Origin of the sequence: Vibrio hangzhouensis (assembly GCF_900107935.1) — a bacterium.
GTDB lineage: Bacteria > Pseudomonadota > Gammaproteobacteria > Enterobacterales > Vibrionaceae > Vibrio > Vibrio hangzhouensis.
The window spans coordinates 1-115343 of record NZ_FNVG01000014.1 but is presented as its reverse complement, the minus strand read 5'-3'; the positions used below and the strand labels follow the sequence as shown (position 1 = coordinate 115343).

The 115343-nt window shown below is 46.4% G+C and carries 89 protein-coding genes, 1 pseudogene and 1 riboswitch; of the genes and pseudogenes, 49 read left to right on the top strand and 41 right to left on the bottom strand.

The window, feature by feature from the left end; genetic code table 11:
- Positions 1–269 precede the first annotated feature (269 nt).
- Positions 270–367, top strand: a riboswitch (guanidine-I (ykkC/yxkD leader).
- Positions 368–430: 63 nt separating this feature from the next.
- From C4S60_RS14690 to atzF, 7 genes are all read left to right on the top strand, one after another.
- Positions 431–1504 (top strand): putative urea ABC transporter substrate-binding protein, encoded by a 1074-nt coding sequence (locus C4S60_RS14690; protein WP_244183110.1) that lies wholly within the window; start codon positions 431–433, stop codon positions 1502–1504.
- 33 nt (positions 1505–1537) lie between these two features.
- Entirely contained in the window at positions 1538–2368 is an 831-nt protein-coding gene (locus tag C4S60_RS14685) for an ABC transporter permease (RefSeq protein ID WP_103881108.1), read from the top strand.
- Positions 2361–3167, top strand: a complete 807-nt coding sequence (locus tag C4S60_RS14680) for an ABC transporter ATP-binding protein (RefSeq protein WP_103881107.1) — start codon at positions 2361–2363, stop codon at positions 3165–3167. The genes C4S60_RS14685 and C4S60_RS14680 overlap by 8 nt, the downstream gene beginning before the upstream one ends.
- Positions 3168–3177: 10 nt before the next feature.
- On the top strand, positions 3178–3942 hold the full coding sequence (locus C4S60_RS14675; protein ID WP_103881106.1) for an urea amidolyase associated protein UAAP1: 765 nt from the start codon (positions 3178–3180) through the stop codon (positions 3940–3942).
- A gap of 11 nt (positions 3943–3953) precedes the next feature.
- The gene (locus C4S60_RS14670; RefSeq protein WP_103881105.1) at positions 3954–4592 is read left to right on the top strand and encodes an urea amidolyase associated protein UAAP2; all 639 of its coding nucleotides are present in this window, start codon (positions 3954–3956) and stop codon (positions 4590–4592) included.
- A 93-nt stretch (positions 4593–4685) separates the two neighbouring features.
- Positions 4686–8276, top strand: a complete 3591-nt coding sequence (gene uca / locus C4S60_RS14665) for an urea carboxylase (RefSeq protein WP_103881104.1) — start codon at positions 4686–4688, stop codon at positions 8274–8276.
- A 20-nt stretch (positions 8277–8296) separates the two neighbouring features.
- A complete protein-coding gene (gene atzF, locus C4S60_RS14660; protein ID WP_103881103.1) occupies positions 8297–10096 on the top strand; it encodes an allophanate hydrolase in 1800 nt (599 codons plus the stop codon).
- Between the two features lie 516 nt (positions 10097–10612).
- Here atzF and C4S60_RS14655 read toward each other — a convergent pair.
- Entirely contained in the window at positions 10613–11479 is an 867-nt protein-coding gene (locus C4S60_RS14655; protein ID WP_103881102.1) for a LysR family transcriptional regulator, read from the bottom strand.
- Between the two features lie 109 nt (positions 11480–11588).
- Between C4S60_RS14655 and C4S60_RS14650 the strand changes: the two genes are divergently transcribed.
- The 10 genes from C4S60_RS14650 (at position 11589) to C4S60_RS14605 (ending at position 26069) form a co-directional block, all read left to right on the top strand.
- A complete protein-coding gene (locus C4S60_RS14650; protein WP_103881101.1) occupies positions 11589–12914 on the top strand; it encodes a serine hydrolase domain-containing protein in 1326 nt (441 codons plus the stop codon).
- 69 nt (positions 12915–12983) lie between these two features.
- Positions 12984–13598, top strand: a complete 615-nt coding sequence (locus tag C4S60_RS14645; protein ID WP_146060875.1) for a hypothetical protein — start codon at positions 12984–12986, stop codon at positions 13596–13598.
- Between the two features lie 1054 nt (positions 13599–14652).
- Complete coding sequence (locus tag C4S60_RS14640) at positions 14653–15648, top strand: substrate-binding domain-containing protein (RefSeq protein WP_103881099.1); 996 nt, start codon at positions 14653–14655, stop codon at positions 15646–15648.
- A gap of 345 nt (positions 15649–15993) precedes the next feature.
- Positions 15994–17652: an ABC transporter substrate-binding protein gene (locus tag C4S60_RS14635; protein WP_103881098.1), complete on the top strand. Its 1659-nt coding sequence runs from the start codon at positions 15994–15996 to the stop codon at positions 17650–17652.
- A 66-nt stretch (positions 17653–17718) separates the two neighbouring features.
- Positions 17719–18708, top strand: a complete 990-nt coding sequence (locus C4S60_RS14630) for an ABC transporter permease (RefSeq protein ID WP_103881097.1) — start codon at positions 17719–17721, stop codon at positions 18706–18708.
- A gap of 13 nt (positions 18709–18721) precedes the next feature.
- Positions 18722–19645 carry an ABC transporter permease gene (locus tag C4S60_RS14625; RefSeq protein WP_103881096.1) on the top strand — a complete coding sequence of 308 codons (924 nt, stop codon included), beginning with the start codon at positions 18722–18724 and terminating at the stop codon, positions 19643–19645.
- Positions 19645–20619 (top strand): ABC transporter ATP-binding protein, encoded by a 975-nt coding sequence (locus tag C4S60_RS14620; protein ID WP_103881095.1) that lies wholly within the window; start codon positions 19645–19647, stop codon positions 20617–20619. The genes C4S60_RS14625 and C4S60_RS14620 overlap by 1 nt, the downstream gene beginning before the upstream one ends.
- A 2-nt stretch (positions 20620–20621) precedes the next feature.
- Complete coding sequence (locus C4S60_RS14615) at positions 20622–21626, top strand: ABC transporter ATP-binding protein (protein WP_103881094.1); 1005 nt, start codon at positions 20622–20624, stop codon at positions 21624–21626.
- Between the two features lie 105 nt (positions 21627–21731).
- Positions 21732–24497 (top strand): glycoside hydrolase family 3 protein, encoded by a 2766-nt coding sequence (locus C4S60_RS14610; protein ID WP_103881093.1) that lies wholly within the window; start codon positions 21732–21734, stop codon positions 24495–24497.
- Between the two features lie 366 nt (positions 24498–24863).
- Entirely contained in the window at positions 24864–26069 is a 1206-nt protein-coding gene (locus C4S60_RS14605) for a carbohydrate porin (RefSeq protein WP_160111370.1), read from the top strand.
- 182 nt (positions 26070–26251) lie between these two features.
- Here the strand turns inward: C4S60_RS14605 and C4S60_RS14600 are convergent, their stop codons facing one another.
- From C4S60_RS14600 to C4S60_RS14590, 4 genes and pseudogenes are all read right to left on the bottom strand, one after another.
- The gene (locus C4S60_RS14600) at positions 26252–26491 is read right to left on the bottom strand and encodes a hypothetical protein (protein WP_103881091.1); all 240 of its coding nucleotides are present in this window, start codon (positions 26489–26491) and stop codon (positions 26252–26254) included.
- Between the two features lie 294 nt (positions 26492–26785).
- Positions 26786–26908: pseudogene (locus C4S60_RS23965) on the bottom strand (IS3 family transposase); the annotation flags it as partial.
- A gap of 328 nt (positions 26909–27236) precedes the next feature.
- Positions 27237–27731 (bottom strand): peptidylprolyl isomerase, encoded by a 495-nt coding sequence (locus tag C4S60_RS14595; protein WP_103881090.1) that lies wholly within the window; start codon positions 27729–27731, stop codon positions 27237–27239.
- 297 nt (positions 27732–28028) lie between these two features.
- Complete coding sequence (locus tag C4S60_RS14590; RefSeq protein WP_103881089.1) at positions 28029–29945, bottom strand: diguanylate cyclase; 1917 nt, start codon at positions 29943–29945, stop codon at positions 28029–28031.
- A gap of 597 nt (positions 29946–30542) precedes the next feature.
- On the opposite strand from C4S60_RS14590, the gene C4S60_RS14585 reads away from it, so the two are divergent.
- On the top strand, positions 30543–30962 hold the full coding sequence (locus C4S60_RS14585) for a GFA family protein (RefSeq protein WP_103881088.1): 420 nt from the start codon (positions 30543–30545) through the stop codon (positions 30960–30962).
- Between the two features lie 446 nt (positions 30963–31408).
- Here C4S60_RS14585 and C4S60_RS14580 read toward each other — a convergent pair whose 3' ends face one another.
- Together C4S60_RS14580 and C4S60_RS14575 are read right to left on the bottom strand one after the other, a co-directional pair.
- On the bottom strand, positions 31409–31771 hold the full coding sequence (locus tag C4S60_RS14580) for a cupin domain-containing protein (protein WP_244183108.1): 363 nt from the start codon (positions 31769–31771) through the stop codon (positions 31409–31411).
- Positions 31772–31836: 65 nt separating this feature from the next.
- Positions 31837–32451, bottom strand: a complete 615-nt coding sequence (locus tag C4S60_RS14575) for a LysE family translocator (protein WP_103881086.1) — start codon at positions 32449–32451, stop codon at positions 31837–31839.
- Positions 32452–32550: 99 nt separating this feature from the next.
- On the opposite strand from C4S60_RS14575, the gene C4S60_RS14570 reads away from it, so the two are divergent.
- Positions 32551–33432, top strand: coding sequence for a LysR family transcriptional regulator (locus C4S60_RS14570; protein ID WP_103881085.1), 882 nt, complete (start codon positions 32551–32553; stop codon positions 33430–33432).
- 373 nt (positions 33433–33805) lie between these two features.
- Here C4S60_RS14570 and C4S60_RS14565 read toward each other — a convergent pair whose 3' ends face one another.
- A complete protein-coding gene (locus C4S60_RS14565) occupies positions 33806–34144 on the bottom strand; it encodes a HopJ type III effector protein (protein ID WP_103881084.1) in 339 nt (112 codons plus the stop codon).
- 358 nt (positions 34145–34502) lie between these two features.
- Between C4S60_RS14565 and C4S60_RS23455 the strand changes: the two genes are divergently transcribed.
- The 5 genes from C4S60_RS23455 (at position 34503) to copI (ending at position 41805) form a co-directional block, all read left to right on the top strand.
- Positions 34503–34892 carry a hypothetical protein gene (locus C4S60_RS23455; protein ID WP_146060874.1) on the top strand — a complete coding sequence of 130 codons (390 nt, stop codon included), beginning with the start codon at positions 34503–34505 and terminating at the stop codon, positions 34890–34892.
- A 148-nt stretch (positions 34893–35040) separates the two neighbouring features.
- The gene (locus C4S60_RS14560; RefSeq protein ID WP_244183114.1) at positions 35041–36357 is read left to right on the top strand and encodes a TolC family protein; all 1317 of its coding nucleotides are present in this window, start codon (positions 35041–35043) and stop codon (positions 36355–36357) included.
- 20 nt (positions 36358–36377) lie between these two features.
- Positions 36378–38087, top strand: coding sequence for an efflux RND transporter periplasmic adaptor subunit (locus C4S60_RS14555; protein WP_103881083.1), 1710 nt, complete (start codon positions 36378–36380; stop codon positions 38085–38087).
- Positions 38084–41206, top strand: coding sequence for an efflux RND transporter permease subunit (locus C4S60_RS14550; RefSeq protein ID WP_103881082.1), 3123 nt, complete (start codon positions 38084–38086; stop codon positions 41204–41206). The genes C4S60_RS14555 and C4S60_RS14550 overlap by 4 nt, the downstream gene beginning before the upstream one ends.
- 59 nt (positions 41207–41265) lie before the next feature.
- Positions 41266–41805: a copper-resistant cuproprotein CopI gene (copI, locus tag C4S60_RS14545; protein ID WP_103881081.1), complete on the top strand. Its 540-nt coding sequence runs from the start codon at positions 41266–41268 to the stop codon at positions 41803–41805.
- A gap of 111 nt (positions 41806–41916) precedes the next feature.
- Here the strand turns inward: copI and C4S60_RS14540 are convergent, their stop codons facing one another.
- A complete protein-coding gene (locus C4S60_RS14540; RefSeq protein WP_103881080.1) occupies positions 41917–42297 on the bottom strand; it encodes a DUF2061 domain-containing protein in 381 nt (126 codons plus the stop codon).
- A gap of 310 nt (positions 42298–42607) precedes the next feature.
- The gene (locus C4S60_RS14535; protein WP_103881079.1) at positions 42608–43249 is read right to left on the bottom strand and encodes a Crp/Fnr family transcriptional regulator; all 642 of its coding nucleotides are present in this window, start codon (positions 43247–43249) and stop codon (positions 42608–42610) included.
- 298 nt (positions 43250–43547) lie between these two features.
- On the opposite strand from C4S60_RS14535, the gene C4S60_RS14530 reads away from it, so the two are divergent.
- The 3 genes from C4S60_RS14530 to C4S60_RS14520 all read left to right on the top strand — a co-directional run bounded on the left by C4S60_RS14530 (position 43548) and on the right by C4S60_RS14520 (position 46404).
- A complete protein-coding gene (locus C4S60_RS14530) occupies positions 43548–44315 on the top strand; it encodes a hypothetical protein (RefSeq protein WP_103881078.1) in 768 nt (255 codons plus the stop codon).
- Positions 44316–44474: 159 nt separating this feature from the next.
- Positions 44475–45617 carry an OmpP1/FadL family transporter gene (locus tag C4S60_RS14525; RefSeq protein ID WP_103881077.1) on the top strand — a complete coding sequence of 381 codons (1143 nt, stop codon included), beginning with the start codon at positions 44475–44477 and terminating at the stop codon, positions 45615–45617.
- 133 nt (positions 45618–45750) lie between these two features.
- Positions 45751–46404, top strand: coding sequence for a ShlB/FhaC/HecB family protein (locus C4S60_RS14520; RefSeq protein ID WP_103881142.1), 654 nt, complete (start codon positions 45751–45753; stop codon positions 46402–46404).
- A gap of 21 nt (positions 46405–46425) precedes the next feature.
- On the opposite strand, the gene C4S60_RS14515 is transcribed toward C4S60_RS14520, so the two are convergent.
- From C4S60_RS14515 to C4S60_RS14495, 5 genes are all read right to left on the bottom strand, one after another.
- On the bottom strand, positions 46426–48213 hold the full coding sequence (locus tag C4S60_RS14515; protein WP_160111369.1) for a sensor domain-containing protein: 1788 nt from the start codon (positions 48211–48213) through the stop codon (positions 46426–46428).
- A gap of 36 nt (positions 48214–48249) precedes the next feature.
- On the bottom strand, positions 48250–49098 hold the full coding sequence (locus C4S60_RS14510) for a helix-turn-helix transcriptional regulator (RefSeq protein ID WP_103881075.1): 849 nt from the start codon (positions 49096–49098) through the stop codon (positions 48250–48252).
- A complete protein-coding gene (locus C4S60_RS14505; protein ID WP_103881074.1) occupies positions 49085–49861 on the bottom strand; it encodes an EAL domain-containing protein in 777 nt (258 codons plus the stop codon). The genes C4S60_RS14510 and C4S60_RS14505 overlap by 14 nt, the downstream gene beginning before the upstream one ends.
- A 457-nt stretch (positions 49862–50318) precedes the next feature.
- Complete coding sequence (locus tag C4S60_RS14500; protein WP_103881073.1) at positions 50319–53063, bottom strand: sulfide/dihydroorotate dehydrogenase-like FAD/NAD-binding protein; 2745 nt, start codon at positions 53061–53063, stop codon at positions 50319–50321.
- A 2-nt stretch (positions 53064–53065) separates the two neighbouring features.
- A complete protein-coding gene (locus C4S60_RS14495) occupies positions 53066–58069 on the bottom strand; it encodes a 2-oxoacid:acceptor oxidoreductase family protein (RefSeq protein WP_103881072.1) in 5004 nt (1667 codons plus the stop codon).
- Positions 58070–58820: 751 nt separating this feature from the next.
- On the opposite strand from C4S60_RS14495, the gene C4S60_RS14490 reads away from it, so the two are divergent.
- The gene (locus C4S60_RS14490) at positions 58821–59375 is read left to right on the top strand and encodes a murein L,D-transpeptidase catalytic domain family protein (RefSeq protein ID WP_244183107.1); all 555 of its coding nucleotides are present in this window, start codon (positions 58821–58823) and stop codon (positions 59373–59375) included.
- Positions 59376–59442: 67 nt separating this feature from the next.
- Here the strand turns inward: C4S60_RS14490 and C4S60_RS14485 are convergent, their stop codons facing one another.
- Entirely contained in the window at positions 59443–60825 is a 1383-nt protein-coding gene (locus C4S60_RS14485) for a DEAD/DEAH box helicase (protein WP_103881070.1), read from the bottom strand.
- A 269-nt stretch (positions 60826–61094) separates the two neighbouring features.
- Between C4S60_RS14485 and C4S60_RS14480 the strand changes: the two genes are divergently transcribed.
- On the top strand, positions 61095–62498 hold the full coding sequence (locus C4S60_RS14480) for an MATE family efflux transporter (RefSeq protein ID WP_103881069.1): 1404 nt from the start codon (positions 61095–61097) through the stop codon (positions 62496–62498).
- A gap of 40 nt (positions 62499–62538) precedes the next feature.
- On the opposite strand, the gene dgcA is transcribed toward C4S60_RS14480, so the two are convergent.
- From dgcA to mnmC, 9 genes are all read right to left on the bottom strand, one after another.
- Positions 62539–63504 (bottom strand): N-acetyl-D-Glu racemase DgcA, encoded by a 966-nt coding sequence (dgcA, locus tag C4S60_RS14475; protein ID WP_103881068.1) that lies wholly within the window; start codon positions 63502–63504, stop codon positions 62539–62541.
- 7 nt (positions 63505–63511) lie between these two features.
- Positions 63512–64516 carry an N-acetyltransferase DgcN gene (dgcN, locus tag C4S60_RS14470; RefSeq protein ID WP_103881067.1) on the bottom strand — a complete coding sequence of 335 codons (1005 nt, stop codon included), beginning with the start codon at positions 64514–64516 and terminating at the stop codon, positions 63512–63514.
- Positions 64517–64645: 129 nt separating this feature from the next.
- The gene (locus C4S60_RS14465; RefSeq protein WP_103881066.1) at positions 64646–65542 is read right to left on the bottom strand and encodes a LysR family transcriptional regulator; all 897 of its coding nucleotides are present in this window, start codon (positions 65540–65542) and stop codon (positions 64646–64648) included.
- Between the two features lie 126 nt (positions 65543–65668).
- Complete coding sequence (locus C4S60_RS14460) at positions 65669–67444, bottom strand: M28 family metallopeptidase (RefSeq protein ID WP_103881065.1); 1776 nt, start codon at positions 67442–67444, stop codon at positions 65669–65671.
- Between the two features lie 449 nt (positions 67445–67893).
- The gene (locus tag C4S60_RS14455) at positions 67894–68268 is read right to left on the bottom strand and encodes a diacylglycerol kinase (protein WP_279626951.1); all 375 of its coding nucleotides are present in this window, start codon (positions 68266–68268) and stop codon (positions 67894–67896) included.
- Between the two features lie 4 nt (positions 68269–68272).
- Positions 68273–69346 carry a DUF4056 domain-containing protein gene (locus tag C4S60_RS14450; protein WP_103881064.1) on the bottom strand — a complete coding sequence of 358 codons (1074 nt, stop codon included), beginning with the start codon at positions 69344–69346 and terminating at the stop codon, positions 68273–68275.
- Positions 69347–69473: 127 nt separating this feature from the next.
- A complete protein-coding gene (locus tag C4S60_RS14445) occupies positions 69474–71297 on the bottom strand; it encodes a sensor domain-containing diguanylate cyclase (protein ID WP_103881063.1) in 1824 nt (607 codons plus the stop codon).
- 7 nt (positions 71298–71304) lie between these two features.
- Complete coding sequence (locus C4S60_RS14440; RefSeq protein WP_103881062.1) at positions 71305–72396, bottom strand: ABC transporter substrate-binding protein; 1092 nt, start codon at positions 72394–72396, stop codon at positions 71305–71307.
- Between the two features lie 188 nt (positions 72397–72584).
- On the bottom strand, positions 72585–74594 hold the full coding sequence (gene mnmC, locus C4S60_RS14435; RefSeq protein ID WP_103881061.1) for a bifunctional tRNA (5-methylaminomethyl-2-thiouridine)(34)-methyltransferase MnmC2/FAD-dependent 5-carboxymethylaminomethyl-2-thiouridine(34) oxidoreductase MnmC1: 2010 nt from the start codon (positions 74592–74594) through the stop codon (positions 72585–72587).
- Positions 74595–74769: 175 nt separating this feature from the next.
- Here mnmC and fabB point away from each other — a divergent pair, with 175 nt between their 5' ends.
- From fabB to purF, 10 genes are all read left to right on the top strand, one after another.
- The gene (gene fabB, locus C4S60_RS14430; protein WP_103881060.1) at positions 74770–75981 is read left to right on the top strand and encodes a beta-ketoacyl-ACP synthase I; all 1212 of its coding nucleotides are present in this window, start codon (positions 74770–74772) and stop codon (positions 75979–75981) included.
- A gap of 244 nt (positions 75982–76225) precedes the next feature.
- Positions 76226–77371, top strand: a complete 1146-nt coding sequence (locus tag C4S60_RS14425; RefSeq protein WP_103881059.1) for a 4-phosphoerythronate dehydrogenase — start codon at positions 76226–76228, stop codon at positions 77369–77371.
- Positions 77355–78368, top strand: coding sequence for an aspartate-semialdehyde dehydrogenase (locus tag C4S60_RS14420; RefSeq protein ID WP_103881058.1), 1014 nt, complete (start codon positions 77355–77357; stop codon positions 78366–78368). Before C4S60_RS14425 ends, C4S60_RS14420 begins: the two co-directional genes overlap by 17 nt.
- A gap of 195 nt (positions 78369–78563) precedes the next feature.
- Positions 78564–82667 (top strand): FimV/HubP family polar landmark protein, encoded by a 4104-nt coding sequence (locus C4S60_RS14415; protein WP_103881057.1) that lies wholly within the window; start codon positions 78564–78566, stop codon positions 82665–82667.
- Positions 82668–82800: 133 nt separating this feature from the next.
- Positions 82801–83604, top strand: a complete 804-nt coding sequence (gene truA, locus C4S60_RS14410) for a tRNA pseudouridine(38-40) synthase TruA (RefSeq protein WP_103881056.1) — start codon at positions 82801–82803, stop codon at positions 83602–83604.
- A gap of 179 nt (positions 83605–83783) precedes the next feature.
- The gene (accD, locus tag C4S60_RS14405; protein ID WP_103881055.1) at positions 83784–84710 is read left to right on the top strand and encodes an acetyl-CoA carboxylase, carboxyltransferase subunit beta; all 927 of its coding nucleotides are present in this window, start codon (positions 83784–83786) and stop codon (positions 84708–84710) included.
- Between the two features lie 42 nt (positions 84711–84752).
- Positions 84753–86039: a bifunctional tetrahydrofolate synthase/dihydrofolate synthase gene (folC, locus tag C4S60_RS14400; protein ID WP_103881054.1), complete on the top strand. Its 1287-nt coding sequence runs from the start codon at positions 84753–84755 to the stop codon at positions 86037–86039.
- Positions 86040–86052: 13 nt separating this feature from the next.
- Positions 86053–86601, top strand: coding sequence for an SPOR domain-containing protein (locus C4S60_RS14395; RefSeq protein ID WP_103881053.1), 549 nt, complete (start codon positions 86053–86055; stop codon positions 86599–86601).
- Between the two features lie 61 nt (positions 86602–86662).
- Positions 86663–87151: a CvpA family protein gene (locus C4S60_RS14390; RefSeq protein ID WP_103881052.1), complete on the top strand. Its 489-nt coding sequence runs from the start codon at positions 86663–86665 to the stop codon at positions 87149–87151.
- Between the two features lie 36 nt (positions 87152–87187).
- Positions 87188–88702, top strand: a complete 1515-nt coding sequence (gene purF, locus C4S60_RS14385) for an amidophosphoribosyltransferase (RefSeq protein ID WP_103881051.1) — start codon at positions 87188–87190, stop codon at positions 88700–88702.
- Between the two features lie 76 nt (positions 88703–88778).
- On the opposite strand, the gene C4S60_RS14380 is transcribed toward purF, so the two are convergent.
- A complete protein-coding gene (locus C4S60_RS14380) occupies positions 88779–89654 on the bottom strand; it encodes a LysR family transcriptional regulator (protein WP_103881050.1) in 876 nt (291 codons plus the stop codon).
- Positions 89655–90011: 357 nt separating this feature from the next.
- Between C4S60_RS14380 and C4S60_RS14375 the strand changes: the two genes are divergently transcribed.
- The 6 genes from C4S60_RS14375 (at position 90012) to recR (ending at position 95660) form a co-directional block, all read left to right on the top strand.
- Positions 90012–91112 carry a response regulator gene (locus tag C4S60_RS14375; protein WP_103881140.1) on the top strand — a complete coding sequence of 367 codons (1101 nt, stop codon included), beginning with the start codon at positions 90012–90014 and terminating at the stop codon, positions 91110–91112.
- A gap of 271 nt (positions 91113–91383) precedes the next feature.
- Positions 91384–91794, top strand: a complete 411-nt coding sequence (locus tag C4S60_RS14365) for a YbaN family protein (RefSeq protein WP_244183106.1) — start codon at positions 91384–91386, stop codon at positions 91792–91794.
- Positions 91795–91927: 133 nt separating this feature from the next.
- A complete protein-coding gene (gene apt, locus C4S60_RS14360) occupies positions 91928–92473 on the top strand; it encodes an adenine phosphoribosyltransferase (protein WP_103881049.1) in 546 nt (181 codons plus the stop codon).
- A 12-nt stretch (positions 92474–92485) separates the two neighbouring features.
- A complete protein-coding gene (gene dnaX, locus C4S60_RS14355; RefSeq protein WP_103881048.1) occupies positions 92486–94594 on the top strand; it encodes a DNA polymerase III subunit gamma/tau in 2109 nt (702 codons plus the stop codon).
- Positions 94595–94708: 114 nt separating this feature from the next.
- Positions 94709–95038, top strand: a complete 330-nt coding sequence (locus C4S60_RS14350; RefSeq protein ID WP_103881047.1) for a YbaB/EbfC family nucleoid-associated protein — start codon at positions 94709–94711, stop codon at positions 95036–95038.
- Between the two features lie 22 nt (positions 95039–95060).
- A complete protein-coding gene (gene recR, locus C4S60_RS14345) occupies positions 95061–95660 on the top strand; it encodes a recombination mediator RecR (protein WP_103881046.1) in 600 nt (199 codons plus the stop codon).
- A gap of 40 nt (positions 95661–95700) precedes the next feature.
- Here the strand turns inward: recR and aqpZ are convergent, their stop codons facing one another.
- A complete protein-coding gene (gene aqpZ / locus C4S60_RS14340) occupies positions 95701–96396 on the bottom strand; it encodes an aquaporin Z (RefSeq protein WP_103881045.1) in 696 nt (231 codons plus the stop codon).
- 78 nt (positions 96397–96474) lie between these two features.
- Positions 96475–96723, bottom strand: a complete 249-nt coding sequence (locus C4S60_RS14335; RefSeq protein ID WP_103881044.1) for a YkgJ family cysteine cluster protein — start codon at positions 96721–96723, stop codon at positions 96475–96477.
- Positions 96724–96920: 197 nt separating this feature from the next.
- On the opposite strand from C4S60_RS14335, the gene C4S60_RS14330 reads away from it, so the two are divergent.
- Entirely contained in the window at positions 96921–97361 is a 441-nt protein-coding gene (locus C4S60_RS14330) for a YcgN family cysteine cluster protein (protein WP_103881043.1), read from the top strand.
- A 114-nt stretch (positions 97362–97475) separates the two neighbouring features.
- Here the strand turns inward: C4S60_RS14330 and C4S60_RS14325 are convergent, their stop codons facing one another.
- The 7 genes from C4S60_RS14325 to gap form a co-directional block, all read right to left on the bottom strand.
- Positions 97476–98177, bottom strand: a complete 702-nt coding sequence (locus tag C4S60_RS14325) for a ParA family protein (RefSeq protein ID WP_244183104.1) — start codon at positions 98175–98177, stop codon at positions 97476–97478.
- A gap of 198 nt (positions 98178–98375) precedes the next feature.
- A complete protein-coding gene (locus C4S60_RS14320) occupies positions 98376–100250 on the bottom strand; it encodes a BCCT family transporter (RefSeq protein ID WP_103881042.1) in 1875 nt (624 codons plus the stop codon).
- A 93-nt stretch (positions 100251–100343) separates the two neighbouring features.
- The gene (locus C4S60_RS14315) at positions 100344–100718 is read right to left on the bottom strand and encodes a hypothetical protein (RefSeq protein ID WP_146060873.1); all 375 of its coding nucleotides are present in this window, start codon (positions 100716–100718) and stop codon (positions 100344–100346) included.
- 129 nt (positions 100719–100847) lie between these two features.
- On the bottom strand, positions 100848–101801 hold the full coding sequence (locus C4S60_RS14310) for a ChaN family lipoprotein (protein WP_103881040.1): 954 nt from the start codon (positions 101799–101801) through the stop codon (positions 100848–100850).
- A 103-nt stretch (positions 101802–101904) separates the two neighbouring features.
- Complete coding sequence (gene rlmA, locus C4S60_RS14305; RefSeq protein WP_103881039.1) at positions 101905–102723, bottom strand: 23S rRNA (guanine(745)-N(1))-methyltransferase; 819 nt, start codon at positions 102721–102723, stop codon at positions 101905–101907.
- A 90-nt stretch (positions 102724–102813) separates the two neighbouring features.
- On the bottom strand, positions 102814–103698 hold the full coding sequence (locus tag C4S60_RS14300; protein WP_103881038.1) for a D-hexose-6-phosphate mutarotase: 885 nt from the start codon (positions 103696–103698) through the stop codon (positions 102814–102816).
- 142 nt (positions 103699–103840) lie between these two features.
- Positions 103841–104836 (bottom strand): type I glyceraldehyde-3-phosphate dehydrogenase, encoded by a 996-nt coding sequence (gene gap, locus C4S60_RS14295; protein ID WP_004748683.1) that lies wholly within the window; start codon positions 104834–104836, stop codon positions 103841–103843.
- Between the two features lie 363 nt (positions 104837–105199).
- Between gap and msrB the strand changes: the two genes are divergently transcribed.
- On the top strand, positions 105200–105601 hold the full coding sequence (msrB, locus tag C4S60_RS14290; RefSeq protein WP_103881136.1) for a peptide-methionine (R)-S-oxide reductase MsrB: 402 nt from the start codon (positions 105200–105202) through the stop codon (positions 105599–105601).
- A gap of 78 nt (positions 105602–105679) precedes the next feature.
- Here msrB and C4S60_RS14285 read toward each other — a convergent pair whose 3' ends face one another.
- Positions 105680–106492 carry a DUF2989 domain-containing protein gene (locus C4S60_RS14285; RefSeq protein WP_103881037.1) on the bottom strand — a complete coding sequence of 271 codons (813 nt, stop codon included), beginning with the start codon at positions 106490–106492 and terminating at the stop codon, positions 105680–105682.
- A 140-nt stretch (positions 106493–106632) separates the two neighbouring features.
- Between C4S60_RS14285 and C4S60_RS14280 the strand changes: the two genes are divergently transcribed.
- Entirely contained in the window at positions 106633–106914 is a 282-nt protein-coding gene (locus C4S60_RS14280) for a YeaC family protein (RefSeq protein WP_103881036.1), read from the top strand.
- Here the strand turns inward: C4S60_RS14280 and C4S60_RS14275 are convergent.
- The 4 genes from C4S60_RS14275 to rne form a co-directional block, all read right to left on the bottom strand.
- Positions 106889–107224: a hypothetical protein gene (locus C4S60_RS14275; protein WP_103881035.1), complete on the bottom strand. Its 336-nt coding sequence runs from the start codon at positions 107222–107224 to the stop codon at positions 106889–106891. The two genes, C4S60_RS14280 and C4S60_RS14275, sit on opposite strands and share 26 nt — an antisense overlap.
- A 1-nt stretch (position 107225) precedes the next feature.
- Positions 107226–107408 carry a hypothetical protein gene (locus tag C4S60_RS14270; protein ID WP_103881034.1) on the bottom strand — a complete coding sequence of 61 codons (183 nt, stop codon included), beginning with the start codon at positions 107406–107408 and terminating at the stop codon, positions 107226–107228.
- Positions 107409–107879: 471 nt separating this feature from the next.
- A complete protein-coding gene (locus C4S60_RS14260) occupies positions 107880–109439 on the bottom strand; it encodes a SulP family inorganic anion transporter (RefSeq protein WP_103881032.1) in 1560 nt (519 codons plus the stop codon).
- A gap of 316 nt (positions 109440–109755) precedes the next feature.
- Positions 109756–112746: a ribonuclease E gene (rne, locus tag C4S60_RS14255; RefSeq protein WP_103881135.1), complete on the bottom strand. Its 2991-nt coding sequence runs from the start codon at positions 112744–112746 to the stop codon at positions 109756–109758.
- A 617-nt stretch (positions 112747–113363) separates the two neighbouring features.
- Between rne and rluC the strand changes: the two genes are divergently transcribed.
- Positions 113364–114317 (top strand): 23S rRNA pseudouridine(955/2504/2580) synthase RluC, encoded by a 954-nt coding sequence (gene rluC, locus C4S60_RS14250; protein WP_103881031.1) that lies wholly within the window; start codon positions 113364–113366, stop codon positions 114315–114317.
- Between the two features lie 80 nt (positions 114318–114397).
- Here rluC and C4S60_RS14245 read toward each other — a convergent pair whose 3' ends face one another.
- On the bottom strand, positions 114398–114982 hold the full coding sequence (locus C4S60_RS14245) for a Maf family protein (RefSeq protein ID WP_103881030.1): 585 nt from the start codon (positions 114980–114982) through the stop codon (positions 114398–114400).
- Positions 114983–115343 lie beyond the last annotated feature (361 nt).

Genomic DNA, 115343 nt, shown 5'->3' with positions numbered 1-115343 from the left:
TTTTAATGTCTAAGGGACAATCCGCTTCAGTTTCGATGATGGTCCTCGCCACATCCCCCAAAACAGTCAGAACACTTCTGGTCTAACTGCACTGATATAGAAATTTTTGCACCAAAATGGTCATTTTTAATTGTGTATCGACATGTGAATTAAACTAAGATGCTGATAAATAATGAATTTATATTTTTGGCATGGGAATTGGATTATCTTTCGTAAGTTCACAAGAGCGTAAAGTTGGTTGGGTAAATAGCCCCTCTGACCACAATTTGGCAATAGACATCTAGGGTTCCGGCTGTTGAAACAGTGTCTGGGTCGAGAGTTGTCAACCTCGCAAGGGGTCACACGGAGGGATAGAAGCCCGGGAGATTAAACCAAGCCAATTGGTTATGTCTCTTGCGTTTATATCTCGTGACTCATGGAGGAGATTCCAATGAAAGCTCAAATCAAGAAAAGCCTACTCGCATCCGTTGTTGGTACCACACTACTCACTTCAGCTTTTTCCACAATGGCGCTCGCACAAGAGAAAGAAAAGTTTACGCTCGCATGGTCTATCTATGTAGGGTGGATGCCGTGGGATTATGCAGATCACTCTGGCATCTTAGATAAGTGGGCGGATAAGTATGGTATTGAGATCGATGTTGTGCAAGTTAACGACTACATAGAGTCGATCAATCAGTTCACAACCGGCCAATTTGATGCAACTGTCATGACTAATATGGACGCTTTGACAATCCCTGCTGCTAGTGGCGTCGATTCAACGGCGCTTGTGGTTGGTGATTTCTCGGATGGTAATGATGGCATTGTTCTTAAAGGGGAAAAAAAGCTAGAAGATCTTAAAGGGCAGTCTATTAATCTCGTGGAGCTAAGCGTTTCCCACTATCTGATGGCTCGTGCATTAGAAAGCGTGGGGTTGAGTGAACGCGATGTGAAGGTCGTGAATACCTCAGATGCCGATTTAGTAGCTGCATTCAGTACCAATGAAGTTACTTCTGTAGTGACTTGGAATCCGTTGTTGAGCGAGATCACTTCTCAACCAGACACTTCCGTTGTTTTCAACTCTTCTGACATTCCTGGCGAAATTATCGATCTATTGGTGGTGAATACCGAGACCCTGGAAAGTAACCCCGCCTTAGGCAAAGCCTTGACTGGTGCCTGGTACGAAATCATGTCTATCATGCAATCTCCAGCACAGGGTGACGAAGCTAAATCGTATATGGCACAGGCTTCTGGTACTGATCTTGACGGTTACAAGTCTCAGCTAAAAGCGACCAATATGTTCTACTCAGCAGATGAAGCAGTGAGCTTTACACAAAGCCCTAAGCTCGCAACAACCATGCAAAAAGTCAGCGAGTTTTCATTTGAGCATGGCTTACTTGGTGAAGGTGCTCCTGATGCTGGTTTTATTGGTATCGAAACACCGACTGGTGTTTACGGCGACCCAAGCAACATCAAGCTTAGATTTACTTCTGAATATATGGAGATGGCAGCGGATAACAAGCTGTAATCTCGATGTTCGGTCAAAGTAAATGGAGTCGTTATGACCAAAGTAATTAATCGCCACCCGTCTAAGTTTGGGCGCGTTATGCTAGGAGTGATGCCGTTTCTTATTCTGGTTGCCGTCTACGTGACGGCTTCAGATGCCAGGCTGGCAGCAAACTCAGCCGATAAGCTACTTCCGGCTTTTAGCAGTTTTGCTGATGCAATCGACAGAATGGCTTTTACTCCAAGCAGAAGAACGGGTGAATACCTGTTATGGACGGACACCTTTGCCAGTCTTGCACGATTAAGCTGGGGGATTGGTATCAGTGCACTGATTGGGTTATCGCTTGGTATTGCCACGGGCATTATTCCATTGGTACGTTCTTCTTTGTCACCGGTGATCACCGCAGTTTCTCTTATCCCGCCGATGGCGATATTACCGATTTTGTTTATTTCGTTCGGTGTGGGTGAAGTTTCTAAGGTCGTGCTGATTGTTATCGGTGTATGTCCCATCATTATTCGTGATATTCAGCTAAGGGTACAAAGCTTACCTGATGAGCAGCTCATAAAGGCGCAAACTTTAGGGGCCAGCAGCTGGCAAATTATCATTCGAGTTATTTTGCCTCAAATCATGCCAAAGCTAATTGAAGCCGTACGCCTAACGTTAGGCAGTGCATGGCTATTCTTGATTGCTGCAGAGGCGATAGTGGCAACGGAAGGCTTAGGTTATCGCATCTTTTTAGTTCGACGTTACTTGTCAATGGATGTGATTTTACCTTACGTATTGTGGATCACTATCCTGGCCTACAGTATGGATTGGCTATTACGTTTGGTATCACGAAAACTGAGTCCATGGTATCACCAGTCTCAAGGAGAGAATCATGGCTAAGCCGCAATCAATAAAAGAAAACAAACGTCCGATTATTGAAATCAAACAAGTTTGGAAAGAGTACGGAGATAACATTGTTCTTGAACGCCTGAATCTCACTGTTAATGAGGGTGATTTTGTCAGTGTTGTTGGCGCTTCTGGCTGCGGAAAAACGACTTTTCTCAATATGCTTTTAGGTACAGAAATACCTTCGAGAGGCAAGATACTGCTGGATGGTCAGCCCCTGACTCAAGAGCCGGGCGTAGAGCGAGGCATCGTATTTCAAAAGTACTCAGTGTTTCCACATCTGACAGCACTAGAGAATGTGATGCTTGGCTATGAATTCGAGCAGAGCGGTATTGCCAGCACTTTCTTAGGGCGTCTGTTTGGGGCTAAAAAGCAACAAGCAAAAAAACAAGCCCTGGACATGCTCAAACAAGTGGGCTTGTTAGCCGCTCAAGATAAGTATCCACACGAGCTTTCTGGTGGTATGAGACAACGCCTTTCTATCGCTCAAGCGCTAATAAAGAAACCAAGAATATTGTTACTGGATGAGCCGTTTGGTGCACTCGATCCTGGCATTCGTAAAGACATGCATTTACTCGTGAAATCACTGTGGAAAGAGCAAAATCTGACGGTATTTATGATCACTCACGATCTTAGCGAAGGGTTCTATTTAGGCAATCGCCTGTGGGTGTTTGATCACACTCGCCAAGATGAGCAAGCTCCAGAGCGATTTGGTGCCCAGGTGACGTTTGATATCCCGACCGAGCAGCTGAAACATAACCCACCAGAACAACTTCTTCAGAAAATTGCATAAGGAATGAAATATGTTAGCAAGACAGGAAGTGATATTTTCAGACACACTGCCTGGGGCCGCACACTGGTCAATGGTTGTGCCGAAGGGGCGAACAGTTAGGTTCAAAGACCTTGAAGGGGGCGCGAACATGAGTGTGTTGTTCTACAACCCTACCAACCCGTTAGAGCGCTACAACGCACCCGATACATTGAAGTGTCAGCATACCTTCAAGCTGACTACAGGTAATTGTTTGTACTCAGATATGGGACGTATTTTCTGCTCAATTGTACGCGATGATACCGGTTGGATTGACACAGTTTGTGGTGTCGCCAATAAACAGAAAGTGGCCCAGAAGTGGGGAGAGAGAGATTATCAGACCGAGCGCAACCGTTGGAAGCAAAACGGTTATGATGCGTTGTTAGTCGAAGTCGCTAAATACGGTTTAGGTAAGCGTGACTTGGCTGCGAACTTAAACTTGTTTAGTAAAGTGTCGACCGATGAGCTGGGTAACCTTAATTATGACCCACAACACAGTAAAGCCGACGACTGTATTGAGCTGCGTTTTGAGATGGATACCTTGGTCGTAATGACGACTTGTCCACATCCGCTTAACCCATCAGAGATATATCCATACAAGCCTGTAGAGGTCACAGTATTTGAGTCTGAGCCGATGCAGGAAAGCGACACTTGTCTAAACCATCGTGAAGAGAACAAGCGAGGGTTTGAGAACAACCGCCGCTACGCAAGTACGGTCGGGCAAACCGTTGAATCACCCACCATAAATCACTGTTGTTAAAGGAGTAAAACATGATTGTAGAGAGTCAATTAGAACCGAGTGAAGCACTTTGTCGTGATGTTGTTTCTGCCGGTGATTACTACATGAAAGTTGTGAAGAAAGGTCAGACGGTTCGTATTCTCGATATTGAAGGTAACCAAGCGGCCGATACTTTGTTCTACAACGCGAACGATCCGTCAGAGCGCTACAGTGCTATCGATACCATTCGTGAGCAGGGTAATGTTTACCTAACAGCGGGAACTAAGATTCTTTCTGACCAAGGAAATGTGATGCTCGAGATTGTAGCGGATACCTGTGGTCGACATGACACGCTTGGCGGCGCATGTGCTACTGAGAGCAATACGGTGCGTTACTCGATTGATAAAAAATGTATGCATGCCTGTCGTGACAGTTGGCTGTTAGCAGTCGCTGAAAACGAACAGTTTGGTATGTCTAAGCGTGATATTACCCATAACATCAACTTTTTCATGAATGTGCCTGTGACAGCAGAAGGTGGACTTACGTTTGCCGATGGTATAAGTGGTGCAGGTAAATATGTGGAACTGAAAGCGCACATGGATACCATCGTATTAATGTCGAACTGCCCCCAACTGAATAACCCATGTAATGCCTACAACCCTACACCTGTAGAGGTCATTGTATGGCAATAAAATCAGCAAGGTAGCTGCAAAAATTGAGCAAGGGACGACCCTAGTGAATGCTCTTTATTTTTCCGGGACGACCCGGACTTTAGGGACAAAAATATGTTTAGTAAGGTGTTAATTGCTAACCGTGGTGCCATTGCCTGCCGAGTTATCCGTACATTAAAACAACTCAATATCGGAAGCGTCGCTGTATACAGTGAAGCAGATTCTCAAAGTTTACATGTCGTCGATGCTGATGAAGCCTTCTCTCTTGGGCAGGGTGGTGCATCGGAGACGTACCTCGACCAAGACAAGATTATTTCAATGGCTAAACAGTCAGGCGCTGAAGCGATTCACCCTGGCTATGGCTTCCTAAGTGAAAACCCGGATTTTGTCGAACGCTGCGAACAAGAAGGACTGGTCTTTTTGGGGCCAACAGCAGAACAAATGCGAGCGTTCGGTCTAAAACACTCAGCGCGTAGCATCGCGACTCAAGCGAATGTGCCATTGCTACCAGGAACAGATCTATTGAATGACAAGCAGCAAGCACTATTGGAAGCTCAGAAGATCGGCTACCCAGTGATGCTTAAGAGTACTGCTGGTGGCGGTGGTATCGGCATGCAGTGCTGTTTTACCAGTCAAGAACTGGATGAGGCCTACGACAGCGTTAAGCGATTGAGTGAAAATAATTTCAGTAACAGCGGCGTTTTCATTGAGAAGTTTATTCAACAGGCCCGTCATATTGAAGTACAGATATTTGGTGATGGACAAGGTTGTGTCGTTGCTCTGGGTGAGCGGGATTGTTCTGCTCAGCGCCGTAATCAGAAAGTCATTGAAGAAACACCGGCACCTAACCTCAGTGATGAAACACGGGCTAAGTTGCAAGACACTGCTGTTCGTCTCGCCCGTGAGGTGAACTATCGGAATGCAGGTACGATTGAATTCGTCCTGGATCAGCAGACACAAGAGTTCTACTTTCTGGAGGTCAATACACGTCTGCAGGTTGAGCATGGCGTGACTGAAGAGGTATTTGGTGTTGATCTGGTTGAATGGATGGTTCGCCAAGGTGCAGGGCAGCTTGACCTTTCTATGTTGGGTGCGAACCTAACATCGCAAGGTCATGCGATTCAGGTTCGATTGTACGCAGAAGATGCCAATAAAAACTTTCAGCCATGTGCGGGGCTCTTGAGTCATGTGGAGTGGGCAGAGCAGGAAAACTTGCGAGTCGAACATTGGATTGAAGCCGGGGTTGAAGTCTCGCCATTCTTCGACCCTATGCTCGCCAAAGTGATTGTGCATGCGAAAGACAGAGAAACGGCACTGGCGGAGCTTAAACGAAGCTTAGACAACAGCACGATTTACGGTATCGAACACAATCAAGCGTATTTGCGTCAACTATTAGCCAGTGACCTTGTAAAAAAAGGTGAGGTGCTAACTCAATCTCTTAATACATTTGAATTCAAGCCGAATACGTTTGATGTGATTAGCGGTGGAACGCAAACAACCATTCAAGATTACCCGGCACGCACCGGATACTGGGATATAGGTGTGCCGCCTTCAGGTCCGATGGACTCACTAAGCTTCCGTTTAGCAAATGCACTATTAGCAAATGATGAATCATGTGCTGGTTTGGAAATCATCGTCTCAGGTCCAACGCTTAAGTTTAATCAAGCGACTCGTATCGCTCTGACGGGGGCTAGTATCCAAGCGTCATTGGATGGTGAGTCGGTAGCGATGAATACTGCCATTGAGATTGAATCAGGCCAAACGCTGAAGCTTGGTAAGGTGCTAGATGGTGCTCGTACGTACCTTGCTGTAAATGGTGGTATTGATTGCCCGGAATATCTCGGAAGTCGCTCAACGTTCACTTTAGGACAATTTGGCGGTCACGCTGGCCGCGCATTGATAGCGGGTGACGTGCTGCATATTAATCAAGCTTCGCAGGCGAGCACAACTACGTTCAGTTCTATTGCCCAACCCAAATTTAACGGTGATTGGCAGATCCGCGTAATTTATGGCCCACACGGTGCGCCAGATTTCTTCACTCAAGAAGATATCAACGCCTTCTTTGATGCAGAGTGGAAAGTGCATTTTAACTCAAGTCGTACTGGCGTTCGCCTAATTGGCCCCAAGCCGGATTGGGCACGTACCGATGGCGGCGAGGCGGGGTTACACCCATCAAATATTCACGATAACGCCTATGCTGTTGGCACCATCGACTTTACTGGAGATATGCCAGTTATCTTAGGCCCTGACGGACCAAGCCTCGGTGGTTTCGTCTGTCCAGCCACCATCATCAAAGCTGACCTATGGAAGATGGGGCAGCTTAAAGCGGGCGACAAGATTCGATTCACTCCTGTGTCGCTAGCAGATGCAGAGCTTGCAGAGCGCGCGCAACTCTCGCAGATTGAAACGGGAGTGATTAATGAGTTGGCGCTGCCAAAAGCAGAGTTAGATTCACCAATCATCAAGACGACTCCAGCTAACCAGTACGGTGAACAAGTCGTCTATCGCCCAAGTGGGGAGGACTACTTATTGGTGGAGTATGGTCCGCAGATACTGGATATTCGTCTGCGCTTCCGTGTGCATGCTTTGATGCTCAAGCTTCAACAAAGAAATCTTGCCGGGGTGCAAGAGTTAACCCCGGGTATTCGTTCTCTGCAAATTCATTACGACAATCTGTTATTGCCACGAGAGCAGTTGCTTAGCGAACTGGAACAGATCGAAGCGAGCCTGGATAACATCGATGAGTTGATTGTTCCTGCGCGCGTTGTGCACTTACCGCTTTCTTGGGATGACGAAGCGACTCGACTAGCGATTCGCAAGTATGACGAAGTCGTTCGTAAAGACGCGCCTTGGTGCCCGGACAACATTGAGTTTATCCGTCGTATCAATGGACTTGATTCGGTTGAGGACGTAAAGCGCATTGTCTTTGATGCCAGTTACCTGGTAATGGGGCTAGGGGATGTCTATCTTGGAGCTCCAGTCGCAACACCGATGGACCCACGGCATCGCCTTGTGACCACAAAATACAACCCAGCACGAACCTGGACGCCAGAAAATGCCGTGGGCATTGGTGGTGCTTACATGTGTGTTTATGGCATGGAAGGCCCTGGCGGCTATCAGTTTGTTGGTCGTACGTTGCAAATGTGGAATCGCTATCGTCAGACCGAAGCGTTCTCTAAACCTTGGCTCCTGCGTTTCTTTGACCAAATTAAGTTTTATGAAGTGAGTGCCGAAGAGTTGCTCGATATTCGGGAGAAGCATCCACAAGGTCACTACCCGGTGAAGATTGAAGAAACAGAGTTTTCTCTTGCGGACTACCAATCTCTGCTTGATGAACATGCCGATGAAATCAAAGAAAGCAAAGCTCGCCAGCAAAAGGCATTCGAAGAGGAGCGTCAGCGCTGGGAAGATTCCGGGCAGGCTAATTTTGTTGCTACTGAAATCGAACAATCTAGTGTTCAAACAGAACTAGAAGAAGGACAAGAAGCGATTGAAAGCCACGTTGCAGGCAATATTTGGCAAGTGTTAGTCGAGCCGGGGCAAACCGTTAAAGAGAATGACGTCGTGATGATTCTGGAAGCCATGAAGATGGAGCTAGAAGTGACGGCGAGCGTATCTGGAGTGATTGACACGATTTGTCATGAAGCTGGTGCGCAGGTGCATGCGGGTGAACCTCTCCTCGTGGTAAATACGACGGCGGCTTAATGATTCGAAGGATAGAAAAGATGACAGATTCAATGACAGCAAACAAGGAACGACCCGAGCCACTTACAATTAATGGCTTGCGTGATGCCTACCGAAGCGGAGAGGTTAGCGTAGAAAAGTTTTTACGTACTAAGCTTGAGCAAGTGAGGACAGACGAATCTAATGCTTGGATTTCAGTGATTTCCGACCAGCAATTAGACACCTATCTTGTTGACCTTAAAACTCAAGATATTGACCAGTTGCCACTATATGGAGTGCCGTTTGCCATTAAAGACAATATTGACCTCGCTGGTCTTGATACCACGGCAGGTTGTGATGCTTATCGATACCAACCCGCGGATTCGGCTTATGTGGTTAAGCAACTAATAAAAGCCGGAGCAGTGCCATTGGGTAAGACAAACTTAGACCAATTTGCAACGGGCTTAGTGGGAACTCGTAGCCCCTGGGGTGCGGTGAAAAATAGTTTTGATGAAGCCTATATTTCAGGTGGGTCGAGTTCAGGTAGTGCCGTAGCGGTTGCAACTGATCAAGTATATTTTGCCTTAGGCACTGATACAGCAGGTTCCGGCCGCGTGCCCGCGGCATTTAATAACCTTTTTGGCTTGAAACCAAGTAAGGGGCTTTTGAGTTGCACGGGTGTTGTTCCTGCTTGTCGAACGCTCGATTGTGTAACTTTTTTTGCTAAGACTGCGGAAGATCTAAAGACCCTCTACCAGGTAGGAGCGAGTTACGATGAGACAGACTGTTTTGCTCGTCATGCAATACAACCGGCGTTAGACGGCAATATTCATTTTTCTGGACTTCGGGTAGGTGTGCCGACAGAGGATCAACTAGAGTTCTTTGGAAATGACGAGTATCGCAAGCTCTATGCACAATCAGTTGCCCGCTTGGAGTCGTTGGGAGCAGAAGTTGTCCCATTTGAATTAGAGCCTTTTATCAAGGCTGCGAATCTTTTGTATCAAGGTCCTTGGGTCGCCGAGCGCTATGCCGCTATTGAATCGTTCTTTGACAGCAATCACGAGCAATGCTTGGATGTGATTCAAACCATCATTGGAGGAGCAAAGGACCTTTCGGCTGCTGATGCGTTCAAAGCGATGTATCAACTGCAAGAGTTCAAAGTGCAATGTGATCAATTGATGGATAATGTTGATGTTGTGCTGACACCAACCGCGGGTACCATTTACACCATCGAAGAGGTAAATGCGGACCCAATTTTGCTCAATACAAACCTGGGTCATTACACCAACTTCATGAACCTGCTGGACTACAGTGCGATTGCGATGCCTGCGGGTTTTACTGAAGCAGGCCTGCCATTTGGAGTAACTTTGTTCGCAGGGGCATTTCAAGATGAGGCGCTCATGACCCTGGCTTCTGAGTGGCAACAGGCGATGAACCTGCCTTTAGGTGCAACAAAGATTGAGCCTGAAAATGCGGACAGTGTTGACCTTCTTGTATGCGGTGCTCACATGAAGGACTTAGCTCTCAACCATCAACTGATTGATTTAGGTGCCAACTTTAAGAAACGTACAACTACGTCAGAACACTACGCTCTGTACTGTTTAGCTGGTGGGCCTCCATTGAGACCCGGACTGGTGCGCAGTCAAAACGAGGGCCAAAAGATTGAAGTCGAAATCTGGCGTATTCCCAAAAAACAATTGGGTGCATTGTTAGTCCAAATTCCCCACCCATTAGGTTTAGGGAGTGTAGAGCTTGATTCTGGCGAATGGGTAAAAGGTTTCATTTGTGAAAGTATTGGGATTGAAGGAGCAACCGATATTACAGGAACAGGAGGTTGGAGAAACTTTCTGGTGCAGTCGTAATTGATGCTTCTCATATAAGTAGCAGGCTTAGGTGAGCGTCCTAAGCCTCTAGCAGACGCTGTCTCCAAAGAGGAGAGAAAATTAACATGAACTACTACACATTCCTTATCATCGAATGATAAACGAAGCTACTTTAAACCATAAAGCTAAGCTATAAGGACCTTACACCCATACTTGCTATAGAGTACCTAAAATGGCAGTTAACTCATAATTAGCAGGTAGCAGTCATGACTTTAACTTCAACAAAAAGACAGCTTCAAAGTTTAGTTACAGCACTTAGACAAAATCATATTCTTTTCGACTCCGAACTTCTTAACAACGCATTATCTGGAGAAATGAAACCAATTATCATCATTAAAGCTGAAGCGGAGACATTATTCGGAATTACGAGTCAAATTTTGAATACAACCAACGAGTGCGTTCGGAGGTTCAATGGTATAGATAACAGACTCATAAATACAGCGTGTTTGGCTGTCTTAGAGTCTCTAAAACAGGCAAAGAATCTATCCCTTGATTCTAACCTGTCAGTTGTCCCACCAACCATTGACCCGCAATGCCAATATTATCACTCCAAACAAGATCGATAGGCCATGAGTTTCCTTCAGAACCGAACTCAAAATCTAGGATAATGAGTTTTCTATCTCCGTCATTGTTATTGAGAAGTTCGGCTGGATAAGTGGCAAAGCCGACGCCGCTCAGAAGTAGCTGCCTATATTGGTAAAAGTTAGTGACATTGATAAAGCTTGATGAATACCGCAGTGCCTCTCGATACTCTGGTTTGGTAATAAACCCCTCGGCCATCATCAGTTGCGTGTGATTTTGTAAATCTGCCACCTCAATTCTACCTTTAAGTTTCGCTAATGGATGTTCTTCGGAGCAAACGATCTTCCATTCCAAGCGGTCAACCGATTCGACATTCCTTGCCCTCATTACCTCTAGGCTAGATGGTGCAATTAGCAAGTCAAAGCCCTCATCAAATGTCTCTAAGGTTTCACTATCGACTATGTTTAGCTGAACCTGTGGGTATTTATCGGTAAAGGCTTTGAATAATTCAACATACTTGTTGTAGAAACTATACGGATGTACCGCTATCGTCACAGCACTTTCTACCCCTAGTTTTAACGTTTCTGCGTACTGCTCTATCCCCAATATGCGTGGTAAAACATCGAGACTTTTAAAATACAATGACCTCCCTTCAACAGTCAGTTTAGGCTTTTTGCCACTGCGCCGCTCAAATAGCGTCACTTCCAAGTCTTCTTCTAGATTAATAATCGTTTGGTTGACTGCGCTGACACTGACGCCAAGTTCTCTGGCTGCAGCAGAAAAGCTACCCTGCTCGGCAACACTCACAAAATACCTTAAACGTTCAGTCGTTATGATCATAAACCTTAAACTCTACCTTTAACCTTCTTACAATCGCGATTTTACTATGCAGACTAAAATCGTTCCAACACTTTCAGTAGGTAGACAGTTAACAGATAGAGGGTACTTTATGAAACGATCAATAATAGCACTGGCAATTGTAAGCGTAGTTGCAGGCGCAGCTTATGCCAACTCAAGTGATATAGAACAAGCTCTGGTCGACAATCCTTACGCAACCGCTTCTGAGCTTGGAATTATGGAAGGGTTAGTTGTCCCTAGAGACAAACAGGTAACAAAAGAAAATGCCTTGCAGACGCCACCCTATAATCGTTGGTCATATCAGCATATGCGTATGTTCTATCCAAGTTCAGATATTTCCCCAGCAGATAATCCGGTAATTCTAGAACAAGATCCTAAAGATTTGAGCCACATAAAAGTTAAGAATGCCAACGGTGAGTTGCGTTCGTTTGAACAATATTTGACTGAAACTTGGACCGATAGCCTAGTTGTCATCAAGGGCAACAAAATAGTCTCTGAACATTACCTAAATGGTATGTCTCCAGATACCCCACATCAAATGATGTCTGTTACGAAATCGTTTGGTGGGCTACTGGCGATGATGGCTATCGATGAAGGGAAAGTAAACGAAAGTGATCCTGTGATCATGCATGTCCCAGAGCTTGAAATAGCTTCAGGCTTCAATAAAGCGACCGTTGAACAAGTCCTAAATATGACCAACTCAATGGATTTTACTGAGCATTACGCAGACCCAACATCCGGTATTCGTACTTACGGCGCAGTTTTAGGGTGGACAAAAAAAGTTGAAGGTATTGATTATCCAGAAAATCTCTATAGCTATCTGCAAACACTAGAGATTGACAAAGATTACAAGCACGGAGAAGTTTTCCACTACCAAACACCTAAAACTGATGTCGTCAATTGGATAACTAGTCGTGCCAATGGCCAGACTTTTCAAGAGTCAATGGAAGAGAAGTTGTGGTCGAAGCTAGGCACTGAAGGAGAAACTTATGTTTTGTTGGACAACAATGCCAACTTGGTTGCAGGGGGAGGTCTAAATGCTACTCCTATGAACCTAGCTAAGTTCGCAATGATGATGCTCAATAATGGCGAATTTAATGGTCAACAAGTTGTTAGCAAACGCGTTATTGATCAAATTGCAAAAGGAGGTGATAGAGAGGCCTTTGCAAAAGGCCCAGACGCCAGTGAAAACATGCCGGGTGGTGAGTGGAGCTATCGTTCGCAGTGGTGGGTAAAACATACACCAGGTTCAGAAGCGTTCATGGCCATTGGTATTCATGGTCAATGGATTTATATCGATCGCGAGCGTGAAGTGGCAATTGTTAAGCAGTCTTCAGCAACAGAATCCGTGACCCCGGAGCAAGAGGCTTACGACTTAAATGGTCTTTATGCCATTGTAGAAGCTTTATCCAAATAGTAGCAATTAATCCGAGAGGGCAAAATAGCCCTCTTTTTCTTCTTTACGGAATGTCATGTGGTCATTGCAATGAAAAAAGTCACTTTATTTGCTCTCGTTTCGATATTTATGTATCCCTGTTATGGTTTTGCTGCATCTTTAGGTGCTGCTATTAGTGAAAAGGCATCGCAAGTAAACTTAGCAGGTGCATTTGGTAATCATATATTACTTGGTGGTGTTAATTTTTACGAAAGCGGCAAGACAAGAGCTAGAACTCGTTACTTCAATTTGCAAGAGGGTATGAGTTATACCGCAGATTTTATATTTGATCGAGAGTTTACCGTCGCTACCGCTGGGCTAATGTACAACATAAAGTACGATACTGGTCTAATCGTCTCCCCAATGCTGACGGCAGGCTATAATCCGTATCGAGATCCAAATTCTATTCAAGGCGAGTCTGGGACGACAATAGTCCAACCTGGGGTATTCATTCAATGGACCCAACAGGCTGGTCGGCTTTATGCGAACCCGAAGTCTACCTATTTCAAAAATGATGACACGTGGGTACCTCAGCTAGAATTAGGTGGCGATGTTAATATTGGGAAAAATACTACTACTGGAATCAAAGTTGACTACACGGGCTCGACAAAGCTAACGGGTAGTGGCAGTACAACTTTTTGGCTGCGAGTTAATTATGGCTTTTGACGCGAGATCGCCTTCGTCACGAGCGTATAGTAAATTGTTAACCTAAGATTTATCTTGAAAGGCGAAGAATATAATTGTTTGAAGGTAGGCAAACGACTCGCCTTAACGGTTACGTCTTCGTCTTTGGAGCTCTTTTATTCTTAAGAAAAACAATAAATTTTTAAATACTGAAAGTTATCAAAGGATTCAGGACAGTCTCAATTTACCACATAGTCTTAACACGAAATTGTCCAGAGACGTGTCAGCGGGATCTTCGCAGGCTCAATTATGCCCCTTTTTTTGTTTCTAAACCAAAAAAATAGCCCCGTCATCCCCTTGAAAAAGGGGATCTCATACAGCGTGTTGTGAACGCAATTTACGCGACGTAGTTATTAATTTTTCAATTAGCTACGCGCTTTAGGAGATCCTCACTTGCGTGAGGATGACGGCATTCTGGGGGATGTTAAAAACAATGGAGACTAGATTTCTTCTGTCCAAAAATGAGTTACATTATTGCAATTTATGCCCAGTTAAAGTGTCTCTTTAATAAATAGTATGCTTAGGTGTTTATCATTATATTTAGCAGTTTTTAACTTTGGTTTGCCGCTTGTTGTATTAGCAAGCTGCTGAATGAATCGTTCAGGTTCGTACTCCAACCGTATTCGAAGAAATACTAAAAAAGACGGTGATACAGCATTTGAAGTGTCGAGATAAGTTCATAAAACTAGTTTCATTATTGAACTAATTGCACTGTCTATTTTGTTATTGTTTAGGTGAGATATTAAGGGTTTTTCCTAGGTGTTTTAAATCTACTAAAAAATAGTTTCACGGTAACTTATTGTATTTTAAGTGGTTATTTGTGTTTTTTGAGTTTAGTTTCTCATGGTAAGATATGTTTGTGGGCAGCTTTAAATAATCAAAATTAATATACAGTATGTCTTACTAGTTGTGTTTTAGGTCACATTCGGTGTGAATGTTTTATGTAGAATGACCTTCGATCAAATCAGAGCAGTGAAAAGTTTCATGAAGAATAAGTCGTTGCTTTGAATGCTTGTCTAAACGCCGGAATGTAAACATGCCTAAGAAAGTCACCATATATGATGTCGCTGCAGAAGCAAATGTCTCACCTTCGACCGTATCTCGATACCTCAATCGAACTTCTTATATTGTTAAAGAGAAAGTAGATGCGATTGAAGCCGCGATTTTTACTACCGGTTTCAAGCCACGTAAACGTAAGACTTCTTCTAAGAAAGTCCGAAATATGAAGTTAGGGATACTCGTACCTTCTTATGATGTGCCTTTTACTCATCGTCTCCTTTCTGGTGTTAATTCGGTGCTTTCACAAACCAGTTATGAACTGATTATTGAAACAACCATGTGGGATCGTGACCGCGAATTAAAGGAATTGCAGGCAATGGTAAATAGTGAATTAGATGCCATTATCATGGTTTGCGGCCTTGCAACTGAAGCAAAGATAAAAGAAATCACTGAAGACCTTCCTGTACTATTGGTGCTCCGAGAGCAAGAAGGGATTTTTCCAGTCATCAATATTGATAATGAACTCGGTGGCTATGTTGCAACGACTCACCTTATACAGCGCGGGCATCGCAATATTGTTCATGTTCGAGGTGCTGAGGATAACATCGATGCAAATCAACGCTTTGCTGGTTATAAGCGAGCTTTAGCATCAGCAGGGATTAAGTACGATCCTCGTTTGGTCATTGATGGTGCCTTTGAATCACAACTTGCTATGGAAAGCATGATGAAGTTGTGTAAAGAAAAACGCTTTTTTACAGCGGTTTTTGCGGGTAACGACCTTAGTGCTCTTGGAGCGATGCAAGGTCTCGATCGTAGTGGACTGAAAATACCTAATAACGTTTCTGTTGTTGGTTTTGATGACTTGCCGATCTGTGAATACTATATACCTAGATTAACCACAATTAAATCACCACTCTCAGAGATTGGTGAAATAGCTACTAAGTATGTACTTGACTTGATTAGTAATAATCCTACTGAATATGAAATCCCACCGATTGAAATTATTCACCGCAATAGTGTCGCAATGGCATAAAAATTTAATGTATGTTTAGTTTTATATAACTATTTTGTTTCATGGTGGCTGTAATCGGTCTATCTTAATAAAAACAATACTTTTAAAACAGAGGGTTAGTTGTAGCGCTCTGTTTTTTTGTGTTGTTGTTGTTTTTTTATGTGTTGAATTGAAATTAATGTTCGTTCTTGGACGAATGGTCATGAAACTTTCATGAAACTTTCATGGTTTTTGAAATTATTGTGTTTGAAGGTTTATTACCAGTTATCGCGTCTGTTTAGATAATTTAATTGCGATATATTTCATGGCGGCGACAAGATTAATTAAATCTGACTCGTTATCCTACAAAATGCCAATGAGTATATTATGAAGAAAACTACATTATTATTGTCGACTCTAATTGCTGCTTCTTTTTCAGCATCATCTACAGCGGCAGATACACCTGATATGCCGAACCTGAAGATTCTAGCCGAATCTACTACAGGTTGGGTTCGCAACTTTAACCCATTCATCGGTGGTCGCTCAGACTTCGCTTATGAGCCACTAATGGTCTTCGATATGATCGATTCAACCGTTGAGCATAGCTGGCTAGCAACTGGTTACGAGGTGAGTGATGACCTAAAAGTGATTACAGTCGATCTACGTAAAGGCGTTAAATGGTCTGATGGCGAAGATTTCACTGCAGATGACGTAGTATTCACTTATGAATACCCTCGTAGTCACCCTGCAATCGATGGCGCCGGTCTGTCTAAAAAAGTTGAAAAAGTAGTTAAGATAAACGACCACAAAGTAGAGATTCACGTAGCAGAGCCAAACGCATTCGCAGCTCGTGACCTTATTGGGGAAGGTACTAAGATCATTCCACAGCACATCTGGTCAAAAATAAAGAATCCAGAAAGCGCAATCAACGAAAACCCGGTAGGTACTGGTGCTTTCACTGAAATCACACGTTTTACTCCACAGGTTTACATTCAGTGCAAAAACCCATACTACTGGAACGAGAAGATCGAGATCAACTGTCTTGAGTTCCCACAATACTCAAGCAATGATGCTGCTTTAGAAATGCTTGCAAAAGGTGATATTGACTGGGCAGGTATCTTCATTCCTGATATCGAACGTACATACACTTCTAAGCATCCGAACAATAAGTATTGGTTCCCGGCAAGTGATGCGGTTCGTCTAACGCTTAACTTTAATACCAAGAATGAAGGCGCGAACAAAGCATTCAACGACGTAGAGTTTCGTAAAGCATTCAACCTAGCAATGGACCGTGAAGCGATGATAATGGTTGGTGCATATGGCTACGTTTCAGGTGGCAACCCCGCTACAAACCTTCCACAAAGCATGTGGGCGTATCGTGATACACAGGCAGATAAGACATTTGCTGAGTTCTATCAATACGATGTGGAGAAAGCAAAAACTATCCTCAAGAAGGCTGGCTACAAAGACGTTGACGGTGACGGATATCTAGAGAATCCAGACGGTTCAAAACTCAGCTTTAAGATCCAAGTTCCATCTGGCTGGTCTGACTGGGTAAACAATACGTCTATCGCGGTTGAAGGCCTACGTGCAGCTGGTATCGACGCTGGCGTTATCACTCCAGAAGCGAACGTATATGCACAGAACTGGGAAGCGAACGATATGGATGTAACGTTTGCTGCTGGTACTCTACAGAACTCAGTATGGAAGTTCTACGAGTACACAATGCACTCTCGCTACGCGGGTACTGGTGCATGGTGGTCAACGGGCCTGACTAACTACGCTAACCCACAGGTTGATGCATGGATTGCAGAACTAGGACGAACTAAGGAAAAAAGCGCACAGCAAGAGATCATTTCTAAAATCGAACGCCATTTCGCAGACAACGTAATCCAGGTTCCTCTTTACTACAACGGTGTTTGGTATGTTTATAACGACTCTCGTTTTACTGGTTGGGCATCAGAAGATAACCAAATCACTCACCCAGCTCCTTGGAGCGGTATGAGCCGCATGGTTCATATGCAGCACATCAAACCTAAAAAATAATTAGCTGGCCAGGGTGCTGACTAACCAGTCAGCACCTCACTTTTCCATCATTGAGTAAGTATTATTATGAGATATATTGTTAGTAGACTAGGTTTTTATATCCTAGCGTTTCTCGGTGCGGTGATTATCAACTTCTTCCTGCCACGAATGATGCCAGGTGATCCGATTCAATCTTTCCTTGGTCGATTGGCACAAACCGGTGGTCAAATCACGCCAGAGATGATTGCGTCACTCGAGGCTCTTTACGGCTACTCAGCAAATGCCCCACTTTTCGAACAGTTTACTTCTTACCTTTTCAGTATCCTTGCGGGTGACTGGGGTACGTCCACTCGCTTTTTCCAGCCAGTCATGGACGTGTTAAGTCGCGGTATGCTTTGGACACTTCTACTTGTTGGTTCTTACATTTTGGTTTCTTACACCATTACAACGCTAACAGGTATCTATGTAGCATGGAAGCGCGGAACATGGGTTGACTCAATCATCACTGTTGGATCGGTGATCATCTCGTCAATTCCTGCCGTTGTCATGGCATTATTGATCTACTTCCTATTTGCTTCAGATTTAGGTTGGTTCCCAACAGGTTATGGCTACAACCCGGACTTAGATCCTGAGGCATCATTCAAATTTATTGGCAGCGTGGCATACCACTTGGCTCTGCCCCTTCTTAGCATGGTGCTACTGGGTATGGGGGGTGTGATGGGTATGCGCTCAAACATGATTAACCAGTTAGGTGAAGACTTCATCGTGATGGGTTGGGCAAAAGGCGTTAAAGACAAGAAAGTGATGCTTCAATACGGCGCTCGTAACGCAATCTTACCTATGATCACAACGTTCGCAATGTCAGTGGGTTCTATCTTTGCGGGATCACTCATCATCGAAATTATCTTTAACTACCCAGGGCTTGGCCAGGTAATGTTCCAGGGAATGCTTGCCCGTGACTACCCGCTAATCCAAGGTTACCTACTAATTATGACGATCATGGTTCTTGGCTGTAACTTTGTTGCTGACTGTCTACTGTTCATCTTAGACCCTCGTCTACGTTCGCAACTTGACTAAGAGAATAAACAAAATGAAAAAAGCACTCGCGAATATCAAACAGTTCGTACTCGACAACCCTAAAGCTGCGGTTGGTTTAACGATTGTATTTACTGTAGTAATGATGTGTATCCTAGCTCCACTACTTGCTGACGTTCTTCCGAACGCACGTGTGGCACGCCCACACCAAGCGCCAAATGCAGACAATATTCTGGGGACTACACGTATGGGCCGTGATGTATGGGCACAGGTTCTATACGGAGGCCGTACGTCTCTGATGGTTGGCATAGTCGCTGGCACCTTTGTAATGGTAATGGCAATGGTTGTCGGCATCGCATCAGGTTACTTCGGGGGCATTGTTGATAATGTACTGTCTTTCATCACAAACCTAGTGATGGTTGTTCCAAGCTTGCCTTTAATGCTCGTACTTGCTGCATTCCTTGATCAGGTTTCACCACTGGTTATCGCCATCATCATTGGTGCAACAAGTTGGCCGTGGGGCGCACGTGTACTTCGTGCTCAAACATTGTCGATACGTAACCGTGACTTCGTTCATGCTGCAGAAGTAATGGGGGAGAACAAATTCCGTATGCTGTTTGCCGAAGTAATGCCAAACATGATGTCGATTCTTGCAAGTTCGTTCATTGGCACCGTCATCTACGCAATCATGACGGAAGCAACGCTAGAGTTCATCGGTCTTGGTGATCCACTAGAAGTCACTTGGGGCGTCATGCTTTACAACGCACAGCAGACTTCAGCTATTCGTATCGGTGCATGGTGGGAAATCCTAGCGCCTAGTGTGGCACTGGCTTCTATCGCGATTGGTCTAGCTCTTATCAACTTTTCGATTGATGAAATCTCAAACCCTAAGCTAAAAGCACAGCGCATCATGGCTCGTTTCCGCCGTGAAGAGAAAAAGGCAGAGAAAGCGTTGAAACTACAAGTGGAGAGAGCGTAATGAGCGAGAAACTAGTTCAAGTAAATAATCTGTGCGTTGACTATGTAACATTTGATGGCAAGGTGCGTGCAGTAAATAACGTATCTTTCCATATCAATAAAGGTGAAATACTAGGTCTTGCGGGTGAATCAGGTTGTGGTAAATCAACGATTGCCTACTCGCTAATGCGCTTACACCGCCCGCCAGCACTTATCTCTGAAGGTGAAATTCTATTTGAAGGCGAAGACGTTCTGCAAATGGATGAAGGACGCCTGCGTGATTTTCGTTGGAAAGACACCTCAATGGTGTTCCAGAGTGCAATGAACTGTCTAAACCCCGTAAAAACCATCGAATATCAGTTCTGGGATATCTTTGATGCACACGGCGTGGTTAAGACGCGCGAGGAATCGGTTGAAAAAGCGAAAGAGTTACTGAAGATCGTCGATATTCCGGTTGACCGTCTATTTGATTACCCACACCAATTCTCTGGTGGTATGCGTCAGCGTGTGGTTATTGCACTTGCACTTGCACTCAAGCCAAAGCTTTTGATTATGGATGAGCCAACAACAGCACTCGACGTAGTTGTACAGCGTGAAATCCTACAAAAAGTGTATGAGCTAAAAGAAACATACGGTTTTTCAATTCTGTTCATCACACACGACCTGAGCTTGATGGTAGAACTGTGTGACCGCATAGGCATCATGTATTCGGGGCAACTCGTGGAGCTAGCTCCGTCGAAGATCATTTTGCAACAACCCAAGCATCCTTACTCACACGGCCTAGGTGACTCGTTCCCAACACTAAAAGGTGAACTAGTAGAAATGAAAGGTATTAAAGGTACACCACTGGACCTGAAAAATGTTCCAGCGGGTTGTCGTTTCGCCCCTCGATGTTTTAACGCATCTGAGCAGTGTCATAACACCGCTCCAATCCTAATGAAGGCTGGTGAAGGCCGCTTTGTATCTTGTCATAACCAATTAGCAGTGCAGGAATAATCATGGAAACAGCAGAATACAACAAAAACGTTATTCTTGAAGCTAAGAACGTTACTATTGATTTCAAGACTAAGCGTGATGGTTTGTTTGGAAAACAAAAGTATCTACGTGCCGTAAACGGCCTGAACTTCAAACTGCGTGCAGGCACCTGTGTTGCTGTGGTAGGTGAGTCAGGTTGTGGTAAGTCGACATCTGCAAAAATCGCTACCAAAATCCATAAGGCAACCAGCGGTGGTATTTACTACCACGGTGAAAATATTGATGAAATCAAAGGGTCAGAAGATCTGGGTTTTTATCGTCGTGAAGTACAAATGGTATTCCAAGATCCGTTTAGTTCGCTGAATCCACTACACACAATTCGTTACCACCTTAAGCGGCCAATGGTCATTCATCATAATTTTAAGGAAGGTCCTGAGCTAGAAGCTAAGTTGATTGAAATCCTTGAAGAAGTAGGCCTAACGCCAGCAAAAGAGGTGTTAGATAAATTCCCTCATCAGTTATCGGGTGGTCAGCGTCAGCGTGTATTCCTGGCGAAAACACTGGCCATTGGTGCGAAGGTGATTCTTGCTGACGAGCCAACTTCAATGTTGGATGTGTCGATTCGAATCGGTGTTCTGAATCTAATGAACAAGATGAAGACCGAGATGAACAAAGCGTTTATGTACATCACCCATGATATCGCAACGGCACGTTACATCGCCGAAGAGACGATTGTACTTTACTCTGGGCACATGGTTGAGTGGGGTGACACAGAAGCCATTACCCAAAACCCGCAACACCCATACACTCAGCTTTTATTAGCTGCAGTGCCAGATCCAAGCCGTAGTATCCATGAAAAGCTGCCAACGCACCGTACGATGGAAACGCCAGTATGGACGCCTGAGAGCAAGGGTTGTCCTTATGCGGCTCGTTGTCCTCATGCAAAAGCAGTGTGTTCAGAGTACCTCCCCGAACCGGTGGTGCTGGCAGAGAACCATTTCGCACGTTGTCACTTGTTCACCAAGTAATTGTATTAAGGGTGCTACCTGTTAGGCATAGCACTCTTATTTCACCCAGTAATACCAATCTAATAGCATTCGGCCAATGTGCTGAACAAGAAAAGTTGTATCGTTATGATTAGAAAAGAAGCTGTATTAGCACAAAAGAAAATAGCTCCAATTAGTCGTCAAGCTGCTGCTGAAGGTATCGTTCTATTAAAGAATGAAAACGCAGTACTACCATTTACGGCGGAAGATAATATTGCCCTGTTTGGTCGCTGCCAAATTAATACGTACCGAAGCGGAACAGGGTCGGGTGGTGCGGTCAATGTACCTTACGCAGTCTCAGTGCTAGAGGGTTTATCTGCAAACACAAACATCACGCTAAACCAAGCATTAGCCGATACTTACCGAGAGTGGGTAAGAGAAAACCCAATGGACGATGGTGGTGGTGGCTGGGCAGCAGAACCATGGTTTCAACAAGAAATGCCTTTAACCGATAGCGTCGTTAAAGCTGCGGCACAGCAGTCTAATAAAGCCGTGGTTATCATTGGCCGTACTGCAGGTGAAGATCAGGATAATGCAGAAGAGCAAGGCAGTTACCTGCTTACAGATGCAGAAATGGATATGATCACGCGGGTTAATGGTGCGTTTGAAAAAGTTGTTATCGTATTAAACACAACAAACATTATTGATATGTCGTGGCTAGATACGGTTGAAAACCACCAATCTATCCAAGCTGTAATGTATAACTGGGCGGCAGGTATGGAGGGTGGGCATGCACTGGCAGACGTGCTTTGCGGTGAAGAATCGCCAAGTGGTCGCTTGGTAGACTCTATTGCATATGAATTGTCTGATTACCCATCAGCGGCGAACTTTGGTCGCACAGATTTCAACCTGTATGTAGAAGACATCTATCTGGGTTACAAGTATTTCGAAACGTTTAACAAAAAAGCAGTTCAGTATGAGTTCGGTTTTGGTTTGTCGTACACGAACTTTACTCAAACGCTGGTGGCTTTCACCAAGCAGGGGGAGGGTAAAGATGCTCTACTTCACTTTGAGATTGAAGTGAAGAACACAGGTGAACAGTACACGGGCAAAGAAGTGGTTCAGCTCTATGTTGAGGCACCGCAAGGCGAGCTCGGACAGCCTGCACGCTCACTCGTTGGTTTTACGAAAACTGATAAACTGGCGCCTCAAGCTAGTCAGGTTGTTCGCATTAGTGTGAAAGTGGCTGACCTTGCTTCTTATGATGACAGTGGTTCAACTGGCAATAAGAGTTGCTACGTACTGGAAGCCGGTGACTATAGCTTCTATCTAGGCGAAAGCGTACGAAAAGCCGTAAAGGTAACGTCGTTCAATCAACCAGACCTACTGGTCACTGAGCGTCTAGTAGAAGCGATGGCTCCAATTGCATCATTTGAGCGTATTAAGCCACAACTAACCGAAACTGGCGAACTAAAGCTTGGCTATGAGGTTGTACCAGGACGCACGATTGATCTTGAAAAACGTATCCAGGACAACCTGCCGAAAACACTGGAAATGACCGGTGACCAGGGCATCAAATTGATTGATGTCGCCGATGGTAAAGCGAACATGGAGCAGTTCATTGCACAGCTGTCCGAACAAGATTTAGTGGCAATTGTTCGTGGTGAAGGCATGTGTAGTGCAAAAGTTACCGCTGGTGTAGCTGCAGCGTTTGGTGGTGTCACAAATTCATTGTTTGAATTTGGCATTCCAGTTGTTGCGGCATCAGATGGTCCTTCTGGTATTCGTATGGATAGCGGGCATCAGGCAAGCCAAGTGCCAGTTGGTACGTTATTAGGTTGTACTTGGAACTGTGAACTTAACCAAGCCCTTTACCAATTGGTTGGTGAAGAGATGCAGGCGAATGAAGTAGATACACTGCTTGGCCCGGGTATGAACATTCATCGCCACCCGCTAAATGGCCGTAACTTTGAATATTTTTCGGAAGACCCATTCTTAACAGGCATGATGGCTGCCGCGCAGACACTTGGCCTAAAACAAGCAGGTGTAACGGGTACAATTAAGCACTTTATCGCCAACGATCAAGAAAAAGCACGAACAGAAGTGGACAGTGTTATTTCAGAGCGTGCTATTCGTCAACTTCATATTAAGCCATTTGAAATCGCTGTGAAGCAGGGTGAAGCATCATCCATCATGACAGCATACAACCCAGTTAACGGTCACTGGACGGCGTCTAACTATGACCTAAACACCACAATTTTGCGCAAAGAGTGGGGTTACACAGGTATTGTAATGACCGACTGGTGGGCGAAGATGAACCATCCGTCACGGGCGGGTGAGGCGGGTTGTACATTCACGTCATACATGGTTCGTTCGCAAAATGACCTGTATATGGTAGTGGGTGTTGACGGAGCAGAGCCAAATGCAATGGAAGACGATTCAATCACGGCATTAGAAAGTGGCACGCTTAGCTTAGGTGAGTTGCAACGCAGCGCGATGAATATTTGTCGATTCATTCTAAATACACCAGCAATGAAGCGTCCATTGAAAGCGTATGAGCCAATCAATACCTTTACGGCGAATCAAGAATCTAGCGAAACATTCAGCCTGATTAGCGAGCCATTAAACCTGATGGCAGAAGAGTTCTGCAGTGCAATATTGAAGGTTGAAAGCGCGGGTACTTATCGAGTTGAAGCGTATGTTAGCTACGCTCGTGACGCACTTGCACAGTCATCTTGTTCTCTATCACTTAACGATGTGTACAGCATGTCAATCCCGGTAAATGGCACAGAAGGGGAAGTGGTAAAAGTGGATGGACTACCTGTCATTCTTGCATCGGGTTACTACACAGTTGATGTCAACTTTGTTAAACCAGGTTTGATTCTGCATGAGCTACGATTTATTGCAGAATAAATCCAACTAGTCCTTTGAAAAAAATTGCCAGGCTTATTAGCTTGGCAATTTTTATTCTAAGTTATATGTGCCAATTCAGTTTAGTGATGAATAGCTTAATGAAAGTTACAGACGAATCATCTGATTGTTTCCCGACTTGCTGGAACTTCATGACTGCTTTTTATCTATAGTATACTTATTTGATAAGTCGATATCACACTCTTGTGAAAGTTATCCATAAACTTTCATGTCGCTATTTTTAATTATTTACTGCTTCACTAAAATTAACTTAGCTTTAATTTTTGAATATTAATAAAAATGCCATTTGATAATATTTATTTCGAAATGTAAATGACCGTAAATATTAAATCTCTTAGGTATAAAAATATGAAAATTAATACTATCGCTTTTGCTGTGGCAGGCTCTTTAGCACTGTCATCTTCAATGAGTGCAGTGGCATCGGATGATATCAAATTCTTTGGTTATGCAAACTACGGAATGCAGTACGAGCATGACGGGATGAACCAAATCGCGGTTGATGGTAAGTTCAATGGTAATACACTAGGCGCATTAGGTAACGGTGGTCATGGTGGCGAGTTTGGTCTGGGTAAAGACTTTACTGGCGACAACGGTTCGGTGTGGGACGTAGGCGTAATGGTTGACGAGTGGACTGGTGGAAGTGCCATCAATCTAGCGCAGTTCTGGGCAGGCGGCACAAACCTTTTAGATTCTAATCCTGACGCTTACTTCTGGGCTGGACGTAAATTCAACATGCGTAAGCAGTCTGGCCTAAACGATTACTACTGGTCTATGTATTCAGGCCTAGGTGTAGGTGTTGACAATTACGACCTAGGCGCTGTACGCCTGGATACTTCTATCGTTCAGGCGAATGAAGGTGACCCAAGTACTTACGCTTGGACTGCGCGTGCACACGACATTGAACTGACTAATGACCTGAAGTTTGAAGTATTTGGCTCTATAGGTTTTGGTCGTCAAGAGATCACTGATACGACAAGTGGAGATGGTACTGGTGAATACGAAGCTCGTGACACCAATTATCAACTCGGTACTATCCTAGACTATAAAAATGGTCACCAACTAAGAATGATGTATCAAGACGGTGTGGATGCGGGTAACTGGGCTGCATCAACGTACTTCTATAAAGAAGATGCAACGCGTTTATACGTGCAGCTTGAAGGTGGCTTCCAGATTCAAGATAACACAAATATCGCTTATTCAGTCGTATATGGCAAAGGCGAAAACATGATGTATAACTGGGGTAGCGACAATTACGATGCAGATGAAATCAGTTTAATTGTTCGCCCTAAACACCAGTGGAACAACATGCAATCAACATGGTTCGAACTAGGTTACTCACAAGTTAAATTCGGTGAAAATACTGTTGGCATCGAAGATGGCGATATTAATTCGGGTGTTAAGGCGACACTACAACACAACTGGGCAGTCGGTGGTTTTGAGTGGTCTCGTCCAATGCTAAGTGCATACGCGACATACGGTGACGTTTCAAACGACGCAAAAGATACGAAGCTTGATGCCCTGATCGCTGGTGTCAAATTTGAAGCTTGGTGGTAGTCACCAATTTCACCAAATTCCCTTTTCTTAGCTAATAAAAGGTCTAGCCAACGTGCTAGACCTTTTTTATTTCAGGTGTTTCACATAGGCCATTGAACTAGCCCCAATAAAAAAATGTGAAAGAATCAATACTCACCACTGACTGCAATCCCAATGGGTTCTACATCCATTCCGGCTAGCAGTTATTTCCTAGGCTGGCAGATTATACCTAGATGGCCGAAACCGTTAGTAACTTTACCCTGAGTACTTACGCATTTGCCGTCGTGCTTTTCATCTTTAATCACGACAGAGCATGAATCTGCAACACGTTTAAATTTACACGCGTTTTGAACTTTAAATAGGATGTCTGCATTTGATTCAGCAAAAGAACCTGCGCTAAAACCTATAACGGCGATGGCTAAAGTAATTGCTTTTGTTTTCATGGTGCTCTCCTTTATTGAATCCTCACTCTTAATTTAGAGTATTAATGTGATAGTGCAAGCAGAAAAAAACCACTTCAAGAAACTTATATTGCGTTCATGTTGTTATAAACTAAATATCTAGGGTTTGAGCACTTTTGTTTCTAACTATTCTTTTTTAATATGTTGATATCTTTTGTGAAAAATTCAACGTGACGTTTTTTTAATCATTTTGTTTCTTGTGAAATTAATGCAATATAAATTTTACTCTGAATGAATCACCACCAACTTAGTAGACGCTCGTTTGCCTTTCTCTATATCGCTTCTCCTGTCGGGTTGTTTGAGTCCGGTATAGTAACCACTAGGGTGAATGCAATGGACTTTACATATACGCCGAACAGACCAAACTGGTTAATTAGCTCTAATAAAAGCGTATCTCAGTGTTTTCTTCTGATTTGGCTTGGTGGTGGCAGACGTCTGGTCCATAGCGTTTGAGCTTTCCAATATTAGCTTCAAAAACACAACGTCATCTCCTTTAACAAGGAGAACTTTTAAAGGGGATGAATATAGATGATTTTGTGAGGCTAGCAACGCTTATTTACCCCATTGTGAGTTAAGTATTCATTTCAGCTAGCCTCAGTTCACAGTCTTTCACCCTACAAGAACTAATGTGGTAGTAGAGGCCCTAACTTTCGTTCTTACTATTAACCTCACCTTACATCCTGATTTTATAGGGATTACATTATCGACAGTGTTATCCAACGTCCTCTCATGCTTCTATGGTCGCGCGTTCAATCATAACCGTCTCTGCTGGCACATCATCATGCCCCATACGTGATAGCGTATGTACCTCGGCAATCTTATATACGACATCCATCCCCTTGGTCACTTTGCCAAACACAGCATAACCCCAGCCGTTGTTGGTTTTCGCTGTGTGATCTAGGAAATCATTGTCATCAAGATTGATAAAGAACTGCGCGGTTGCAGAGTGTGGGGCATCCGTTCGTGCCATAGCGATGGTACCGGCAATGTTCTTTAGACCGCGATTTGCCTCATTGGTGATAGGCGCGCGTGTTTCCTTTTCGTCCATCAATTCTGTTAGACCACCACCTTGGATCATAAAGCCATTTATCACGCGGTGGAAGATAGTGCCGTCGTAGAAACCATCTTCACAGTACTTTTTAAAGTTACGTGAAGACACAGGTGCTTTGTCTATGTTGAGTTCGATTTGGATGTCACCAAAGTTGGTGTGAAGCGTAATCATTGTATATTGCAATCTCATTGGAGTGATTGCCGCTATTATAGGTAGTGGTAGCGACAAATAACAAGTTTCTTCCTCATTCCAATCTTGCGCAACAGAATGCTGATAATCTCCACCAGAAAATAGCCCGAGTTTTACTAATGGTAGACCGCGCGGCATAGATGCGCGGAATCTCTCATCTATCGGCAATATAGAGTCTACTTCACAAAATATTCTCTTGCATGATTATGCACTTATAATAAAAACTTAGAGTTAACCTTGTATATCGTTGTCAACTAGCCTTTGGCTAATACCCTAACATTAGCTTGCGACTTTATTACGGCCTTCACCTTTGGCTTTATAGAGTGCTTTGTCTGCTCGTGAGAGTAGATTTTGTATGTCATCACCATGCTCATAAGCCGCTACACCGATACTAGTTGTAAGCGAGATACACTTAGGAAAGACATGGTTTTCGATTGACTCGCGCAGCCTTTCGGCTAGATCCCACAAAATATCATTATCCGCACCCGCGCATACAACCAAAAACTCTTCGCCGCCCCACCGCCCTACGATTTCGGAATCCCGAACATGCTCACGTAGTAGCGTGGAAATTTCCGTTAACACTTGGTCACCGATTTGATGGCCATAGTGGTCATTAACCTGCTTAAAGTAATCGATATCAAGCAGCAGAACACCATATGTATGTTTGTCATTCTTTGCTTTTCTATGGTTTTCTCGTAAGGCTTTATCCAACTTCAGGCGGTTGGGGATTCCTGTAAGCGAATCCGTTTGGGCAAGCTTTGCCAGTAACTCTTTTTCCTTTACCTGTATACGAATATTAATGGTTGATTCGATTAACTCTTCTGTTCGTGATGTTAGCTCTGTAAACAAGCTATGAAAGTTTTGGTTTAGCCTTTGAATTTCATCAACTCGTGACTCAACAAGGTTTTCCATATTCCAGTTTTTGCCTAGTTTGCTGGTCGCTTCTGTCAGAGCTTCTATAGGGGTTGCGATATCCAGAGCAAGCCGTTTGGATCTCCAACTGAGGTATATGAAAAACACCATATAGAAGATAATCATCGCTAAAACAGCAAGGTAACCCAAATTGTCCGAGAGAGACTTAAGCTCTGAGATTGGAGTCAAGAACGATTTTGTGTTTACAAAGGTGATGACCCGCCAGCCTGTTTCTGGGATTAACTTAGAATCGACAATATAATTTATATCGTTTACCCAAATATCCTGTGTAGCATTGGCGATGCTTAGTGAACGGATTCCCTCTTCAGATAGAGAAGGAAGTTGGAACAGATTGAACTGGTCAGGCTTTGTCACCGTATCCGTTATATTACTCTCATACGTATGGTGCTTAAGTTCCTGTAGTCCCAATAAATTCTCTGCTTTTTTCTGCATAGCCAAGATTGTACCTTTTTCGTCAATGACGAGTGCGGCTGAATCCCACGGGAATTGATGGTTTAAGATGCTTTCAACGAATGACTCTACCGTCACATCCAGACCACTAACACCTTCCAGGAAATTGCCACTATATATTGGTACAAGATTTGAGAGCATCCATCCCTGACCAGCGGGGTCCAGATACACCTCTGTCCATACGTTGCCGCGACTAGGATTGTGTCTTTGGTCAGCATCGTAGTAGAAGTTGAAATTTTCCATTTCGAGAACAGGACCGTATTGCGCGGGAGCATCAGGCATAAATGGATAAAGCCTGTTCATATCATCCCAGGTATTAAGGTAGGCCTGAGTAATGGAAGGGTTGGTATCAACAATGGCTTTTAGGAGCGGATCGAGGGATTCGCTACAGATAGCCTTAGCGGATTCTTGCTTGCCAATGTTGGTGGTGTTTGAGTAGTACACGCTTGCCCCGACAGGGTTCACTTTGTAAAAAGCACCGTTTGGGTGAGTGTCAAACTCTGGCTTCCCATTTGGTAAAAAGCACCGCTTTGAATTAAAAAATAACTCATGGTCGAGTTGCATCATCCTTGCAGTGCGAGTGACTTCCTCAAGGTGTTGGTTTACCCGTAGTGCTTCATTAGTAGTGATTTCACTTAAGGATTGCTTAACCTCAGAAACCAGGGTCGTGCGGTTTTTATCAGAGATGTACAGATTGATTCCGAAATACAGTGCCAGCAGCAATACTTCGATAACCAGCAGTGGGATAAGTGAACTACGTAGAAAGTCGCGATATACCAGAGACTGCAATTTAACTGATTGATTGGTGATCATACTTCAACAAAACCTCGGCAATTCCATTTGTCGATTTACAGCAAGATATATTAGTTATTATTGTTATTATTGTTATTACATCAACCATCCAATAGCAATATTATGACATCAATTGAGAAAGGAGATTGATTATGCTTTAGTGTCAAAGAATGGTAATTCAGCAAAAATGCATTAAATCATCAGACTCTCAACAGTTGGTTTGCTAAGAATCGTCCAGCTTCGTGCATCTCGGCCACCACAAAAAGCGGTGGCTGATTGCATTTTGCAGTACTAAAAGTTATTTGATGGGTAGATTTTAGTCGAAGCGCCCAAGTCGTTTCTGTCCAGAGGCGTGCTGATTGGGCATGAAATACGAAAGTGTCCCTAAATCATCTAGAACAAATAATCAACCAGATCTAGGTGTGTGCGTTTTACCCTATCAAAAGAGTTCTGAACTCTACAAATCTGAAAGTTTTTCCACACGAAGCAGTCTAACCCAATATCTTTGTAACTAACCTATTGATTTAAAGTTGAAGCCTAAAATGAGAGACTGCATTATGTGATCATAAAATACGGACACTCGCCGTATAGAAAGCGTTATGTTAATCAGGAGGATTAATGAAGGGTTCTTGTTTATGTGGTGATATTCAGTTTGAAGTTAAAGGTATTAAGCCTAGCTTGTATCAGTGTCACTGCTCGGTTTGTCGTAAATCAACGGGTTCGTCCTCAAATACAGCTGCGATAGTAAATGAGACAGCGTTTAATTGGATAAAAAAGGCGTCAGATATTCGAGAGTTTAGCCTTGATAGTGGATACCGTGTTGATTTTTGCGGTCGTTGTGGGAGTCCAGTACCTAATAAGCTAAGAGGTCGAAAGTTAGTATGGGTTCCAGCTGGGCTACTTGAAGAGAATGGGCTTAAAATAACCCAACATATCTTCGTTGGGTCTAAAGCTCATTGGGATATCATAGGTGGGTCAGCGACATATCACAAAGAAATGCCTAGTTTAGAAGAGTTTGTAGAGCTATTAGACAGTTGAAGCAAATTAACATACAAACAATTTAAGCAAATTCGCAATACTTGGCACTCTGGGCTTGCAGTGTTTTTTGGTGTTTAAGGTGATATGCAGCAACTTAGTTTGTACGTTGCTCACTACTCAAGCAGGCATTACCCATTTTCTCATCGTTCAATGGTCTTTAGTTGCTCAGGCTAAGAAGGCTCTGTCTTGAACCTTCATAGGTGACCACATGCCAGAGCCGATCACTGCAAACACATCTTTGCCCCATTATGTTTCAGCGAGGTTTTGAGCCGATAAATTCTGTCCTTGATTTATCGGCACTGCCCGAGCGAACGGAAGCAAAGATTCGGTGAACGATTTCTCCCATTTCTGTCATATCGGGAGATTGTTTTCAACGCTCACGTTTGCATAGCTATTCAGAGTAGCTTCCGCTTATCCCAAAGTAAAGATAAGCGGATCTTTACCGATCAAATCCAAACGTCGTTTTCAGCTTTTAGGCTACTATCTGTATCACCAGTATTGACTACACCTTTAGGCTCAATAAGCATTACGTGACACTCCTTTTCTGCAACTGGCTTATGCTCAATTCCCTTAGGGACTATGTACATTTCTCCTTCATTTAATTCGACATAACCATCTCGAAGCTCAATACGCATAGAGCCGGAGATAACCAAAAATAGCTCATCGGTATCTTTGTGGTCATGCCAAGTAAACTCACCCTCAAATTTTGCCAGTTTTACTTGATAGTCGTTCATTTCTGAGATAACACGAGGTGACCAAAAATCATTAAATTTTTCAAATTTGTCTTTTAAATTTATTGCGTTAGTCATTATTTTTTCCTGATATTTACTTGGGTTAGTTATGCTTAATAAAGAAGTTTACGTTCAATGTCTGACTAATTGTTGGCAGATAACATTACACCAAAGGTCACAAGCCCCGCTCCGCAAACCTGATTTATTCTGCGACCAAATTGCTGAAAGATACTTAAAACCTTGGTAGATGTAACAAGAAATGCCAAAAAGCAAAACCAAACAACGTGTAGTAACGTGATGTATAAACCACATATCAACACAAAGAGTAAGTTGTTGTCATTTTCCGGTGACACGAGTTGACTAAATACACTGAGAAAGAACAATATTGTTTTAGGGTTCAGTGCGTTACAAAGAAAACCCTGTGCAAAATATTTCTTAGCACTGCTACCTGTCGGATTTTCGTTCTCAATGTCAATTACAAGTTTAGAGCTAAACAATCCTGAGAGGCCAAGATAGATTAGATACGCTGAACCTGCGTACTTAATCATACTGAAGATAGCCGCGTTCTGTGATAATAAGTGACTAATCCCGAGTATTGAGTAGGTAATGTGAATACAAATGCCAAGGCCAATGCCTAGTCCAGTCATTAGTCCTGCCTTCCGTCCACTACTAAGGCTATTTTTGAACACTAATACAAAGTCTGCACCGGGGCTTATCACGATTAACAGACCTAGAATTGCATAACTTATTATTTCCATATCCACTCTCTTTGCACCTTTAACTTGTCGCCATTGTAATGATTACTGAACGAGTTATAATCGAAAAAAATGCATAGTTAATGTGAGAAAAAGTCACAAATGAGACACCTAAAAGCCTTTCATGTTTTCCATATTGCAGCAGAGTCTTCCAGTTACAGTGAAGCAGCAGATAAGCTACACATAACTCACGGAGCAGTGAGTAAACAGATAAAACTGTTAGAAACTCACCTGTCTAAGGCATTGTTTTGTAAGAATGGCCGGGGAATGAGCCTTACTCCGGAAGGGGAATTGCTCAAGCAATACACCAGTGTAGCCTTTGATGCATTAGATACAGGAATCAATAAGCTAAAAGAAACAACGGGTAATTATCTTGAGATCTCCTGTGAACCAACATTAACCATGCGCTGGCTCATGCCAAGACTTTCTAATTTCTATCAAAGCTCTGGGGTTGATATCCGTTTGTCGACAGCAGGCGGCCCGGTGGTTTTGGGTGAAGCCGGGTTATCAATGGCAATTAGGCGGGATGATTTTGATATCCCCTCTGACTATGTGATGCATAAGTTGGTTGAAGAATGGGTTGGCCCAGTGATGTCTCCTGAATACTGGAGTATGATCCAAAGTAATCATGAGGACATAACGTTACTGCATAGTAAGACGCGTCCACATGCTTGGAATAATTGGGTAGCGGCATCAGGCTATGACTTTTACCAGAATAAGTCTAACCAATCATTTGATCATTTTTATTTCTGTATACAGGCCGCGGTTGATGGTCTGGGGGCAGCGATCGGCTCATTTCCATTAGTTGCTGATGATCTGAAAGATGGAAGGCTTATTGCTCCTTTTGGTTTTACCTCGTCAGGACATAATTACGTTCTATTACGGCAATCACAAGAACTGGAAATCAAAGAAGAGCAGTTTCAACAATGGTTGGAAGCGGAACTATCAAGGAGCACACCTGAGAAGCTAGAATTATGCACCTAGTGTGAGTGGTCATGCGTTGATGTTCATATTACTTAAAAATGCTTTTGCTCATTTATGCCCATTTCCTATCACGCCGACCACCGCCGACAACGGTGGTCTTTGACGTTTTAGGATGCTAGAAGTTATCCGAAGGGTAGATTTCTGCCGACAATCCAAACTCAGAAATGTCCAAAAATGAGTTATGAAGAAACGCTGTTGCTTGTAATCACCGAGTGATTCTGTCGCAATTGACTCACTCTCTACTTTTTGATGTGGGAGGCAAAGGAAATCAATCAAATCTTGCTCAACTTAATCTCTAAGGTGAGCAAGACTTAACTTTTTGCCAATGGTTTGTTGTATTGGCCTGTATTTTTTACAGACTCACGTTACAAGCTTATTTTGCTGTTAAGGCGGTACCATCGAAGCGAATGCCTGCCCATCCGTGTTGGATAAAATTGCGGATGTTGGCATGATCGCTACCCTCTGGGTTCTTTAAAACGTCGTCACGATAAAACTGACCAAAGCAGGCCAGAGTTGACGACTCATCTAACCTCTGCATCTGAGCGAAAGCAAAAATCTTACAAGAACCATTATTTTGCCCTGCTTGATTTTCAGTTTCTCCATTCACAAAGCTGACTGGGGTAAATTCAAAATGTTCGTCAATAACTTGCATCGTCTGCTCAAACATGACTTCATTTGGTTTTGTCGCCAGCAACTCTAGAAATTTATCCATATTATATCCTCCCTTGCTAATGTGCCGAATTCGTACTGTACCATCAGATAAATGGAAAGTGACGATACGAGGTGAGAAAAAGTCCTTGCTGACGGTAATTACGATTCTGTCGCATGAATTTTTTACTGTTGGCGGTTTGCCTCTCCCAATTGTCAAAACCGAGTTGTTCATTCGTTGAAATTCACTTGTGCGAGAATGTTTGCGGTAATCCGATAGTCACCTACGCTTTCATATTGATCAGTGCGTGGCTTTTTTATGTGATGATTCGACAAATCATTGACTATTGATGTTGCAAACCTTGACCTTCCCCTAGGGGGAAGGTCTATAATGGCATCGTTTTTATCATTTTCGGTTGACCATGCATCTAAGTCTTGTCAGAAAAACCTGGATATCGCTAATCAGTGTTGTCGCGCTACTTGCATCAACGCTAGCTGTTAGCATGCCCGCAATGGCGTTTTCTTCCGACATGACACCGGCTTCACAGCACAGCACGATGATGGACTGTGGCTCAATGGCAGACGCGTCAGAGAACTCTCATCACACTTCAATGGCAGAATCGAGCAGTGAATGTGCCGATAGTGACTCAATGCACAGTTGTTGCAGCGCCACGTGCGCAAACAGTGTTGGTGTGATCAGTGCCGATCTCATGCATGGTATCCACGTTTCTCTCTATTCCAAGCGTGTAACCGACGTTGTGTCTGTTGCAGTTTCCAGAATTACCGATCTCGAACGGCCCCCTCAAGCTTAATCCAATCTTAATTTTTACTTCTTCTTAGTCCCCTCTAGGAAGCCGTTTAACTATGCTTGTAACAAAGCATATGAGATTGGGAATTATCGTGAATAAATCCATCAATATGGTTACGCTTGCACTAAGCGTAGCGCTTACAACGCCAGCGATGTCTTTTGCGAGTAACTTAAGTGGCAACAGTCATTCGCAATCAGTGGTGCAAACATCAACAACTCTGGAGCAATTGATAGAGTTTGCTATAGCTAATGATGCAAACCGCACTCAGTATTTTGCTCAGTCGGAAGCTATGCGACAGTCTGGCATTGCCAGCGCAACGCTAAAAGACCCTGTGCTTAAAGTCGGTGTCGGTGGATTGCCAACTGACAGTTTTCGACTTGATGAAGATCCAATGACCAATGTGTCTGTTGGTCTGATGCAACAGTTTGGTCGCGGCTCAACTTTGGATCTGCAAAATCAGAAAGCGCAGAAACAGGCCGATGGTATTGAGTACCAGGTAGACGTACGAGAGCTCGAAATCGCTAACAGCATCGCCAAACTATGGCATGAGCTGGGCTTTCAACAGCAATCAGAGCGAGTGCTGACTGAAAATCAGAAACTGATGCAGGAAATGGAGCGGTTCATTCAGACAAACTATGCGATAGGGAATAGCGAGTCTCAGGATCTTATCCAGGCCCAGCTTCAGGTGAGCAGGCTGGATGAAAAAATCCAGGCCAATCGCCAGATGCAAACCCGCATTATATCGCAGTTGTCGGAGTGGCTGGGAAGTCAATGGCTGGCCAGTCAGCCAACCATTCATGCCTCCACCACCTCGGACTGGACCCTGCTCGACAGCAGACTCTCTGCTCAAAGTCACTCAGGCTATTATGCGTTGCTGAACCAACATCCAATGGCTCGCATGGCTGACGTCCAGATCGCAACCAGTGAAACGCAGGTGGCGATTGCGGCAGAAGCCTATAAACCCCAGTTTGGCGTTGAGGCGATGTATGCGCATCGACGTGCCAATAATATGCGTGGCGAGCCGGCACCGGATTTGGTCAGTGCCTACGTCACCATGGACATTCCTCTGTTTACTGGCAATCGTCAGGACAAAAATCATGCGGCTGCCGAATATCAGGTTGTCGCCTCAAAATCCAGTAAAGATGCCTTACTTTCTCAAATGAACGCCAATGTCAGTGCGTTAGTGATGGACAGGCAGAATCTTGCCGAGCGCCTTGGGCGTTATCAGCAAACCTTGCTACCACAAGCGGAAGCCAGAACCAGAGCGGTTGAACGGGGTTATGAGAACAACACCGCGCAATTTAGTGATGTGATTACTGCAGCAAGTGATGAGCTGGCCATTGAAATCGAGGCATTGAGGCTGGAAACCGACTTGAGTCTGGTTAACAGCAACTTGTCCTATTTTTTAGGCGGCTTCAACTATCAAGCTGAAAGACCCACGTTGGCTACTCCGTCAAAACAACAATAATTCTGAGAAGGTACTAAACCATGAAAACGCTAAATGTAGCGCTATTAGCACTGGCCGTTGGTGCAGGCATCGGGTTCGTTGGAACTCAGTATTTAGGTGGTCATGATATGTCGAGCATGTCTGGCAACACAGAGAGTAAGGAAGCCGATGAGCCACTTTATTGGGTGGCACCGATGGATCCCAACTACAAGCGGGACCAGCCCGGTAAATCTCCCATGGGAATGGATCTCATCCCTGTGTATGCCGATGATCTGAGCGGAGCCAACGATAAGCCGGGTACGGTAAAAATCAATCCCGCAGTGGAAAACAATCTCGGAGTGAAAACCGAAGTCGTAAAGCAGGAGAAGCTATCTCCGCGTATCGAGACCGTCGGATATATCGCTTTTGATGAAAGCCGATTGTGGCAGACCAATGTTCGTGTTTCTGGTTGGGTTGAGAAGTTGTATATCAACGCTGTGGGCGAGAGAGTGAATAAGGGCGATGTGTTGTTCAAGCTTTATTCGCCTGAGTTAGTCAAAGCACAGGAAGAGCTTCTCAATGCGCATCGAACCGGCAGAAACAGCCTGATTCGTGGTGCAACGGAACGTTTGACGACACTTGGTGTGGATCAACAGCAGATCCGTCAAATCGTAAGACAGGGTAAGGCCTCTCAAACGATTGATATTAAAGCGTTAGGTAACGGCGTTGTCGCAACGTTGAATATTCGTGAAGGGGGGTATCTATCACCGGCTCAGTCGGTCATTAGTGCAGGGCCCATTGACGAAGTATGGGTAGATGCTGAGGTCTTTGAACGTCAGGCTGAGTGGATCAAAGCTGGCAGTCAGGCAACGATGACGCTGGATGCTTTATCGGGTCGAGAGTGGCAAGGTGAGATCGATTATGTCTATCCGATCCTGGACCCCGCAACAAGAACGCTCAGAGTCAGGTTGAAGTTTGCCAACCCGGATTATCAGCTTAAACCCAATATGTTTGCCAACATCGCACTGCAGCCAATAACCGAGCAGTCGGTACTGACCATCCCTCGCTCTAGTGTGATTCGCTCAGGAGGCATGACCCGCGTAGTACTGTCTGAAGGTGAAGGCAAATATCGTTCGGCTCGCATCGAGATTGGACGTGAAGCACGAGATCGGGTTGAAGTATTGCAAGGGTTAACGCTCGAAGACACTGTGGTGACATCGGCTCAGTTTATGTTGGATTCTGAATCAAGCCAGAGCGCTGACTTGTCCCGCATCAATGGTGTAGAACCACCTGCTGAGACGGTCTGGGCGCAAGGAGAGATCACCAATGTGATGGCGGGTCACAATATGTTGACCATTAATCACCAGCCGGTACCGGAATGGAATTGGCCGGGAATGACGATGGACTTTAATGTTGAAAAAGACGTGGATATTGCCGCACTGGCAACGGGTCAGCATATTGAGTTTGAAATGGCAAAAACCGAATCGGGGCAATACACCGTCACGGACATCAAGGTCAGTGATAAAGCCGTGGTTAGTGAGGTTTGGGTTGATGGCAGTATCACCATGCTGATGGCAGATTTTGGCATGATTACGCTCAGTCATGACGCTGTTTCAGAATGGGGCTGGGAGCCGGGAGAGATGAACTTCACCACTAATGGAGAAGTTGATCTGGCGGGTTTCTCTGAAGGCGAAGTGGTACGGTTCCTGGTGACTAAACAGGGCTCGGACTACGTGCTTATTGATCTTCAGCATGGAGGAAGTCATCCATGATTGGAGCCATTATTCGCTGGTCCATCAGCAATCGATTTCTAGTCTTGGTAGCGACCTGCTTTCTGACGCTGGCAGGGCTCTACAGCGTGAAGAACACGCCTGTTGATGCTATTCCGGATCTGTCCGACGTTCAGGTCATTATTAAGACCAGTTACCCGGGACAGGCACCGCAGGTGGTGGAAGATCAGGTTACATACCCTCTGACCACAGCCATGCTCGCCGTGCCGGGCGCGGAAACAGTTCGAGGTTATTCCTTCTTTGGTGATTCGTACGTCTACATAATATTCGACGATGATACCGACATGTACTGGGCGAGATCGCGGGTGTTGGAGTATTTAAGTCAGGTCGCGCCCAACTTACCAGCACAGGCAAAGCCGACCCTTGGACCCGATGCAACGGGGGTGGGCTGGATCTACAGCTATGTACTGCAAGACAAAACGGGTCAACATGATTTAGCTGAGCTACGCAGTATTCAGGACTGGTTCCTGAAATATGAACTTCAGACCGTCGCCGGAGTGTCTGAAGTGGCTACCGTGGGTGGGATGGTCAAGCAATATCAGGTACAGATTGATCCTGCCAAATTGCGTGCTTACGACCTGACGTTGCAACAAGTCAACATGGCGATCAAGAACGGAAACCAGGAGACAGGGGCTTCGGTGATAGAAGTCGGTGAAGCGGAACATATGGTCCGTACCACGGGTTACCTGACTAGTATTGATGATATCAAAGCGCTGCCGTTAAAAGTCACCAGTAAAGGAACGCCGTTGCTATTGGGTGATATTGCCGATATTGATTTAGGCCCGCAAATGCGTCGTGGCATATCGGAATTTAATGGTGAAGGCGAAGCGGTGGGTGGCGTCATCGTGATGCGCTTTGGTGAAAACGCCAGTCAGGTGATTGAAGACGTAAAAGTTAAGCTGGAGGAGCTACAGCGTGGTCTTCCTGAGGGGGTGGAGATTGTTCCCACCTATGATCGTTCCACTCTGATCGATGCCGCCATTGAAAACCTTTGGAAAAAGCTGGCGGAAGAGTTTGTGGTTGTTGCTATCGTCTGTGCGCTTTTCTTATTTCATATTCGTTCATCGATTGTCATCGCTATCAGCTTGCCAGTTGGCATTCTATCGGCCTTTATCGTCATGCACTGGCAAGGAATCAACGCCAATATCATGTCGTTGGGGGGGATCGCCATTGCCATCGGTGCCATGGTGGATGGGGCGATAGTGATGATCGAAAACGTCCATAAGCATATTGAGAAGACGCCGCTGACGGACAAAAATCGTTGGCAGGTGATAGGTCGAGCAGCCGAAGAAGTGGGTGCTCCGCTGTTTTTCTCGTTGTTGATCATCACCCTGAGTTTTGTACCGGTGTTTGCGCTGGAAGGTCAAGAAGGCAAAATGTTTTCTCCGCTTGCCTATACCAAGACCTATGCAATGGCGGCGGCAGCGGGTTTAGCGATCACCCTGGTGCCGGTGTTAATGGGATACTTTATTCGCGGTAAGGTGCTTCCTGAGCATAAGAACCCGGTGAATAAGGCTCTGGTCGCCCTATACCGCCCTATGCTTAACCTCAGCTTGCGCTATCCCAAGTCGATGATTGTGGTGGCCATTGCTTTGATGGGCTCGGCTTACTATCCGACCAGCAAGTTAGGCAGCGAATTCATCCCTCCTTTAGATGAAGGGGATTTGATGTACATGCCGACGACTTATCCGGGTATCTCTATTGGTAAAGCACGCGAATTATTGCAGCAAACCAACAAGCTGATTAAGACGGTGCCAGAAGTCGAAACGGTATGGGGCAAGATTGGTCGTGCCGAAACAGCGACGGATCCGGCGCCACTGACGATGATAGAAACCACCATTCAACTGAAACCAAGATCAGAATGGCGTGAAGGTGTCACCACGGATTCGTTGCGTAAAGAGTTTGATGATCTGGTTCAGTTCCCAGGGCTGACCAACGCTTGGGTGATGCCGATTAAGACCCGTATTGATATGTTGGCGACCGGTATTAAGACACCAATAGGCATCAAAATAGCAGGGCCCGAACTTGCGGTTATCGAAGAGATTGGCGCCAACATTGAACCGATTCTTAATGCGGTTGAAGGGACAGTCTCGGTCTATGCGGAGCGGGTTGCCGGTGGACGTTATGTAACCATTGATATTAAGCGACTTGCCGCCGCACGTTACGGGCTGAATGTTAATGACGTTCAGCAGGTGATCTCAACGGCCGTCGGCGGTATGAATGTTGGGGAAACCGTCGAGGGGTTAGAGCGTTATCCTATCAATGTACGTTATCCCCAAGACTACCGCGACTCTGTTGTGAAACTACAGAATTTGCCACTGGTGACGCCAAATGGTGCCCGTATCGCTCTGGCGGATGTCGCTGACATTCGCTATGAAGACGGCCCGCCGATGATCAAAACCGAAAATGCTCGCCCTAACGGCTGGGTGTTTGTGGACATCGCGAATCGGGATCTCGGTTCTTACGTATCAGAAGCACAGCGAGTGGTTGCCGATCAACTGGTGCTGCCGGCCGGTTATTCGCTGACCTGGTCTGGTCAATATGAATATATGGAACGCGCAAAGGAGCGATTGAGTGTAGTGGTGCCAGTCACCCTGGCCATTATCGTGCTGCTGTTGTATCTCAGCTTCAGACGGTTAGGCGAGGTGCTAGTTATTATGGGTACTCTGCCCCTGGCGATGGTTGGTGGTTTGTGGTTGATGCATTACCTCGGCTACAACTTCTCTATTGCTGTAGGGGTTGGATTTATTGCCCTGGCGGGTGTGGCGGTGGAGATTGGCGTGATTATGTTGGTGTATCTCAATCAGGCCTGGCATGGACGCAAGTTATTAGCCCAGGAGAGCGGGTTACCACTTACCCCAGATATGCTCACCGATGCCATTCGTGAAGGTGCCGGGCTGCGTGTTCGTCCGGTCATGATGACCGTGTTGACTGTCATTATTGGCCTTATTCCAATTATGTATGGTACTGGCACCGGATCCGAAGTGATGCAACGTATTGCGGCGCCTATGATTGGTGGTATGGCGTCAGCGCTTTTGCTTACTTTGCTGGTGTTACCAGCGATTTATAAACTGTGGAAATCGAGAGAGATCCAAAACTAAATCACGCACCAACTCGTATGAAATGAGTTGGTGCACCTGAATTCAAAAGGGAAACAAAGATGAAAAAAACACTGATTACTCTGGCTCTTGTTGTTGCGTCTTCAAACGTCTTGGCTGATAGCTCTGGTCATGCACATATGGATCACTCCAATATGAATCAGGAGACTATGGACCATTCAAAAATGGATCATAGCAATATGATGAATATGGAGGGGATGTCCGCCGTTGGAATGCCTGCCACCGGTGCAAAGCCAGATAAAGTCGTTCATGTGATCTTAAGTGATGATATGAAGGTAACTTTCAAGCGTGATGTGACGATTGAGCCTAATGATGTGGTGCAGTTTGTTGTCATGAATACTGGCAAAATGGACCATGAGTTTTCCATCGGTTCGATTGCAGAACAACTGGAACATCGTGAAATGATGAAATCCATGTCAGGGGCTCATGATCATCACGGCATGGGAAATGTGGTCTACGTCAAACCGGGTAAAGCTGGGCAATTGTTGTGGCATTTCCACGGAGAAAAAGAAGTGGAATTTGCCTGTAACATCCCTGGCCATGCTGAAGCCGGAATGACCAAGACTATCAACCTGAAGTAATCAAAACCCTCTCATTTCTAGTGGTGGCTTTGCGGACAACTTAGCCACCCTGGCTCATTAGCCATCGCATTTCTAAACGTGCCGGAGTAGCGTTGAGTTGAGTCTGGTATATTAATGGGAAAGACAACCATGTGGGTGCTTCTTGTTCCATGACTTTTCATGAAAGAAGTAGGCAATGGTATTGATGCTCGGCTCTAATACGGCCATAACACCCCCCGCTAATACATCGCCAGTCAGCATATACACCACGCCAAAGGCCACCGAAAAATGGACAACCGCGAAAGAGGCGGTTTTGACGGCTTCATTGCGCCCTAGTGTGTTCAGCAGACGATTTTTCTGCCACGCCTTTTCATGAAAGTAGAATGCTACGGTGTTTACCGCTGGCTCCAGCATAGCAATCATACTGGCAACCAACACTTCACCGGTCAGCAGGTAAGCCACAGTGAAGGCGATAGTAAAGTGTATGCTGGCAAAGCGAAGTGTTTTAATCATGGTTGTTCTCACTCAGTTCATCGGTATGACTAGAGTATGGATGACCGGTAATGAGAATTAAAATCAATTAAACCTGTTTTATTGATAGGTATAAGCTATGTCAGTGCGGGCATTTGATTCATTGAACCATGAAACTTTTCGCTGTTTCCTCGATTGCACTGTAAGTGCAATGCGGCGTTGGACGTTTGGTATTATAAATTGCAGCTACAAAACACACGAAAAGCGAGTGCGGGTATCCTGGTATCGGCAGGGACACTAGATATCTTCTGATGTACAAGCAACTAGTGTCCCTCCTGTATCAGGGTGGCCTCTAGGCGGCCACGGAGCGGTTTTCAACAAGCCGGTAGCCAGTTGACGATTTAACGATCTGACCTGTCAGTAGAGCTTGGTTGATATGCCGTCCCACCGTATTGCGTGACATATTCAAAAGTGAAGCCAGTGTACTGATGTTCAGCGGGATAGAGCCATCGCTGGTTGCGACGCTGATAGCCGCCAGAGCCATATCAATTTTCCGCTGGATATTTTTTTCGCCGCGAAGCTGGAACAGGGTAAGGCAGAAACGTTGCTTGCGGGCTAGCGAGAGGTTAAGCATTTTCGAAAATTCGCAGCAGGTACCCATGAGTTGTTCGACAGCAGAAAAGGGCAGTAACAGCACGGTACAATCGGTGACCGCCTGGATGTCTGCCTGACTGCCTCCCCCCAGAATGAATGGCACATCATTAATGATTATCCCAGGGGTAATCAGATTGTAGATCAGAGTGATACCTTCATCGATGGCAGGGTAAAAGCCCAACACGCCGTCGAGTGGAATGGCCACAAAATCCGCCATTTGTTCCTGAAAAAAGAGAAACTTTCCTTTTGGCAGGGAAACGATACGCCCTTGCTGAATCAGTTTTTCTGACAGCGCCTCATTCGTCAGATAGTGTCTTTTCAGTACATGATGGAAGTTCATCAAAGGCCTCTTACTCGTCAGGATGGATTGTGTCAGCCCACAGGGCGTTGAATTAAAATTGTACCGTCCGACCCAACGGTGATGTAGCTGCTCTCAGTTATATGAGTCATAGCCTACGGTTATCATTCAGTCTTAGATTCGGTCAACAGGTTTTAATTTGTAATCTGTGTCACTAATTCATTAATAGAGTTATCAAAACGCCGCTTATGCACTCCCAGTGCAACCGACTTACGTGTCGCTTAATAGCATAGCTCTCTTCCTTTCTGTTCCACTTAAACAATAAACGGATGAGTATTCTATGAAAAAAGCAATCGCACTGGCGACGGTGCTGGTTAGCACTAACTTTGTAGCTATCGCTAGTGAAGACAGTCAGGTTCAGGATATGTCTGATCCACTGGCGGTCTATACCCAGCTTGGCGGAGGTATTACCGACCGGGGATTGAACTTCAAAATGGGCCAGACTTTTGATACCGGCAGTGAAACGACCATGGGCATGAATGTACTGGAAATTAAAGGGGCTCTTGGTGAAACCCTAGGTTTTCGGGACGATGCGAACGACAGTGTAGACAGCATGCGATTCCGCCGTTTTCAAGCGGATATGACTAACGGCCGGGGCATGCAAATCGACGCCAATTATGACTTTAACGCTGAGGCAGGCAGTCTGTCTTATAGTTTTATTCAGGCACTGCCTAAGTTTGGTCCGGTGCAGTTTTATCCGTTGGCAGGCGTAGGGGTTGCGTTCGCCAATAATGCGTTGGGCGATAATGGTGAAGTCATTAGTGGTTATTCTGTGCCAGGGACGTTTGGTCTGGTCGGTACCTATACCAAAATTGAGATAACAGACAAGATCTGGCTGAACTATAACCCAATGTGGATGACTACCTTGTCCGGTTCAACCTTGTATACCGAAGCAGGGTTCAATGGCGAGTCTTCGGTACTGGCCCATGAAGTGGCGGCTTCTTATCAGTTTACGCCACGCTTTAATGTGCGTTACTTTGCCAACTGGACCGAATACAGTCAGTTCAAAGACGGCGAACACCGTATTGAATTCAATTATCAAATCTAACTTTTATGGCGCACCCCGATGCGTGAGGTGTGCCTGAAGTTGACTTGCCTGACATTATCGCCAGCGAATATCAGCAACAGGGAAGGGATGCACTCGCAGTGCAATGGTGAATAATCATTTCATTACAATGGCCTCACTGTAAATAATGAGTTCCTTACCATGAAAAAGACCCCTTTGGCAGCGTTGCTGCTTGCTGCATTTTCCTCTTCTTCTTTTGCTGGTGGCATTGTTCTACATGAAATTGCCACGTTCGACAGTGTGTCTTCTGCAGGGGTGGGTAATGCCTCCAATCGTACAGACGCCAGTGCGGCCATCACCAGTCCGGCAGGCTTGACTGCTATTGATGACAACAGCTTTTCTATTGGTGTTCAATATTTGGATGCTCATACAGAACACAATGGCAAAGGTCCAGGCGATACCAATCTTTCGACCAGTGGTAAAACACGTTCTTTGGTACCAAGCCTGGCCTATGCGCAGCGTGTGAATGATAGTTGGGTGTTGGGTGCGTCGTTACATGGTGATGGTGGTCTTGGGATGGAGTACGACGAAGGATTGGTTGGCGGTGGTATTGTTGATTCTATATCACAGGAAGCACTCAACCTTCAGTTGGCAGCTGCTTATCAAGCAAATGAAAAGTTGTCGTTGGGTGGTGCGGTTGTTGTCCAGCATCTCATGACATCTTTTGAGACCGGTAATGCTACCAATATTGATGCTTCTGGAAGCTCTACTGCGTTAAGTTTTATGCTTTCAGCAATGTATGATCTTTCTGAATCGACCTATCTATCTGCTAACTATAAACATCGTATTAAGCATGACTCTGCTGATATAGATGTCTCCATTAATGGAAATGACATCGTACCGATTGAGCAAGATCTAACTTGGCCATCCCGTTTAGACTTAGGTCTTCAGCATAAAATCTCAGACGAGTTGACCTTCAAAGCGATGACGGGGGTTGAGTTCTGGTCACAATTTGATGATGCCGCAAACAACGTTTATAGCTTGGGTACAGCGCTCGCGTATTCTCAACATGATTGGACCTACCAGGGCGGTATCCGTTACGACTCGAAAATGTATGACACTGACAAAATGACCCCTGCGCTACCTATCGGAGCAAACTGGTCATTAGGTCTTGGTGCAGAAAAAGAGCGTTCAAATGGCCATCGAATCGGTATCGCATATCAATACCGCAATATGGGCACTCAAGATGTCACCTACACTGGCCCTGGAGATACGGTTCCTTATTTTACCGGCAGTGTCGATACCAACCGTATTCATGTCCTAAGTATCAGTTACGCCTACTAACTGAGTAGCTTCACCGAAAGCTGGCCTCTCACAGTTGTGAGGGGCATTTTTGTTTTTTAATTAGAAAGAAAGCGTAATGAAAAAGAATGGTCTGTTTTCATCGGTTGTCAGAGCTTTTGGCTTTGTGACGGTTATGGGGTTGTTGGTGGTAACGGGAGTCTCGGCCAAAGAAAAGCATCATGAAGATCCAACCAAGATCGTCACCAAATTAGGGGCAGGCTATTCAGACTCTGCGTTTGTATCGGGCTCAATCGGCCTTGATGAAGCGAGGATGATCAACGCACGATACAACGAAACCGGAGAATGGCGCTTAGGTGGCTCATGGTTGTTTGATTTAGGGATCGTAAACTTCAACTTTAGCCGTACTGATTATGACAATGACAGCTACCGTAATAACTACAGTATTGGCACCTATGTTCCGCTAAGTTACTTCGATATTTCCCCAGCAGGGTGGATGTTATTTCCCATGGCAGGTTATAGCTATAACGATGGAAAAATGGCGGTGCCTTCAGAAGAGGTCGATAACGAGTACGTACTAATGCGAAGCCAAAGTCACGGCGGTTACTTGGGAATGTTTGGTATTCGACCTATAGAAAACTCGGATTGGAGTGTCCTAGGCTTCGCGGGTGGCTCAGCCGGTTCAGACAACTATCGAGGTTATTGGGGTGGAATGGGAATGAGTTACAAAATCAACGTTCATGCTTCGTTCAACTTTTTCGGTGCGATATCGGAAGACGACTATGGCAATAATAATAGGTTGGGTATGTCTATCAGTTACGAGCTATGACTTTATAACGAAGGTAGACAATCATTTACTCTCTAAGTTGGATAGATATCGTTCAAATTTCTGAGCGTTCATCGGCTTAGAAAAGAAGAAGCCCTGAGCAATATCACATTCAATATCCTTCAGGAAGCTGACTTGTAATTTGTCTTCAACGCCTTCTGCTACAACGGTCATACCCAAATTATGAGCCATTTGTACAATGGACTCCACGATTGTCTTAGCATTTGTTTTGGAACTCACGCCTTCGATAAATGACTTGTCGATTTTTAGGACACTAGCATTAATATCTTTTAAGTAAGCTAAGGAAGAGTATCCGGTGCCAAAGTCGTCAATAGAAATAGTAAATCCACACTTTGCGAGCATCGCCAACATTTCTGATGTCTGTTGTGGATTGGTCATAAGCATTGACTCTGTAACTTCCAACTCAATATGCTTTGGGTAAACGTCAAACCTATCTAAAATAGCTGTAATGATGGGAAGGAAATCTGAGTGATCTAGCTGCTGGATAGATAGATTCACGGCCAAACTTCCCGGTAAGTGAACACCACTTTCTTGCCATTTTTTTAGCTGACAGCATACTTGTTCGATCACCCAAAAACCAATATCGTTCATAAAACCACATCGCTCGGCTATAGGAATAAACTCAGCAGGACTTACTACACCAAGTTCAGGTTCGCGCCAACGCAACAGAGCTTCGGCTCCTATAATTTGTTTCGTTTTTAAGTCGATCTTAGGTTGGTAAACCAAATACAATTCATTTCGATCGATAGCCTTTTCTATGCGAGTAGTAATGTAAAACTGGCGTTGCGACTGTGATCCAGTTGCATCCTTATACGCATAGTAGAAGCGATTAGAAGATTTTGCTTCATACATTGCAATGTCCGCGAATTGCAAAAGTTGTTCAAGGGTGACTCCATCATCAGGATAGCTTGCACTTCCTATACTCACTCCTACGTGATGGTCATTACCATGAATAGATAATGGTTCTAATAGGCTGTCTGACAGTTTCCTTGCTAGTTCACTGGGGCAACTTCCTGAAGTATGGTCGTGAACTAAAATAAATTCATCACCACCTATTCGGGCTAAGATGTCCTCCCCTCCTATGACACTTTTAAATCGGCGGGCAACTTCTCGTAGTGCCATATCTCCGGAGAGGTGGCCACAGGTATCATTAATGGTCTTAAAGCGATTCAGGTCGGCAAAAAGCACTGAGAATCTTACTTCGTAGTTATCATCAATAGTGGCAATTTTTTCATTTAACTTTTCTACGAAATGGGTTCGATTTGGAAGCCCAGTTAGCGTGTCATAGTAAGCCAAGCTATAGATTTCCTTTTGGGCGATTTTAAGTGCAGTAATATCGGTTTTTTCTGCCAAGTAGTACAGTGATTTTCCAGAGTTATCACGTATGATGGTGATAGTAGCTTTCTCAATGTATTCTGTTCCGTCTTTGTGCGTATTAATGAATTCTCCGTGCCAGTCTTTTCCTTGTGAAAGTGACGAGTTCATGTCTTGATAAGTACTTCTTGGTGTTTTTTTAGACTTGAGTACTCTAGGGTTTTGCCAAAGCACTTCCTCTAACTTATAACCACTTATATCTTCAAATTTCTTATTTGCATACAGTATTCTTCTTTTTGTATCTGTAATAACAACAGCATTAGAACTGTGATGAACGATTGCAAATAGGAGATTTTTGTTGTTTTGAACCTCACCTGTTAATGAAAATGAATTGGCCGTGATTAAGCTAAGGCTATCAAGCGTTTCAGATTCGGAAATATCGTCCACACACATTAAGTTGTTTTTATTTGAATGCATTGTCATCCCCACGTATAGGGTTGTTGAAGAAGCGGGTTATATATTGTCGATATTGCTTTGAATTGATTTTGAAGCTATCAACGATTTTCTGTATTCTCTCGGAGTTAATTTGTATTTCTTTTTGAACTGAGTACTGAAGTATGAAAGGCTTTCAAAGCCGCAGTTAATTGACACAAGCGATATAGGTTGAGAATTATAGGTCAGCATTCTTCTCGCCATTTCCAATCTTGTTGAATTTAATACTCGACTAAATTCAACACCTTCATCTTTTAACCTTCGGTGCAATGTTGAACTAGACATATTCATTCTTAAAGCTACGTCGTTAAGTTTCCATTTTGACTTCAAATCCAATGCAAGTAATTCAACCATCTTATCTGTTATGCTTTGTCTAGTGTCTAATACGGGGCAGGTCAGGTTTTCTCTCACTAACTCACATACCAGACTTAAAGTTAGGGACTGTATCATAGTGTTTAAGTTGTCGTCATATCTTAGCCCTAGGTTTACTATAGATTGAAATAATATTTGTATGTTATAAGACTCAATCAAGTTGCACCTATTGTCCGTTGAATTGAGGGTTGACAATGAAGGCGTTACAGGTCTGAAATTTGATAGTAACTTAGTAAATGTGCTTTTATCAATTTCAACCACTTCGAAAGTTATCTGTTTATCTTCAATGGCTTTTAAATTTAGGTTGAAATTTGAGTTGCATGGGATATATATTAAATCGCCATGGGTAAGAGGTTTGTTTGTACTATGCGTCGAGATGTGACCTTCACAATGAAGTAACCGAATAAATTTGTGGCCAATAGATAAAATATCTACCGACATCTTTTTTTTCTTAAAAATGATTTTTTTTGAGCCTACACCAAGGTTACCAGTATCCACAACCAACCTCTTGTTTTTTATCGGTTTTGGTCCTGTCAATAGAATGCCAATCTAGAGGGTATGAAATCAAATAACCTTGAAGACTAATTTCACTATGACGGAGGTATTGATAATGAAGTTCAGTCTCAACTCCGTCAAAAATCACACCATTCTTTGTGTGTGGTTTCAACTTCAATATGTCAGAAGAAATTTTATTAGGATACAGCGCATTGTCAAATAAGTAGCAACGATCTATTTTAATTGAATCCCAGACCAAGTGCCCAAAAGTACTACTGGCTGTAGAGTGTTCGATTGAAAAATCATCCAACCACAATTGGTGCCCGGCCCTTCTTAACTTGGCCAAATTACGGAGCACACAGTCGTTCATAGACTCAAACGTAGTTGAATTTACTTCAAATGCAATCGTTCGCGATGATTGTTCAATTACACTATCGACGAACTCACTATCCAAAAGGCAGTCAAATGTAATATTTAACGATATTAGATGAGATTGCTCTGTAAACATTTTATTAATGAATTGTACTTGTGCGACTACAATTTTCTTTATAAGTTCATTATCCACATCTTCAAAAAAATCAGAATTTTCATAACAATCACCACTTTGAGACAATACTTTTGACAATAATTCATATGCAACTAAATCTTCCGTGGTGGAATGTTGTATTGGTTGAAAAACGAATTCTAATTCAGCGAATCTGGATGTGTCTGATGTAGACTGAACTCTTATGCCAGTACAGATTTTACTGCAATCAATTTGGTACATGACTTACTCCACTAAGCTAGCTCTCTGCCGCTAGAGTTCTCTGCGAACAGCAATGGGATAATCGAGTAACTGACGGTGAAACGCAACGCTTAGCACTATTTTAGTTGAAAAAATGACATAATAATGAAAAAAACGACATTCATTTATAGTTTGTGAAGCTTTTATGTCAAAAATATGACACCGGCTTTCGCTTCTTTGGTTTGAGCAGTTTTCTAATGACAATCTCTGTTCGCGCTGTTTCCTGTGTTTTAGAGCGACAAAATATTGTTGCCTGATTTGCTTTTAAACGTTTGTCTGGAGTAAGTGCTTTATTTAACATTTGTAACGTTTGAATTACATTATAGCTCAGATTCATAAGAGGATTAGATATATCTCATCGGTAAAGAATTACTGGAAGATATATCTGAGTTCAAATATCGACAAGGTACGGCTACAGGAGTAACCGTACCAAAGTGAGTTAATTATCAATAAGCTGATGATCTATTAGACTTTTTTTCTCTTGAGCTTTAAATTGGTTGAACCTAGGTAAGAACTTGTCCCAATCAATCACATGACTATTGATTTCTGGGCCATCGATACAAGCATGTTTACGAATCAGTTTTCCGTCTTCCATTACAGGGACCATACACGCACCGCACATACCGGTAGCATCCACCATGATGGAGTTAAGACTGGCCACGCATTCCACCTTATAATCCAGCGTCAGGTCACTGACGGCACGCATCATTAACGGCGGCCCGATGGTAATCACTTCAGCCATAGGTTCACCTTGGCCTGCTTTGTGTGCATCGAGGCGTCCTTCAAGCGGAGTGGTGACAAAGCCTTTCGTACCAAACGTACCGTCATTACTGGTATAAATGACCTCCAGCAACGTCGGATACTGAGCCTTCAGGGTTTCGATCTTATCCCCAGGCTCAGTCCAGAATGCCTGCGCTGCGCCCCGGAATCCTGAAATGAGCGTGACCTTGTTACCAATTTCGAGGTGTGCGCGCAGTATGGGGTGAACAGCCGGAAGACCCACACCACCTGCGGTGAAGTACACTCGATGATTGTCTTGGTGAATGACCACTTTGCTCGCCTGCCCCAATGGTCCCGCAATGGCCTCAAAGATATCACCTTCCTGCATCTGGTTTATCAGCTTGGAGCTGCTGCCCAGACCCTGAATCACTAGTTCAATCGTGCCTTTTTCGGTATCCCAATCAGCCAGTGTCAGCGGAATCAACTCACCTTTTTCATCGGCAAGAACTCGCACAAACTGACCGGGTTTTGCAGAACGAGCGATAAGGGGAGCATTGATGGTAAATTCGACAATTTCGTCGGTAATTTGCCGACGTTTGACGATTTTAGCCGGCATTTGCCCAAGTTCAGTATAGTGGCTTGCCTGGGCAACTAACCCTTCAACCTCTTTTAGGTTGAAATCAAGTGTGCTCATGATTTCGCGAGCTGCCGCTTGACCGTCCCCCGCAGCCTTAATGGCCGTTGAGCCGCCACGAGTGGCATCACCTCCACTGTAAACACCAGCAAGCGAGGTTTCTTGTGAACCTTTGTTAAGCAGCAAAGTACCCCATTTTGAGGTGTTTAGATCAGGGTTGGCGTCTTTGACGATTGGGTTGGAGCTATTACCCAGCGCCATGATAGCGAAATCAACCTTCATGAGCTCCGTTTCCCCAGTGGACTGCGGTCTGCGACGACCTGAAGCATCGGGCTCACCTAACGCCATGATATCTAAATCGGCAGTCGCCAGTAGGTGGTTTTTATCCCCATTGAACTGACAGGGAGAGCGCAGCTCTTTGAGCATAATGCCTTCTTCCAGCGCATGATGCAGCTCTTCCACACGAGCGGGCATTTCTTGCTGGGTTCGACGGTAGACGATGGTCACGTTGGCACCAAGACGACGAGCGGTTCGTGCGGCGTCCATCGCGGTATTCCCGCCACCGATGATCATCACTTCCTTATTGTCCATTTCTGGCATCGGGGTTTCATAATCGGGGAGGTTGGCGTGCATCAGGTTGACGCGAGTTAAGAACTCATTCGCTGACATGATATTAAGCAGGTGCTCACCCGGAACGTTCATGAAGCGTGGTAATCCCGCGCCAGTTCCGACAAACACTCTCACAAAGCCGGCGCGTTTAAGGTCGGCCAGAGTGGCGGTCTTACCGACGATGTAGTTGGTAACAAAGCGGCCTCCGAGCGCTTTGATTTTTTCTACTACGTCATCCACCAATTGGTTAGGTAGGCGGAACTCCGGGATACCATAGCGCAGAACACCACCGAGTACGTGGAACGCTTCAAAGACGGTCACGGGGTAACCGGCTTTTGCGAGTAGATAGGCATTAATTAACCCAGATGGCCCTGAGCCGACAATGGCAATCGGCGGTTTGCTGGCTGCTACCCAAGGATTACACGCTACAGGTTTCGGTGGTTCACCATTAGACAACTCGCGCTCACGTTGGGGTAGGAACCACTCCAGTTGCCCAATCTCAATCGGTCGCTCATTATGCGTACACACACCCTGACACTGGAGCTCTTGAGGACATACCCGACCGGTGACATTCGGCAGTGGGTTGGCGTCACGAATCAGCTCAAATGCCGCTTTGAAACGGCCTTCGCCCATCAAGTTCAACACTTCTGGAATGTGGATCTTAACCGGACAGCCCCCATCGGCTTCTGCTGCTGGATTGCCGTCGCGGTCGCACATTGGGACACCGACTTCACAAGGTTTGTCCTCACACTGCTTGTCACGCAGGACTTCGAGCCAGACGAACAGCTCAACTTCACGCAATGAGTAACCGAGCCCCATGTAGCCTAGGTAGCCCTGGCTGACTAGATCAAAATCTTTCCTGCGCTCTTCTGCGGGGCGCACATATGGCGGAATATTGTTTTTGCCCGGCCAGCCTTCAGAAAGTCCGTTAAACATCGGATAACGTTCTGAGAGGTGTTGGTCCAGTCCTTTGACAAATGCCCTTTTTTGTTTGAGTGGGATACGCCAGAGATAACGTTGCAAGGCAACGCTAAGGTCATTTTCTGCCAGCAGTAGCTCCCACAGTTTGGCTGTAAATTCCGCAGACAGGTTTCCTTGTTTCAGAGTATTCTGAATCAGTTGCATGCTCTCTTCGATGATCATTTGTTGATAGCGCTGGGGGTCTTGTTCCATACGCTTCAGCATCAAATCCCGTTGAGATTGAGTGAGTGCTGTGACCATATCTATACCTCCACCGAAGAAGGTGCGTGGAAGTGGATGATTTCTGCATCACACTCATCGGCGATTCGCGCTGCACGTTGCACCAGTTCGTCAGTTACTGCGACCTTGTCCAATGCTCCCGGGATCACCTGGCTGATAATTTTCGCTTCTCCATGCTCCACTATGGTGGTTTTCTCAAACAGCTCACCTAACTGCTGATAGCAGGTCTTGCAATCGGTGCATTGTGCTTTATCCGCCTCGTCTATGGCTACCAGCGGCTGAGCAGAGTCATCAAGGGTAGACGGGCTGGATTGCTCCACATCGATCTGTTTCACCGCGATGGTATTCGCTGGTGTGGCAACCATAGCAAGTTCAGCAAGGCCATTAGCAATGGATTCAATGGTGTGTTCGTTGGCTTCCAGAGCTTGCTGATAACGCTGTTTCCAGTCATCCAGTTGAGCTTGATAACCTTGTTCTAACTGAACAATGTGTTGCCCACTGAGGGTTTGCAGCATGTGCCAGTTACGCAGGCGTTCTTCACTCAACGCGACAATAGACGGTGAGACCGCCAGCTGAATTAAGTGCTGTTGGCCATCAGTTGACCAGATAAACGGTACTTTTGTGCCGCGTTCCTGGGTACTCAAGTTTAGATAGTTCGCCAGTTCGACGGTGTCACTGCCTTGTTCGATCCTGGAGAAGTGTTTCTTGAAGCGACCTTCAAACAGAGCGAAGTCTGCGGCAGTAAACGGCACCTGCTTAAGCTGGGTCATACCGTCACTATCGAGATAGCTAATGGTGTGGGTTGCCCAATCCTTGTCCACCTCTGGGTTACCCTCAATAGAGAAACGCTCTTTCAGGGTCGCTCCTTTACGTGGGTCGTGAACAAACACCGGACTCATCCGACTCTCAACCGCAAGACGTGAGTGGCGTGTGCTGGCATCATCAGCAATACCATGCTCGCCCATACAAGGGGTGTAGACGTCGAACAGAGCGGGGGCATCCTGATAATTCAGATACTCCATCAGGTTGGACATAAAGTGTCCCTGAAGTGCGGTAGAGGTCTGTACCACCATGACCTTAGGATGGAAGGTGGCAATGATTCCCAGTTCTTTTCGAGCCTCTTCTTTACCGCTGTGAGCTGCTCCAAAACGGCTGAGATCGGAGTCCTGAGCGGTAAAACTGGCGGTAGACGCCTGTCCACCGGTGTTGGAATAGCTGCCGGTATTGAGTACAAAAACTTTAATAGGCGTACTCGTCGTCAGCAATCTGGACAAGGCACCAAATCCGATATCATAAGTCGCGCCATCGCCACCAATGCTGAACACGGTAGGGAGGAGCGCCAGTTCTTGATCAGAGAGCTGATTCCATTCCAGATAGCGAAGCTGATGATCATGGACGCTTTCATCGTACATGTCTTCAAGCTCAAGTCGTGCGGTACGCAGCGCTTTGAACTGCTCTAGCTGGTTGGCAGCTTCACCTTCAAACAGGCCCTTCGCCAGAGCGGGGGTATCCTGGAACAGGCTGTTGACCCATGGGTCATTGTATGGGTTAGCGGGGAAAGTAGAGGCGTAAACGCTGCTACACCCGGTTGCGTTGGCAATCAGAGCATCTGACGGACCGTGACCAGTCGGGCCATGTTCGAAGTGATACAGACGTTTTTCCAGGGTTTCTATGGTGCGGATCAGGCGCTGAGTTCGAGTTTTATCTGACCCTTCTGTTACTGCGATGTCGAGTTTCGCTTCAAGCTGATCGATGAGCGTTTCAAGAGACTGGATATGTGATTGGTAACGCTGCTGCTGAAGCGCACGGTTTATAGAGGTGACCAGCCTTAACGCGGTGACTTCTCCACAGCCCCGACATGCACCGTGACCGGAACTCATAGCATAATAGTTACTGCGATCCAAAAGCAGACGTTTGGACTCACTGGCGTCCTTAATACCCTGCTCCAGGAAGCGCGTAGGCGTATTAGGCATGCTGGCCAGAGTGGTAAACAGTTCATGCATCTGGCGGTTCATTGCGGAAGTCTGGCGGACTTTTTCCAGTGCGTTCGGGCCACAGACGTCGACACATTCCATGCAGCCACTGCACTTACTTGGGTCGATGGCAACTGAGAACAGGCCGCCGCTGCCCGGAACGGCTTTTTCCATCGCATCAAAGAAAGGTTTGGTGCGACTGACCGGTAGGGATTCCAGTGCCACACAAAGCGCGGCAATCTGTTGAGCCACCGCAGGGCTGTCGAAGTTCATGCCATCCACTACATTGGCGACAACCTGATGAAGTGGCAATGACTCACCTTTAGCTGCATTGCGATAATAATGTCGCACGCCATCCAGTAACGGCGGCATTTGCCGTTTTAAGCTGTCCCTTTGTGATGGTGGAACATTGAGTTTGTCGATGGCCACATAGACGATGTCATGCAGCTCGTGAACCGCATTCGGGATCGCGCCGTCAGGACAGGCGATGGTACATTCCATGCAGCCGGTGCACTTGTTGGCATCGAATTTGGGAACATTGAGCCGGAACAGACCTTTGTCTTTGGTAATAGCACTGGCTGGGGGCATAAACATGCCAGAGCCAGGGATGACCGGAGCCTCCCCAATGGAGCCGTCGGCGTAGCGTTTGCCGGCAATGTTATTGAAGTAAGTCGGGTCAAACAGACCACAGCTGGCCTGAGCAGGCTGTTGTGTTTCCGTCGTCGGTTGCGTATCGGCCTCAATAGCAACGTCTTCAAACGTCTGATAACAAACTTCCATAGTAGCGTGCATACCTTCGCGGATGACCGCCATATTGCTTTCTACAACTTTCTCTCCTTTAGCACCAAACTTCTTGGCGATTTGCTGGGTAATTCTTTCTATCATTAGTGCTTCATCGGCACCCTGAGTGACCTGTTTGGCGTGGCCGCACAATGCCCCAATGAAGGCAATTCCCATCATTCGAATTTCCAGATCGGCCGAAGGGGCCTGCTCTCTGGCAACCTTAAAGGCGTCAACGATGTAGAAATTGATATGGTTGTCTCGAATGTAGTCGCGTGCCGATGCAGGGATCTCTTGCCAGACTTGCTTAGGTTTATGATGGGTCTGCAAGATGAAAGTGCCATTCTTACTCAGTCCCGCGAGTGGATTGGTGTGCATGAAGACCTTGTGGTCCGGGGACAGTACCACTTCTACCTGCTGCAGTTCGGCATTGGTGATTTTGATCGGTTCCGGTGACAGGGTAATAAAGAAGTTCGTTGGGGCCCCGCTTTTTTCCGAGCCATATTTTGGCATCGATTTGGAGTGAAGACCCAGTGCGCCGGCAAGGATGTCGGTCAACAGTTTACCTGTTGCTATGGTGCCGTAACCACCGACGGAGTGGAAGCGAACACGAAGTGCGGACTCTGGAAGCAGACTCGGGTTTTCACCGGTTTCCAGCGCCATCAGTTCGGTATCCGGATAGGCGGCACGCAGTCTGTCCTGTATCTGTTTCAGTTCGCCAGTCGCGCTCTTGTCGAAAAACTGGCTACCCAGATAGAAGAAGGGTTTGATGTTCTCTGCCCGCATGTTGTCGTAGGCGGCGATCAGGTGTTTGGGTTGCAGGTCATGCCCGCCTAACCCGAATACACCGGTATTGATCATCGGAATGTGCGTCAGCGCTTTAATGCCTTTGTGACGAGGATAGTGTGCGTTTTCCTGAGCCTTAAACAGAGCGCGTGAAACTCGCGCCGTCAGACGCGTTTCGTCACATCGTTCAAGAATAGTGACGGCTTTTTTACCCGCGAGTTTTTCAACGATTTGTGCTTCGGGGAACGGGTGTAATTGTTTGATCGAAATAACACCGACGTTTTGTCCCAGTTCTCTAAGGTGCGTGGCGACCGCTTCGGCATCATCGGTGACAGAACCCAGCCCGACAATGACATAGTCAGCGTCATCACAAAGGTAGCTCATCACTGGTTCATAGACCCTTCCCGTTAGCGCCGCGTACTCTTGCATCGCCTGCTCGATAAACCGAGGTACATCGCACTGGAAATGACTGCGATGGTCGACAATACCGGCCTGGTAGTCTGGTTGGTTTTGTACGCCACCGGTTAAGCCGGGGTTATGCGTATCCATCAATGCGGGCACCCGCTGACGGGTGTCTTTTTCGTAGGCATTCAGCCAGGCTCTTTGCCACTTCTTATGTAAGTGATCAGGCAGATAAGCAAGGGTTGATTCTAACCAATCACCACGAGAGTCCTGTTCGATAGCCTGTTGATTGTCGTCGATGTAGCAATGGAGGTCTGTCAGGTTCTCTGGCCAGAATTGATCCTGATATTTGTCGACAAACTGGTTCAGTTGCCAGATGCGCCCTTTCGCGCCGTAAAGCATGCGTTGTGCTTCGGTGGGGGCCAGAATACGGTCGGTTGGATCGCCAAGATACTGCTTAAGGAGTTCTGGCTCGGGAAGTTTCACTTCACTTTGAATATGGCTGGTGGCAAAGCCATCCATAGTGTTGGCAACCGGTATCAGAGAAAGTGAACTGACGCGGTATGAGATGGCCGCGAGATCGGCGGCTTGTTGTGCGTTGCTGGCAAACAGCGTGGTATAGCCGGCAGAGAGCAGGGCATAGACATCATCGTGACCGGCCATCACATTGAGTGAATGGCGAGAAACAGAACGGGCTGCCACATGAAGCACAAAACCGGCGGCTTTTTTACCGACGGTGACGTAGTGAGACTCGAGCCCGTACAAAATGCCCTGACTGGATGAGGCGTTGGAAATGTACTTACCGCCGGTCAGCGCTGCACCTAATGCACCGCTTTGGGCCGAGTGTTCACCTTCCGGTTCAAAAAAGAATGGGTGCTGTCCCCAGACATTGCATCCACCCTGAGCTCGGAAAGCTTCATACAATTCGGAAATTTCGGTAGAAGGGGTGATGGGGTAGCCGATAACCCCACCACATACGTAATCCATGACATGGGCGACAGCACCGTTTCCGTGAATAACGGTATTCAGACCGGGATAGGTTGGAGATGGATGGTGCGCATTGCTCCCTTGGGTCACTGTAGACATAAGAGGTTGCTCCTTGGTTTATGGTTTTATTATTAGGTCGACTTCTTTACTGCGTCGATTCTTTACTCCTCACCAAAATACTTCATGGCTAGCTGCCAGTTTGCACCTTATCATTCAGAGCACTTTGGTGATAAAACACATAAACCTAGTGATCGCTCTCGAGATGACCAACTGATGCTTATGAGATAAATTTTACACCAGATGTGGTTTCAACTTTGCACGTATGTTCACAAAATCATCACTTTTAATGTGGGTAATCAGTGTAAAGATTCACCAACATGACGATTGGGTTAGCCAATAGCAGACCAAGGTGATATGAGGTTAACTGTCTGAATTACATAATTGTTCTGAATTAAGAATGAATACTGTAACTCAATGCAATATGCGCTGTGGTTAATCAATTTATTTTGGAATAAATATGACAGGATGTTTATATCAATTAGTTTCTTTAATTAACTTAAAATAAATATTGTGAAGTCAAGATTATAACTTATTGATAATAAATAAATTGAGAGTGGAAGTGTTTGAAGGTTGTCGATCTCGCTCAAATTATAACGTAAAAAAGGTTAAACCAGATTTCATTACAGAGGGGCTTAGGCTATTATGGGCGCCTAGTCTGGACAGTGATGTCCTTGTGGTAAATTAATAAATCAGATAACTTGTTGTAATAATGGCTAAAAAGTTTTTTTCGCCATTGTGGGTCCTCGCCGCTTTGAGCTTAATAGTTTTTTCCCACAATGTACGCAGCGAAATGGAAATAAAAACCAACGCGATAAAAGAAGTCTATAATAGTGCGAATTTATACGGAATTGTTGAATTTCAATTATTTAGGGATGCTTATCTAGCATACGAGAAAACGACAACTCGTAGTAAGCCTTTGCTGACCATTATTGATTACTCTAAACCCTCGACAGAAAAACGCTTTTACGTCATAGACATAGAAAAGAGATCGTTGGTATTCAATACCTATGTTGCACATGGGGTGAATAGCGGTAAACGAACAGCGACCACATTCTCAAACATCATCAACTCTCGTAAAACTTCGCTAGGGACGTTCCTTACTGACACTACCTATTATGGTTCAAACGGTTATTCACTACGATTGGACGGGTTGAGTAAAGGCATGAATGACAATGCCAGAGAACGCTATATTGTGGTGCATGGTGCCGATTATGCGAATGAGTCGTTTATTAAAAAGAACGGTTATCTTGGACGCAGTTGGGGGTGCCCGGCACTGCCAGAAAAGTTATCCAGAGAGATCATTGATACCATCAAAGGTGGCAGTGTAATCTACGCAAGTTCTTAATTTTATATGATTAATCCTGAATAAATAAAGCCCACATCATGATGTTGGCTTTATTTATAATGCAAGGTTAACCTTGCTGAGTGCTATTATTTCTCGGTTTGCCCGGTCTCGGTTTACGAGGTTTATTCGCATTGCTTTTAGGGGTCGCTTTGCCGCCATGTTCTTTATTAGGGTTACGCTTCATATTGAACTTTCTTGGCTTTTTCGGCTTAGGCCCGTTATCTGACTCGCTTTGTCCCTGTTGAGTAGGCTTTTTGGGCTTCTTTGGCTTTTTAGGTTTAATTGGACGTGTATCCAGCTTTGATTCTGGCACTGCATTGACAGGTTTGAAGCCGTCCAGTTCATGACGGGTGATCAGCTTTCCGATTAGGCGTTCAATTCCGAACAGCTCTTTTGCTTCATCGGCGCACACCAATGAATATGCTTTACCGGTTTCTCCTGCACGACCAGTACGACCAATGCGGTGCACATAGTCTTCCGATACATGAGGTAGCTCAAAGTTCACCACTTGTGGTAATTGCGGGATATCCAACCCACGGGCTGCGATGTCGGTCGCGACCAGAACGCGGATTTGTCCGGTTTTGAAGTGTTCCAGCGCTTTGGTTCTCGCACCCTGACTCTTATTACCGTGAATCGCCAAAGCGCTAATATCTTTGCCTTCCAGGAAACGGGCCAGACGATTGGCACCGTGTTTGGTTTTGCTGAAAACCAAAACCTGTTTCCAGTCACCATCTTGAATCAGTTTCGCGAGCATCGCCGGTTTTTGGCGTTTATCAGCGACATACAGGCTCTGTTCGACTAATTGGGTCGTAGAGTTGGGGGGCGTGACAGAAATTTCCACCGGATCGTTCACCAAGCCTTTAGCCAGTTCTTTGATTTCCGCAGAAAAGGTGGCTGAAAACAGCAAGTTTTGACGTTGGCTTGGGAGTAAATCAAGGATCTTTTTAATGTCGCGGTAAAAGCCCATATCCAACATTCGATCCGCTTCGTCCAGCACCAGCACTTCGAGCTGAGAAAACTTAATGGCATTCTGTTGATATAAATCCAGCAAACGACCCGGTGTGGCGACCATTACGTCGCAGCCTTTGCGCAGTTTCATCATTTGCGGGTTGATCTTTACCCCACCAAATACGCACTGGGACGTCAGGGGAGTGTTCAGGCTGTATTTGAACACACTCTCATGTACCTGGGCGGCCAGTTCGCGGGTTGGAGTCAGGATGAGTGCCCGGATATGATTGCTTTTCACTCTCGTACCCGAGTTCAGTCTTTCAAGTAGCGGCAATGCAAAGCCGGCGGTTTTACCTGTACCGGTTTGTGCGGCAGCCATGACATCCTTACCCTCGATGATGGCTGGGATGGCTTGCTCTTGAATAGGAGATGCCTTTTCGTAACCCAGATCTTGTATAGCACGAAGAATAGGGACCGAAAGACCTAAAGATTCAAAACTCATAGTGGTACTCGTTGGTGGAGTGAGAAAAGTGGCTTTCAACAGACAGACAATCAGCACCTGCCTTAGGTAAAAGCCGTAGACCCAAGAATAGGGCAAAGCGCGCTATTCTGCGTGCTTTTGTGATGAACTTCAATACAATTCTTGTTCATCTGCGCTATTGAATTTTCACGTACAGGTGATTATATTGTCGCCGCCTGTCAGGCACACCCTAAAATGCACGCCGCTATCCCGCCTCCATTGGTGCATTTATATTGGTGTTTAGAACTCTCATGTTATCGACATTTCGTCCTTTTTCTCGTTTTACCCGTGAGTCGGGTGCGTTGATGCGCCTGTCCGTACCTATTATTTTGACGCAACTTGCTACTCAGGCGATGGGGTTTGTGGATACCACCATGGCCGGTCAGGTGAGTGCAGTCGACCTGGCGGCCATTGCTCTGGGAGCCAGTTTGTGGATTCCTGTGTTGCTGCTGTTGCGAGGTGTCATCATGGCATTGACGCCGGTTGTGGCCTTTCATCGCGGTGCCCGCGACTATAGCGCGATCTCGGTAGAACTGTTTCAGATGGTGTGGCTGGCACTGCTGTTCAGTGCGTTGCTTGTCGCTTATCTGGTCAATGCGGAGCCGATATTACGATGGATCGGTGTGGCCGCGGAAATCATTCCTATCGCCAGTGATTACGCGTTTGCTCTGGCATTTGGTGTACCCGGCATCGCTCTGTTTTATACCCTGAATGGCTTTTGTGAAGGGATGAACAACACCAAAGCACCGATGATTATCTCTGTGATTGGTCTGCTGGTGAATATTCCGGTCAACTATATTCTAATCTATGGCAAATTCGGCTTACCAGAAATGGGCGCTGTTGGCTGTGGCTGGGCGACCAGTCTGGTGTACTGGCTGATGTCGATACTGCTTTACTCCTACATCAAAGGGCACCACCACTATAAAACCATTCTTTGTTTCTCTGACGCTAAACCGAGGCCTAAGGAAATGTTTCACCTGTTGCGACTTGGGCTGCCTATTGGTATGAACATCGCGGTCTGCGGCAGTATTTTCGCTGTGATTGCGTTGCTGATTGGCCGTATTGGTGCTGAAAATGTCGCAGCGGCGCAGATAGCGTTGAACATCTCGAGTATGACTTATGTGATTCCAATGAGTATTTCATTTGGCATTACCATTCGCGTCGGTCACGCACTGGGGGCAAAAGAGGAATCAGGCGCTATTGAGCGCAGCAAAATCGGCATTATGGTTGCCGCGCTACTGTCATTGGGCTCGGTATCGATGTTTTTGCTGTTCCCGGACTGGATTATTCGGCTGTATACGACGGACCCTGTCGTTAGTGCAACGGCTGCGACATTGCTGGTATTTACTGCCATGTACCAGTTTAGTGATGCTCTACAGACCGCCGCAAATGGGGCGTTAAGAGGGTATAAAGACACCAAAGTGCCTATGTTGCTGGCGATTGCCTCATACTGGGGACTGGCTTTACCCCTGGGCGTGATTTTAGGTCTGACGGACTATCTGATGCCTGCCATGGGAGAAAAAGGTTTCTGGGTTGGTATTGTCACCGGACTGACGGTAGCTGCCATCCTGATGTTGTGGCGTCTATATTGGGTGGTGAAGAGCAAAAGGCGCATTGCCCAAATCGCAGACTTCCGCCGTCCATTAAAATGTTAAACGCGCCTTGGAGTGACACTGGCGCGTTTTAAAATGGCGTCTAAAGAACCAGAGTGCCATTGAGGTAGGTTAATCCATCCTCAATGTCGCTGCCCAACAAAACCGGTCCGTCTAAGTCGACGATTTCGGCATTGGTGGCTATGGGCAACGCGGCCTTCATGGCCAAAGAGGTTCCCAGCATACAGCCGCACATAATGGCGAGACCTTCTTCTCTGGCTCTGGCTTCCAGCGCGAGAGCCTCAGTGAGTCCCCCGGTTTTGTCCAGTTTGATATTAATCATCTCGTAGCAGTCAATAAGTGTGTCAAGTTCAGCTCGGGTATGGCAACTCTCGTCGGCACACAGCGGAATGGGATGCTCTATCCCTTTTAGAAGGTGGTCTTGCCCGCTTGGTACCGGTTGTTCAATCATCGCGATGTTGAGCGGAGTTAGCTGTTCAAAAATCGATACCAGATCCAGCGTGTGCCACGCTTCATTAGCATCGATGATGATTTTGGTTTCCGGTACCGCCTGGCGAATGGCATGCACTTTATCGATAACGGACTCCGCATCCAGTTTGACCTTGAGTAAGGTCGCGCCCTGATCGACATACTGTTTTGCCTGTTCAGTCATTGTCGCGGTGTCAGCCACGGACACCGTCATTGCTGTTTCGATTACAGGTTGAATTGAGAAATACGGAGACGGAAAGGCGCTCGCATATAATCGGCTTTCCATCGACCACAAAGCACAATCAAGCGCATTTCTGGCGGCACCTGCCGGAAACGATTGAAGGGCAATGCGAGCCTCCAGCGGATCAAGTGTTGCCAATGCTTTACTGAAGTTGTTGATCTGAGCGATCACCGAGTCGACCGACTCGCCGTATCTTGGATATGGCGTACATTCACCCTGAGACAGAAAATCCTGATATTCAATAGTGACGCGCACGACATCACAGTGGGTGCGGGTGCCGCGTGAGATGGTAAAGGGTTTGGTTAATTGTATCGAATGATGATGAGCTTCAATCCTCATAGTACCCTCACAAATTGGTCACATGGTCGGCAATCGCCGCGACTCCAAAGCGCACAGGATCGGAAACAGGCAGGCCAAACTGTTCGCTCCATTGCTGACACAGTTGCTGTGCTTCAGTTTCCTTAAGTATGGACGTATTTAAGCAAATACCGACAAACTGGACTTTGGGGTTGGTCACACGGGCTGCCAAAAGATTGGCTTCAAGCGTTTGCTCGATGGTTGGTAGTGCGGCGTGGGGCAGATGACGAATATGCTCTCTGCCAATCTCGTGACACAAGACCAGAGCGTCCGGTTGGGCACCGTGAAGAAGCCCCAGACTGACACCTGCAAAGGATGGATTGAACAGGGAGCCTTGTCCTTCGATGATGTCCCAATCGTGGTCGTTGAACGCTGGGCTGAGGGTTTCTGCCGCGCCTGAAATGAAATCAGCGACAACCGCATCGACGGAGATGCCTCTGCCATCGATGAGAATCCCGGTTTGTCCGGTGGCTTTGAATTGCGCGTTCATCCCCCGCTCGTTCAGTGCCCTTTCAATTGCTAATGCACTGAACATCTTGCCTACTGAGCAGTCGGTACCTACAGTAAGCAGGCGTTTGCCGGCACGCTTTTGCCCGGTGCCTACGGAGAGCTTTTCATCAAAGTGGCGCACATCAAACAGGTTAATGTCAGTTTTTGTGGCGAGTTCGGATAATTCAGGCACATCTGAGAGACGTTGATGCATACCGGAAGCGATATCAAAGCCCTGCTTTCCGGCTTCAATCAAAGTGTCTACCCAGTTTCTGGGAATAAACCCACCAGCGTTGGCCGTGCCAATCACCAGGGTTCGGGCCCCTTGTTGCCAGGCTTGTTCAAGGCTGAGATCGTCCAGACCCAGACAGACGGTATCTGAGGTGAGTCTCAACTGACCCAGGCAGGCATCCGGACGCCATTTAACAATGCCTCGGGCGGTCTTAGCGGCAAGAGGGTCGGTGACATCACCGAGGAAAAGGAGATAAGGCTGAGAAATGTTCATGGCGTCCCTTTAAGTAGAATGAAAAGTGTAGAAGCCAAGATAGAGCGGAACATTGCCGAGGGCGAATACTCTGTTGTTGTTCGCCCATAACGTGAAGTTATGGGCGATAACGGTAGTGTTTACAATTGGTTAAATACTGGCGGTCAATTCAGCGACGAACTGTTTAGCTGCCATAGGTAGGGCATGTTCATCGCTGGTGAGTAAGGATACCGAGCAGTCTATCGTAGGGAACAGGTTAAGCTGATGCAGGTTAGCACCGTCGGCATAATGTCTGGCGGTCCAGGGATCAACGATGGCAATGCCGATACCCAGTTGCGCCAACTCTGCGGCTGAACTGTAATTTCGCATGGACAGCGACGGAACGAAATCAGGAATCAGACATTCTATTGCCTGAGTGAGCTTTTTTCCCAGAGGATCACGTCGATCAAGGCCAACAACGGGTAATTGATCGGTCATCAATTGTTCTAGGGTGGCATCGTCAATGGGGCTGTTGTTGGATTGCAATCTTGAGTAACAGTCGTCTGGAGCCAGTATCTGCATGGATTGGCGAGTCAAAAGGCGGTGGGAGACGCCAGCAGGCGCATCGTCTCCAAAACAGATCGCTATGTCTAATTCATTGCGCAGCAGAGCATCACACAGTTCATTTTGATTTCCGGTGATCAGCTCGATCGAGCATGTATGCTGCCGATAATAACGGGCGATGATGGGAGGGAGCAGCTTTGTGGCCAAAACGGGCGGGGTGCCAACTCGAATATGCTGTTGGCCGTTTTTGATCTTAGTCGTGAGTGTGCGAAATTGCCCCAGTTGCAGATAAATCTTTTCTGCTTCTGGTAAGAGCGTCCTCGCTTCAGGGGTCGGTACTAGTCGTCCTTTTACGCGTTCGAACAGCGCGAACCCCAGTTGTTGCTCGGTGTGAGCTAATACCCGAGTGACATTGGGCTGAGAGACATGCAGGTTTTTGGCTGCGCCAGAGACGGTGCCCGTTTGCATGATGGCATAGAAGACTTCCAGTTGACGTAGATTCACAGCAACCCTGTAGTTAAGAGGTGAATAGCGCCACTTTAAAATAAAAGGATTGATTTGAGAATCTTTTAAGATACGTAAAGACGCCCTGTCTCCCCCGATGGAAGAGAGAGGCAGGGCGTGGTCGGGTTATTGCAGATCCTGATCGAAATCGCCGTGGAAGTGATCGTGATCCGACACGCTGTCAGCAGCCTTGAGTCGTTCACCAATACGCAGTTTTTCCTTTGGTGCACTTAAGCTGCTAAAGGTAGTGACCTCCGCGCTTGCCGGCTCCTGCGCCGGGAACAGAGTCTCGCTCATGGCGTAGTAGGTTGTGACGTAAGCCAATGCTTGAGTGTTGATGTGCAGCGCTTCCTGACTGACATTATTGAGGTCATCACAGGCCTGGTGGTAGCACACGTCATAAGCGACATCGATATCGCCCCCAAATAGTGCTACTTCGTCAGCGGTTTTCGTTTTCTCAGCTCCTGTAAATAGCCCTCCAAAGGCCACGCCCCAGTCTGCAAATCCGGCATAGTCAGAACGTTTGGACAATGCCTGAGGAACCGTTGAAAGCTGCTTCGAGGCAAAAAACTTGTTAAAGTTCAGCTCGATATCAGAGGTGCCATAAGGCGGTTCAAAGTCACCAGTGTATGCATTGTCAGGACTGTCTTTGGTGTCCGATAGGTCGCCATCCATGACGCCTAGGATATAGTTTGGCGAGCCTATCATGTCGAAGTTCAGATAGAGCTTGATATCATTAAGCTCTTTGTAACGTGCTTCGACCAGATCCCATTGTTCGGGTGTCAATGCGGCAGGATCCGTTAACCCCAGCTCTTCGAGAATCTGTTGTTGTGCCTTTGCGTAGATCTCCGAGAACAGGCTGTTGGTGTAGTATTCAGAACCCACAAGACCTGCTTCCTCGGCAGCCCACCAGGCAAAGCGAATTTTATTTTTAACCGGAATTTTCGAATCGGCAAGAGTCACCGCATACGCCAGCAAGCCTGCAGTGCCCGAACCGTTGTCATTAATGCCAGGGCCTTCTGGAACGGAATCCAAATGCGCACCGATCATGACCACCTGTGATGCGTCACCTGTCGGCGTCTCGGCAATCACGTTTTCGGTGACCACGATTTCATCTTGCACACTGACAGTAAGGGTGGCTTCAACAGTTTGTGAGCCCGCCAAATCAAACCAAGCCTTACCTAAGTCGAAGCGCGCACCAAACGCAGGAATCGTTGCACTGCTGTCGCTGCCAAGTGTGCCGTTGACGACACTTTTCCGGCCTTCGGAATTGCCCTGGTTAAAGACGATAACAGCGATGGCACCCGCATTCTGAGCATTGACGACTTTTGAATCGAACGTGCAACCACCACGCTGAATCACGGCGATTTTCCCTGCGACATCTTTGCCTGTGAAGTCGGATGCTTCGCAGCCATCTGTGCTGTCATAATCCGCGGCATCAAAACGAAAATCCGGGGTGATAAAGCTCAGAGTGCCATTGAGTACGCCATTGGAAGAACCGGAATATGACATAGTGGCAAAGTCAGGCTCGACACCCTCCTGAGCCTCTCTGACACCGATTAATGCGACGCTATTGACGCTAAGCTCAGTACCGGCCAGCTCTTCCCATGCCCGGAAATCAAAAGCTTGGGTGGTAACCATATAGCCGTTGTCTTGCATGACAGTGAGGATATATTCGAGGGAGTTTTGATAACCCTGAGATCCCGCAGAGCGTGTTGTCGATTGGCCATCGGTGGTGACGCTGGCCAGTCCTTCTAACTCAACCAGATGGCTGACCACCTCTTCGCGATCGATTTTTTTACTGACGTGTGTTGCTACTTTTTCCGGATTGTCCCACCAGCAGCCACTGAGAAGGGTGGTACTGATTAAGCCAGCGAGTAGCGTTTTATTATAGTGTTGCATCTGTTACTCCATGTTGATTATTCCATGTGGGTTATGCATCGAATCATTCGTTGCATAACGACTCATCATTAATCAAGATGAATGTAAATAAAATGTAACAACTTGAGTCGGTAGTGAATATGGAACCTGCTGTGAGTTTTTATTATGCAATCAGTTTAATTTGCAGTGGGTGCTGGATTGTAGATCGATGTTTCAACACATACAGATAACACTTCTTTTTTAATATTATATGGTTAGAAGTATCAATTACTGTGGGAACAATAGGGAAAGAACGAAAATGAACACGAAAACACCAACGATTAACTTCAACAACTTACCGAGTTGAGTGGTGCCACCATTGGGTGACTGGTTGCAACATCCCATTGCTATGATCTCTAATCAGGAGTGGTCAGATGAAAATAAGGCCTGACCTTAGGAGAAGGTCAAGCCTATAAATGAAGAGGGCTGCGTTAGTAGAAGTGCGTCCAAAGAATACCAGCCCAAACCATGGTGGCCAGGGCAATGGCGAGTAATACCGCGGCCGAACCAAGATCTTTTGCTCGTCCAGAGAGCTCGTGGCGTTCAAGGCCAATTCGGTCAACCACGGCCTCTACCGCCGAGTTCATCAGCTCTACAATCATTACAAACACAACGCTGCCGACAAGGAGCACTTTGTGTAGTAAAGAGACATCGAGAGTCAAAGCGACCACAATCGCGATAATCAGTGCGACGACTTCCTGACGAAAAGCAGCTTCATTTTTCCAGGCGGCCACAAGCCCTAACCAGGAGTATTTTGTGGCCAGGATAATTCGTTTTATACCGGTGTTTTTCTGCATTTCATTCATGTCGTTAGTTCAGTTTCATTGTGAGCGCGTCGTTACGGCTGTTGGCATGCTGATCATCAACCGACTTAGAGATATTCGCTATCATCTGAAAGTCCTGGTGTGTCCAGACGGTTTTTTCTTTTAATGTGCTCGGAAGTATATCAAAAGACGCCACATTGTCAGCTTTCACGAGCTTTAACTGACCAAACTGTTCCAGTGGCTGGAATGATGAAAGCGACAGCATTGTACCCTTTGTGATGCCGTTGGGTGTCAGTTCAAGGCTGAAGTGGTAGTCACGGGTTTTCACTACCCATTTGTCCGGGAGGCGTTTATCACTATCCCACCAAATGCCATCGAGGGTTTCCAGCTTAGCGATGGTGGTGTCTACATCTTGTGACTCAAGTTGTTTCAGGTGTTTGCGAAAATACTGAGGAAACAAGGCCACGAATGCACTCTGAGTGATGTCTGGGTTTACCTGAATGATCTCCATCGCGATCAGTGCGCCCAGCATATTGGAGTATAAGTCTTCCGGTGAGAACGCAGACGGGTACTCTTTAAAGCCACCTACGGACACCAAACCGTACCACTGGGCAATCTCGTGCCATTGAGCAAGTCGAAAGGCGAGCAGTCCGGCCAGTTTAGCTTCTTCATGATTGCCATTATCCAGTTGGTCGAGATTGCGTAGGACGATGCGTCGCTCCATCAGCTCTGGGGTCAGGGCGATCTCAAAGGCATTTTGCTGACGATTATGTATCTTGTCATAAAGGTACAGTGTAAAGTCGGCGGTGTCTCTTACATGAGCGGTGTCGATAAAACCGCCTTTATTGGTGAAAATAAGGCCGTTGACTTCATCGGCGGCCCCGAACAGGCTGCTTACGACACTGGATGATCCATCATTAAAAACGTGCGCATCGACATCCTCCATCGAAAGCACATTTTTGATTGAGTAGAAAGGGACTGGCACGCTTCCTAGCTCTGCTTTAAGGCCTGTTCCGAAGGCGCAGCATGGTCGTATCCCTACAGGTACAGTATTTGCGTCAGCGTAGCTTGGCTGACTAAACGCAAAACCGAGACTAAGTAGTAGAAATAGAGTTCTCATAGGTAACCAAATCAGTAGATAGAACAAAAAACGGGCAATTCTGCAGTGTACACATCTACCGATTGTCAAATAAATGCAATAATTTGTGGTGTGGACAAAATTGGCTTGATTTATCGCCGGCGGGTTGTCAGACGTTTCCTTCAAAGGAGGAAACGTGGTTCCTGCCTTGATGTTTGGCTTGGTAAAGCGCTTTGTCTGCTTGCTCTAGTAGCGTCTGTGAAGTGGTTTGGTGGTCATCAACTTGCTGGTAGGTCATACCGACCGATATTGTGACGATATCATGGGGCTGATTGCTCGAATGTGGGATGTTGAGCTTTTCAACTTCCTGGCGCATCCGTTGGGCCAAAAGCATGCTTTCCTGTTGGGATACATTGACCAGCAACGCACAGAATTCCTCACCCCCAATTCTGGCAACAAGATGACCGCAAGGAGACAGAACCTGACGCAGCGCCTGTGATATATAGCGCAGAGCAAAGTCTCCCTGAACGTGACCGTAGGTGTCGTTATAAGGTTTAAAATGGTCGACATCAATCATCATGATCGTCACCGTGCTTACGTAGAGACTTTCCAGGCTGTGGATCAGTTCTGACATAAACGGACGTCTGTTCGGCAGACCGGTCAGTTCATCGGTCTCAGCGGCGATATGCAGTCTGCGATTGGCTTCGATGAGTTCATTTTGCAGCGCCGTCATTTCCCGATGATTTTTTAATCGGATATGCAGTTCACTTACCGTCGTAGACAGACGGCTAAGGATGGTTTTTTGTGTATCGGGCCATATGCGAGGTGAGCATAACGTTGATGCAGTGAGCAGGCCGAACACGGATTTGCCATCGATCAAAGGGAATACGGCGATTGAGGCCACGTTTTGCGCTTTGAGCATTTGATATTCATTGTTTGCGCTCTCTTTTAATGCCTCGATGTTGTCAATGATAATGGGCTCAAGTGACAAAAGTCGCCGTTGTAGAAATGGCATGTTTTCGGTATTGAAACCACCACTCAGGGGGTTTCTGGTTCCGTCTGAGCGCCAGGCATAACTGAAAGTGGCGGTATTGCCATCAATGGTCAGAATGCTAAGGCGGTCAATGTCCAGTATTCGGCCGATAGGTTCAAACGCACTGTACATCACTTCGGTGACATTATTCTCATCACAGGTCAGAATATTAAGAGACATGTCTGCAAGAATCCGATGCAATTTGCTCTGAATTTTGTAAGCCTCGGTTTGCCTTTCAATGGATTGTTTGAGTTGACTTTGGTGGTGGAGCAGTTTTCTTTCGGTTTTCCTCTGTGCAGCAATGGCCTTTCTCGATGTGTTGTTCATATTTTGCAGCGCCTGCGCCACATAAGAAATTTCATCCTGGCGTCCTTCAAACTCCTTAGGCAGTTCGATCTTGCTGGAAGTCTCTGGATTGATGTTTTTCGATAGGTTGAGTAGCTCGAGTAAAGGTGTGGTCACCATTTTGCTAATGATAGTGACCATGACCAACAAAATGACCAGGACTTCTAACGTATTGAGTAGTAATCCGAAAGCGAGTTTCGACATGACATGTTCACGAATGACCGAATCATCAAGAGCATAGCTTAGGTTGCCTAAATAGCGACCGTTGTATCTGAGTTCAAACATTGCTCCGGCTTGTTCCAAATCCAGGGTCGTATTGGCTTCGATTAAGGTACCATCGATACCCGTTAAACGAATATTGCGGATATATTCGTCTTCACTGATGCTGAATAAAAGTTGCTGTAACTGTTCCAGATCCAGATCCCATAGCGCCTCTGAAATCGGAAAGGTTAAGGAGCGAATGTGGCGTGTAGCGTGCTGTTTTACCTCGATGATATCCTGCTGATAGTCGAAGTACCCTTGTACGGCGAGATTCAAGAAAGTTAACAAGCCAGTGACGACCACCATAATTGCGATGAGCTTGTATCTTAAGGGGTGCGCTTTGAATGGCTTCATCTAAGGGTTACTCTTCCTTTACCTTAAAAGCATCAACGGGATTGTTGGCTATATCAATACGGTCAAAGTCGATTCGCTCCCATTGTTTCGATTTGAGTAAATCAAACAAGGTCGAAGGGTAGCGTATAAGGTGAAACAGGTTGAACTTAGTTCGTTGGGGCCATTGTTCATGAGAGTTATGATAGTGAATTTTGGTGATAAGCAACCCCACTGCGGTAAAATGCCCGCCCCCTAATGAGCTGATTTTGCCCTGTTTCAGATTGTCCAGTACCCGTTCTGAGGTGTTTACTGTGCTAAGAAATACGTCAGTACCCACTTTTAGGCCGGTTTCATTCAGTGCTCTTTGAACGCCAAACGCCATATGGTCATTAGCTGTCCAGATATACCGTGTCTGAGGGTGACGGTTTAGCAGCACCTTCGCCTGACTGTAGGCGGTATCCTCACGCCAATTGCCGTAGACACGCTGGGCAAGGTCGACCTTTTCTGTTTGCATAATAAAAGACAGGGCACCTGCCTCTCTGTCGTTAGAAGCCGGGGTGTTTTTGTCACCTGAAATTAGCAGGTAATTACCTTCATTCTTTTCTGACCCTGTAGACGGAGAGCCTGTTTGTTTTCCCTGTTGGTAGAGATCCCTCGCCGTCAAATAACCAATATTAAAGTTGTTTGGGATCACCCCGGGTAGCAGTCGCCGCTTCCAGTTCGGGTTGGTCAGCAAAGACTGCTTAATTGGGGGAGAGAAGTCGTTCAATGCGAGTGAGACATAGCAATCCGAAGATTCGAGAGTGTTGAGCAGCGCTAACCCACTGTTTTTTTCGTTTACAAGGATCACGTAGTCGGGTGTTGGCTGCTTTGTCATTCTATCGGCCAGTAACTGTTGCACCAGTATGTGGTCGCGATTGCCATGAATGATTTCTAGTGAATAGTCAAAATGTCGTGCAGCAGCCTGTGCATACAGATCAACATCGTGCCAGAAGCTTTCATCAGCGAAACCGGGATTGACAAACAAAATGTTAGTGGGTGCTTTTTTTGTTTCACCCAGAGTTGGTTGGCTAAAAGCAAAAAATAAACAACAAGCTAGCCAAAAAAGTTTCCAATTCATATCAACACTCCCTGTGCTTAGCAGAATTATGGCGGTCGATAGAAATGAAGTCGAACCGAAAACGTTGATTTTTAGCCAGATTGGTGGATTTTCTCATTTGTAAAACGCTGTATTTAATTCGATAAGTGCAACAGGTGGCATTGTTCCCACCATTAAATACTCCTTTAGTGGTGGGAACAGAAAACAGCTTAGATCAGCGGCTTTGATTTCTGAATACGTTTGATCCAGGTACGAGAAGGATGAATGTCAGAAAGGACATCTACGGGCAGTGGCAGCGGATCGGCACACATCTGCGACACCAGCACCTCTGCAAGCAGGGGAGCTGAACTCAAACCACGAGAACCGAGTCCAAGCATGCAATATAAGCCTTCATATTGTGGAAGTTCAAATGTTGCACCATTGGATTGTGTATAACGCTTTTCGAGCAAATCAAACTGGCTGACCTGACCGACAAAAGGTAAGTGATCGCGACTGACTGTGCGAATTCCTTGGCGTGCCTGACCATCGGAAGTATCAACATCGTCGACCCAGGTGACGCCTTGAATACAGTGTTTCAGTTTGTCAGCGTTCTGTGCCTGAGCAACGGGATCAAATTCGGTATCAATGTGCTGTCGATCGTAACTGGCCCCGATGCAGTGTGTTTGAGTCGCGGGGTTTACCGGAGTCATATAGCCGTCATAACACAGTACGCTCTTAATTTTCTGTAATGCTTCACTGGTTTGAATGTGACTGACCTGTCCTTTTACTGCGGTGAGATGCAGCGGTCTGGTTTGATCAAACTGTTGGAATTCGTGACCGTTGGCAACGACAACGGCATCGTAACCTTCTGGTGATGGGGTCTGCACGCCCTGGAGCTTAATGTGCCACTGACCTGAGTCGTCCTGAGTAATCTGCTCCACATGGGAAGAGAAATGAGCGTTCAGTGCTTCGCTATCGATAGTCTCTTGGATTAATCCCTGAGTCAGTTGAGCCGGGCATAACCAGCCTCCCAATGGGTAATGAATGCTACTATGGGGTGAAGGGACACCAATGGTGTTACTGGTTTGTTCCGCATTTAAAGCATGGACCAATTGTTCAGAAAACTCGCCCTTGAGCATTCGTTGCAGCTTTTGAGTTGATTTCTCATCCCACATTAACTGTGTGACACCACACCAGTCATGATCAAAGGAAATGCGTTCTGCGGCTTGCTGAGCAAATTGTCTGGCATAGAGAAAGGCCGGAGCAAACACACGGGAAACCCCTCTATGTTCGCCGTTTAATAAGGGATAAACGGCACCCTGACGGTTACCGGAAGCGCCTTGCGCAGCTTGCTCATCTTTGCAGAACAAATCACACTGAATGCCTCTTTTGGCTAACGCCTGAATAATGCAGGCACTGGCAATACCACCACCGATGACAGCGACGCGTTTAGGCTCTGTCTCAGCTGGGCGAGAAAACAATGGATGGTAGTTACTGTAAGGAGTTTTGTGTTCAACATGACCAACGATCATGTCACGTTTGGTACCAAACCCTTTGGCCTTACGCATGTTAAAACCAGCCTCAATGAGTCCACGACGAACAAAACCGGCGGCCGTAAAGGTAGCACAGGTACAGTCTTGTTTTGCTAGTTTTACCATGCCATTGAACAGGTCCTGATTCCACATTTCGGGATTTTTGCTTGGGGCAAAACCGTCCAGGAACCAGCAGTCGACGATGCCTTGTTCTGGGGTCGGTACCAAAGGCATACAGTCTTTAATATCACCAAACCAAAGATCTAAGGTGATAGCACCCTCAGCCAGAACAATTCGATGGCACTCTGGCACAGCGATAGGGTAGTGCTGCTGCAGTTGCTTGGCATAGGGCTCTAACTCGGGCCAGGCGAGGTGAGCTTTTTGTAGATCTTGTTTTGAGAGTGGGTATTTTTCGAAGCTGATAAAATGCAACTGCTTCAGCTCAGCCTGTGGATTCTCGGCTCTGAATTGTTCGAACCATTGCCATAGCGCCAAAAAGTTGAGCCCGGTACCAAATCCGGTCTCAGCGACGACAAAACGACGCTGGGAAAACTCGTGCCAGCGCTCAGGAAGGCGATTTTGTTTCAGAAAAACGTAACGTGTTTCCTCTAACCCATTGACATTGGAGAAGTAAACGTCGTCAAATTGGTCTGAAACCGGGGTTCCCGACTCATTCCAGTCGAGTTGAGCATGAGTGATAGAAGTCATAATATTGACACTTAACTTGTGTTATACCCGTTTGTAGAAAGTTATCACAACTACAGTTATTGGGGCACTGATAGCATTTATTGGTGCCGATTGTACGAATTTATGGGAAAGCTGACCACTTCAATCCTGTATCTTCGTTATCATTTAGCCGTTTAAGAATTTATAGGAATGTCACATGAAACGAGTCGTAATTACCGGTATGGGTATTGTTTCGAGCATCGGTAACAACGTAGAAGAAGTTTTAGCGTCTCTAAAAGCAGGCCGTTCTGGTATTAACGCCTCAGAGCAATTCAAGGAGATGGGTCTTCGTTCTCAAGTGTGGGGTGACCTGAAAATCAACCCAGCTGAGCACATTGATCGTAAGAAAATGCGCTTTATGGGTGATGCTGCAGCCTACGCATATTTGTCTATGGAGCAAGCGATCGAAGATGCTGGCCTGACAGAAGACCAAGTTTCAAATGACCGCACTGGTATTGTTGCAGGCTCTGGCGGTGCATCAGCACTGAATCAGACACTTGCTGTGGACACACTTCGTGAAAAAGGCGTTAAGCGTGTTGGCCCTTACATGGTTCCACGTACGATGTCTTCCACCGTTTCTGCATGTCTGGCAACGCCATTTAAGATCCGTGGTGTGAACTACACAATGAGCTCTGCCTGTGCGACATCGGCACACTGTATCGGTCACGCAATGGAGCTGATTCAACTTGGCAAGCAAGACATTGTTTTTGCTGGTGGTGGTGAAGAGCTGGACTGGTCGCAAACAATGATGTTTGACGCGATGGGCGCGCTGTCAACGAAATACAATGACACGCCAGAAAAAGCGTCTCGTACTTACGATGCGAACCGTGACGGTTTCGTTATCTCTGGTGGTGGCGGTATGGTTGTCGTTGAAGAGCTGGAGCATGCTCTGGCACGTGGTGCTAAGATCTACGGTGAAATCGTAGGTTATGGTGCAACGTCGGATGGCTACGATATGGTAGCACCATCTGGTGAAGGTGCAGTTCGCTGTATGAAGATGGCGATGCAAGACGTAGACGTTATCGACTATGTGAACACACATGGTACATCGACACCAGTGGGTGACGTGAAAGAGCTTGGCGCGATTCAAGAAGTGTTCGGTGACAACAGCCCGGCGATTTCTGCTACGAAGGCGATGACTGGCCATGCTCTGGGCGCGGCGGGTGTGCACGAAGCGATTTACTCTGCACTGATGCTTCACCACAGCTTTATTGCTCCTAGCATCAACGTTGAAGAGCTGGACGAAGCGGCAGCAGGTCTTGATATCGTAACAGAAACTCGCGAGCAAGAGCTTAACACTGTCATGTCAAACAGCTTTGGTTTCGGTGGTACTAACGCGACGTTAGTGCTGAAGAAATATCAAGGCTAAACCTGGACAATCAGTTCCTGTGATTTCCAGAGCTGACCGGTGAAAACGGGTCGCAGACGCAAGTTTTAGCCCCTGGAGAGCGGGTTAGAATCCTTTTGTTCTGGATATTGCCCAGCCAACTTGGCTGGGCATTTTTCTTTCTGTCGTTGTGAAGATGACGCGTCGTCAAGAGTTCGCTCGACACTCTGCCTGAGATCTTGCACAATTCACCTTATTGTAAGGACAACTCCTTTTGGACAACTCAATGAAGATTATTGTTGATGAAGCAATGCCTTATGCTGTCGAGCTTTTTGAACAGCTGGGTGAGGTGATCGCAAAGCCCGGCCGTGAACTTACCGCTGATGACCTGATTGATGTGGATGCGTTGATGATCCGTTCGATCACCAAAGTAAATGAAGCGCTGCTGGAGAAAGCCAATGCGTTGAAGTTTGTCGGAACCGCTACGGCTGGTATGGACCACGTTGATCAAAACGTGCTTAAACAGCGAGGTATCTTTTTTACAGCCGCACCAGGATGTAACAAGGTTGGCGTTGCAGAATATGTCATCAGCAGTTTAATGGTGATAGCGCAGCAACAAGGTTTTTCGATTTTTGATAAAACCGTTGGTATTGTGGGCTGTGGTCAGGTAGGCAGTTACCTTCAGAAGTGTTTGCAGGGTTTGGGCATTAAGGTTTTACTTAATGATCCTCTTAAACAGCAACAAGGTGATAGCCGTACTTTTACCGAACTAGACCTGTTGCTGGAACAGTCTGATGTCATCACACTGCATACGCCGATTACCCGCGACGGGGAATTCCCTACTCATCATTTAATGAGTGAGGCTCGTCTGAATCAGTTGCGCCCGGACCAGATCTTAATTAATGCAGCACGAGGCCCTGTTGTCAACAATGAAGCGCTTAAGCAGCGTTTGCGAAAAGGTGATGGCTTTACAGCGGTACTGGATGTGTTTGAATTTGAACCAGTGGTTGATTTTGACCTACTACCTCTGTTAACGTTCGCGACCCCGCATATTGCAGGTTATGGTTTAGAAGGTAAAGCTCGCGGTACGACCATGATCTTTAACAGCTATTGCGAGTTCTTAGGATTATCTGAGCGAGCAAATCCGGATGACTTGTTGCCCGTTGCTCCGATTCCTCAGGTCACGCTTGACAGAGAGTGGAACGAGACAACGCTGCACAGTCTGACGCAGATAATCTATGATGTACGCAAGGACGACGCCATTTTTCGCCGTGAAATCCACAGTGAAAACGGTTTTGACAAAATGCGCAAGAATTATTGGGATAGACGTGAATACGGTGCTGTCCTTGTTAAAGGCGATGCAACATGCAACCTGGAGCCTTTAGCAAAACTTGGATTTCAAATCGAGGTAACCAATGAGCCAACAATTTAATATCGCTGTATTCGGAGCAACCGGTGCTGTAGGTGAAACTATGGTGGAAGTGCTCCAGGAACGTGAATTCCCAATGGGTGACATCTACCTGCTGGCTAGTGAACGCAGTGAAGGTAAGACCTATCGAATTAACGGCAAGACGGTGAAGGTTGAAAATGTAGAACATTTCGACTGGTCTCAGGTTCACATCGCACTATTCTCTGCCGGTGGCGAACAGTCTGCGAAGTGGGCCCCTATTGCAGCGGACGAAGGCGTGGTTGTGATCGATAATTCCTCAAACTTCCGTTATGACTACGATGTACCGCTCGTAGTACCCGAGGTGAATCCGGAAGCGATTGCTGAGTTTCGTAACCGTAATATCATCGCCAACCCTAACTGTTCAACGATTCAGATGCTGGTCGCATTGAAACCGATTCATGATGCCGTTGGTATTGAACGTATCAACGTGACAACGTATCAGTCAGTTTCTGGTGCGGGTAAATCGGGTATTGATGAACTGGCTGGTCAAACGGCCATGCTGCTTAATGGTAAGCCAGTGGAACCCAAGGCCTTCAGCCAGCAGATTGCCTTTAACTGTATTCCACAAATTGATCAGTTTATGGACAATGGCTACACCAAAGAAGAAATGAAAATGGTGTGGGAAACTCAGAAAATTTTCAATGACTCTGGCATCATGGTCAACCCAACCTGTGTGCGAGTACCTGTTTTCTATGGTCACGCTGAAGCGGTACACCTTGAAACTCGAGCGCCAATTTCTGCGGAAGAAGTTGTTCAGCTACTTGAGCAAGCCGAAGGAGTAGAAGTGTTCCACGGTGACGATATGCCGACACAGGTTCGTGATGCAGGTGGCAAAGACCATGTAATGGTGGGCCGAATTCGCAATGACATTAGCCACCATAGTGGCGTTAACATGTGGGTTGTTGCCGATAACGTACGCAAGGGCGCAGCTACCAATGCGGTACAGATTGCTGAAGTACTGATTCGAGATTACTTCTAGACTGATTTTCACAAATACAATTCATTATCCAAAGGCCTCTTATAGAGGCCTTTGTTCTGTATAGTATGACAAAAATGGTACGAATATCATGCTTGAATCAAGTTTTTTCAAGGCTGAACTATAGTTTTCAAGCTATTATCCGATATAGTACAGGATTAGATTTCTATTTATTTATCGCAGACAGCTGAGCCTTCCATGCATCATTTTTTTAAGCCTTTGCTGGTGACACTTGCACTAGCAGGAGCGACGACTTCTTATACTATCAGCGCTGATACCATTCGATTAACGGGGCCCAACGGCGAAACTCTCGACGCTCCACAATTCTCGCAGCCTATGCGTGTACTCAGTGAGCCTGAACCATCGACGCCCGCTCGCTATTATGGTCCAACCCGAAAAAATGAAACCTTATGGTCAATAGCGACCAAATTCCGACCTACGGATGCGTCGGTGCAGCAGACCATCTACGCCTTTTATCAGTTGAATCCCGGTCTATTTGAACAATCCAATATTCACAAGCTGATACCCGGCAGTGAGCTGCGTATTCCATCCGCTGCTCAAATCAATCGAGTTGATTTGCAGGAGGCGCTGGCGATCTTGTCCGCACATCAGGACAAGTTAACGCGAACGGCGGTGAAACCGTCGCAATCGTCAGCCAAACCAGCACCTAAAGTTGAAAAAGTTGAAAAAGTTCAAGCTCCGCGCGAAGCTCAGCCTAAAACACCAGAACTCGCGACCAAACCGTCTGATGAAACTGGCTCCAGCCAGGTCGACCGTATTGAGCCAGCGCCAGTAAAAGCGCAAAAGGAACAGCCCCAGAGTGCCGTTACTCAGTCTGAGGTAGCCGAGGACGATGCACTGACCAAACAGTTACGTGATGAACTTACCCGTTCAGAATCCGAGCTGTTGTCACTGGAAGAGCGCAACCATCAACTCAGAGTGATGTTGACGGAAGTACAGAATGAAGTAGAAGTTCTGAAAACGGAAGTGAGTAACGAAGAGCGCATCCGGACCGAAGTTGAACGGCAATTGAGCGAAGAAAAACGCAAGCAGGCAGAGTTGGCGAGGCTGGCACCAAGTCAATTGGACACCTTGTTAGCCAAGCCCTGGTTTGTTGCTTTGTTAGCATTTGTACCCGCGCTGCTGATTGGCTTACTGGTCATGATGGTGATGCGCTCACGTAAGCGCAACAGCGATGCGATTGTGGCTCAAAAAGTCACAGACAATCAAAGTCACGCCCCTGAGGTGTTAGGCGCAGGAACGGCAGCTGCCGCAACAGTTGCGATGGCCTCAGACGTATTGGAGGATGACGACGACCTGTTCTCTGAAGACTTACTTGCAAGCATTGATGACCACGACAGAGCACAACGTGATGAAGCAGAAGCATCCCCGGAAGAAGATATTTTTGCCGATCTGAATGAAAGTGATTTTGACTTCAATCTCGATGATGACGAGGAAGATCCGTTTGCAAGTATCGGTGATGACGGTGATTTGGATATTGGTTTTGTCGATTTGGACGCCAGTAACAATGGCATCAGTGTTAAAGATGGCGAGAAAGCTCTTGGTCTGGAGGAAATGGAACGCGCGTTGAACGATGTTGCGGTCCCCAATGATGACGATGAGGACCTGGATCTCAACTTATCAGATAATGAGATTGATGCAGAGCCTGTCTCACAGCAAGAGCTGGATGATTTGTTTGCAGACTTTAATCAGTCAATGGAGCCGAAGGTATCAGAAACGAAGTCTCCTGAGCCGCAACCGGCACTTAATCAGGCTCAAATGGACGAGTTGCTGGCCGGTGACGATTTCGATCTGGAGTCAGACGACTTTAGTTTTGATGAGATCAAACTTGATGAGCCCGCTCAACATGCAGAGCAGACAGTGCCATTTGAGGATACTACCGTTGATAGCAATGATATTGACGATTTGTTTGCTCAGTTCTCCCAGATAGGTTCTGATCTTAGCGAAGAGAGTGATGATGCTCAGGCAGCCGGTGACGATAAAGACATCGCATTGTTGGATGAGATGCTTGATGAAGATTTTGAACTGTCTTCGCTGGATAACTCGGATCTGATGCTGGACGAAATGGTTGCTGATGACGATGACAAGGATGAATACTTTGACGTTGCCTCCGAGCAAACAGACAGTGACGACATTCAGTTGCTGGCAGATGATGATTTTGAGATCGACGAAAATAGCACTGAATTGCTTGATGAGTTGTTGTTTGAAGACGCTCTGGCAGTAGCGAAACCGCGCGACGAACAGGATTCGTTGGCATTGGATCCGTTCTCTTCCGATGAGCTTCTGGCGGCAGATATTGGAGAAGAGGCTTCGTCTGAGGCCTTAGCCGCTATACCGCCTCAAGATGAACAAGATAGTAATAATGAGTTGGGTACAGCCGTTGAGACTACGCCTGAGCAACCACAATCCGAGAATGAAGTCTCTGAACCAGAGATTCAAGCTCTCATGGATAACGATCTTACCGCATTGCAAGACTCAGACAGTGAGTCTGCGGTAGACGACGCTGTTACCAGCACTGAATCACCAAATGCAATGGATGATTCAGTCGATGTCGTTGAGGCTGCACCTTTCGTTGATGACGTGGACACGCTTATTCAAGAGGCTTCAGTGCAGTCGGTTCAAAAAGATCTCGATAGCGTTGTGTCAGAGCCGATGGGTGAGAAGGTCGGTGCTGATACAGAAGTAACAGATAGTGAACTGGCGGCAACACCACCCGAGCTGAATGTTAGCTCGGCTCCTTATGGCGAAGAGCATTTGGCTCCGTTGGCTACTGCAGAACAAGCATTCGATTTCAACCCGGAAATTGACAGCTCTGGTGAACTGGGCCCTCAAGACAGTGACAGTGAACTACAGCAACAAGAGCTCAATGCGTTAGTCGCGAATGAGTTTGGTTTGCCATCCGATGATGACTGGTTGGTGAACGACGCGGAAGAGGCGGCTAGCAAGGAGTCTGAAGAGCGGGCTGAGCCTGTCTCTGAAGTGTTAGTGGAAGAGGAAACGGATGACGACTTCTTGGCGAATGCTCTTCAGAGTGAGTACAGCGAAGCGCACGCGTTTGCCGATGCAGAAGGGGACATAGAGGCTGATGATGTCCCTGAGCAAGTTCACGACAGTGCTTTTGAGCTTACAGACAACGAACTGCCGGAGTACAGCGAGGATGACGCTTTAGCTGATGCTATCTCTGATGGTGTTGAGCCACAGGCGGAGCAGGTCGAAGAATCTCAGAGCGCGGAAGTGGCGAGCTCGTCGCTGGATGATATAACTTTGCCAGATCTTGAGGTATCTGCGTCTGGGGATACTGAAAACCCTGCTAACGATACCGAGATAACGGCTGAGCGTGAACCCATAGAAGACATCGAGTTCCCAGAATATACCGAGGAAGATGCACTGGCTGATAGCGAAGATTTGGCACACGAATCTGCGCTATCTATAGAGGAGGTAGCTGTTGATGAATCATCCCTTGACGAGGCAATCTCACTAGAAGACCTGCCAGTATATGATGAATCTCAAGCCGCAGCAGAGCTTGACGATGCTGTGGCACTGGTCGACACCAAGCCGATGGTGTTTGGTGAGCAGGAAATGGTTGGTGAGACACTGAATCATTCTGAAATCGATGCGTTAGCCGATGCGTTCTCTATGGTCGATATGTCGGCGATTGAGCAGGAAGGACAACTTGACGAACTGCTTAAAGAGGGTGAGCAGGCATTCTCCAACATTAGCCCCGTAGACCAAACAACAGCGGACAGTGCTGGGTTGGATCTTGATACCATGCTTCAGGAGTCCTCGACTCAAGAAGGCGGTGAAGACTGGAATGGATTTACTCTGACGGAGGAGCAAAAAGCATCCATCGACAGTGACATTCCTGATGAAGAGCAAGTAATTTGGAGTGAAGGGAGTGCAGGCGCACTAGCGGATGCCAGTGATGAGGACTGGGGTTCTCAGGATCCGGACACTGACTTTGAAAGCAAAGAGCATCAGTTCATGACGATCGATGAACTGATGGCCCAAGTGGACGATGACAGCGCTTCTGATAAAGAGGAAGAAGAGCTGAAATTAGACGTTGGTCTGGATGAGTTTCCTGACGTCATTGGTCCAATCTCCGATGTGGATGTTGATAGCGACTCAGAGGCGGCGGGCAATCTGGATCTGGCGAAAATCTACATTGAAATGAACGACCTTGACGGTGCCGTCAAATTACTTGAAAGAGCGATGCTGGAAGGCTCCGGAAAAATTGAGAGCGAAGCCAAAACCCTGCTCAGTAAGTTGTCTGAGTATCAATAGCAAATAAAGCGGTGGTCATAAAGGCCACCGTTTTTGCTTTTACCGGGTAATGACCTTTGATGGGTTTATACCTGCATCACTTGGGTATATACTTTGCCCCCTTTTTGAAATTGGCAGATGTACAGAGATAAGTATGAAAGTTGCATTAGGTATCGAATATAACGGTGCAAACTACTTTGGTTGGCAAAGACAGCGAGAAGTGTCCAGCGTTCAGGAAGAGCTGGAGAAAGCTTTGTCGGTTGTCGCAAATCAACCGATAGAGGTGCAGTGTGCCGGAAGAACTGATGCAGGCGTTCATGGTACTGGTCAGGTTGTCCACTTTGACTCACCGGTAATTCGTAAACCTGTTGCCTGGACCATGGGGGTGAACGCGAATCTGCCGAAAGACATCGCTGTAAGGTGGGCAAAGGAAGTCCCTGAGGAATTTCATGCTCGCTTCTCTGCAACAGCAAGACGCTATCGTTATGTGATCTTCAACCATGGTTTGCGTCCGGGAATTTTATCTTCGGGCATCAGCCATTATCATGGTGAGCTTGATGTAGAGAAAATGCATCAGGCAGGACAGTATTTGCTGGGGGAGAACGATTTTACTTCGTTCCGGGCGGTACAATGTCAGTCACGTAGCCCGTGGCGTAACATTATGCATCTAGATGTGACACGTCATGGTCCTTATGTTGTGATTGATATTAAAGCCAATGCTTTTGTTCATCATATGGTTCGCAACATTACCGGCAGCTTGATAGTGGTCGGGCGCGGCGAGCAGCCACCAGAGTGGATCGAATGGTTGCTACAGCAGAAAGACCGCAAACTGGCTGGGCCTACCGCGAAGGCGGAAGGCTTGTATCTGGTGGATGTTGATTACCCAGATGAGTACCAGCTCCCAGAAGTGCCAATTGGGCCACTGTTTTTGCCTAACGATTTGAACTCTGGCTGGTAATTGTAATCCAATCGATTTAGATACCGGCGAAGTTACAAAGATTTAAGGCAATGTCACAAGGATAGGTACAACCAGTTTTTTATCTACAGTTGCGTTGTAATATGGTTTAATCCTTCGGCATTAATTAGAATTTCAATCTCTCGCCATCTTGGCGGGGGTCACAAGAGAAAAGGTCTTCCATGAGTTGGCTTGAAAAGATTTTAGAAAAAAGCAACATTGTTAGCTCGCGCAAAGCGTCAATTCCAGAAGGTATCTGGACCAAGTGTACGTCATGTGAGCAAGTACTTTATCACGCGGAACTAGAGCGTAACCTTGAGGTGTGTCCTAAGTGTGACCATCACATGCGTATGAAAGCACGTCGTCGTTTGGAAACATTCCTCGACGAAGGTAATCGTGTGGAGCTAGGCACTGAGCTAGAGCCTCAGGACAAACTGAAGTTTAAGGACTCTAAGCGTTATAAAGAGCGTATCTCTGCAGCGCAGAAAAACAGTGGCGAGAAAGATGCATTGGTTGTGATGCAGGGTGAGCTACTGGGTCTTCCTGTCGTCGCATGTGCGTTTGAATTCTCATTCATGGGCGGTTCAATGGGCTCAGTCGTGGGTGCGCGTTTCGTCCGTGCTGTAGAAGCGGCTATGGAAAACAACTGTGGCCTGGTTTGCTTCTCCGCCAGTGGTGGTGCCCGTATGCAAGAAGCATTGATGTCGCTGATGCAAATGGCGAAAACCAGTGCTGCATTGGAGCGTCTGTCTCAGAAAGGTCTGCCGTTCGTATCTGTTATGACTGACCCGACAATGGGTGGCGTATCGGCAAGTTTGGCGATGCTGGGTGATATCAACATCGGTGAACCGAAAGCACTTATCGGATTTGCTGGTCGTCGTGTTATCGAGCAAACCGTACGTGAAGATCTTCCAGAAGGCTTCCAGCGTAGCGAATTCCTGCTTGAGCATGGTGCGATCGATATGATTGTTGATCGTCGTGAAATGCGTCAGCGAGTTGGTAGCCTATTGGCTAAAATGACCAACCAATCGTCACCTTTAGTGGTCTCTGTAGAAGATTCTCCAGCAGAAGCTCCATATCAAGTACCAGAAGCGGACGAAAAAGGGTAAAGTACTCACTAAGTTATCAAACGTTAAGATATTGACGGCTAAATGAGTTCACAATCCAAACCACAAGCCACATCATCATTGCCGATGTGGCTTGATTATTTAAACAGTATTCATACCAGTGCTATCGATCTGGGTCTGGAGCGCGTTTCGGTTGTTGCCGAGCGAGGTCACCTGACGAAGCCTGCCCCCAAAGTCATTACCGTTGCCGGCACTAACGGCAAGGGATCGACTTGTGCGTTGATGGAAGCCATCCTGCTTGATGCCGGCTATTCGGTCGGTGTATACAGTTCTCCTCATCTTATTCGCTACAACGAGCGTGTCCGCATCAACGGTAGTGAGTTACCTGACGAATATCACACACAAGCATTCGACTATATCGACACGCTGAGAGGCGATATCAGTCTGAGCTTTTTTGAATACGCGACATTGGCTGCCCTTAAGTTGTTTCAGCAGCAGAAAGTCGATGTTGTGCTGCTTGAGGTGGGTCTTGGCGGCCGCTTGGACGCGACCAATGTGGTGGATCATGATGTATCGGTGATCACCAGTCTGGCCGTTGACCATGTGGATTGGTTGGGTGATGACATAAATGTTATCGGTTTCGAGAAAGCCGGGATATTTCGTACAGGTCGCCCGGCGATTTGTGGCCAGCCTAAGCCTCCGGCGACGGTTCCGGCTCATGCCGACGACATTGGGGCGAAGTTTTATCAAACCGGCATCCAATTTGACTATCAGCTAACATCAGAGACTACCTGGAGCTGGCAACATGGGACGTTTAAGCTAGATGAGCTGCCTGTACCGGCGCTTCCGTTGATGAATGCTAATACCGCTCTTATGGCGTTAGGTGCTGCCGAATTAGACATTACCGATGTCAATATCGTTAACGGTTTGCGTCAAGCCCGTTTGGCGGGACGAATGCAGATGGTTGAAGGCACGCCTACGACAGTTCTTGATGTGGCACACAACCCACACTCGGCAGAGTATCTGGTCAATCAGTTAGCAACTCACTATCCAAATAAACGTTTTAAAGTGGTTATCGGCATGCTCCATGATAAGGACATCGAAGAAACCATTCGCGTTTTGGCACCGCTCACTCAGGACTGGTATCCAGCTTCACTTTCTGGGCCGAGAGCGGCTCAGGCTGCAGAGTTGATTCAATATCTGCCGAATTCAGGCGCTCTGACCGCCTACGCGTCGCCTGTAGCGGCCTATCAGGCTGCGATTGGCAGTGCAGCTGAAGATGATATGGTGTTGGTGGTAGGCTCTTTCCATACGGTCGGCGAAGTTCTGGAGTATGTTGAAAGTACACAACAGCCTGGCATAGGTCAGTAATTAAGGAGTAGTAATGGCGAGTAAATTTCAAAGCCGATTGGTTGGTACTATTGTGCTGGTGGCGGTGGGCGTCATCATTCTGCCAGACTTACTTGATGGAAAGAAACTCCATTACAAAGAGGAGTTTGCCAGTATTCCACTTAAACCAGAGATCAGTGCCGAAGTAGATAGCTTTGAAGTGCTGGAGCCTGAAGAAGACACTTCTGTGTTGCCAGATTCGCCAGTACAGGCAACGGTAGGGGATGAGACAGTTGCGACACAAGAGGATACGCGTGATGTGGTCGATGTGGCGGTTAAACCGGTACCAGAACGCAACGAGTATGCTGATTCAGCTTGGATCATTCAGTTGATGGCGTTGAAAAACGCAGACAATGCACGTGCCTTGGTTGCCGATCTGCAAAAACGTGGTTATCAGGCACATGTCAAACAGGAATCCACTTTTACTCGCGTGATCATCGGTCCTGATGTTTCAAAAAGTAAACTTGAGAAGCAATTAGTTGAATTGGAGAAAATTACCGGTTCAAAAGGTCAATTGCTCAAATTTAAACCACTAAATCCATAAGAAAACGTTTGCGTCACGCATTTTTCTGTTAAAATGCGCGCCAACTTGAGATGAAGAATTCATGAATTGGTTAGATTTTGTCATTTTGGGTGTGATTGGGCTATCAGCTTTAATCAGTTTAGTTCGCGGATTTGCCAAAGAGGCAATGTCATTGGTGATTTGGTTTGGCGCGTTTTTTATTGCCAGCCAGTACTACGCAAAACTTGCGGTTTACTTCACCAATATTGAAGATGACATGTTTCGTAATGGCGCCGCAATTGCTGCCCTGTTCGTTGCAACGTTAATTGTTGGAGCGTTAATCAACTATGTGATCGGGCAGCTTGTGCAGAAAACCGGACTTTCGGGTACCGACAGAGTGCTAGGCATTGTGTTTGGTGCATTGAGAGGCGTGTTAATAGTTTCAGCAGTGCTTTTCTTTGTTGATACCTTTACCACGTTGAACAGTAGTGAATGGTGGGAGAGCTCGCAGCTGGTACCGCATTTTAAACTGGTCATCCAACCGTTTTTTGAACACATCGAAGCAACTTCTAGTTTCCTGTCTGGTGCCTAATGGCGCCAGCTAATGTCGCAAATCGAGGATTAGGACATGTGTGGTATTGTTGGAATCGTTGGCTCTACGCCTGTGAATCAGTCTATCTATGACGCTTTGACCGTTTTACAGCATCGTGGCCAAGATGCCGCTGGTATTGTTACCATAGAAAGCAATCGTTTTCGTCTGCGTAAGGCGAATGGTCTAGTAAAAGACGTTTTTGAAGCGAAGCATATGCAGCGCCTCCAAGGTAACGTAGGTATTGGACATGTTCGTTACCCGACAGCAGGCAGTTCTAGCGCCTCTGAAGCTCAGCCGTTCTACGTAAACTCTCCGTTTGGTATTACCCTGGCACACAACGGTAACCTAACAAATGCTCACGAAGTTCGTGAAAAGCTGTTTGAGAAAGATCGTCGTCATGTAAACACGACCTCTGACTCTGAGGTTCTTCTTAACGTACTTGCACACGAAATTGATACTGTTAAAGGCAATGTGACCTCTGAGGATGTGTTCCGTGCCGTAACGAATGTGCACCGCACTATCAAAGGTGCTTATGCGGTCGCTGCGATGATCATCGGTCACGGCATGATTGCGTTTCGTGATCCAAATGGTATTCGCCCGCTCTGTTTGGGTAAACGTGAAGTAGAAGGAAAAACCGAATATATGGTGGCATCTGAGTCTGTGGCTCTTGATGCGGTGGGTTTTGATTTCGTTCGTGACGTAGCTCCGGGCGAAGCGATTTATGCGACGTTTGAAGGTGAGCTATTTACTCGTCAGTGTGCAGATAACCCAAGTCTAAATCCATGTATTTTCGAATTTGTTTACTTTGCTCGTCCTGACTCATTCATCGACAAGATTTCTGTGTACAGCGCGCGTGTTGAGATGGGTAAGAAATTGGGTGAGCGTATTAAAGAAGAGTACGCAGAGCTGGATATTGACGTGGTGATCCCAATTCCTGAAACGTCATGCGACATCGCACTTCAAATAGCTCAGGCGATTGATAAGCCATATCGTCAGGGTTTTGTGAAGAATCGTTATGTAGGTCGCACCTTCATCATGCCAGGACAGCAACAACGTAAGAAATCGGTTCGCCGTAAGCTTAATGCCATTCGCTCAGAGTTTAAGGGTAAGAACGTGCTGTTGGTGGATGACTCTATTGTACGCGGTACGACATCCGAGCAAATCATTGAAATGGCTCGTGACTCAGGCGCTAATAAGGTGTTTATGGTATCGGCTGCCCCAGAAGTGCGTTTCCCTAACGTGTATGGTATTGATATGCCGAGTGCAAACGAATTGATTGCACACGGTCGTGACAATGATGCGATTTGTAACCAAATTGGTGCAGACGCGCTTATTTATCAAACCATTCCAGATTTGATTGAAGCGGTTGGTCTTGGTAACCCGGATGTGAAACTGTTTGAAGCATCAGTCTTCAACGGTGAGTATGTTACAGGGGATATCGATCAGGCGTATCTGGATTATCTTGATTCACTGCGTAATGATGACGCAAAAGTACAGCGTGACATTCAGCAGGATTTGGCGAACTTAGAACTTCATAACGAAGGCATCTAAGCCGTTAATCTAAGAGAAGCATAGAAGTATGCAAAAAAACCAGAGCCGGGGCTCTGGTTTTTTCTTATCTAGCGATTTAGTGAAGTGAGTAATCGATGACGAAATCGATGAACAAACGCACTTTTTCTGGTAAGTGATCTTTGTGGTTGTACAGCATGTAAATATCGCGGGGGTTAGCACTCCAGTCTGGTAATACGCGGACCAAATCGCCGTTATCAATATACTCGCGCAACATCACATCTGGCATCAGTGTAATGCCAAGGCCAGCAGAACACGCGCGTCGTACTACATTCAGGCTGTTTGCCTCGAAGCGACCTTTGGTGCTGTTGATGATGGTTTCACCACTGGTGTTTTTTAGTTGCCACTTGATTAAAGGTGCGCCTTTCAATAAACGGTGCTGACAAAGCTCCTCTGCGTGTTTGGGTTCGCCATTTTTCGCCAAATAATCGGGATGTGCAATCAGGATATCTTTTACCGTACTGATTTTTCGCGCAATTAAGCTGGAATCGCGCTGAGGGCCGACACGGAAAATAACATCCCACTCTGTGGGGTCGAGTTGGTCTGCATGGTTGCTCATTGTCAGTTCTAAGCTGATGTCCGGGTACTTTGCCATAAAGTCATTAAACATCGGCATCATCATGCGCTTAGTTAAATTAGAAGGCGACGAGATCTTCAGCTTACCAGAGGCTCCTTTACACTCATCCGCAATATCTTCCGTTGCTGCCGTCAGCTTTTGCAGTAGAGGAGAGCACTCGTTATAGAAGCGCTCACCGGCTTCTGTCAGCGAGAGCTTACGGGCGTGACGATTTAGAAGACGAAGATTCAGTGAGTCTTCGAGCGCTTGTATGCGTCGAGTAATTGTTGCAACCGGAATCATAGTTTTGCGCGAAGTTGCTGTATAACTCCCATTTTCAACAACAAGTCGGAACAGGTTTAGATCGTCGAGTTTCATATATTCAACTACTTGTATTAATTGGTATTTAGTATAGCTTACACCCTGTAAAGCTGGTTTGATTATTGTCGGCAGGCTATAGCGAAAAAAAGTGTCTCTATCACTCAAAGTAATGCGATATCAAAGGGTTGTTTCAACACTCTAACGGCTAGTATTGTATTAAAAAAAAGCGCCGAGGGGTATATTTGTATAAAAACGAATTTCTGCCTAAAGTTAAAAGGATCAGGAGGAGTTCGGTCTGCTCACTGCATATACAATAAAGTGCATCATTGTAACGTTTCCTACGGCACGTCGTTTGATGTAAACCAAAAAAATAACAACAAAAACCTCAAAGAAATTTTTGTGAGGCGTAATTTTATGTCTAAAACCGACAGTCAGGCAGCGGTCGCTATGCCGCAAAAACAACACTGTGGCAAGATTATGCTCGTGGACGATGATCCTGTGTTTCGCACCATAACCCGTAATTACCTCGAGGCTATTGGCCATGAAGTCGTAGAGGCGAGTGATGGGCTGGAAGCTTTGAAAATGCTGAGTGACGCAGAGCCCGATCTCGTGCTCTGCGATCTTGCTATGCCATTATTAACAGGTATGGAATTCACTGAGGAAATCCGGGTTGAATATCCTTCGCTTCCGGTGATTGTCATATCAGCGACCGGAGAAATGGCTGAAGTGGCCAAAGCCCTAAGAATGGGGGTGAAAGATTTTTTGACCAAACCGCTTTCAGATTACCGTCATTTGGGAGAGGCGATTGAAGAAGTACTGGAAGACAATTCCAGCAGCTGTGAGCAATCCGATTTTGTCAGCCGTTGGTTTCGACTAGATGACTCTGAGTTGGACGAAACTCAGGAAGAGCAAGAGTTACACTGGCACTTACAACACCTGCAGCAAAACCCTAATGCAGCGCGAGAATTATTAACCGCTCTGTTACCAGAGAAGGACTCGGCAATTGGAGCCTGGCGTAGCAGTTATCGTTTACTGCAGTCAGCGAGCAGCTTACCCCTGGTGTTTGACTACACCTGGCTGATGAGTGGTCAGATCGCATTTTATCTTGTTGATGCTTCTTCAAGTGAAAAGGGCGGTGTCGCCAGCACGTTATTGGTCAGAGCGATGTTCGACGACTATATCAGACGCTTACATCATAACAGCGTGGATTTAAAAGACCTGGCGCGGAATGTGGAAAAAGGGATGCATTGTGCGAAGGGAGCATTTCCCGTTGAGGCGGTCTTCGGCGGGATCGACCTTTCGGAAGGGACGCTATCGATCTTGCCGGCGGGTCTTGATTGCCGTTGGGAGAATGCCGAAGCGCACTACAATGTCGCTGGCGCAAATAAGCTTGGAGAAAACTGCCTGAGCAATTTTATGACCAAAGACCTGCCATTGCTTAATAGCGGGAAGCTCACGCTGAATCGTTTGGGAGCGAGCAGTTTCAGTTGGGAAATACGGCTAGTCTCAACGTAGAGATGAAAAAATAACCAAAATAACCACACTTTCCCTCTGTTTTTGATTAAATGTAATTGGGATATAGTTGAAGTGTTAACAAAAATGGGAGGCGAAAGCTTCCCATTTTGATGTCTAAAACACTTATACCCAAGAGCAAAGTCATGTCAGATACAGAATTTAAAGAACCATACAATATTTTTTACTTTTTAGGTTTCATTGTTGCATTGCTAATCCCGACGCTTCCCGCTACTCTGACTTGGATCAGAGTTTTGAACGGATACGCGGGTTTTTGACCAAGAGCATTACCAGCCCTGTAAAGAATGTTTTATGGAATATTCTGGGCACCCTTTCAGTTATTTTAGGTGTAGTGGGAATAGTCCTTCCTTTATTGCCCACTACACCTTTTCTTCTCCTCGCCAGCGCGTGTTTTTTTCGAGGCAGTCCTAAGTTTCATGCCTGGTTATTGGCACACCCTAAGTTGGGACCGGTTATCGCAGACTGGGACAACCATCGAAGTATCGCCCCAGGCGTGCGCGTCAAAGGTGGCTTGTTTATTATTCTAAGTTTTGCACTCTCGATTATTCTGGTGAGTTCTTACTGGTTAAAACTTGCTCTGTTCCTACTGTTTGTTGCTATTTTTACCTTCTTTTTGCGGATTCCTGTGAAACAGTCGGTTGCTGATAACAGCGAAAATCACTAACATTAGAAGGTTGTGTGCCCACCCTTAAAGTGGGCGTTTTATTTATACCTACAGAATGAAAGTACTCACTGTTTTTTAGTGAGACAGCACTCTGAGCGTCAGGCATACGAAGACCTTTCCAGAGACAGAGACTATGACAATCGACAAAATTTCACAGATCAAAGCCAGTATTAAAAGCATTCCAGACTACCCGAAGCCAGGCATCCTATTCAGAGATGTCACAAGCCTGATGGAAGACGCGGCCGCTTATAAAGCCACCATTGAATTATTGGTAGAAAAATACCAAGACCAGGGATTTACCAAAGTAGTGGGTACAGAAGCTCGTGGCTTTCTGTTTGGTGCGCCTTTAGCACTTGAACTTGGTCTGGGCTTTGTTCCAGTACGTAAGCCAGGCAAACTGCCACGTGAAACGGTTGGTCAGACTTATGAGCTTGAATATGGCATGGACACCCTTGAAATTCACACTGACGCAATTGTGGAAGGTGATAAAGTGCTGATGGTTGATGACCTATTGGCAACTGGTGGTACTATTGAGGCGACAACAAAACTTATCCGTCAACTGGGCGGTGAAGTGGCGCATGCGGCGTTTGTTATCAATCTGCCTGAAATCGGTGGAGATAAGCGTTTAGAAGCGCTGGGTATCGAAGTTTACAGTCTTTGTGAATTTGAAGGTCACTAATTAGGACACCTCATGAGTTATCTCGCTTTAGCTAGGAAATGGCGACCTAAAAAGTTTTCAGAAGTGGTTGGGCAAAGTCATGTACTGACCGCTCTTGAGAACGCCCTGGACCAAAATAGGCTGCATCACGCCTATTTGCTTAGTGGTACACGTGGCGTTGGTAAAACGACCATTGGACGCCTGTTTGCCAAAGGGCTGAATTGTGAAACGGGCATCACTTCTACACCTTGTGGCCAATGTTCTACCTGCATAGAAATTGATGAGGGTCGCAGTGTCGACTTACTTGAGATTGACGCAGCGTCACGCACTAAAGTCGAAGATACACGAGAGTTATTGGATAACGTCCAGTACAAGCCGGCAAGAAATCGATTCAAAGTCTACTTGATCGACGAAGTGCACATGCTTTCGCGACACAGTTTTAATGCATTGCTTAAAACGCTGGAAGAACCGCCTGAGTATGTGAAATTCTTATTGGCGACGACCGATCCACAAAAGCTGCCAATGACCATTCTGTCTCGTTGTCTGCAGTTCCACCTAAAACCTATTACGGTAGAGAACATACAGCAGCAACTCGACGACGTGCTAGGCAAAGAGCAGGTCGAATCTGAAAATCGTGCGTTGGCGCTACTGGCGCACGCGGCTGATGGCAGTATGCGTGATGCGCTGAGTTTAACCGATCAGGCGATTGCTCTGGGTAACGGGCAAGTCACCACCGACGTCGTTAGCCAGATGTTGGGGACGTTAGATACAGCCCAGGCGATTCAAATGTTGGAGTCTGTAGCATCGGGAGATGCACAGCAGGTGATGGCTCGTCTGGAACGGCTAGCGCTAAATGGCGTTGCCTGGGACACATTGTTGTCTGAGTTGGCATCACAGCTACACCGCATTGCAATGGCACAAGCTCTGCCATCTAGCGTAGATCCAGCGTTGGCTGATAATGAGAAAATTCTTCATCTTGCCCGCACCTTTCAGGCAACGGATATCCAGCTTTACTATCAAATTGCAGTGAAAGGTCGACAAGATCTGCCGTATGCCCCGTCGCAGCGCATTGCGGTGGAAATGACTCTGTTACGTATGTTGGCCTTCAGACCCGCAACTGAATTGACGGCGAATGAAATTACTTTGGCCACTCAGAGCCCTGCGGTAAAACCGGCTATACCATCATCGCAAAGCATGGCAACGCAGCCGGTGACCAGCGAAGCCGTTCCGGCATACGCAGGGTCCATCCCGCAGTACGACAATGCACCTGAGCCGTATATTGATACCTCAAACATACCACCAGCGTCATCTGTGCCGCCAATGGGCATGCCATCAACAGCCCCACAAAATGAGGCACCGGCACCCCGTGAGGTGGCCCCTGCGCAACGTGTGCAGCCCGATTCGGCACCTGCAAGACCCGCTGGAGGATTGCGTCATCAATTGCGTTCTAAAAGACAGTCAGCCAATCAGTCGCAACAAAACGGCGGGACATCTTCTGTAAAAAAGTCTAAAGCGTCATCTGAACCAAGCTCTGTACTTGAGCGAGTGGCTCAGAGAACCCAAGGTCAGGCGGTGACGTCAAACCGAGTTTCAGATGCCGCAACGACTCAGGCTGAGCAGGCTAAGGCCAACGAGCCTTATCAGTGGCGAGCGTCTGCCAACGCAGAAGCGACGAAAACCAAACCGACAGTAAAACCGTCAACGCTTAAAAAAGCATTGGAGCACGTCAAGACGCCAGAGATGGCAGAAAGATTGGCGAAAGAGGCGGCACAGCAAGATGGCTGGGCTGATCTGGTTGAGCGTCTGAACACAGGCAAGTTGGTACAGCAGTTGGCCCTGAATTCGGTATACAAGAAAGATGGCGCCTCCATACAACTAGGACTGCGGGCATCGCACGCCCATTTAAATTCTGACAGAAACCAATCAGAACTGCTGGCGAGTTTAAATGTCCTACTAGAAGAAGAGTGTCACCTTTCGGTCGAACTATCAGAGCAGGGAACGACACCCCTCGAACTGAGAGAACAGTTGTATCAGGGCAAGTTGTCCGATGCAGCGCAAAGCTTGCAGGCGGATCCTAATATTCAGTTTATTATTACCCGGTTTTCTGCAGAACTGGATGAAGAGAGTATTAGGCCTTTATAAGTTACCTTTCTCTCCCAACAAGATAAATCCTTGGCAGGGAGAGAGGACGGGGTTGCAATCTATGAATGCGTCCCCATGTTATTAATTGAAGTATGAATTAATCGAGAGAACCCTATGTTTGGTAAAGGTGGTATGGGCAACCTGATGAAGCAAGCCCAGCAAATGCAAGAGCGTATGCAAAAGCTTCAAGAAGAAATCGCTAACATGGAAGTAACAGGTGAGTCTGGTGCTGGCCTTGTTAAAGTTACCATCACAGGTAGCCACAGCACTCGTCGTGTTGAAATTGATGAAAGCCTAATGGAAGACGACAAAGAGATGCTGGAAGATCTGATCGCAGCAGCGTTCAACGATGCCGCTCGCCGCGTAGAGGAAACTCAGAAAGAAAAAATGGCGTCAGTAACTGGTGGAATGCAATTGCCACCAGGTATGAAAATGCCATTCTAATTACTCAATCAGAGAGTAGTAAATGCGTACTAGCCATATGCTGGAGCATTTGATGGAGGCCTTGCGATGTCTGCCTGGGGTTGGCCCCAAGTCAGCACAACGCATGGCCTTTCATTTGTTACAGCGCGACAGAAAAGGTGGTCTTCAGCTTGCTGATGCACTATCCAGCGCGATGACCGAAATTGGTCACTGCCAGGAGTGTCGCACCTTCACCGAAGAAGATATCTGTCATATCTGTACCAATCCCAAGCGTAAAGAAAACGGACAGTTGTGTGTGGTTGAAAGCCCGGCCGATATCGCAGCGGTTGAGGCAACAGGGCAGTTCTCTGGGCGCTATTTCGTCCTTATGGGCCACCTGTCACCTCTAGATGGCATCGGACCTAGTGACATTGGTCTCGATGTTCTGGATTATCGCTTGCGACAAGGTGATATCGGTGAAGTGATTCTTGCGACCAATCCAACGGTGGAAGGGGAAGCAACGGCACACTACATCGCAGAGCTGTGTCATGAGCATCAAGTAGCTGCCAGCCGCATTGCTCACGGTGTTCCAGTTGGTGGTGAACTGGAATTAGTCGACGGGACGACCTTGTCTCACTCCCTGTTGGGCAGACAAAAAATCTAGCACTCAAGCTATAGATCCAAGGCGCTACTCAGCGCCTTTTTTATTCGCTGTCGCTGCTAATGAGCGTTTTGTACACCCAGGCTCCGATGATGGCACCGACTATCGGGGCAAGCCAAAACAGCCAGAGCTGGCTAAGGGCCCAGTCACCGACGTACAGGGCCACTCCGGTACTTCGGGCAGGGTTGACGGATGTGTTGGTCACAGGAATGCTAATTAGGTGGATCAGCGTCAGGCAAAGGCCAATAGCGATCGGTGCGAATCCTTTCGGAGCCCGGTCGTCGGTCGCGCCCATAATAACAATCAGGAACATTGCGGTCATGACGACTTCGGTGACAAGAGCTGCGGTGAGCGAGTACTGCCCGGGTGAATGTTCACCGTAACCATTAGAAGCAAATCCTGAAGACACAGGGTCGAACCCGTTTTGACCACTTGCAATGATATACAGTACGCCGCCAGCAAGTATCCCGCCGATAACCTGAGCGATGATGTATGGCAATATCTCTTTAGCCTCGAATCGCCCACCAATCCATAATCCGACAGTGACGGCTGGATTCAGATGACAACCTGAGATATGACCAATGGCAAACGCCATGGTTAATACGGTTAGCCCGAAAGCCAATGAAACTCCGAGCAGCCCTATGCCAACGTCAGGAAAGGCAGCAGCAAGCACTGCTGAACCACAACCTCCTAGCACCAACCAAAAAGTACCAAACACTTCAGCCAGATATCTGTTCATACAAAACACCGTTCTCAATAATTGTGCTACTAGACAACATAGTTCATAAACGGCAGAGTGCCAGTGTAAGAGGTGAGATTAAGTCAATCGTTCAAGCTCAAGGATATTGGATAGGGCTTTGGCATTAGTGTCTGAGCAGATATCTGGGCAAGGTTTAAAGTCAAAACAGACTTTAGGACGCTCAGGTTTGCCGAACAGTTTACACAGATTGCGATCATCTAGCTGAATACAGCGCACGCCACTTGGTTTGCCATCTGGCATTCCAGGAATTGGGGAGGAGATACTTGGGGCGATACAACAAGCGCCACAGCCTAGTCGACAATCCATCTTATAAAACCTTTTAGTGTAAGGGCGCAGAGTGTAGCAAATATCGCTACGTTGTACACAATGGAATCCTCACAGTGCTCTCTTCTTATGCTCCTGACTAAGGAGAGTGAAGATAAGCTGAATTGCACCAACAGCACTTGAAGTTTACAGTGACTAGCGGTATAAAACGCGTCCATAGACAGAGAAGGTAGATAAACATGAGCAATCCATTCTGGGAAACCACACCACTGGAAGAGATGACCGAGCAGCAGTGGGAATCGCTTTGTGATGGTTGCGGTAAATGCTGCCTTCATAAACTCATGGATGAAGACTCCGATGAGGTCTACTACACCAACGTAGCCTGTAGTTGGTTAAACAGCAAAACCTGCTCCTGTAAAGACTATCCCAATCGCTTTCAGTCTGGCGAAGAGTGCCTGAAACTGACGCGAGACAAGATTCATGAGTTTAACTGGTTACCTGAAACCTGCTCTTACCGAGTGCTGGCTGAAGGCAAACCGCTTCCGGCCTGGCACCCGCTCATCACGGGTTCAAAGTCTGCAATGCATGCCGCTGGTGAAAGCGTGCGTAATAAAGTAGTGTATGAAATTGAAGTCGTGGATTGGGAAGATCACATAATCAATCACCCCAATCGCAGCTAAGCTGTAAAGAGTTTTACGGGATTACCTTTGCTGGTAACCCGTGACGCTTCACATCTCGTTTAGAATTCGTTTCTATCCCAAATGATTAGAGGGTATCTGACTAAAGGGCGTTAGCTATTGGTAACGCTGCATACGCTGGCATTTGAGTTGATGAGACCAGGTGATCGCGGATTCCCACAGCTCTTTGTCTACCGTTAGATCCACCAACTCCTTATGGTAAAAAGCCTGCTGATATTTGTCGTCCTCAGACATCCTACCCAGAATATTGAAATGTCGAAAATGATTGAGCAAATGATGGACTCTATCCACCCGCTCGTCATTCTCCAGACAACGATTGACGATAAACGACAATGAAATGTTGCGTCTGGTGAGCAAGTTGGAATCTATGATGGTTTTGATAAACGGCAAACTGGCATGCAAGTCAACAGGAGAGGGCGCCATTGGAATGATAATCCCATCGACATAGTAGGCGTATCGAGTCATGTCATCGAGCGTGAAGTTAGAAGGAGAATCGATGATGACAAAGTCACTGTCACTATGAACGGAGAGCTTTGAAGCCAACATCGACAGGCTATTGAATGAAGGATTATAAGCCGTAACCCGATCTTTCAGGATCGGGGAAGCCCAGTCATGACTCGACTTTTGTGCATCAAAATCGATAAGTGACACTTTATAACCCTGGGTAAGCAGGTGGCTCGTGATCCCGGCAACAACTGTCGACTTACCCACACCGCCCTTCTGATTCATGATAAGGAGCTTCTTGGCAGAGGTGTGAGCGAGGCTGGTCGTGTTCTGTTTCAGATGTAGAAGGCTCAAAGAATTGTTCCATAGATAACGCTTTTGACGTTTATCATGCTCAAATTCAGTAGCGCGATAAAGGCTATTCCCCGAGAATTGTGATTCCTAGTCCATTATAGAGTAGGCACCGCAAGGTAGAGGCCCTCCAACATTCAAGCGTGAATGATGAAGGGCAGTGGCATGTGTTCATGCGTAGACGATGACTCGTCATGCAGTCTAATTTGCTGTACAAACCTCAGTGAACTTAACTCGTGCATCCTGAGCAGCCTGAGAGGACTGTTCTTTGTCCTCCTGAGCCGTGGTGAGGGCCTGCAGGCTCTGCGCCAGTTCTTGCTCTAGTTCGTTCGGTATGGCTTTGCTGGTATCGTCCGCATGCTCTAAAGCGTAAGCGCGAATCTTTTTCTTCACTTTGAATAACGCATGCATGGCTGCACGCTCATTTTCTGCTGCGGTCTGAGCTAAATCTCTGCACTTTTCAAAATGGGCCAAAGCTACGCCTTCGTTCGACCAGGGATCAAATTCAGGCAGATCTTCGATGTTGATAGTAGGTTCGACGTAGTCTTCCTGATGGCGTATATCCAGCGTAGTCGCCTTGACCGCAGATATCATCAACATGACTGCAATGCCGAGTAAAGGCAGTCCGCCGACGATTGCCGCTGTCTGTAAGGTACTGAGCCCTCCCAGAAACATAAGAACTGCGGGCATAAAGCTCAGCGTGAAAGCCCAGAACAAACGGTTCCAGCGCATCGGCTCCTGTGTGGCGTCTTTTTGCACCACGGAAGCCAGAATGTATGAAATGGAATCAAACGTGGTGGCTGTGAAGATGATACAGAGCAGGGTAAACAGCAAAATGATCATCCAGGCAAAAGGAAGCTCGGACAACATGGAAAAAATTGCTTTTGTTGCGCCGTGGGTGTTGAGAATAGTCACAACGTCAAGTTGTCCGGAAAGTTGCAGGGATAATCCATAGTTTCCAAGAATAATGAAGAATAGGAAGCAGCCGCACGAGCCAAAAAACAGTGAGCCAGCGACCATCTGTTTGATGGTACGTCCTCGAGAGATTCTTGCGACGAACAAACCCATGCTCGGTGCGAAGACCAGCCACCATGCCCAATAGAAAATGGTCCAGTCCTGAGGGAAGTGCGTATTGTCAAACGAGCCGTAACCGCCAAACGGCTCTGCCCATGTTGCCATCACAAAGAAATTCGACATCATGCGGCCAATGGAATCCAGACCGGTTTCGAGGATGAAAATGGTCGGGCCAAGCAGCAGCACCATTGCCAGCAACAACATGGCACCCCAGAAGTTGATGTTACTGAGGATTTTTATGCCTTTTTCCATACCCGCGAAAGAAGAGTAGGCGAAGATGGCTGTGCAAATGGCAAGGACACCAATCTGTGAGTAAGTAGTTTGTGGCAGCCCAACTAAGACATTGAGCCCTTCGCTGATCAATGGTGCGGCAAGTCCAAGTGTTGTTGCCGCTCCTCCAAGCAGACCGAAGATGAACAAAACATCGATGAGCTTACCTAGTGCACCGTGAGTATGTTTCTCACCTATAACGGGAATAAGGGCACTGGATACTTTAAGGGCTGGCTGTTTACGGACATAAAAGAAATATGCAATGGGCAGTGCCGGTATTAGATAGATAGCCCATGCAATGGGACCCCAGTGGAAAATGCCATAAGTCGCTGCCCAGCGAATGGCCTCTTCACTGCCTGGTTCTAGCTGAAATGGAGGAGACTGGTAATAGTAAGCCCACTCGATGCATCCCCAATACAAGATGCTGGCACCAATGCCTCCGCAAAACAGCATCGCTGCCCAGGAAGCGGTTTTAAATTCAGGCGTTTCATCAGGCTCACCCAGTTTTATCTGGCCGATGTCGCTAAAAATAATGAAAATCATGAAAAAGAGGGCAGCGAGGCCAAGAGCAAGGTATAGGAAACCAAACTTGTCGGTCATGATGAGTTTGGCTTGGGCGATAAAATCAGCCCCTTGCTTTGGGAATAGGATCAGAGGGGTGATCACGGTAAATAAAAGAGAAATAGCCCCAAAAAATGTTGGCTTATCAATGAGCTTAAAATATCGTTCCATGTTTGACGATCGTGTAGTGAACAGTACACGGATTATCACGTCAGTAGCAATATTAGCTCAAACAGGATTGTCTATCGTCAGGATAAACAGCGCTTAGACTAGAGCCAGGATAAGCGCACCAATTGTCACTGCAGCCGATGCATATTGACCTGCTGAATAAGAACTGTCTTCTTGTTTCTCCAGATCATCAGGATGGTCCATGCCCAAGGCTCCGTGTGCAAAAGACGTCACTGATTTACTCAACTTGTCTTCACCTTTGTTTGAAGCCTTCTTCTCAGGTAACGTTTCATCACTTTCGAGCAGCGCTTTGGCTTGCGGTGAGATGGTGACACTGTCAGTGCTGCCCGCTGGCAAGGTGTTGCCGCCTGAATTGGGCAGCACTGCGGTCACTGGTTTCTCTACCGCTGAAGTGTACGTACTGTTGCTATTTGTCGGGTTTGCATTGACGCCTTGCATAAGTCTCTCCATTAGCGCGTTCCCTTACTACATCGTCTGATGTAACAAAAACTTTATAAAAGCGGAAATTAATGAGAACTGGATCGATATCGATAACATAGAGTTAGCAAGTTGCAAGCCAATTATTACGGAGTTTGATGACTATTTACAAACCAGTGTGTCGTTTCTGCTATGGAGGCTTTGATATGCTTTCATCTGATTGTCTTTTTTTACGTAGCGTACAGGTGGGGCCAGCACTTCCAACTGATAATCCTGAGTTTTGTCACTGATGCGTTCCACTGGAGTAATAACGATGACAGAAAGCTTGGGATTTAAGGTTTGGATTTGTGCCGCAGTACCCAGCCCGTTTTCTGTATGGAATTTGCCAGCGATATGCATCACTTGATGGCCGGGGTGTTGTTCGAGGTAATGGACGATACTCTCAGCCATTGTGGCATCCCAGGTGAGTTGGGCGGCATACTGTTTTCGAGTCAGCTCCTCATCACCATGATGCATCGACGCCATAAATTTCTCTTTGTAGGGGGAAGAGGATATATCGATGTTGCTGGCTACAAACTGGCGCTCGGACATCTCCAGTTTGTCCAGATAGCTTAGTCCCTGACGACCAATACAGCGCACAATGGATTTAGGAGCATTACTGGCGATGACGTCAATACCTGATACCTTGGCAAACTCTACCAAAGGTCGGTAGTCGCTCTCGTAATTAGGCCATGCGTTGGCCTCATTGATCAGGGTTTGCTCGCCAATTGTGGACTGCAAATACTCATCGACAATAGATTGCTTGTCTCGTGTGAACTGCTCCATAGACAAGGCGAGGTTCGCGTTCTGTGCGTTAAGTTTCTTTAACAGGTCGGTTTGAAAGCGGTGGATCCCAGTATGAGTATGCCATTCACCGACCAGTATTACGTCTGCCTCAGTGAAGTCGTCAGGTAATTCGGACAATGAGACCTTTTGGCCATTGGGGGTAAACAGTTGGTAATCAACAAAGGTAACGACTTTATCTGCATCGTGTGATGATTGGATTGACCTGGTCGCGTCTGGTGCCGAACACCCTGCCAAAAGGGCGATAGAAATGAAAAGTGGTAGTGCTTTCATGATCTGTTCTCTCTATAAAAATAGCCTCTTTGGAAGGCTATTCGGGAACCATTATGGTAATAGAGTTCATTTACAGACTCAAACTAATTGCAAATAAATCTCATTACATTTTTCGGTAGGCGCGAATCATAAAGTCTGCACGACAATCAAATTGACTTTGTTGTTTTAGTTCTGCTCGAAGTGACTCGCTGGCTTTCCAGGCAAAAGGCGTCATCTGCAGCAGATCGTCAGCTTGTTGGCCCGTTAGCTTCATTATGTAGTCTAGTTTGGATTCTGACATCAGTTCAAATCCTTCGATTTGTTCCGGGATTTCATCATGTAAACGTACATCCTGGTATATCAGTTCACGGAGTTGATAGAGGTGGTGACTACCCGGAGTGACAGTTAACATTACACCACCTTGTTCGATACAACGATTCAGTTCTTCATGTTTGCATGGAGCATAAATTCGGATGATGGCAGCCAGGCTGCTGTCGGCAAACGGCAACTTATGGCTAGAGGCTACGCAGAAGTTAACGTCAGGGTAGCGTTTTGCACCATAGCGAACCGCAACTTTAGATATGTCGAGACCGAATAACTGATAGTTGTTACCGTCTTGTGCCAGATACTGTTGAAAATAGTGGGTGTAGTAACCTTCGCCGCAACCAATGTCGAGGATTTGGCCCTCATCATTATTTAATGCTGTCTTTAGCGCTGTGGCGACATGCTCTCGCATCGGTGCATAGAAGTCGTGCGCCAGAAAAGTGCGTCTGGCCTGCATCATTTCTTTGTTATCGCCCGGGTCTTTGGAACGTTTTTGTTGTACCGGCATTAGATTGACATAGCCCTCTTTCGCCATATCAAATTGGTGGTTGTTTTCACAGCGGTAGCTGCGTTGTTCAAGCGATAAAGGAAGTTGACAGAGGGGACACTGATAGGACATAGGTTAGACTCGACGGAAATTTTCGTAAGTCTAACCATATCAACGTTGGGAAGCAATTCGGTCGTATGAATTACTTAACGTAATCGCTCGCTACCTGACGGCAATGTGGGTGATCAGCTGGTGGCTTTCGCCAGGCGCCAACTCTTTGCCTTCGTTTAGTGAGTTAGCATGCAGACTAGACTCAATACAGAACATAGATAGGTAACCATCATTGTTCATGTCACCCATTGACTCTGCTCCTTCTTTCCACGGGTTCCAAAGGACAGCAGAGTTGTCGCCGCTATTTTGAATCGACAGTTTGCGATTCCACGCGTTGTCATGAAGGACAATTTCATTCTCTGGTGCGGTGTAAACGCGATCGATTGTGTCAGTCAGCGTTAGCACATCTCCACCTTCACATGCTTGATTATTGAGCAGGCTATCCACATAGGTGGCACCCATTCCCGTTACCGTCATTTGGTGAATATCACCAAGATTTAAATAGGTATGCAGAGCGCCAGAGAACTGCCACGCGGTGCTATCTGTGTTGGTTACATCCAGCGTCACTTTTAATGCATCACTGATTTCTACATTAAGAACCAGCTTGAATTGGTGAGGCCAGATTGCACGGGTGTGCTCATTGTCCGTTAGACCAAGGCTAACGATGACACCGTTGTCACTTTCACGATGCTCTAGTAATGCCCAGGCACTGTTACGTGCAAATCCGTGTGCTGGTGCTGCGATGCGACCAAACCAAGGCCAACAAATAGGAATACCGCCGCGAAGAGCCGCTTTGTTATCAAAGATGGCGTCTTTGCTCATCCAAATCAGATCTTCTTGGCCTTCTGGCTTAAAGGAGATAACGTGACCACCGTGCAGTGAGATAGCGGCAGAGGCTTTTGGATGAACCACGCGAACAATTTTGTTATCGCCAAGCTGAGCAATGGTGACGTAGTCAGAGAGAACGGTTAGGGTAGGTAATACAGACAAATCCATAGATTGCAGTTCCTAGGTTAGTGTTTCAGGTTCCTAGGGGAGGGGAATCGTGAGTATTCCCAGGTAATTGGAACCCAGAAACAGATACAAAAAAGGCGACCCTATGAGTCGCCTTAATAACAAATTCAGCTAACAGCTTACATTACTTAGAGATGTGAGCGATTAGGTCTAGAACTTTGTTTGAGTAACCGATTTCGTTGTCGTACCAAGATACAACTTTAACGAAGTTGTCAGTTAGAGCGATACCAGCTTTAGCATCGAATACTGAAGTTTGAACTTCGCCGATGAAGTCTTGAGAAACAACTTGGTCTTCAGTGTAACCTAGAACACCTTTTAGAGCGCCTTCAGATGCTGCTTTCATAGCTGCACAGATAGCTTCGTAAGATGCACCGTTCTTAAGGTTAACAGTTAGGTCAACTACAGAAACGTTAGCAGTTGGTACGCGGAAAGCCATACCAGTTAGTTTGCCGTTTAGTTCTGGAAGAACAACGCCTACAGCTTTAGCAGCACCAGTTGAAGATGGGATGATGTTCTGAGAAGCACCACGACCACCGCGCCAGTCTTTAGCAGAAGGACCGTCTACAGTTTTTTGAGTAGCTGTAGTTGCGTGAACTGTAGTCATAAGACCAGATTCGATACCGAACTCGTCGTTAAGAACTTTAGCGATAGGCGCTAGACAGTTAGTAGTACAAGAAGCGTTAGAAACGATGTCTTGACCAGCGTAAGTGTCTTGGTTAACACCCATTACGAACATTGGAGTAGCGTCTTTTGAAGGACCAGTTAGAACAACTTTCTTCGCGCCAGCAGTGATGTGCTTACGAGCAGTCTCGTCAGTTAGGAAAAGACCAGTTGCTTCTGCAACTACGTCAACATCGATAGCATCCCATTTTAGGTCTTCTGGGTTGCGCTCTGCAGTTACACGTACAGTTTTGCCGTTAACGATTAGGTTACCGCCTTCAACTTCAACAGTACCGTTGAAACGGCCGTGAGTTGAGTCATACTTAAGCATGTATGCCATGTATTCTACGTCGATTAGGTCGTTAATACCTACTACTTCGATGTCGTTGCGCTCTTGCGCTGCACGAAATACGAAACGACCGATACGGCCAAAACCGTTAATACCTACTTTGATAGTCATTATAGTTGCTCCACAACTTAATTTCTGTTTAAAGATAACTGGTAGTAAAATTACAGAATCCAGTCACTAACTTCAATAGATAATCGGAATTAATTTGTCTAAAGTCAAAAAAAAGTGTCGCTTTTCTTAACAAACGGTATTAAATGACGTTTTTTTGAACTTTGGACGCGATTCTGTAATAGTCAGGGTGATGAATTTAACCTTATATATAAGGTAAATTAACATATCTGATACAGCTTGGTTGGAAAATGACAACAATGTGCCACAGCCAAGTTTGCTACATGTGTTTAATGTAAGCTGTTTTAAAATGTAGACAACAAAAAAGGGAGTGTAAAGGGCGTGAGTGGTGAAAATAAAAATGCAATGAAGCCTGATGCTTACTGGCGTGAAACGTTGACTGACGAACAGTATCGAGTCTGTCGTCAGCAGGGCACTGAAGCCCCGTTTAGTGGGACTTTGCTCCACAATCGAGATACGGGGCTCTATCACTGTACATGTTGTAACGCGCCGCTTTTTGACTCTCAGAGCAAATATGACTCCGGTTGCGGCTGGCCTAGCTTTGATGCGCCGGTGAATGGGGAGGCAATACGGTATCTAGATGATCTCAGTCACGGAATGGTGCGTATTGAGATACGCTGTAATGCGTGTGACAGCCACTTAGGTCATGTTTTTGACGACGGCCCTAAAACCACAGGACAACGCTACTGTGTTAACTCTGTGTCGTTAATTTTCAACAAAAGTGCGACCAGCGACAAAACTGATTGATTAGCTGTACGAATCTTTCAATTTTAGAAAATAAAAAAACGGGCTGCGTTGCAAGCCCGTTTTAATATCTCGCCATAATTATTGGGTGAGTTGTCGTGAATACTCACCGTTACTGATTGCTTTTGAAACATTTTTTGCTTGTTCTGCCAGTTCGGTGTAATCCGAATCTTTCAGTCCAAACAACAGTCTTAGTTCGTTCTCGGGTGCGATAGGAATATCAAACTGTTCGCCTACCATTGCCCAGAGGTAAGACTCTCTTGGCCGATCAAGGCTCTGCGTGACGCTGGCTAGAGACTGTATGACCTCTTTGTTCACTGGTTCAGATTCTTGATGTAGCTCAAGAGAGCGATTTAGCAGCTCGTATGTCTTCTGTTTATCGCGGGAAATATAATAGGTTGCCAAAGCGTATTGCATGAATGAGGTTTCAAGAGCGTTGCTTCCTTCCATGGACAGAAACTGGCGTCTGGCGGCATGGCTACCGGTTTCAGTCCAAAGAAAATACAAGCTACTTGGTGAGGTCGATTGACTGAGTTCCATCGTGATGCGTTGCTGCTCTTCGATGGCATACATCAGAGCTTTAAATCGCCTTGCCTTGAGGTCTGCCTGCTCAATCGGTTGGATCTGGGACGCTAGCTCTAAACATTTTCGGTATTCTTTAAGCAGATAATAGTCCTCGACGATCATCGCTTCATCGTCTGACTTCAACATGTCGTAGCGATGCCAAATAAGGTCTGTACGTGGGATCCGGCACTGGCCGTCTGACGTATTAAAAACGGTACAATTTAACTCTGGAGTCTGTTCGCACAGTTGGTCGGTGTTTTTTCTGCTTTCAAAGCAACCGGAAAGGAGCGACGAAGTTAATAGAATAAGGACTGCTGAAGGTAATTTCATTTTACTACTTGTGATCGAATACACTGATTTGTCGAGCCTAACTTGACTCAGTGTATCATCAGGTTATGGTTCGAGTAATGAATTAACCTCTCAGAACCGAAAATTCCCGGTACTGTTAGTCAATGACAAGAAGGTTCAGTATGGATGTAGAACAATTATTAGAAGCTATGACACCAGACGTATACGAGAGACTGCTGTATGCGACCGAAACAGGCCGTTGGCCTGAAGGTAGCCAATTGTCGCAGCAACAACGTGATTCGTGCATGCAGGCCGTCATGTTATATCAGTCTAAGCATAACGTTGACCCGCAGCATATGTCCGTCGCCGCTGGTGGTGAGATTAGCTTTAAAAGCAAGTCTGAGCTTAAAAAGCAGTTCTCCACAAACCAGCAGGATATTATGAGAGTAAAAGCCGAAGGCTAACTTCTGGCTCTTCTCCGTCTATCAGACTGCCTGCGCTTGAGCTCGCGTCGTTTCGTTGAATTACGCTTGCTCCCTGGCTGTCAGAGTACTGGTTGTCAGAGAAACGCATCTGAGCGTCTTTAAAGTCATCCTGAAACCCGCGCAGAGCATTCAGGCTGTCGGCGCTTTTCCTTTGATCCACGATGAGTTCCAAATGGCACATTGGGCAGGTAATTTTGCCTTGAGCCAGCAGTCGAATAATATCGACCACAATTCGCGTGCCGCATTCAGGGCAGGCCAGTCCCTGAGGGCGCATGTTTGCTAACACCATTTTATTCTCCATTGCCCTCGTCATGAATGCCGAGCTCTGAAAGGTTGAGCGGTTTCTCCACACCTAATGGGAAATCGGTTTGCACAATGCTGAATTTAACCGACATGTTGGCTTCTCGATGGTCAGAACGGGTATTGCCTGAAGACTTTTGGCATCGACTAACATTTTTGGTATCGACTAACATTTTGACACGACAGTTTCCAAACCGTCCGGAGCTTGTTGGGCTTTGATCAGCTCGTTGGTTGTATTGATAAGTAATAGGTTGAGTTGACTGTTGAGTGTTCGGGGCGCAACCGGGCGTCCGCTGGAAGTATTAGCAAGATGTGGAGCGAGCAGTTCTTTCGCTGCGGTTAGAGAGGTATTCCTGTCTATTTCCAGTTTGTTTGAGTCAATGTTCCGGCTGAACACTTTGGTGATGTTTCTCTCTAAAGCAGCTTTACTGGTGATGATGCCGGTGACTCAAACCGATATATAGCAGACTAGTTCAATAAAATACTCAATAGGTGTGCAGGCAAAAACTGAATTGGCAGAATGACTAAAGACGGGTTAGATGAATTGGGGGATGAACAGGGACAAAAAAGGCCAGAATTTCTGGCCTTTTTGGGTGCTTGGGAATGTTACCGAATCGCAGTGTCAGTGATGCAGTTCTGTGCCATTAACCAGCAAGTACGTCTGTTGCCACTTTGTAGCTAGGATCTTCTTTCACATTGATTTCGACCAGGCTTCCTGCTTTTTGTAGCAAAGCGCGGCAGTCTGGGCTCAAGTGGCGCAAGTGAAGTGTTTTACCCGCAGCAGAGTAGCGTTCGGCGAGAGTCTCGATGGCTTCAATGGCTGAGTGATCGGTAACTCGAGAGTTAGCAAAATCGACGATCACGTCCTGAGGATCATTGGGTGCGTCGAACAGTTCCAGAAAGTTAGCCGCAGAGCCAAAGAAAATCGGCCCATTGATACGGTATTCTTTTGAACCTTCACTGTTGATCGTGCTGCTTGCGTAGATGTGTTTAGCGTGTTCCCAGGCAAACATTAACGCAGAGGCGACAACACCGACAGCAACGGCTACTGCGAGGTCTGTCAGAACCGTTACCACGGTAACCAGAACGATAACAAAGAAGTCCTGTTTCGGTACTCGACGAGCCAGCTTGAACGTTGCCCATTCAAACGTACCGATAACGACCATGAACATCACGCCAACAAGCGCAGCCAATGGAATCATTTCAATCAGCGCCGCAGCAAACAGAATAAACGTTAGCAGGGCAACGGCTGCAACGATACCAGACAGGCGACCACGACCTCCTGAGTTCACGTTGATCATTGACTGGCCGATCATCGCACAACCACCCATGGCACCGAATACCGAACACGTGACGTTAGCCAGACCCTGACCCACACATTCACGGTTAGATTGACCGCGTGTATTGGTCATTTCGTCCAGAACGGTCAGAGTAAGCAACGATTCAATTAAGCCGATGGCCGCCAGGATAATTGCGTATGGCAAAATAATCTGCAGCGTTTCTAGCGTCATTGGTACCGTTGGAATAGAGAAGGTTGGCAGTGAACCCGCTAATGTCGCCGCGGTGTCACCGGACATTGAGCGTAAGAAGTCGACAACAGTACGTGTATCCAGCCCTAAACCTTGTACCAATAGCGTGACCGTAACGATAGCCACAAGAGATGAAGGCACAGCCGTTGTGAACTTAGGCAGGAAGTGAATGATGGCCATAGTCAAAGCGACTAAACCTAGCATTAGCATCATTTGACCCTGAGGTAACCAGGTGAGTGCTCCTGACAGATCTGGGGCTTTAAATTGACCAAGCTGTGCAAGGAAAATAACAATAGCCAGACCATTAACAAAACCGATCATTACCGGGTGCGGTACCATACGAATGAACTTACCCAGTTTGAAAAGACCAGCGCAGATCTGTAATAGGCCAGCTAACATAATAGCTGCGAACAGATATTGTACGCCGTGAGTGGCGACCAGACTCACCATGACAACCGCCATCGCACCGGTTGCACCTGAGATCATGCCTGGGCGTCCACCAAAAATAGAGGTGACTAAACCAACGATAAAGGCGGCATAAAGACCAACCATAGGGTCAACGCCAGCAACAAAAGCAAAAGCAACCGCTTCTGGTACAAGAGCTAATGCAACGGTAAGGCCTGACAGCACATCGTTTTTTACCGAATGCTTTGAAAATTGTGGAAATTCGAACATGTAAATTAGCTTACTTATGTGGGTGGAATATCATCCATTTCATCCCGCGAAAATTCGGACCTTCAAACTGTTGAACTGCTCTATACAAGCAAAGATGGTACTGATTTGTCGTCATTATCCATCTACCACATGACGTAGAGATGGCGCATTGTTAATGAAATAGTCAAAGTCGGGCATGCTACAGAATTGTGAGCAGAAGTTCAATATTGAAAAAAAGTATGAATGGAGAATCTGGCTGTTAACACCAGTATATAAAAGACAAATGACATAAAAAAAAGGGCTGCATTTAGCAGCCCTTAAACTTTTTACTCACGCCTTAAAAGTTAGGCTTAGTCATACCAGCAGACGCTGAATTAGTCGCTACTTGACTGCCAGCACCTTTTGGTTGGTAACGCTCGGCTTTGATAGGCGCAGCGTTGATGACGATTTCACCAACTTCTTGCTTACCTTCGGCTTTGGTCATTGGCGAACTCGCGTGACCTTTAAAGTTCACTGCAGGTTTGGTCTCTGCTTTAACCTCAGCCTGCTCTGCTTTTGCTTCAGGTACGACAGTGTCAGCGATAGTTTCTGGAGCAGTGTCACTGTCCGTTACCACGGGTTCGGCGACAACCGCTGGCTGTTCGACAACGGGCTCTGTTTTGACCGCTTCTACTTTCACTGCAGGTTCTGCAACTGGCGTAGTTGGTGTCGCTTCTTTCGTTACAGCTACGTCCACTACGTTTGTAGGTTCGACTGGAGCTTCCTGAATTGGTTGTGCCTTCACCACTTCTGGTTGGCGCATCACAATCACTTTACCCATTGCCATTTCTGGCATAGAGACTCCTGACAGGTTAGCTACAGTTGTGTCTGCTGCTTCAGGCTTCGCTTTTGGTTTTGGCTTGATAATGCCATAGCTTGGCATTACTTTACCCATTGCCATCTCTGGAGAGGCAACACCACCTTTACGCAGTCTGAACGGGTTAGGACGACGATCGCGGCCACGGCGGCGACGCTGACCACTTGCACGAAGATGACGTGGTGAACGACGGTTACGGCGTTGTTTGCCTTCTTCTTTAGTGGCTTCGTTCTTCTCCGCTGTCTGAGGTTTCTCAGCTGGCATTGGAGTCGCTTCGGCTACAACTGGCTCGGCAACTTGCTCTTCCTGTTGTGCTTTCTTATCTTTAACACGAACTTGCTTGGTTAACTTACGGCGTTGACGACGTTCCTTAACTTTTGCAGCTTTTTCTTCGGAGCGAGGTGCTTTCTTCTCCGCTTGTACGTCAGCGGCTAGTTGTTTACCTTGCTCTTCTACTTTTGACTTGGCAGCATCATCGCGCTTCTTATTGCGGCGATCTTGTTGCTTGTTGCGACGGTTCTGCGGCTTGCGTTGCTCTTGCGCATTATCCGTTGACTCTTTTTCATCTTCGCGCGCAGGCTTGTTGCGACGGTTCTTATTACGGTCACCATCGCGAGAATCTTTGTTGCCACGACGACGTTGGTCGCCACTACGATTACGGCGCGAGCGATTACCGCGGTTCTTCGGCGCTTCTTCTTTTTTCTCTGGCTCTGCTTTAGGCTCTTCTGAAGAAGAGAACAGTGAACCAAGAGCGGACAGAATGCGAGAGAACAGACCTGGTTTCTCTTCTTTCTTCTCTTCTGCTTTCGGCTTAGCCTGAGGTTTTGCTTTCGGCTTAGGCGCTGGTGTTGGTGCGTTCTGAGTTGGCGTTGCAAAGCCTTGCAGTGCTGGCTGCTCCACTTTACGCGGTTTCATCTCAGTTTCACTGGCTTCTTTCGCTTCTGCTTCTCTCAACGCTTCCAGTTTCTTCGGAAGTAGGTAAGACAGCAGATCCTGCTCTTCACCTTCGCGAACACGGATAACCTCGAAGTGAGGGGTTTCCATGTCAGAATCTGGAACAATAGTGATCTTCACTTCCTGAACGCGCTCAATGTGATTGATTGAACGGCGTTTCTCATTCAACAGGTAAGAGGCGATTGGTACTGGCACGATAGCCAACGCTTGCGATGTATTGTCCTTCAGTGCTTCTTCTTCGATAAGACGAAGAACTGACAGCGCCAAAGATTCGTTATCACGAACCACACCGGTACCTGTACAACGTGGACAGATATGGTGGCTGGCTTCTGCCAGTGATGGGCTCAGGCGTTGACGAGACATCTCAAGCAAACCAAAGCGAGAGATACGGCCGATTTGAACGCGTGCGCGGTCGATACGGACGGCTTCACGTAGACGGTTTTCAACCTCACGTTGGTGACGCACTGGCGTCATATCGATAAAGTCGATGACAACCAGACCACCTAGATCACGAAGGCGTAGCTGACGAGCAATTTCATCTGCAGCTTCCAGGTTGGTGTTTAGTGCCGTCTCTTCGATATCACTGCCTTTCGTTGCACGAGCCGAGTTGATATCGATAGATGTCAGAGCTTCCGTTGGGTCGATAACAATCGAACCACCAGAAGGCAGTCGCACTTCACGCTGGAATGCAGACTCAATCTGGCTCTCAATCTGGTAGTGACTGAACAGCGGCACTTCACCTTCATACTTCTTAACACGGTTTACGAAGTCCGGGCGAACCAGTTGGATGTGCTGACGTGCACGTTCGTAAATCGTGTTGCTATCGATCAAAATCTCACCGATATCACGGCGCAAGTAGTCACGAAGCGCACGAACAATAACGTTACTTTCTTGGTGGATTAGGAACGGAGCAGGGTTTTGATCTGCTGCACCCTTAATGTTTTCCCAGTTGTTCAGAAGGAAACGCAGGTCCCACTCAAGCTCTTCGGCACTTTTACCTACACCCGCAGTACGAACAATAAGACCCATACCTTGAGGAAGTTCAAGAGTACTGAGTGCTGCTTTGAGTTCAGTGCGCTCTTCACCTTCGATACGGCGAGAAATGCCGCCAGCTCTTGGGTTATTTGGCATCAGAACCAAGTAGCTACCTGCTAGAGAAATAAACGTTGTTAATGCAGCGCCTTTGCTACCACGTTCTTCTTTTTCGACCTGCACGATGACTTCCTGGCCTTCGCTCAAGACATCTTTGATGCTAGGGCGGCCTTGGTAGGTATAACCTTCAGGGAAGTATTCGCGTGCAATTTCTTTAAGAGGGAGGAAACCGTGGCGTTCGGCACCGTAGTCAACGAATGCAGCCTCTAGGCTAGGCTCAACTCGAGTGATACGTCCTTTGTAGATATTCGCTTTTTTCGATTCGTGACCTGGACTTTCGATATCGAGATCGAAAAGTCGCTGGCCATCGACCAAAGCGACACGCAACTCTTCTTTTTGAGTTGCGTTAATTAACATTCTTTTCATTACAGAAATTCTCGTTGTATTTTCTATGTTTTCATCATTGCTCTTGTCACAGTTATCGTAAATCGCGGTGCCGGATCCCATGGCTATATTTATTGCAGCCTCCCGGCTGGAAGGGATGCTCGTGGGCACTACAGTCATCACACAGCTCTACTGCTGTGTGCTCCGCGTCTGTGGCGGTAATACTCAACACGATTACGTGAGTAGGTGACAAGGAAGTCCAAGCTATCAACGTCTTATGCCGTTTGCTGCGTCTCAATACCTGGCGTTCTACTCATGGTTAAAATTGCTCTTAGATAATAGCGATAAATAGAAAATCGGATCTAATTACCCATTGCAGCTGTGAACTATAGCAGCGCAACGAAATATCAGCAATCAGCTTTAGTATAAACCACAGAAAAAATTCGGGATTGACCTCTTATGTGGATAGTTAATGTTCTGATTTTAGGGCGGAAAGTTTCCAAAGAGAGCAAAAGTGACTGCAACTGGTCAATTTCTATCCACAGCTTGTCCAGTCGGCCCGTCTTAGCGTGTTTTTGTCGGGTTTCGGTTGAGCAGTTTCGGAGTTATCGCAATAGAAACCGTTATTTTCTTGCAGGTTTGAATGTTATAATAACGAAATGAGTGAAATTAGAACTAAAGTCCAATTTGTCGACATTGACGACGATATGGCTGGTCAACGCATTGATAACTTTTTGCGTAACCAACTTAAAAATATTCCCAAAAGCGTTGTGTACCGAATCGTTCGCAAGGGTGAAGTGCGGGTAAATAAAAAGCGGGTTAAAGCGGAGTATAAGCTCCAACCGGGCGACATCGTCCGTATTCCGCCGGTGACTGTCGAAGAAAAGCAAGAAGAAGCACCGCTCAGTACGAAACTAAACCGGGTGGCAGAACTGGAATCGAAAATTATTTATGAAGACGATCATCTGCTGATTCTTAACAAGCCTTCAGGCATTGCTGTTCACGGAGGTAGTGGGCTGAAGTTTGGTGCCATCGAAGCGCTACGCGCGCTTAGGCCTCAAGCCCGTTTTCTGGAGCTGGTTCACCGCATTGACCGCGATACTTCTGGCATTTTGTTGGTTGCTAAAAAACGTTCGGCCTTGCGTCACCTTCAAGCGCAGTTTCGTGAAAAGACCGTGCAGAAATATTACTTTGCCTTGGTCATGGGACAATGGAAACCAAGTTGCCGTAAGGTCAATGCGCCGCTGTTAAAAAATGAAGTAAACAGCATCGTGCGTGTGAACCCAAACGGTAAAGCCTCCGAAACTCGCTTTAAAGTGCTGGAGTCCTTTGCTCATGCAACGCTGGTTCAGGCGAGTCCTATTACAGGCCGAACTCATCAAATCCGCGTGCATACACAATATACTGGTCACCCGATAGCGTGGGATGACCGTTACGGTGACCGACGATTTGATGCGTATACGGCTAAAGCCGGACTCGACCGTCTGTTTCTCCACGCCGCGAACATTATCTTTGTTCATCCTGCAAGTGGTGAAACGATGGAGATCAATGCGGAGATGGAACCAAAGTTACAGCGTGTATTGAGCTATCTAAAATCGGATAACGCATCTTAGGCACTATCCAATCAAGCGAGGCTTTGACGGTGACCGTCAAGGCCTCGTTTTTTGTTTCTGTCAATACTAGCAACGACGGTTTAATGTAACGGAGAGAGGCCGTGTTTACCTAGCAGGGTGACCAAATCAATCAGTGGTAAACCGACCAGAGTATTGGGATCTTTTCCTTCTAACTTACTAAATAGCGTGATACCAAGCCCTTCACTTTTGAAACTGCCGGCGCAGTAAAAAGGTTGTTCAAGATCCACATACCGCTCAATTTGTGCCTTTGTAAGGTCACGAAACGTGACGTCAAAGGTATCGACGACGATATCGGATTGCCCAGTGGCGGTATTGTAAACGGCCAGGCCAGTGTAGAAGCGAATGGTTTTGCCACTCTGATTCAACAACTGCTCTATAGCGTTAACGCGGTTTAGTGGTTTGCCAATGATCTGACCATCGATGACGCAGACCTGATCACTGCCGATGATTAGTGCGTTGTTTTGGTCGCTGAGTGCTTTGGCTTTTTCAAGCGCCAATCGAGAGACTAACAGTGTCGCGCTCTCATTTTCTTCGGCCGATTCGTCGACATTAGGAGCTAATGCCTCAAATTCGAGGCCAAGTTTGGCCAGCAGTTCGGCGCGGTAAGGAGAAGTGGAGGCTAAAATAAGGCGAATTGATTTCATTTTTGGCTTCTGTTTTCTTATACTCAAGTAACCTCAAGATGCTTGTTCAGCGAGAATTACTTGGCTTCTAGGCGCGGCAGTGATTTGAAGATCTAGTGGCTCTAAATCGAAAATCGCTAACAAAGCATATAAGCCAAGTAAACTCGCCCTTTGGGAGCTCATCAAGGTGCTCATTTCTGCGTCAAATAGCTTCGAAAGGGAATAGCCATTCCTTCAACTATTTTCCTTGAACTGAACACCTTGATGAAGCTCTGAGTCCTTCATCTTGAGGTCACTTGAGTATATCATAATTGCAGTTTCTAGACTTATTGTTAGATTCTTAATCTGTAGGCAAAAAAAGTACAACTTTTTCGCCTTTTTC

Excerpts from the sequence above, each read along its gene's own strand:
- C4S60_RS14690 (WP_244183110.1), top strand. The coding sequence starts at position 431 with ATGAAAGCTCAAATCAAGAAAAGCCTACTCGCATCCGTTGTTGGTACC.
- C4S60_RS14685 (WP_103881108.1), top strand. The coding sequence starts at position 1,538 with ATGACCAAAGTAATTAATCGCCACCCGTCTAAGTTTGGGCGCGTTATG.
- C4S60_RS14680 (WP_103881107.1), top strand. The coding sequence starts at position 2,361 with ATGGCTAAGCCGCAATCAATAAAAGAAAACAAACGTCCGATTATTGAA.
- C4S60_RS14675 (WP_103881106.1), top strand. The coding sequence starts at position 3,178 with ATGTTAGCAAGACAGGAAGTGATATTTTCAGACACACTGCCTGGGGCC.
- C4S60_RS14670 (WP_103881105.1), top strand. The coding sequence starts at position 3,954 with ATGATTGTAGAGAGTCAATTAGAACCGAGTGAAGCACTTTGTCGTGAT.
- uca (WP_103881104.1), top strand. The coding sequence starts at position 4,686 with ATGTTTAGTAAGGTGTTAATTGCTAACCGTGGTGCCATTGCCTGCCGA.
- atzF (WP_103881103.1), top strand. The coding sequence starts at position 8,297 with ATGACAGATTCAATGACAGCAAACAAGGAACGACCCGAGCCACTTACA.
- C4S60_RS14655 (WP_103881102.1), bottom strand. The coding sequence starts at position 11,479 with ATGATCATAACGACTGAACGTTTAAGGTATTTTGTGAGTGTTGCCGAG.
- C4S60_RS14650 (WP_103881101.1), top strand. The coding sequence starts at position 11,589 with ATGAAACGATCAATAATAGCACTGGCAATTGTAAGCGTAGTTGCAGGC.
- C4S60_RS14645 (WP_146060875.1), top strand. The coding sequence starts at position 12,984 with ATGAAAAAAGTCACTTTATTTGCTCTCGTTTCGATATTTATGTATCCC.
- C4S60_RS14640 (WP_103881099.1), top strand. The coding sequence starts at position 14,653 with ATGCCTAAGAAAGTCACCATATATGATGTCGCTGCAGAAGCAAATGTC.
- C4S60_RS14635 (WP_103881098.1), top strand. The coding sequence starts at position 15,994 with ATGAAGAAAACTACATTATTATTGTCGACTCTAATTGCTGCTTCTTTT.
- C4S60_RS14630 (WP_103881097.1), top strand. The coding sequence starts at position 17,719 with ATGAGATATATTGTTAGTAGACTAGGTTTTTATATCCTAGCGTTTCTC.
- C4S60_RS14625 (WP_103881096.1), top strand. The coding sequence starts at position 18,722 with ATGAAAAAAGCACTCGCGAATATCAAACAGTTCGTACTCGACAACCCT.
- C4S60_RS14620 (WP_103881095.1), top strand. The coding sequence starts at position 19,645 with ATGAGCGAGAAACTAGTTCAAGTAAATAATCTGTGCGTTGACTATGTA.
- C4S60_RS14615 (WP_103881094.1), top strand. The coding sequence starts at position 20,622 with ATGGAAACAGCAGAATACAACAAAAACGTTATTCTTGAAGCTAAGAAC.
- C4S60_RS14610 (WP_103881093.1), top strand. The coding sequence starts at position 21,732 with ATGATTAGAAAAGAAGCTGTATTAGCACAAAAGAAAATAGCTCCAATT.
- C4S60_RS14605 (WP_160111370.1), top strand. The coding sequence starts at position 24,864 with ATGAAAATTAATACTATCGCTTTTGCTGTGGCAGGCTCTTTAGCACTG.
- C4S60_RS14600 (WP_103881091.1), bottom strand. The coding sequence starts at position 26,491 with ATGAAAACAAAAGCAATTACTTTAGCCATCGCCGTTATAGGTTTTAGC.
- C4S60_RS14595 (WP_103881090.1), bottom strand. The coding sequence starts at position 27,731 with ATGATTACGCTTCACACCAACTTTGGTGACATCCAAATCGAACTCAAC.
- C4S60_RS14590 (WP_103881089.1), bottom strand. The coding sequence starts at position 29,945 with ATGATCACCAATCAATCAGTTAAATTGCAGTCTCTGGTATATCGCGAC.
- C4S60_RS14585 (WP_103881088.1), top strand. The coding sequence starts at position 30,543 with ATGAAGGGTTCTTGTTTATGTGGTGATATTCAGTTTGAAGTTAAAGGT.
- C4S60_RS14580 (WP_244183108.1), bottom strand. The coding sequence starts at position 31,771 with ATGACTAACGCAATAAATTTAAAAGACAAATTTGAAAAATTTAATGAT.
- C4S60_RS14575 (WP_103881086.1), bottom strand. The coding sequence starts at position 32,451 with ATGGAAATAATAAGTTATGCAATTCTAGGTCTGTTAATCGTGATAAGC.
- C4S60_RS14570 (WP_103881085.1), top strand. The coding sequence starts at position 32,551 with ATGAGACACCTAAAAGCCTTTCATGTTTTCCATATTGCAGCAGAGTCT.
- C4S60_RS14565 (WP_103881084.1), bottom strand. The coding sequence starts at position 34,144 with ATGGATAAATTTCTAGAGTTGCTGGCGACAAAACCAAATGAAGTCATG.
- C4S60_RS23455 (WP_146060874.1), top strand. The coding sequence starts at position 34,503 with ATGCATCTAAGTCTTGTCAGAAAAACCTGGATATCGCTAATCAGTGTT.
- C4S60_RS14560 (WP_244183114.1), top strand. The coding sequence starts at position 35,041 with ATGTCTTTTGCGAGTAACTTAAGTGGCAACAGTCATTCGCAATCAGTG.
- C4S60_RS14555 (WP_103881083.1), top strand. The coding sequence starts at position 36,378 with ATGAAAACGCTAAATGTAGCGCTATTAGCACTGGCCGTTGGTGCAGGC.
- C4S60_RS14550 (WP_103881082.1), top strand. The coding sequence starts at position 38,084 with ATGATTGGAGCCATTATTCGCTGGTCCATCAGCAATCGATTTCTAGTC.
- copI (WP_103881081.1), top strand. The coding sequence starts at position 41,266 with ATGAAAAAAACACTGATTACTCTGGCTCTTGTTGTTGCGTCTTCAAAC.
- C4S60_RS14540 (WP_103881080.1), bottom strand. The coding sequence starts at position 42,297 with ATGATTAAAACACTTCGCTTTGCCAGCATACACTTTACTATCGCCTTC.
- C4S60_RS14535 (WP_103881079.1), bottom strand. The coding sequence starts at position 43,249 with ATGAACTTCCATCATGTACTGAAAAGACACTATCTGACGAATGAGGCG.
- C4S60_RS14530 (WP_103881078.1), top strand. The coding sequence starts at position 43,548 with ATGAAAAAAGCAATCGCACTGGCGACGGTGCTGGTTAGCACTAACTTT.
- C4S60_RS14525 (WP_103881077.1), top strand. The coding sequence starts at position 44,475 with ATGAAAAAGACCCCTTTGGCAGCGTTGCTGCTTGCTGCATTTTCCTCT.
- C4S60_RS14520 (WP_103881142.1), top strand. The coding sequence starts at position 45,751 with ATGGGGTTGTTGGTGGTAACGGGAGTCTCGGCCAAAGAAAAGCATCAT.
- C4S60_RS14515 (WP_160111369.1), bottom strand. The coding sequence starts at position 48,213 with ATGCATTCAAATAAAAACAACTTAATGTGTGTGGACGATATTTCCGAA.
- C4S60_RS14505 (WP_103881074.1), bottom strand. The coding sequence starts at position 49,861 with ATGTACCAAATTGATTGCAGTAAAATCTGTACTGGCATAAGAGTTCAG.
- C4S60_RS14500 (WP_103881073.1), bottom strand. The coding sequence starts at position 53,063 with ATGGTCACAGCACTCACTCAATCTCAACGGGATTTGATGCTGAAGCGT.
- C4S60_RS14495 (WP_103881072.1), bottom strand. The coding sequence starts at position 58,069 with ATGTCTACAGTGACCCAAGGGAGCAATGCGCACCATCCATCTCCAACC.
- C4S60_RS14490 (WP_244183107.1), top strand. The coding sequence starts at position 58,821 with ATGGAAATAAAAACCAACGCGATAAAAGAAGTCTATAATAGTGCGAAT.
- C4S60_RS14485 (WP_103881070.1), bottom strand. The coding sequence starts at position 60,825 with ATGAGTTTTGAATCTTTAGGTCTTTCGGTCCCTATTCTTCGTGCTATA.
- C4S60_RS14480 (WP_103881069.1), top strand. The coding sequence starts at position 61,095 with ATGTTATCGACATTTCGTCCTTTTTCTCGTTTTACCCGTGAGTCGGGT.
- dgcA (WP_103881068.1), bottom strand. The coding sequence starts at position 63,504 with ATGAGGATTGAAGCTCATCATCATTCGATACAATTAACCAAACCCTTT.
- dgcN (WP_103881067.1), bottom strand. The coding sequence starts at position 64,516 with ATGAACATTTCTCAGCCTTATCTCCTTTTCCTCGGTGATGTCACCGAC.
- C4S60_RS14460 (WP_103881065.1), bottom strand. The coding sequence starts at position 67,444 with ATGCAACACTATAATAAAACGCTACTCGCTGGCTTAATCAGTACCACC.
- C4S60_RS14455 (WP_279626951.1), bottom strand. The coding sequence starts at position 68,268 with ATGAATGAAATGCAGAAAAACACCGGTATAAAACGAATTATCCTGGCC.
- C4S60_RS14450 (WP_103881064.1), bottom strand. The coding sequence starts at position 69,346 with ATGAGAACTCTATTTCTACTACTTAGTCTCGGTTTTGCGTTTAGTCAG.
- C4S60_RS14445 (WP_103881063.1), bottom strand. The coding sequence starts at position 71,297 with ATGAAGCCATTCAAAGCGCACCCCTTAAGATACAAGCTCATCGCAATT.
- C4S60_RS14440 (WP_103881062.1), bottom strand. The coding sequence starts at position 72,396 with ATGAATTGGAAACTTTTTTGGCTAGCTTGTTGTTTATTTTTTGCTTTT.
- mnmC (WP_103881061.1), bottom strand. The coding sequence starts at position 74,594 with ATGACTTCTATCACTCATGCTCAACTCGACTGGAATGAGTCGGGAACC.
- fabB (WP_103881060.1), top strand. The coding sequence starts at position 74,770 with ATGAAACGAGTCGTAATTACCGGTATGGGTATTGTTTCGAGCATCGGT.
- C4S60_RS14425 (WP_103881059.1), top strand. The coding sequence starts at position 76,226 with ATGAAGATTATTGTTGATGAAGCAATGCCTTATGCTGTCGAGCTTTTT.
- C4S60_RS14420 (WP_103881058.1), top strand. The coding sequence starts at position 77,355 with ATGAGCCAACAATTTAATATCGCTGTATTCGGAGCAACCGGTGCTGTA.
- C4S60_RS14415 (WP_103881057.1), top strand. The coding sequence starts at position 78,564 with ATGCATCATTTTTTTAAGCCTTTGCTGGTGACACTTGCACTAGCAGGA.
- truA (WP_103881056.1), top strand. The coding sequence starts at position 82,801 with ATGAAAGTTGCATTAGGTATCGAATATAACGGTGCAAACTACTTTGGT.
- accD (WP_103881055.1), top strand. The coding sequence starts at position 83,784 with ATGAGTTGGCTTGAAAAGATTTTAGAAAAAAGCAACATTGTTAGCTCG.
- folC (WP_103881054.1), top strand. The coding sequence starts at position 84,753 with ATGAGTTCACAATCCAAACCACAAGCCACATCATCATTGCCGATGTGG.
- C4S60_RS14395 (WP_103881053.1), top strand. The coding sequence starts at position 86,053 with ATGGCGAGTAAATTTCAAAGCCGATTGGTTGGTACTATTGTGCTGGTG.
- C4S60_RS14390 (WP_103881052.1), top strand. The coding sequence starts at position 86,663 with ATGAATTGGTTAGATTTTGTCATTTTGGGTGTGATTGGGCTATCAGCT.
- purF (WP_103881051.1), top strand. The coding sequence starts at position 87,188 with ATGTGTGGTATTGTTGGAATCGTTGGCTCTACGCCTGTGAATCAGTCT.
- C4S60_RS14380 (WP_103881050.1), bottom strand. The coding sequence starts at position 89,654 with ATGAAACTCGACGATCTAAACCTGTTCCGACTTGTTGTTGAAAATGGG.
- C4S60_RS14375 (WP_103881140.1), top strand. The coding sequence starts at position 90,012 with ATGTCTAAAACCGACAGTCAGGCAGCGGTCGCTATGCCGCAAAAACAA.
- apt (WP_103881049.1), top strand. The coding sequence starts at position 91,928 with ATGACAATCGACAAAATTTCACAGATCAAAGCCAGTATTAAAAGCATT.
- dnaX (WP_103881048.1), top strand. The coding sequence starts at position 92,486 with ATGAGTTATCTCGCTTTAGCTAGGAAATGGCGACCTAAAAAGTTTTCA.
- C4S60_RS14350 (WP_103881047.1), top strand. The coding sequence starts at position 94,709 with ATGTTTGGTAAAGGTGGTATGGGCAACCTGATGAAGCAAGCCCAGCAA.
- recR (WP_103881046.1), top strand. The coding sequence starts at position 95,061 with ATGCGTACTAGCCATATGCTGGAGCATTTGATGGAGGCCTTGCGATGT.
- aqpZ (WP_103881045.1), bottom strand. The coding sequence starts at position 96,396 with ATGAACAGATATCTGGCTGAAGTGTTTGGTACTTTTTGGTTGGTGCTA.
- C4S60_RS14335 (WP_103881044.1), bottom strand. The coding sequence starts at position 96,723 with ATGGATTGTCGACTAGGCTGTGGCGCTTGTTGTATCGCCCCAAGTATC.
- C4S60_RS14330 (WP_103881043.1), top strand. The coding sequence starts at position 96,921 with ATGAGCAATCCATTCTGGGAAACCACACCACTGGAAGAGATGACCGAG.
- C4S60_RS14320 (WP_103881042.1), bottom strand. The coding sequence starts at position 100,250 with ATGGAACGATATTTTAAGCTCATTGATAAGCCAACATTTTTTGGGGCT.
- C4S60_RS14315 (WP_146060873.1), bottom strand. The coding sequence starts at position 100,718 with ATGGAGAGACTTATGCAAGGCGTCAATGCAAACCCGACAAATAGCAAC.
- C4S60_RS14310 (WP_103881040.1), bottom strand. The coding sequence starts at position 101,801 with ATGAAAGCACTACCACTTTTCATTTCTATCGCCCTTTTGGCAGGGTGT.
- rlmA (WP_103881039.1), bottom strand. The coding sequence starts at position 102,723 with ATGTCCTATCAGTGTCCCCTCTGTCAACTTCCTTTATCGCTTGAACAA.
- C4S60_RS14300 (WP_103881038.1), bottom strand. The coding sequence starts at position 103,698 with ATGGATTTGTCTGTATTACCTACCCTAACCGTTCTCTCTGACTACGTC.
- gap (WP_004748683.1), bottom strand. The coding sequence starts at position 104,836 with ATGACTATCAAAGTAGGTATTAACGGTTTTGGCCGTATCGGTCGTTTC.
- msrB (WP_103881136.1), top strand. The coding sequence starts at position 105,200 with ATGAAGCCTGATGCTTACTGGCGTGAAACGTTGACTGACGAACAGTAT.
- C4S60_RS14285 (WP_103881037.1), bottom strand. The coding sequence starts at position 106,492 with ATGAAATTACCTTCAGCAGTCCTTATTCTATTAACTTCGTCGCTCCTT.
- C4S60_RS14280 (WP_103881036.1), top strand. The coding sequence starts at position 106,633 with ATGGATGTAGAACAATTATTAGAAGCTATGACACCAGACGTATACGAG.
- C4S60_RS14275 (WP_103881035.1), bottom strand. The coding sequence starts at position 107,224 with ATGGTGTTAGCAAACATGCGCCCTCAGGGACTGGCCTGCCCTGAATGC.
- C4S60_RS14270 (WP_103881034.1), bottom strand. The coding sequence starts at position 107,408 with ATGTTAGTCGATACCAAAAATGTTAGTCGATGCCAAAAGTCTTCAGGC.
- C4S60_RS14260 (WP_103881032.1), bottom strand. The coding sequence starts at position 109,439 with ATGTTCGAATTTCCACAATTTTCAAAGCATTCGGTAAAAAACGATGTG.
- rne (WP_103881135.1), bottom strand. The coding sequence starts at position 112,746 with ATGAAAAGAATGTTAATTAACGCAACTCAAAAAGAAGAGTTGCGTGTC.
- rluC (WP_103881031.1), top strand. The coding sequence starts at position 113,364 with ATGAGTGAAATTAGAACTAAAGTCCAATTTGTCGACATTGACGACGAT.
- C4S60_RS14245 (WP_103881030.1), bottom strand. The coding sequence starts at position 114,982 with ATGAAATCAATTCGCCTTATTTTAGCCTCCACTTCTCCTTACCGCGCC.